Source organism: Undibacterium sp. Ji50W (assembly GCF_049340445.1).
GTDB lineage: Bacteria > Pseudomonadota > Gammaproteobacteria > Burkholderiales > Burkholderiaceae_D > Undibacterium.
The window spans coordinates 1-115343 of sequence record NZ_JBMPOX010000014.1 but is presented as its reverse complement, the minus strand read 5'-3'; the positions used below and the strand labels follow the sequence as shown (position 1 = coordinate 115343).

The following is a 115343-nucleotide window of genomic DNA, read 5'->3' as shown; positions in this document are numbered from 1 at the left end:
CCAGATTATCACCAGAATCGGCAAACTGTGGCTGGCCATTATCCAGCGACACCCTGGTTTGTGAACGCTGCCCGGCTTCCAGATCCCAACCGGCGGCCAGCGTATGTCCTTCACCAAAGGGCTTGGTATATTTACCGCCCGTGTTGAGACTACTATCACGGGTATTGTTGACATCACTGATGATATCTATCTGATTTCCCGCTTTGTCAAACTGATAGCGCAGCGACGAATTATCCATTTTGCCTAGGCCGCCGCCAAACTTGATATTCAATTTGGCATTATCGTCAAACTTGTGCTGCCAGTTACCAAAGCCGCGCAGGAAGGTGGTTTCTGCATGCGCACCAAAAGTGGCAAAAGCATAGGGCGTAGGCGCCACCAACGTAGGTGAGCGGTAGAGCTGATCCACCTCACTCTGATTGCTGGAATCGCTACGTGAGAGCATCAAAAACGGTTGCATCGTCAGCGTATCGCCATTCTCAAAGCGATAGTTGAAACGCGGTGTAAAATGGATGCCTGTGGTCTTGCGATTGGTCTGATCCGCCTGGTTTTGTATCAAGGCATCTTTTCCATCAACACCTTTTTCATTGGTGGAGGTCGTGCTTTCATCATGCTGGCGGTTCTGGAATACTGAACCACTCAGGGCATACGACAAACTACCAATTTCACCCGGCACGGTCACAGACACGTTCGGGGCAATACGCCCCTGTTCAAACCCCAGTGAAGTTTTAAGGTCAATATCCTTTTGCTTGTATTCTTCACGCAGCACAATATTGATGGTGCCGGCAATCGCCTGGGTACTGAATTCCGCCACCGGGCCACGCATGATTTCTATGCGTTCCACCTGATCAGGTGTCAGGCTGTCCATCGAGAAACCACGCGGCGCACGTTCACCGTTGATCAATATCTGCGTATATCCGTTACCCATGCCACGCATGCGGATATCACCACCGCGACCCGGCCGGCCACCGATGGTTACGCCAGGCAATCTTTTCAGGACTTCGCCCAGGCTGCTGTCGCCATTGCGATCCAGTTCTTCGCGGCCAAAAATCATCTTGGCAGCGGTAGATTGACGACGCTCCTCCAGATCAGTGCGGCCACCGTTGATGGTTACTTTCTGAACATTATCCTTGCTGGCAGCATCTGTTTTTTTTACTGCAGCCTTTTCCTTGGCGTTCGCGTTTGGATTTGTTTCTTCTGTATTTTTTTGTGGTTCTGGCGGTGTTGATTGCGCATAAGCAAAAGGTGCAATAGAAAACACACCTGCAATCGCCAGCGTCAAACTATTACATTTAAATTTGGGATACATAAGTTTCAAACATATAAAAATAAGCTACTGCCATGGCACAAGGAATTTTGCACTCTGGGCAGATTGTATTTTTAAGCAAGGCTGAATGCTAGCAATGACCGTGCATTTATTGTATTGAAATGAAACAGGAAAGCATTTCCGTTACTTTGCGATACCCGATACGAGCAAGGAGAAATGGAGGGAATCCGGCCCTGCGCCACAGTAACCAAAGACCATGACGCAAGGGGGTATTCGAGACGCTAATTAGAGACGAAAATCCAATCAAATATTTGATTGAATTGATTCAGGCTTTGCGAAAACGCCACAAAGCCAGCGCACCAAACAACAGTGTAAAAATCAATTGCACACCGATGGCCGGCAAAGCAGCATCCAGACCCAATCCACGCCAGGTCATGGCATCCAGGCCATCAACGGCCCAGCGGGTTGGCACGATCAGGGTCAGGCTTTGCAACCATTGTGGAAACATGAAAGACGGCATCCAGGCACCGCTTAACATCACCATGATCAGCGTCGCAAAAACCGAAATACCACGCGCAGCTTCTGGCGTTTTACCAAAGGCGGCGATCAATAAACCGAAGCTGGCTGTCATCAGGGCAAATGAAATCGCGACACCTATAAATCCCGGCAAGCTGCCGGCAATATTCACCTTGAACACCACGACTGCCACAGCAAAAATAAAGCTGATCAGAAAAAAGGCAATCAATGCACACGACAAGGCACGCGCAATCAACAGCGTATTCAGCCCCACAGGTGCAGCCAGCAGGCGATTCCATAAACCCAGGCGCCTGGCCAGCAAAACACCGATGCCAGCGTCAATCGCCATGAACAAAATAAACTGCACACTCATGCCTGCAAAGGAATGTGCATAGCCATTGTATTTACTGGTAGCGGCATCACCCGCGATCATGGCTTCATCCTTGGTGGTGAAAGGCATGCTTAGACCACCTGCTGGCATGCCAGACTTTTCAGTTTTGCCGTCTTTTCCTGCTGCAAGCTCAGCTTGCTGACGTGACTGAAACTTTTTGACACTACCGAGAAAATCGCGCAACTCTACCATGTCGGGATTTTGCTGACTGCTTTTTTCCAGTTCCTGCAAACCCTGGTCCACTAAAGCTGTCCCGCTTTTACCAGCAAACATTTCGGCACTGACACTTTGCATGACCTGCTGCGTCAACATGCCTTTGACCATGGCCAATACGGCACTCTGCGATGGATCATAAAATACCGGCAATTCCGGTTTGGCTCTGGCACCAAACAAGGCAGCGCCAGCAAGTTCGCCAAACTTTTCAGGTAGTACGATGGCGACATTGATCTTGCCTTTGAGCACCATCGCCTTTGCTTCTTCCAGCGGCATTTCCTTGACCGACAGCGATGCTTCTTCCTTGAGTCCTTTGACGATCTTCTGGCTGATGGGATGGTTGTCCTGCACGACCAATGCCACCTCTATCTTGGCTGCATCTTTTGAGCCACCGCCACCAGTGATAAAACCAAAGAAAGCACCTAACAAAATGGGCATCAGCAAATTCAGCAGCAAGGCACGGCGATCTGCCATAAACAGTATCAGATCTTTCCTGATCAGTGCGAGCAAGGCGGTCATGTTTATTCCTTAAAGGTTGTTGCGAAATTAACCTGGCGTTGTTGCGTCGCCTTGCCGTACTAAAGTACTGTCTGCAGCGACGGCGCCTGGCCATCTTAATTTCGCAACAGCCTTTTAGAAATTCGCTTAAAAATTGAAACCGGTACAGCTGACACAGCAACAAGATCGTCCATCAGTCACGCAGGCTACGGCCCGTCAGGGTTAAAAATACGTCTTCCAGATTGGTTTTGGCTGTCGCAAAATGGGTGGTTTTATAACCCTGCCTGGCCAGCCAGTCCAGCAGGCGCAGTGCTACATCATGCTCCACCAGGGTCACTTCAAGACGCTTGCCCTGATCTGCCACCAGTACGCTATTCACACCATCCAGGACGCTGAGCGCCGCCACATCTAACTCGCTCACTTCCCTGGCGAGATCGACTGACAGGGCCGCCTTGGCAGGCAGACGCCGGTACAGGTCTGCCGGGGTTTCATTGGCAATGACTTTGCCGTGGTCAATAATGACGATATGGTCAGCCAGTCTTTCCACTTCTTCCATGTAGTGGCTGGTGTAGATCAGGGTTCGCCCCTGGCTTTTCAGCACTTCCAGGCTGTCGAAAATGGCATTCCGGCTCTGCGGGTCGACGCCAACAGTGGGCTCATCAAGAATCAGCAATTCGGGATCATGCAATAAGGCGGCGGCGATATTCAAACGCCGTTTCATGCCGCCAGAAAAAGTGGATGGTTTGTCGGCAGCACGATCAGACAGGTTGACCAGTTCCAGCACTGCATCACAGCGTTGCTGCAACTTGCTGCCCGACATGCCATACAGCGCGCCAAACAGTTTCAGGTTTTCCCTGGCAGGCAAGTCTTCATACAGGGCCAAGTCTTGCGGCACCAGGCCAATCTTGAATTTCACGGCATTATTGCCCGGCCCCATGGTTTGCCCATCAAGTTGCACACTACCCTGCTCCGGCTGCAACAAGCCGCAGATCATGCCGACGGTCGTCGATTTACCAGCGCCGTTGGGGCCCAGCAAGCCCAGGGTCTGACCGCGGGCAATCGAAAAAGAAATATCATCGACAACCTTGCGCGTACCAAAGGTCTTACTCAGCTTGCGCACATCCAGCAGGGGTGTGGTCATGGCAGACATCCTTGAAGTAGAGATTACGGATGTCGGCAATGGTAATTCATTCAATGCTTTTTCGGCAAGCATGAAACAAAACTGTGGCTTACTGGCACAATCCTGCTTGTCATCAGATATTAATCAGGCGTAAAAAAACCTGCCCGCTGTTCAGACGGACAGGTTTTTTTAACTCAATCGTTGTTAATCAGCAGTTGCCAGGTTCAAGTTCAACTGTGAACGCAACAGATCTTCTGGTTCTGCACGCGGGTTATTGCGTGCGGTTTCCAGCTTGTCCAGATAACCGGCTGTCACATCACCTGTGATGTAGAAACCATCAAAACAGGATGCTTCTATATTTTTCAATACAGGATTCACATCAGAGATGGAACGCTTCATGGCAGCGACATCCTGATACACCAGGGCATCGGCTGTGATTTCACGGCAGACTTCTTCTTCGCTGCGACCATAGGCAATCAATTCACTGCGGGTAGGCATGTCGATACCGTAGACGTTAGGAAATTGTACTGGCGGTGCGGCTGAAGCGAAAATCACGCGCTTGGCACCCGATTCACGCGCCATTTGCACAATCTCACGGCTGGTTGTGCCACGGACGATGGAATCATCGACCAGCAACACGCTTTTGCCTTTGAATTCAGAAACGATGGCGTTCAGCTTCTGGCGCACCGATTTGCGACGTACGGCCTGACCGGGCATCATGAAGGTGCGGCCAATATAACGGTTCTTGATAAAGCCTTCGCGATAATCAAGATTCAATTTCAATGCCAGCTCCATCGCTGAAGGCCGGGAAGAATCAGGGATAGGCATGACCACATCAATTTCGCCATCGCGGAACTGGTTGCGTACTTTCTCTGCCAGATATTCACCCATTTTCAGGCGTGTCAGATAAACCGATGCGCCATCGATGATGGAATCTGGACGGGCCAGGTAGACGTATTCAAAGGCGCAAGGGTTCAGGCTAGGATTATCAGCACATTGCTGGGTATGCAATTTGCCATCCATGTCGACGAACAAGGCTTCACCTGGCTCGACATCACGCAAGAACTTGAAGCCCAGACCTTCGAGAGCGACCGATTCGCTGGCGATCATGTATTCAGCACCACTGTCGGTTTGCGAAACACCAATACACAAAGGACGGATACCAAAAGGATCACGGAAAGCCAGCAAGCCATAGCCAGAGATTTGAGCGACTACGGCATACGACCCACGCACGCGCCTGTGCAGTATGGAAACTGCACGGAACAAGCCTTCCGGGTCCAGCGAATAACCACTGGTGACTTCCTGAATTTGATGCGCCAGGATATTCAGCAAGACTTCAGAGTCAGAATCAGTATTCAAATGACGGCGGTCATTTTTAAATAATTCGATTTTCAGCTCTACCGCATTGGTCAGGTTGCCGTTGTGGGCCAGCACAATACCAAATGGGGCATTGACGTAGAAAGGTTGCGCCTCTTCTTCACTGGTGGAGCCAGCAGTTGGATAACGTACCTGGCCAATACCGACATTGCCCGGCAGGGAACGCATATTGCGGGTACGGAAAACGTCACGCACCAGACCGTTCGCTTTATGCATGGCGAATTTATTGCCATGATTGGTCGCGATACCGGCAGCATCCTGACCGCGATGCTGCAATAACAGCAGTGCGTCGTAAATCAATTGATTGACAGGATTATTTGAGAATACGCCTACGATGCCACACATGGTGGACTCCTAAAAAAAACAATTAAAACTTTACGTGCCCGGATATGGATTCGGGCAATAGCGGAAGAATGGCAAGTGCAGCGGCTTCTGCTATCGGGCTGAGCACTGCCCCGGTCCAGAATGCCTGCTTGGGAATGGATGTCATTCCGCACACCAATACCGCCGCCAACACCAGCACACAACCACGTGCCAGGCCAAACAATCCACCCAGGCCGCGGTCTGCCAGCGTCAAACCGCTAGCCTTGATCACGGCATCAAATGCCATGATGATCAGCGCCATCATCAGGCGCACGCCGATGAAGAGGGCAATGAAGGCCACGATCAGGCGCAATATCTGTCCGGGCACTGCAGCTGGCAGCCAGCCGGCCAGTGTTTCACTGAAGGCATTTGCCACCACAAAAGCAACTATCCAGCTCACCAGCGACAAAATTTCCTTGATCAATCCGCGCAAGGTACTGATGACGATAGAACAAACCAGCACCAGTATGACAAGATAATCAAACAGGGTCATTGCAGATCTGGCCTAGTTCGTCGGTATGCTGGCATTGATACCCAGCTTGCTCAATTTGGCGCGCATTTTATCTGCTTCTTCTTTCGAGGCAAAAGGCCCCAGCCGTATCCTGGTCACTTCGCCATTGGTCGTCACTATCTTTTGCGTATAGGACTTGATATCAGCAGCTTTCAGCTTGGCTTGCAGTTCATCCACCTTGGCCTGTGTAGAGAAAGCACCTGCCTGTACCGTAAATGATGACTTGGCAACAGCCTCGGCCGGCTTGCTGACTGGCGGCCTGGGCGGTGTTTTTCCTTCCAGTATGGCGAGCGCACGGGCGGCTTCGTCATCCGCACTACCGGGCTTGGCAACGACCGGCCTGGCTTCTGTTTTCACTTCCGCTTTTACAGTTGCCTGATCTTTTTCCGCGGGTTTTGCCGTAGCGGTGACAGGTTTGACCTCAATTTTTGACTCAGGTTTGGTTTCTGATTTGGCGACAAGCTTAGTCTCAACCTTTGCTTCAGTTTTAACTTCCGGTTTTAATTCTGGCTTGGCCGGTTTCGCAGCAACTAGCGGAGGGGCCGCAGGCACATTCGCCGCATTGTTTGCTGCTTTGTTTTTCGGCAAGGGTGCCACTTCAATAATTTCTTCCACCGGTTCATTGGCGGCCAGATTCTTGGCTCTTGGCGTCACTGTCTGGGCAGAAGCGGAAGCCGCTGCATTGCCATCATAAGCTTTGTCTTTTGACGGGATGCGGATGTTGACATCATCAGCCAGCGGTTTGGGGTCAGAATCAAGGATCATGGGCAAGCCAATGATGGCTGCCAGGGCCAGCGCAACCGCACCGATCAGGCGCCGTCTGGCACGCTTTTTCTCAGGCAGGATAGGGTCATCTGTCTTGGTCTTACGCTTGGATTCAGCCTTTTTAGTGCGCGAACGCGTCTGAATACTCTCTTCTTCGGCGCGAGAGCGGAATTCGCCACTATCCTGAGGTTCGGATGTTTCCTGCTTCTGTGTAAAACGCGAGAGCAAACCCATGTGCAAATTTCTGGTTGGTTAGCAAACCGGTCCATGACGACCAAACCGGCCTGCAAAAAACATCAATGGAGTGCCGAACGACGGGCGCGCATCACACCTGCGACCGTCAAGAAGGATCCAAAGACCACTATTCTATCATTTTCGCCCGCTTTGCTGATGGCGTCCGCATAGGCCTGCTCTGGCGTATCGAAACTGGTGACTGTTTTTTCAGCATCAGCCAGCACTCCCGCAGCAATCAGCTTGTCTTTCAATACATCAACTGGGGCCGCTCGCGGCAAAGGCAAGGCTGTGACACACCAGTGATCGACTTTATCTTTCAATTTTGCAATCACACCATCGATATCCTTGTCCAGCATGGAGCCAAACACCGCATAGGTATAGGCATGAAAACCCATATTGTCCAGATTTTGCGCCAGGGTGGCCGCCGCATGCGGATTATGCGCCACATCCAGCACCACCGTCGGGCGGCCTGGCATGACCTGGAAGCGGCCCGGCAAGTCCACCATCACCAGGCCGGTACGCACTTCCTGCGCACCTACCGGCAATTCAAGCTTCAAGGCTTCCAGTGCTGCCAGTACAGCAGATGCATTCAACAACTGGTTGGCACCACGCAGGCTGGGGTAGCCGAGGGAATTGCGGCGCTGGCTGCGCCCGGCAAAATTCCATTGCTGCTTGTCGCCGTTATAGTTGAAATCACGCCCAAACAGCCATAGATCAGCGCCTATGGCTTGTGCATGATCAATCAGCGATTGTGGCGGCAAAGGGTCGCCACAAATTGCCGGCTTGCCGGCGCGGAAGATCCCGGCTTTTTCAAAACCGATCTTTTCGCGGGTATCACCCAGGTAATCAATATGGTCGATATCAATGCTGGTAACGATGGACACGTCGGCATCAATGACATTCACCGCATCCAGACGTCCACCCAGGCCGACTTCGAGTATCACGACATCGAGTTTGGCATCGGCCAGCAATTTGCAAATTGCCAGCGTAGTAAATTCAAAATACGTCAGCGATATGTCGCCACGCGCTTCTTCAACGGCATTGAAGGTGGATATGAAAACATCATCCTTGACCATTTCGCCATCGATGCGGGCGCGTTCATTAAAATCCAGGAAATGGGGCTTGCTGTACAAGCCGACACGGTAACCGGCCTGCATCAACACGGCTTCCAGCATGGCGCAGGTAGAGCCTTTGCCATTCGTACCTGCGACCATGATGACAGGGCAATCGTAGTGAATTCCCAGCTTGTTTTTGACCGCAGCAACGCGGTCCAGGCCCATATCGATTTCTTTGGAATGGCGGGTTTCAAGTACGGCCAACCAGGCAGCCAAGGTGGCAGGTAAGTTTGTCATAAGATAAAAAAAGCCCGAACAAAAAATGCTTCGGGCTTATTGGCTATTCACTATAAATCAGGAGGATACTGCTTCAGCGGGCTGGTTTTGCAACAAAGCCAGCAAACGCGCAATCTCTTCACGCATCTTGCGACGATCGACAATCATGTCTATCGCGCCTTTTTGCAGCAAGAATTCAGAACGCTGGAAGCCTTCCGGCAATTTTTCGCGCACAGTGTTTTCGATCACGCGCGGACCGGCAAAACCGATCAGGGCCTTGGGTTCTGCAATCACCACGTCACCCAGGAAGGCGAAAGAAGCGGATACGCCGCCCATGGTAGGGTCAGTCAGGACGGAGATGAAGGGTAATTTCTTTTCTGACAATTTGGTCAGCATGGCAGTGGTCTTGGCCATCTGCATCAGGGACAGCAAGCCCTCTTGCATACGTGCGCCACCCGTCGCGGTGAAGCACAGGAAAGGCACTTTTTGTTCCAGCGCTGCCTGCACACCACGAACAAAACGTTCACCCACTACGGAACCCATGGAACCACCCATGAATTCAAATTCAAAACAAGCTGCGACGACCGGCACCGCCATGATGGAACCGCCCATGACAACCATGGCATCCGTTTCACCTGTGGTTTCCAGCGCGTCTTTCAGGCGATCAGGATATTTCTTGCTGTCTTTGAACTTCAGTGTATCGATAGGCAAGACTTCCTGGCCGATTTCATAACGACCACCTGCATCGAGCAAGGCATCCAGACGTTCACGTGCACCGATGCGTAAATGGTGGCTGCACTTGGGACAAACATGGATATTGGCTTCCAGATCAGAACGGTAAAGCACCGCTTCGCAAGACGGGCACTTGACCCACAAACCTTCGGGAATCGATTTACGATTTGCAGATTCCGAGCGTTGTATACGCGGTGGTAACAGTTTTTCTAACCAACTCATGTTTTCTCCTTATGTCCGCCAGGCTGTCTTTTTAACAACCTGGCATCAGGTTCATTCTGGTAAAAGAACCAGTCAGGCGCGTATTTTACTCGTCCAACGCCTGTCTGACACCAGAAATAAAGCTTTTCACTGCAGCAACAGCGTTTTCACGCGGGGTATTTTCCAGTTCCTGGATGATGCGCGAGCCTATCACCACCGCATCCGATACTGTGGAAATGGCTCTGGCCGTGGCCCCGTCGCGTATGCCAAATCCCACTCCCACCGGTACGGTGACATGTTTTTTGATACGTGGGATCATGGCCGCAACGGCATCCAGATCCAATGCGCCAGACCCGGTGACCCCCTTCAGCGACACATAATACACATAACCACTGGCAATTTTGCCAACTTGTGCAATACGCTCATCGGTCGATGTCGGTGCCAGCAAGAAAATGGTATCCATGCCCTGTTGTTGCATTTTTCTTGCAAATTCTTCACATTCTTCCGGCGGGTAATCCACCACCAGCACACCATCCACCCCAACTTCGGCTGCCTTGGCGATGAAGGCATCTTGCCCCATGCGCTCTATGGGATTGGCATAGCCCATCAGTACCACCGGTGTCTTTTGATCACTTTGCCGGAATTCGCGGACGAATTGTAATACATCCCGCAAACCAACTCCAAATTGCAGCGCCCTTTCAGAGGCACGCTGAATGACAGGGCCATCCGCCATCGGGTCAGAAAACGGCACGCCCAGCTCGATAATATCGGCCCCGCCCTCGACCAGGGCATGCATCAAAGGCACTGTTAAATCAGGTGCAGGGTCACCTGCGGTGATGAAAGGGATTAAACCTTTTTTATTGCTGGCCGCCAAAGCAGCCATGGTATTTTGAATTCTTGACATCTTGTCGGTCCTCATTTGATGCGCTGTCTGCAATCAGATGGCATCAATCTCAATTCTTGCTAGGGAAGACATACAGACAGCTTTGCCTGTATGCCTGTATGTCTGCATTGCCGGCGATTGCGAATCAGAACTTCAGCCCGGCACGCTCAGCCACGGTATGCATGTCCTTGTCACCCCGGCCAGACAGATTTGCCAAAACGATCTTGTCCTTGGGCAAAGTCGCTGCCAGCTTGGCTGCGTAAGCCAGGGCATGACTGGATTCCAGCGCCGGAATGATGCCTTCAATGCGACAGCAATCGTGGAAAGCCTTAAGCGCCTCGTCATCGGTAATGGTCACGTATTGTGCCCGGCCACTTTCTTTCAGCCATGCATGTTCTGGCCCCACGCCAGGATAATCCAGGCCCGCCGAAACAGAATGGGTTTCTATGACCTGACCATTTTCATCCTGCAGCAAATAGGTCCGGTTACCATGCAAGACACCGGGCGAACCTGCCGTCAGCGACGCCGAATGCTTACCACTTTCCAGCCCCTCGCCTGCGGCTTCCACACCGATGAGTTGCACTTGTTTGTGATCAATATACGGGTAGAAAATACCCATGGCATTCGAGCCACCACCAACGCAAGCCACCACATAATCTGGCTGGCGCCCGGTTTGCTCTGGCATCTGCCACAAGCATTCTTCACCAATGACCGATTGAAAATCCCGAACCATCATGGGGTAAGGATGCGGGCCAGCCACGGTGCCTATGATGTAAAACGTATTATCCACATTCGCCACCCAGTCACGCATGGCTTCATTCAAGGCATCCTTCAGGGTTTTGGAACCGGATTCCACCGGCACCACGGTTGCCCCCAGCAACTTCATGCGATACACGTTTTGCGCCTGACGCTTGACGTCCTCAGAACCCATGTAGACCACGCATTCCAGACCAAAACGGGCGCAGATAGTGGCAGTAGCCACACCATGCTGACCCGCGCCAGTCTCGGCGATGACACGCGGCTTGCCCATACGCTTGGCCAGCAAAGCCTGGCCGATGACATTATTGATCTTGTGGGCACCGGTATGATTCAGGTCTTCACGCTTGAAATAGATTTGTGCCCCACCCATCAGGTCAGACCAGCGCCTGGCGTGATACACAGGCGACGGACGCCCGACAAAGTATTTCAATTCATTGCGGAACTCGGCCAGAAACGCGGGATCATGCTGGAACTTGGCATAAGCCTCTTTGAGTTCTGTTAGCGCATGGGTCAAGGTTTCGGACACAAAAGTGCCCCCGAACTGACCAAAATGACCACGCGCATCGGGTAAATGGTAGTCGGCTGACTGATAAATTGCCTGGCTGGCGGTAGGCTGGCGCTCGAACTGAGCATCCAAAGACTGGAGTTCTTTCATTTTCATTCCTTCAAACTGGCTTGGAAGCAATGCCCCGGGGGAATGCTTCCCCAGGTGACACCCTATTCCTGATTGTCTGCCAGACGCACTGCAGCTATAAATGCACGCACGCTGGATTCATCCTTGATACCTTTTGCCGCTTCCACACCACTGCTGATGTCGACCGCAAACGGGCGAACCTGACTAACTGCGCCAGTCGCGTTCTGTACGCTCAAGCCACCACTTAAAACGACCCGAGGCGCGAGCTCTTTTGGGATGAGAGACCAATCAAAAACCTTTCCACTACCGCCATACCCATCGACATGGGTATCAAGCAATAAACCACTGAATAAAGGACTAGCCTTACGATAAGACTGTTCACATTCTAGCAAATCCGCTGCACTTGTGTCAGGTTTGACGCGACAAGCACGCATAAAAGGACGATTCACACTGGCAGCCAAGCGGGCGCATTGCTCAGGTGTTTCATCACCATGAAATTGCAGTAATTGCACGGGAGCCTTGCTGATGACATCCTGCAAGCCTGCTTCATCGATATTCACGAACAGCCCAACCGACATCACAAAAGGAGGGATTTCACGCAACAAGGCACCGGCAGCCTCAGGCGTAACATAGCGTGGGCTGGGTGGGTAAAACACAAAACCCAGGGCATCAGCCCCTGCCGCGACAACGACACGCACATCTTCCACACGGGTTAAACCACAAATTTTAATTCTGGTTCTAGAATGCATTGAACTACCTTTGAACTTTAAAGAATGTTGCTACGCTTTAGTAACTTTACCTTGATCCCGTGAGTGTAGACATATCTTTTTGGCAAAGTCCGAAAATAAAAATCGATGACCTCAAGAAGCGAACACTTCTTGAGGCCACCGATTTATCCGTCTGACAGACGATGGACATACATCCAACATCTGCTCAAATATCGTCGACTAATTTCTGATCTCTAAAGCGCGATTCAAACTAAGCGCCGCTATCGAGCATGCTGCACCGGATAGCAGGTACAGGCTGACATATTCCAGCCCGAAATGTGAAGACAGTCCAAGCGCCACTAAGGGAGCAAAGCCTGCCCCGACGAGCCATGCCAGATCAGACGTCAGGGCAGCACCGGTATAACGGTATTTGGGAGAAAAATTAGAAGTCACAGCACCCGATGCCTGCCCATAAGACAAGCCCAATATACTGAATCCCAACAGAATAAAGATATCCTGTCCAAGCTCACTGCCACCTAACAAGGCCGGCACGAATCCACTCAGCACAGCAATCATCAGCGCCAAAACAAATAACATTTTGCGACGGCCAATACGATCAGCAACCAGACCTGAAATAATAATACCCAGGATCATCAATACGCCACCAATCATCTGAACCTCCAAAAATCCGCTCAGTGAACGTTTGGAGTAAATCGTGATCCACGACAACGGGAACACAGTGACAAGATGAAACAGCGCGTAGCTTGCCAAAGCCGCCAATGCACCAATGAGCAAGTTACGACCTTGTGAACGGGCCATCTCGACAATATTGGTTGGTTCCAGTTCACGTTCATCCAGCAAATGCTTATATTCGTTGGTAGAAACCAATCTCAAGCGGGCAAACAAAGCGACCACGTTGATCGCAAACGCAACATAAAACGGATAACGCCAGCCCCATTCCAGAAAGTCTTCACTCGATAAATTGGCGACCATATAGGCAAATAATCCCGCAGCGATCATAAAGCCTACCGGCGCACCCAATTGACCCAACATCGCATACCACCCACGCTTGTTTTCTGGCGCATTTAAAGCCAACAAGGAGGGCAAGCCATCCCAGGAGCCACCCAGTGCAACACCCTGCCCGATACGCAGCACGGAAAGTAACACGATAGACGTTGCGCCAAGATGTGAATAGGTCGGAAGAAACGCAATGCCGGCAGTCGATACGCCAAGCAAAACAAGAGCAATGGTAAGCTTGGCTTCGCGCCCCAGTCGTCGCTGGATTTCCATAAACGTCACCGTGCCAAACGGCCGCGCCAGAAACGCAAACGAAAAGATCACGAAGGCATACAGAGTGCCTTCCAGTCTTTGTTCAAATGGAAAGAAAACCTGGGGAAAAACCAGCACTGAGGCCAGTGCATAGACAAAGAAGTCAAAATATTCCGAGGCTCGCCCGATGACGACGCCGATGGCGATTTCGCCGGGCGCAATTGAGGAATGATCAGATTTGGTATTTCTGGTATTACCACTTTCAGTAGCTGCCATATAGCTGGAGGGTAGTTCATTTTCATTGGTGCTGATGCTGGCCATGATGGTCCCTCACATTGTCTCAAAAATCATAGTCTGGCTCCTGTGCAATCTTCATTTTTGATGCTTATTTGAAAACTAGGACAAAACGTCCAATCGCCAAGGCCTTTTTGTAAAGGTACATTAGCACAAATTTCTATAATCATTGACCTATCTCAATATGATTCCCTTATTTGCACGGCGCGGATTTGCTGTTTTTTCTGCAATTTTGTTGGCAGGCTGCAACACAGTGGTAATGAATCCGTCAGGCGATATCGCCTCTCAACAGAGCCATTTGATATGGGTATCTACCCTCCTGATGTTGCTGATCATCGTGCCAGTGATCTTTCTGACCATCCTTTTCGCCTGGCGTTACAGAAAAAATAATACTTCGGCAAAGTACGAACCAGACTGGGATCATTCCACCCAGCTTGAACTCGTGATCTGGGGTGCACCGCTGCTGATTATCATTGCCCTCGGTCTGATCACCTGGATCAGCACACATACCCTGGACCCTTATCGCAAACTGTCGCGCCTGGATGAAAACCGCCCTATTCCTGCCGATGCGAAGGTTCTGAACGTCGAGGTTGTGGCGCTGGACTGGAAATGGCTGTTCATCTACCCCGACCTCGGCATCGCCACAGTCAATGAGCTGGCGGCACCAGTGGACATGCCTGTGCGCTTCAAGATTACCGCATCCACTGTCATGAATTCCTTCTTTATTCCTGCACTGGCTGGTCAGATTTATGCCATGCCCGGCATGCAGACTACGCTCAATGCGGTGATCAACAAGCCAGGTGAATTCGATGGCTTTTCAGCCAACTATAGTGGTGCAGGTTTCTCAGACATGCACTTTAAGTTCCATGGAATGAGCGCGCAAAATTTTGATTTGTGGGTGCAGGCGGCCAAAGCAAAAGCGCAGACGCTGGACCGTACGACTTATCAGGAATTAGAAAAACCGAGCCAGCGTAATCCGGTACGTCACTACGCCAATGTCGATGCAGATTTATATCATGCCATCTTGAATCGCTGCGTGCGTACTGGTGAAGTGTGCATGGACAAAATGATGATGAGCGATGCCATGGCAAATGCCAAAGCCTATGCCGCATCTGATGCGAAACTGGATTTCAGCAATTTTCTCGCTCAACGTCTGAAACAAGATAAACAAGATAACGCAGCACGATTGTCCGCCTATATCGATGGCGACATTTGTAAAGCAACTCCTCTTATCATCGGAACCAAATGATGCAAGACCATATCGATTTGACGAAGCTCATCTTCGGCCGTCTCTCCTGGGATGCAATTCCCTTTCATGAACCTATCCTGCTGGCGACCTTTGCCGCTGTCGCTATCGGTGGCATCGCAGTTCTTGCGGCGCTGACGTATTTCCGCGTATGGGGTATGTTGTGGCGTGACTGGTTCACCAGTATCGATCACAAAAAAATCGGCATCATGTACGTCATTTTTGCGCTGGTAATGCTGTTGCGCGGCTTTGCTGATGCCATCATGATGCGGCTGCAGCAAGCATTGGCGTTCGGTGATTCTGCTGGTTTCTTGCCACCACACCACTATGACCAGATCTTTACGGCGCATGGCGTGATCATGATCTTCTTTGTGGCGATGCCGCTGGTGACTGGTTTGATGAACTACGTGGTGCCGTTACAAATCGGTGCGCGCGACGTCGCGTTCCCTTTCCTGAATAATTTCAGCTTCTGGATGACTGCGTTTGGCGGCGGTCTGGTAATGGTGTCGCTATTCGTCGGCGAATTCGCCCGCACTGGCTGGCTGGCATATCCACCGCTGTCTGGCATCATGTCCAGCCCGGACGTGGGCGTAGACTACTATATCTGGTCACTACAGATCGCCGGGGTCGGGACTTTGCTCTCGGGGATCAACCTGATTGCCACCATCATCAAAATGCGCGCACCTGGCATGACGATGATGAAGATGCCTGTATTTACCTGGACTGCACTGTGCACCAACGTATTGATCGTTGCTGCTTTCCCTGTCCTGACTGCGGTATTGGGCATGTTGTCACTTGATCGTATGTTCGGCACCCATTTCTTCACCAATGATCTGGGCGGAAACGCCATGATGTATGTGAACCTGATCTGGATCTGGGGCCACCCTGAAGTCTATATTCTGGTATTGCCTGCGTTTGGTATTTTTTCTGAAATCGTATCGACATTTTGTAGCAAGCGTTTGTTCGGCTATACCTCGATGGTCTATGCGACGGTGGTTATCACGATCCTGTCTTACCTGGTATGGCTGCATCACTTTTTCACCATGGGATCCGGTGCGAGTGTCAACTCGTTCTTCGGCATCACGACCATGATTATTTCCATTCCGACCGGAGCAAAGATATTCAACTGGTTGTTCACCATGTACCGTGGCCGTATCCGTTTTGAATTGCCAATGTTGTGGACCATAGGCTTCATGATCACTTTCGTCATCGGTGGCATGACGGGTGTATTGCTGGCGGTACCACCTGCCGATTTCGTTCTGCACAATAGCCTGTTCCTGATTGCTCACTTCCATAACGTCATTATCGGTGGCGTGCTGTTTGGCATGTTTGCTGGTATTAACTACTGGTTCCCCAAAGCTTTTGGCTACAAGCTGGATGACTTCTGGGGTAAATGCTGCTTCTGGTTCTGGACCATAGGCTTCTATTTCGCCTTCATGCCCTTATATGTACTTGGTCTGATGGGTATCACAAGACGTTTGAGCCACTTTGAAGATCCCTCCTTGCAAATCTGGTTCCAGATCGCTGCCTTCGGTGCATTTTTGATTGCCTTGGGTATCGCCTCCTTCATCATCCAGTTATTTGTCAGCTATAAGCGTCGTGAATCCCTGCGTGACCTTACGGGTGACCCTTGGGGGGGGCGTACACTGGAATGGTCAACATCTTCGCCACCTGCCCCGTATAACTTTGCCTTCACACCGAAGGTCTATGACAACGATGCATGGGCTGATATGAAGAGTAATCAATACGCCAGACCAACAGACGGTTTTGTGGCGATACATATGCCCAAGAATACAGGTGCCGGCTTTATCATTGCCTTGTTGAGCGCAGTATGTGGTTTTGCCCTGATCTGGCAAATGTGGCTGCTGGCGGGCCTGGGCTTTGTTGCCATGATGACAGCGATCATCATCCATACCTTTAATTACAAGCGCGACTACTATATTCCTGCTGCCGAAGTCATCCGTACTGAGGACGAACGTAGCCGCCTGTCAGGTGCCAACTATGTCTAACACTGCAACTTTTTCAAACGAGAGCACAAACTTGAATACCAGTACAACATCACACACAGGCAGGCACGCCAGCAGCGATTTTTATGTCAAAGAGCATCATCCGGAAAACGGCACTTTGCTCGGTTTCTGGCTTTACCTGATGAGCGATTGTCTGATCTTCGCCTGCCTGTTTGCAACCTATGCAGTACTTGGCCGTAACTATGCAGGTGGCCCTACGGGCGCGGAATTGTTTGACCTGCCGCTGGTTGCCATCAATACGTCCTTGCTGTTGTTATCGTCGATCACGTATGGCTTTGCCATGCTGGAAATGCAGCGCAAGCGCGTTAAAGCCACTTTGGTCTGGCTTGCTGTTACTGGCTTACTCGGTGCATGTTTTATCAGCTTTGAACTGTATGAATTTGTACATCTGATACACGAAGGTGCAGGCCCGCAACGTAGCGGTTTTTTGACATCGTTCTTTGCCTTGGTCGGTACACATGGCTTGCACGTGAGCTTCGGTATTATTTGGCTCGTAACACTGATGTTCCAAATCGTTCGCCATGGTCTTACTCCAGAGAATGGCAGAAGACTGATGTGTCTGTCGATGTTTTGGCACTTTCTTGATGTGGTCTGGATCGGCGTATTTACCTTTGTTTATTTGATGGGAGTTTTGCCATGAGCGCACACCAAAAACACATAGCGCATGGTCATCATGATGATCACCACGGGCATACACACGCCGATCACGGCAGCCTGAAAAGCTATGCCACCGGATTTTTCCTGGCAGTGATCTTGACAGCAATCCCCTTTTGGCTGGTCATGGGGAAAGTGTTGAACAAATCGAGCACCACAGGCTTGGTTCTGCTGGCGTTTGCGGCAGTGCAGATCGTGGTGCATATGGTGTATTTCCTGCACATGAATACCAAGTCCGAAGGCGGTTGGTCGATGTTGGCGCTATTGTTTACAGGCATGCTGGTTTTTATTATGATGAGCGGATCACTCTGGGTGATGTACCACTTAAATCACAATATGATGCCCGGCATGATGCATGAAATGGAAACAAAACCACAATCGATCAATGCCATGCCCATGTCCAAGCCCGCACCACAATTGACGCCGGCGACAACTCCAGAATCCAGTTCAGCACCGGACAATATGAAGCCTCTGTCGTCTATGCAATGAATGAGCTTGAACAAGGGATGGCAGGTCAAAACGCTGATCTGACGCAAAAAACAGATCTGCCAAAGCGCCTTACCCGCCATTCCAACTTATTCAAACTAGGCTTCACAGCCTGCATGCTTGCTATTTTTGCTGGCTTCATTTCACTTGGCACCTGGCAAATACTACGCCTGCAATGGAAGCTTGAGTTGATAGAACGAGTTGAGCAACGTGTTCATGCAATTTCGGTACCCGCTCCCAGTTTTTCGCTATGGCCACACATCAATGCAAGCACTGACGAGTACCGCCATGTGCAAGTTACCGGCATTTTTTTGTATGAGAAAACGACCCTGGTACAGGCCTCCACGGAATTGGGTGGCGGCTTTTGGGTAATGACACCGTTAGTGACGGCAGATCAAGCTATGATCCTGGTTAATCGTGGTTTTATCCCGGAAAAAATGGCTGAGTCTTATCGAACATCATCCAAAACAGATCGCCCTACCTCACCTGCCGCCAACGCTATTCATGTCAGTGGACTATTGCGCATGACTGAGCCTGGTGGAGGCTTTTTGAGAAAAAATGACCCTGCCGGCAATCACTGGTATTCGCGGGATGTACAGGCAATTGCAACAGCAGTTGGCTTAACAAAGCTAGCCCCCTTTTTTATCGATGCAGATGCAAGCACCACATCGGCAAACGACAAACTCAGTACGCAACAAAATGAAGACTCCGGCGATTACCCCGTCGCAGGCTTAACGGTAATTCATTTTCATAACAACCATTTAGTATATGCTGTAGTCTGGTTCTTGCTCTCAGCCATGACAGCAACGGCCTGGTTTTATGTCATCCGGGATAGAAAATATCAACGAAGTCAGCACAGCGAAAACACAATACCGTAAGCTTGAGCTTCGAATTGAACATGCCGACCGTGATCTGGTAGCATTCACGAACAGTAAGAATAATCAGAATAAACGGACATAGCGAGCATGATTAAAAAAATAGTACCGCATAACGTTGGGTAAGAAATAGCGACCATGACGATAACTAAAGCACCGGCAAAACAGTCCGCCATTGCTATCGAGTATGAAAACTCAGCAGGCCACAAGAATATGCTCCAGCTTATTCAGTTACGCTGGATCGCTGTTTTTGGTCAGTTATCAACCATCTTGATCGTGAAGCTTGGCTTTGGTATTCAATTACCCTTAGTCAAAATGCTGTCTGTGCTGATCTGCCTGATCGCCTTTAATATTGCCAGCCATTTACGCTGGCACGAGCGCGTATATGTAACCAATGGTGAACTGGTTTTTGCATTGCTGATCGACGTATTTAGTCTGACGGCACAGCTCTATTTTGGTGGTGGCACGTCGAATCCCTTTGCTTTTCTCTATCTCTTACAAGTGATTTTAAGTGCTATCTTGCTAGAAGCCTGGTCTACCTGGATCATCGTCATCTTCACCAGTGCCTGTCTGGCCGGATTATCGCTGTTTTCTGAACCATTGCCTCTACCACACGGTGAAAACGGCGGACTATCGCGTTTATATATCGCCGGCTTGATTATTTGCTTCATGCTCAATGCTGCCCTGCTGGTTTTTTTTATCACCCGGATTGGTCACAACCTGCGCGCGCGAGATGCCCAGCTAGCAGATCTGCGCCAACGGGCAGTTGAAGAAGATCATATCGTGCGCATGGGTCTGCTTGCTTCTGGCGCAGCACATGAATTGGGGACGCCACTGGCGACGCTATCGGTCATCCTGGGTGACTGGCGACGGATGCCAGCGTTTCGCAATAACGTAGAACTATTGGAAGAAATAAGCGAGATGGAAACCCAGCTACAACGCTGTAAAAGTATCGTTAGCGGGATCCTGCTATCGGCCGGAGAAGCGCGTGGCGAGTCTGCGGTCAAAACCACGATCAATACCTTTTTAAATGATCTCACCAAAGAATTTATTTCGACGCGGCCAATTGTCTCATTTGGTTTCGATAATCAGATTAAAGAAGACATTCCTGTCGTATTTGATACTGCTCTCAAGCAGATGGTCTGTAACGTCCTCGATAACGCATTAGAAGCCTCCCCTGAATGGCTGCGCATGGAAGTCAGGCGTGAAGATAATGCGTTGATATTCACAGTAGTCGATAGTGGACATGGTTTCGACCCCGTTATCTTGTCACGCATCGGCGAACCTTATCAATCAACCAAAGGCCAGCCCGGCAGCGGGCTGGGATTATTTTTTGTCGTCAACGTGGCACGCAAACTAGGTGGCCATGTCACAGCATCTAACCGCGACGAAGGCGGCGCCATCGTACAATTGAGCCTGCCACTTTCGGCGATCAAGCTGTAAGTGGGATTTTCCATTAAGATTCGTGCTGGCTAAGGATGCAACCAAGGCGCTCATGGCCAGCCATGAGCAACGGAAAACGTCAAAATGACAGAAAATACGCCGTAGCTCGTTAAACAGCACCTCTGGTTGCGCCTCATCGAAATATCCGTTTAACTTCAGGATTTGTTCACTATGTCAGAGAGTCGTCTGCTACTCATTATCGAGGACGATACTGCTTTTGCCCGCACACTGGGTCGCTCGTTTGAGCGGCGCGGTTATACCGTCTTGCACGCAACAAACAAAGAAGATGCTGAAAAACTGTTATCAGATCATTCCCCCGATTACGCTGTCGTCGATCTGAAGTTGAATGGTCATTCGTCCGGCCTGGCATGCGTGCAGCTTTTACATCACCACAACCCCCACATGCTGATTGTCGTACTCACCGGCTTTGCCAGTATTGCGACTGCGGTGGAAGCGGTCAAACTGGGGGCTTGCCAATATCTTTCCAAACCCTCTAACACCGATGATATTGAAGCCGCCTTTGGACATGTCGCCGGCACAGCCGATATAGAAATTACGAATCGCTCCACTTCCCTCAAAAATCTGGAGTGGGAAAGAATCCACGAAGTGCTGGTCGAAACCGACTTTAATATTTCCGAAACAGCGCGCAGGCTAGGCATGCATAGACGCACACTGGCGCGCAAGCTGGAGAAGCAAAGGATTAAATAGCGAGCGTCGGACCCAGAGCCGGACTCCAGTACCATCCCGGACCAAGAGTTTAATACGGTTGCCATTTTTGTTGCGAAACGCGTAGGTACGGACATCGCAGGAAGGCTTGCGCATACGAGAATTCACTTTCCGGTTTCAGCCCTGCTAAATCTGAGTTGATAATCTTGATGTGAGTATAAGTGGCTACTGCGCCTGGAAGCGTGGTGGCAAGACTGTCAGCAAACGTTTAACGGATGATCAGATGCTCGCCCTGATCCGTGCCATTCATGCTGAACTCAAAGAAGCCTAAGTTTTCGTGTAATTACGGGATTAATTCGACAGACAATCCTGTTTTTCTTAGCATTGTAAGTAGGTCGTCACAGGGGTGCTTTCCATCTGATCGCGGAAGAAGATGTGCAAGACCTAGTGCATAAAATGCAACTCGCTTATCGTTATCGGTGATCATTTTTTTCAACCACTTTGGATTTCGTGTACAAACATAAGCCGAATGTTCGTCTATATCGTTTAAGAGCGAGCCGGAAATTTTTCCTTTCTTCATGGATTTCTCAAAATCAATGTCAGCTTGAATTCTGGCTTTTAGTCGTTCTTGTAAATGAATATCGTCCATTTGATATTCCCATGCATTAAATTCTTTTTGAAATAAGCGTGATCTCCCTGAACCTGCTGAACAATAAGCATCAACAATATCCTGTGTGGCATCTATCGATTCCGCCTTCATGCCTGGCTTATAATGCATGAAATATTGATCAATACTCTTTCTCACTGCAACATTCCCCACATGTCCTGTAATGTTTTTAGAATAGAAAATGGCCATATCTTCCATTTTTTTTTGAATGTCTTTGCTACGCGGGTCGCTATCGGATAGTTGCTGAAATAGCTGTCTCATTGCCCATATCAAGCCAAATTCAGAATAGCTATCTGCCAAAACCTTCGCGGTGTCGGCGCGAAATTTATCTTGTATCTGATCGAGTTCTTTTTGCTCGTCGTCAGTCGCTCCAGGAATTTTCGCGATCGGCACTTTATCCATTATTTCCTTCTGGGCAACCCTAACTTTTTCGCGCGCGGCATGAATCATTTCACGATTTTCTGGAGTAGCGGTCAGAGGGGTTGGACATTCAGGTACAAGTGTTGGCGACCAAAATGACGCTTCTCGCGAAAAGACGTCCGCTGTATTAAAGATTGGTATAACTTTTTTATAAAAATAGTTGTCGTACTCGGGATCGAGTCCATTATGACTTACCCCAAGTATGTAGAATTTCAGGGGATTTCCATTTTTCGCCGTGCCGGTAACTTCCCACATTCGGGGCAATTCCACTTCCGAGGCAAGGCAGGTGAAAGCCATCGATATTGCCAACGCCGCAAATACCTTTGCAATTATTTTATTCACGTTATTATTTACTTTATTCAAGTGACAAAACAGGTGACTCTACCGTCGCACGATGTGGTGCTTCAGTACAAATTACCGTTGTATAGTACATTTTTTCTCTGGGTAGTCTATTTTTTTAATGTAATTAATAACGTGGTTCATTTGCTGGGTAAATGGGCCCAGTATGTGATGTTCTTTATTCGTTGCACCAGACGATGAAATTTGTAGAGTCTCAAATAATTTCGATATTCTCAATTAATGCCGATTTTTACATAAAACATTCGGATAACTTGATACAAGGGATAGTCACACTTTTATATTCTTTCAAAACCTGATGCAAGATCTAAATAAGCTATTTTAGGACTTACGCAAAATTGTCCCAGCAAGGTCTCAGCGACGAAGACAGTACTTTAGTACATGGTCTTGGTAAATGCGGGAGCCGCAACGCTTTGCGGCGATTTTGCGTAAGTCCTATTTTTCAAGCTTTGGTCAATAGCAAGGCCCTACACATTAACCCAGCACAAAATCCCGTGTCACTGCAGAATAAGCAGGAAAAGCACTGGCTCTGACGATGCAATCTTCCTTCGATTTCCATACGGTGATGGTATTAGGAAACTCTGAGTACAACAGGTAGCCATTGTCAGTAAAACCAAGAATGGTGTATTTGCCACCTCGAGAGCCATGGGTCAGGTAATGGGATGGACGGCCCTGCGTATCGATTTTACTCATCAGGGCGTAATCGTATTGATTCCAACCAGAAGTTACGTAGATATTGCCTTGAGCATCGCAAGCCATGCCATTTGATGGGCGATCCATTTTGTAAAAAACATCTCCTTCACCGCTCAGCTTGAATTTGCTGATGATGCCATCGCTTGACAAGACAATAATTTTGTCGCCCTGCAGACTCAGGCTTTCGGGTTTGGCAACGCTGACAAAATCGCGCACCCGCGCCTGCGGGTCGATCACCTTGATCGTATCCGAACCCCTGTCTGCGACGTAGATATTACCTGCACCGTCTATTGCCAACCCATTCGGATAGCGCAAACCGCTGGCAAAAGTCTTGACGCCATTGTCATCAATAATGCGTATGCTATGTGAACCAGAATCAGCAAAATACAGATTGCCTGCTGCATCAAAGGCGATGCCGCGTGGTGATTTTGCATCGGCCACGATAACCCGCAAACTGTCGCCACTGCCCAGATTGGTCTTGACGATGGCATTGAGCTCGGTGGCGCTGGTGTAGATAGCATTATTGGCATGATGATTTTCCATATGATCCTTGGGTGACGGTATTGTTGGTGAGAATATCGGTGAGGATATCGGTAAGAACAGCGGTGCAAACACATGCAGATAATATCGCAAATACTTGCTATCATGCTACGCTGCCATGCCTTTAAAATGATACCCTGCCGATTTACCAGCCATGCCTGTATTCAGGCTTCACCCAATCAAGCTATTGAAGCATGCGATAATCAATTACCGTTTCAGTCATATACGCCATGAATCCATCTGCGACAAAACCGCTCATCACCCGTCTATTTGGATTAGATATCTGCAATATGCGCTTTGCAGAAGCCAATCAGCATTTGCTGGATGTGGCCGTCAATCGTGACCACCCCAGTCGGGTAGTGGTGACGCCCAATGTGGATCATATGACCAAGCTGGAATATGAACCTGCATTCAAGACCTTGTACGCCACTTCCGATTATATTTTTGCCGATGGCATGCCCATCGTCTGGGCCAGCAAGATGTGCGCCCTGCCCCTGCCAGAACGTGTGACAGGTGCTGATCTGTTCGTGTCGCTGTGCCGTGGCTGCATAGAGAAAAATTTATCTATTTTTGTGCTGGGTGGCATGCCGGGGCAAGAAAGCCTGTTGCTGGAATCCTTCGCCAAAACTTACCCCGGACTAAAGCTTGATATTTTCTGCCCCTCCATGCAGTTTACTGCTGACGGTACGGAAAGTGATCTGGCAATTCAGCGTATCCAAGCAGCGCAAGCAAATATCCTTTTCATTTGCCTGGGCATGCCCAAGCAGGAAAAACTGGCGTTTCGCTATCGCGAGCAATTTACTAGCGGCAATGTCCCGCTGATATTGTGCGTAGGTGCTGCCATGGAATTTGCGCTGGGGCAGAAAAAACGTGCTCCGCTATGGATGCAAAAGATAGGCATGGAATGGTTCTGGCGCCTGGCCAGCGAACCACGCCGTCTGTGGCAACGTTACACGACGCAAGCCTGGCGCTTTGTCGGACTCTTGCTGCGCGAGAGAAAAATACAAAAGCAGATGCGCTGAGTTTTAAACGAAATTCATCGCCGATCCTTACAGCATCGGACAAAAAATAAAAAAACCGCACAGATAAAAATCTGTGCGGTTTTTTATTGGGAGCTTACTTAATACTGATTTTACTGTTGATCTTACTACCAATTTTACTACTGATGCTTATGCCACTTTTTTTGCATCGAAGAATTGTTCATCTTCTGTAGAACCATGCAAAGCTGTCGTGGAAGACTTGCCTTGCTGGATGGTTTGTGTGACGGCATCAAAGTAACCAGTGCCAACTTCACGCTGGTGTTTAACGGCGGTAAAGCCTTTTTCTGCCGCTGCGAATTCAGCTTCCTGCAATTCAACGAAGGCCGACATCTGGCGACGGGCATAGCCGTGGGCCAGGTTGAACATGCCGTAGTTCAATGCATGGAAACCTGCCAGTGTGATGAACTGGAATTTGTAGCCCATTGCGCCCAGTTCCTTCTGGAATTTGGCGATGGTTGCATCGTCCAGGTTTTTCTTCCAGTTGAACGATGGGGAACAGTTATAAGACAGCAATTTTCCTGGGAACTTGGCATGGATAGCATCAGCAAATGCCTTGGCGAATTCCAGGTCAGGTTTGCCGGTTTCACACCAGATCAAATCTGCATATTCTGCATAAGCCAGGCCACGGGAAATCGCTTGTTGCAGACCTGGTTTGGTTTTGTAGAAGCCTTCAACAGTACGCTCACCTGTGCAGAAAGGCTGGTCGTTGGGGTCTACATCAGAAGTCAGCAAATCAGCTGCTTCAGCATCGGTCCGGGCCAGGATCACGGTGGACGTACCCATGATATCGGCAGCCAGACGTGCTGCGTTCAATTTTTCAATTGCTTCACGTGTAGGCACCAAGACCTTGCCGCCCATGTGGCCGCATTTTTTGACGGAAGCCAGTTGATCTTCAAAGTGAACGCCAGATGCGCCTGCTTCGATCATGGCTTTCATCAATTCAAAGGCATTCAATACCCCACCGAAACCGGCTTCCGCATCCGCCACGATAGGGGCGAAGAAGTCGATGTCGTCTTTACCTTCAGACCATTGAATCTGGTCAGCGCGTGTCAGTGTGTTGTTGATGCGTTTGACAACCAGTGGTACAGAATTGGCTGGATACAGGGATTGATCAGGATACATTTCGCCAGCAACATTGGCGTCACCTGCGACTTGCCAGCCGGACAGGTAGATGGCTTTCAAGCCAGCTTTTACCTGTTGCATAGCCTGGTTACCAGTCAGTGCACCCAGAGCATTGATGAAAGGCTCGTTATTGACCAGATCCCACAGTTTGATCGCGCCGTTTTTGGCGATGGTGTGCTCAACCTTCATGGAACCACGCAGACGAACTACTTCTTCCGCCGTGTAGTTACGCTTGATACCTTTCCAGCGTGGATTGGTATCCCAGTCTTTTTGCAATTCTGCTACTTGTTGTGCGCGAGTTGTCATGTTTCTCTCCTGTGGGCAAATCAAATAAAAAAGTGAATCCGTTGAGAGAAATAATAGGGTATTTTTTGCGTAGCAACAAGGTCTTATATAAGACATATAACAAATATTTAATCGTTTAAAATCAAATACTTAAAATATGTTTTTTGCGATGTGAAATAACATCCCTTAGAATGAGAAAAATATTTTGTGCAGATACACAGTTTCATTTCACAATACGAAAAATGCTGCTCACATTATAAAATTCGGGAATTCAACTCGCTGCATAAAGAAAATTAAGTTTCAAAACGCTATTCAAAGCTGGAAATTTTCGATTCAAATTGGCTTTACTCCAGCACAATTTCGTACCAGGGCGACGGATAATCAAAATCCAGCTCGAATCCCCCCGTCTTTTGCCGGATGGCAGTAGGCGGCAGTGGTTTCATGCGGGTACCACTACCGTCGAGCGGAAACACTGTGATTTTTTTGCTGCTGGTGGCATGAAACAGTTTGACGGGAATACGCTCCAGCCAGACTGGGGCACTGCCATCCAATGCACCTGAAGGCTTGTTTGAGGTGGTGGTATCCGGCTCCAGCGTCCACCAGGCTTTTTGGCCGTCGTAATTGACTAATTGTTTGGGGCGTTGCGGTATCACACCTGGCTGGGTCGTGGCAGTAGCGCCAGACAACACCAGCAGCAGGCGTCGGGAATTTTTCAAAGGCAGCGCATCGCGGCTGGTCAGTAGCATGACCCCATACTGTCGGCCTTTTTCAGAAAACATCGGCAAAGTTTTGTCGATATCCAGGTTGACTGACAAACCAGACCGGGTACCAGCAAACATGCGTGCATAAGTGGTATCAGCAAATAGCCAGGGGCCAGACTGGTTATAGCGCAGTTGCCCGCCCGGGGCAGTCCACTGCGTATCTTCATCCATCCAGGCTTTTGCGTAATGCGCGCCAGGTGCAGGCACCGCCCCAGGTTTTGCCTGCATGTCATGCCGCATACCCAGGCGCGAGAAAAATGCATGCTTGTATTCCAACCCGTATTGCGACTGCAAATACCCGGGGAAGCCGGTACCGCTGACACCATCACGCATAGCCCCCAACAATTGCCGTGTCTCCAAAGGCAGATTAATGGTGATCTGCTCGGGCAGCGGGCGTATCTGATATTGGCGGAATAATGCCGAGGCTATCCCTGTCGTCACCAATTGCCCGGCATGTCCGCTCAGACCGAAGCTATCAGGCACTGACAACCAGCGATCACCATCGATATAGTGAAAGAGAAATAGCCCGTCCCAATCCTGGGCTGCGGCAAATGCACTCATCACCGGCAAAATTTCTGCCGACTGGCGATTCGGGTAAGCCTGGTTAAATTCACTGATCACAAAAGGCTTGCGCAAGTCACGTACGTAAGCGCGCTGCAATAGGCCTTGCCAGCCATCACGCAACACCGATTCATCACGGATGCGCCAGTCGTTCCGGTCCCAAGCTTTGTGAGGGAAATCATAGTGATCGACATAGAAATGCTCATCCACATAATCCATATGTTGCTGTGCATCTGCCATGGCGATGCCGCCAAAATACATTTGCGTTCCCGTCAATGGCACCAGGTCACCCAGTTCTTGCCGTATGGTTTTACGCATCACGGTCAGGTATTGCATATCCATGTCGGACAGATAACGGACATAATCCAGCACCCGGCGGCCATTTCCTTCTTTGTGCGGCCGGTATTGCTGTTGCAGGGCAGATGGTGTGGCATAACCCAGCCTGGTCATTACCCTGCTGGCGAAACGCTGCAGGCGGGCAAACCAGCCTTCACCATATTCCAGCACATTGGCTTCGGATGATTTGACGTTGATGATACCTTTTCTGGGCAAGGAACAACTATCCCAGATTGCGCAAGCCTGTTCAGCACTGCCGTATTGGCGCAGTACCCATTTTTGCCAGTTTTGCTGCAACTGGCGTTCATATTCACCGGTCAGGGTATCGAGTTGCTTGCGCTGCCATGCGCCCAGCAGTGATGACTCATTGTTGATTTCTATCATTGCCAGGGCTGGGTCGTCCTTTAACTCCAGCCGTCGCAATAACTGCTGCACGTATTCCGCCTGCAGGCTGATCATGCGCGGTTCGAACAAATGTATGGGGTGGCTGGCAAAGGGCATCTGTTCACCCGGCGTCAAGGGCGTCACCTGATCCACCGCGGGCCGGAACTGGTAACCCACATGCAAATTCAGGTTGACGTACAAGCCTTCGGCCTTCAGGGCATTGATGAAGACGCGCAGGCGCAGCAAGGCGGCTTCATTGAAACTGGGGAAAGCGGCTGTCGTCAAAATACCCCGTGGCTGTTCCTGGCTGTCACTGAGTACGGTATCCAGATGATGCAGGCGCACTGCATTGAATCCCAACTTGCGCAGACGCTGGGCTATTCTGACGGCATCCTTTTCTTCAGGGAAATTGGCAGCATTGGCAAGACTGATACCGAACAGGCGCACACGACTGTCATCCCGGGTACCTTGCTTACCATCATGTCCAAGGCGAAAAAAATGATTGCCCTTGACGTACAGCCGGTCCCCTGCTTCCAGTGCATGGTTCATGCCACCAAAATCGACGACGCCAGATAAACTGTCTTCATTCACTTCAAAGGGATACCAGGACAATTCCCCCGCTCTGGCAGAAGCAGCAATGACCCACCCTGCCAGCAGAAAAGCCAACAAACGCAGCATAGAATGAGCAAGAGAACGGGCAGGAAATGGAAAATACTTCATAGTTTGGGTCGCAACTGACATGGTAACCATTAGAATTAGGGCTTACGCAAAATTATCCCGGCAAGGTGTGGCGACGAAGACAGTACTTTAGTACAAGCAAGGTCTTTGTAAATCAGGGAGCAGCAACGTAGCAGGGACGACTTTGCGTAAGTCCTAAGAATATCGCACAAACACATGACATCATGTATTGAGAAATGCAAAATTTGCCTATACTGCCGTCCAGCCTGAACCAGTTGGAAACACATATCGTCAAGCTGATGATCATTCTGTTCGTCATTTTCTCTCTGCTGCCTTATGGCCTTTCCTGGGATTACACTGGTGCCTCTGCCGTCACGATGGAAGGCTCGCTCACCACCAAATTGCAATGGGGTAGCCTGTTCATTCTGGCAACCGGCATTCTTTACCGCCATTTGCCAGAGGCCCTGAAAGACATACGCGCCATGAATCCCTTCCTGGCACTGGTTCTGATATGGTGCCTGGCTTCCAGTCTGTGGTCACCTCTGTCGGCGACCACCTTCAAGCGTGCCATACAACTGTATGGCCTGGTGATGATAGGTTTCAGCGTGCAACTGGCCGCCCGCCCACTGCAACTGATGGTCAATTATGTGCTCTACACCTTGTCGGGCTTGCTGATACTATCGTTTTTCATGGCGATTGCTGTTCCCAGCATCGGTGTGGATTACGAACTGGGGGGGGCCTGGCGTGGTGCCCTGTCACAAAAAAATGAGTTGGGCCAGGTTGCAGCACTCAGCATTTTGCTGTGGCAAATCAAGTCGTGCATAGAAAAAGTCGGCATACGCAATCTGGCTTTGGGCCTGTTATTTTCTTTTTTTATGCTGGTCATGAGCAAAAGCTCCACCAGCATGATTATTACCATGCTGACCACGGGTATATTCCACCTGTTGCGCAGACGCCATATTTCATCTTCCTATTCACTGACGCGCGCCACCCTGGTTATTGTTTGCCTGTTGACTATTGCCGTCTATATTTTTTTCATGCAAGAGTCACGCATGCCTACCTGGCAAGAAGCCGCATCCCCCATTGCCGGCCTGTTTGGCAAAGGCACGGACCTGACTGGCCGCACCGATATCTGGCAACTGGTGTGGCTGGAAATCAACAAGCATTACCTCATGGGTCTGGGTTATGGCGCTTTCTGGCTGGGGCCGGACAGCCTGTCGCAATTTGTGATTGACGCACTGCACTGGATACCCTTGCAGTCACACAATGGTTATCTGGACATCCTCAATGAACAGGGTCTGATCGGTTTGATACTGGTTATACTGACACTGCTGACACAGGCAGGCTTTCTGGTGACCCTGGCCCGCCTTGACCGCCAGCAGGCAGCATTCTGGTCTGCCATGCTGACCGTGGTGGTGGTGACCAATTTCACCGAAAGCAGCCTGTTCCGTGGCTTTGTGTTCCAGAACGTGTTTTTCATCTTTAGCCTGATCGCTGTCAGTTCTGCCACACGAAGATTGAAGCAGGCCCAAGCTGAATCAGCTTAGCAGCTTGCGCCCCATCGCCTGGAAGTTCTGCTCGATATAGCGATAAGACAGATGCGACAACAACCAGGAAAATACCGTCACCACCACCAACCGTACCAGGATAGAGGCTTCAGGCATATACCAGGCCACCACGCCAATCACCAGCCAGTGGTACAAATACAGGGAATAGCTGATCCTGCCCACATACACGACCGGGGGCCATTGCAGGAAACGGTTGAAGTAATTACCTGAAAACACCAGCGTCGCAAACATCAGGAACAGGGCAATGCCTTGCAGTGAATAGCGCAGCGATTCGCGAAATTCTTCACCACGAATGGCAAGGCTGATCAACATGATGACCGCCCCCGCTGCAAAGCTGAGCCAGGTATTCAAGCGTGCAAATAGCTGGGGATAACGGGCCAACACCAATGACAGGCAGACGCCATACAGAATCGAATCGGCACGGGTATCTGTCGCTGTATAAATCCGGTAATGCAGCAGATGGTCCAGACCTATGCCATACACCAGATAGCTACGCCAGACCAGCATCGCCAGTAAAATCGCGGCGATGACACCCAGAAAACGCCTGGGCGTACCAGCAAAGATCATGAAAAGAAAGGGAAACACAAAATAGAAATGCTCTTCCACCGCCAGTGACCAGGTGATGGCCAGCGGTTGCTTGATCAGTTCACCACTGAAGGTGGAATAAATTCCGTAGTAATTCGCAAAATACAGAAACACCGCTGCCGGTTCGGTCCATGCCCAGACATCACCAACCAGCGACATCAAGCTCACCGACACAGCGACAAATAACAACAGGGCCGGTGTCAGTCGAAACAGCCTGCGCACATAGAAGCGGCGAATGCTGATACTGCCATTTGCATCCCACTCCGATAACATGAGCTTAGTGATAATGAAGCCGCTGATAAAAAAGAAAATCGTGACGCCCAGGCCACCCGGCACGACATGACCAAAGCCGGCATGTGAGAAAAAAACCATGGCAATGGAAACCGCGCGCAAACCATCGAGCGCCTGCAAGCGATGCTGGGAATGTGCACTCATGATTTGCCTGCCCCCGGCTGGCTACCATAGGCATGCGAAGACTTGCCCCAAAAATAACTTAGCTTACCCAGTTGGGACGCAGCAATTCTCAACCAGGTAAATGTTTTGAGTGGTTTGACAGGCAAATACAGTAACGCGAACAGCAATGCCAAAACAAACTGCACGCAGGCACGGCCACTCAACAGGATGGCTGCACGCAGTCTTTTCATGCCAGACAGCATCGCCAGTTCGGTACGGATAAACAATTGCCCGGTGCGATAAGAACGCTGCAGCAACCATTTTGCTGTTGCCCGTTCTGCCGGAATAGTTTCACTGGCCGGTGCTTCATCACACCACACCATGACCGCTCCCATCGCATCCAGCCGCCGGAACAGCATAGTATCTTCACCGCCAGTGGTACCAAAGGCAGGGTCGAACGGGCCCACACCTCCCTGCTGGCTGGCCGTCAATCGTTGCAGCAAGGCATGCCGTATCAGCACGTTGCCGCTGCGGGCGTCGCGGTGGTCAATACGGGTGCCGGTAGGCAAGCGCCGACGGTCAAAATAAGCACCCTGGCGTATCCAGTCTGGCGTGGTTTCTGCATAATCGGGCAATACCGGCGCAAACACCACATCGGCATTGTGCGCAAGCTGTACCGCCAGCAATTGCTGCAACCAGGTGGGCACTGGCACTTCATCATCGTCTATCATGACGATCCAGTCGCCCTTTGCTGCGGCAAGGGCTGCATTGCGGGCCAGGGAAATATTGGGATTGGCGAGATTCACGATGGTCAGGCTGTTGCCAAACAGCAGACCCATTTCTGCCAGTACGGCCGATGCAGATTGTGCAGGATCATTATCGACAACGATAACTTCAACACGGTGTCCTGCCGCCTGTTCCCAGATCGCCTGCAGCAAACGGCGCAGCAAAACTGGTCGCTTGTAGGTGCAAATACAAATACTCAGATCAGTCATGAGATTTACTGTTTGCGTCGGAACATACGGGATACAAGGCGATACATCCAGGAAAAAGGTGCCAGGCGAGATGCACCATCATCCTCATGCTGATTGTAGATCGTACCCAATACTTCGACGCCAGCCGCCAGCATATCTGCCTTGGTCTGGCGCAGTTCATCGATATAGGTATGGTCTGCGCGCGCCAGCAGCAAGACACTGCCGGTCTGGTGGGCGACCATCTGGGCATCAGAAGCTTTTGACGCTGCATGGGTATCAATCACAAAGGCGTCAAACTGATCGCTGCAAGATTCCAGCAATTCACGGATGCGCGGTGCCCGCAAAATCTCCAGCGGATTGGGCGGTTGCGGCCCGGCTGGCAGCAAATGCAGGCTGGGCATGAGTTGAATCAATGCATCGGCGAGACTGATGCGGCCCGCCAGCACGGATGAAAGACCATCTGGCTTGCCCAGCGAAAAACATTCGTGCAGGCTGCCACCGCGCAAATCGGCATCGATCAGCAAAGTACGTTTGCCTACTTGTGACAGGGCAATCGCCAGGCTGGCAGCCATATAGCTTTTACCATCCCCTTTGGCGGCGCTGACCATGGCCAGTTTGATTTTTTCCTGGCCGCTGAATTTCAACAGCAATTCACTGCGTAGGCGCCGGATTTCTTCGGCTTCTTTGCTGAAGGGAAAATAAAAGAATTTCAGCGAAGGGTCGGCACTGCCGTTCATCAGGCTTTTGGTCGAATAGCCAAATTGCTCGCCCAGTGCCTGGTCCAGTTGCGCCTGGGTCAGATAACCCAGCGCCAGGGCAGCATCGCCAAAGCGCAGCTTTTTTTCTTTTTGCAGTTGCGCGACCTGGTCGATCTGCTCAGGTGTGAGCAAGCCTTTTTGCAAAAAAAGTTCGCCCAGTCGTCCTATCTTGGATGCATTCTGCACCTGGGTTTCAGCTTCACGCATGCATACCTCGCCCAAGCTGTTGTCCTTGGCTGTCACTACCGCTCAATTTTTCGTCAAACCCTATTTTCGCCATCACCGGCTCGTCAAATTCACGTTCCAAATCTTCCAGGCAGCGCACGCGCCGGTTCATCAGTTCCAGCAAGAATGCCAGGCCGAAACCAAAGACCACACCAGCCAGCAAGCCGAATACCAGGTTATTACGCAGCAAAGGTTTGGCGTGTTTTTCAGGCACTTCCGCCCATTGCATGACAGAGGCATTGGAAATCGCGACGTTACTGGTCATCAGCAATTCATCAAATTTTTGTATCGCGGCATTGTAAATTTTTTGTACGCTGTCGAGCTGTCGCTGATATGAACTGATGACATCCCTGTGTTTTTTATTTTCAAAGGTCTTTTTCTGATAGCTGGCAATGTCAGCCTCGATGACTTTTTCCTGCTGTGCCAGACGACCTTCGGTGGCCCCCAACATCTCGAAAGCCGTAGAAGATTCTTTTTTCAGTTTATCCATCAGGGCCTGGCGCTCATCCTGGATGGCGATATATTTCGGATGACGCACACCGAGCGTGATCTTGGCATTTGCCATTTGCGCATCAAGGGAAATCAACGCTGCCTTGAGGCCGGAAATATGCCCTATGCCAGCGATTTCGGGGATATCTGATTCAGGATTGCCCTGCTTCACCAGTTTTTCCAGTGATTGCCGCTTGGCCTGCGCCTCTTCCCGCTGCAACTGTACATCGACCAGACGCACGCTGAGGGCATTCATCTGCTTCGATTCCAGGTCAGCTCTTTCATCGACATCCACGATCTGATATTGCTGCTGATAAGCCGTGAGTTTTTTTTGCAACTCATCAATCTGGCGGCTCATGGATTCCAGTTGCGCATTGTACTGATCGCGCCTGGCCCTGGCGGGCGCATTCATCATTTCCAGCGATAAATCGATGTAAGCCTTGACCACGGCATTGGCAACCTCCTTGGCATGTTTGGGGTCACTGGACGAATACTGGATTTCGATCACGCGGCTGTTTTTATGCGGGGCGACATCGGTATTCCTGACGATGGATTCAGCCAGCGCCCGCAGCCCGCGCTGCTCACCATAACGGAGGACAAGTTTCCTGCCATCGGGTGTTGCCTGCAAGCCCAGGACCTGTATCACTCTTTCGGCAACCTGCACGCTCTTGATGACATCGAACTGGGTCTGCAAATAACTTTCATCCTGCATGGGATGAAACTGGCGGCCGCTGATCGGATCATTCATGCGGTAATCAATGAAGATGTCAGCACTCGCCACATAAGTCTTGGGCAGCAACAAACTGGCAACGAACGCAGCAGCCACCGCCACCACCATGACAAACGCGATCAATAGCTGACGCGCACGCAGCATGGCCCCGATCTGGGCAAAGGACAGTACCAACTCACTGGGGGATGTTCTCATGATGCGCTTTAGAATATCCGTTCGTTGATAAACACGACATCACCCGGCAACACGCCATCCATAATACTGGCCGCCACCTCGCGCACTTCGCCACCCGGCATTTTGCGATAAATGATAATGCGCCGTACCGAGCCTCTGTCAGTCACGCCACCACCTATGGACAGGACACGCATGACGTTCAAATCTTCTTCCATCGGGTACATGCCGGGCTTGCGCACCTCGCCATACACATAAAAGTTCTTGATCTGGGGTACGAAGAGCAGGTCGTTGGGCTGGATTTTCTGTGCCAGCTCGGGGGCGAGCCTGACCGCATCCAGTTCCAGTTTGATCGATGAATATTCACGCAATTCTGACGCTGGCTTGCCGGGTTCACGGCGCAGGATGCGCAAGCTTTTCTCGGCTTTTTGCGACACGCCGCCAGCCAGGCTCAACGCTTCCAGTATGCTGATTTGTCCCTGCAAAGGGTAGCGCCCTGGGCGCAGAACTTCGCCCAACACAGAAAAAGTTCTGCTAAGCTGCTGTATCACCTTGATGGAAACCTTGGGATTTTTTATGTACTGTCCCTGCTCCAGTTTTTTGGAAAACACGGCAGCGATTTCCGTTGCGGTCCGCCCTTTTACCTCAACTGTCCCCACCAGGGGCAAGGTAATCACGCCACTTTCGCCGACTGTGACATCGGCAGTCAGATCAGGCTGGCCAAATACGGTAATCAATAACTGGTCACCTTCACCGATAACGTCACTGGCGGCTTCAGGCTGCACATCTGTGGCAGAAATCACTACCGGCGGATTTTTATCTGCCTGCGGCAACTGCAACAAACGATTTTCCAACTTCAGGCCTGTGGCAGATTCAGACACACTTTCCTGCGCCATCGCCGCTGTGGCCAAGGCAACTGTCAACACTGCGGCGACTACTCGACAGACCGTTATTTGACGAAAATCAGAAAAAATGGACCAAATTGGCATCATGCATTCAAGCTTTTACATAAAGAACTTCATTTTATATTGCAATAGTAAGAATAGATGCAAATTTTTGTCAGGACAACAAAACTCAAGCCAGGACTGGTATATCGCCTATATTGATATTGTCTTTTAATAACAAAAATTAACCTTTGTTGAATTGTGAGCAACTCAAAGCTACGTTAACATTCACTTAAAAGCCGGAAAGATAACCATGCACACACCAAGTCCCACCTCATCAAGCAATGCCGACAGGGTAGTCCCCCTGGTCATTATTGCGCCCGTACGTGATGAGGCAGACTTGATCAGACTGACCCTGGATTCCATGGTGGCGCAGACTGTCAAACCGGTGGAATGGATCATTGTCGATGATGGCTCGCAGGACGGCACCGCAGACATCGTGCGTGAGTATGCAGAAAAACACAGCTTTATCCGGCTGGTGCAGCGCCCTGACCGTGGTTTCCGCAAGGTTGGCGGTGGCGTTGTCGCTGCCTTTAAATTTGGTATCACGCAGATCCAGCATCAGGAATATGAATATATCGCCAAACTGGATGGCGACATGTCGTTTGGTCCGCGCTACCTGGAGCTGATGTTTGAACAATTTGCGCAAAACCCGAAACTGGCAGCCGTATCCGGCAAGGTCTTCCGTGAAGAAGACGGGCAAAAAATCGAAGAACACATCATAGATGAGCATGTGGCCGGGCAATTCAAACTATACCGCCGGGTCGCATTTGAAGAAATCGGCGGTTTTGTCGAAGAAGTGCTGTGGGATGGCATAGATGTCCACACTGCCCGCATGAAGGGCTGGACTACCCTCAGCTTTTTAGACAGCAATGCCATACTCATGCATCACCGCTTGATGGGCTCTTCAGACAAGAATGTGTATCGTGGCCGCCTGCGCTGGGGGCGTGGTATCTGGTTCATGGGTTACCACCCGCTGTATGCATTGGCATCCGGTGTGTTTCGCATGCGTGAAAAACCCTTTGTGATCGGCGGCCTGCTGATTGTCGCCGGCTATATCGGTGCTGCCATCAAGGGTGCGCCGCGCTACGACAATCTGGAATTCCGACAGCATCTGCATCGCTGGCAACTGGGGCAAATCAAGAACCTGTTTTTCAAGCGCAAGAGTTGATCAGGGAGTTGGCCTGATAGTCCCGATAGTCATCAGCAGTTTTACCCCCTACCGACCTTGCGACCTCGACTGAATTGATTCAATATTACCGATAACACTGACATCCATGGTTAATGCGTCATCAGCTTCAAATCCCTCCCAACCAGCGCAGCTTTTGACGGCGCTGACTGGTATTACCTTTGCTGCGACCATTTACCTGACGCTGTTTGCCATCATCATTTATTCGGAACATGCCGATCCGGACATCTTTGGCGTACGCATGCTGATCGCCACGCTGGCCAGTGTCATCGTGTTTTCCAGCCATCGGATGCTCAATACCCTGCAAGAAAAACGTCTGCTGACGATTTTCCCCAGCATTGCCGGCCGCTGGTTCGTGGTTTTCATGATCGTCGTACTGAGTGCCTATGTCGATAAAACCTCGGAACAACTATCACGCACCGTCATGCTGACCTGGTTGCTGGCCACGCCTTTCAGTCTCACCTGCACCGCCGTGTTCATGCGCAGCATCGCAGTGATTTATTATTCGAATCCAACCCGACGACGCAAGGCGGTACTGATCTGGTCCAATTCTGCCTGCGCAGACCTGGTCGATTCCTTACGCAGGACCCCTTTGGCAGCGATTGATGTGGTCGGTTTTTTTGATAACAGAAATGAATCCCGCCCCCCCAGCAACCTGAGACGGCTGGGTGACTTGAGCGAAGCCACAGACTGGATCGTAGACCCTGAAACCGGTCATGTAAATGTCGATGTCGTTTTCATAGGCATGAACACCAAGGAACCGCCAGAGCTGGCCGAAATTATCGCGGTACTGGAAGATAGCACCGTGTCCACCTATTTTGTGCCCGAATCGCTGATCTTTGGCATGCCCGGCATACAACTGCGTGAGCTGGCTGGTCGCCCGGTACTGGCATCGACCGAAACCCCTTTCATCGGGCTGGCGGCGTTGCCGAAACGCCTGCTGGATTTGTTTGGCTCGCTGGTAGGACTGATCTTGCTGTCGCCTATACTGCTGATGATAGCCATAGGCGTGAAACTGGGGTCACCTGGCCCAGCACTGTTCAAACAAAAGCGCTACGGCATAGCCGGACGCCCCATCAATGTCTATAAATTCCGCAGCATGCGCCAGACCTCGCCAGATGCGCCAGTGATACAGGCAAAAGCAGGTGATCCGCGCGTCACACCGTTTGGACGTTTCTTGCGCCGCACGTCCCTGGATGAACTGCCGCAGTTATTCAATGTCCTGCGTGGTGAAATGAGCCTGGTGGGGCCACGCCCGCACGCCATCGAGCACAATGAACTGTACCGCAAACTGGTCAGTGGTTATATGTTCCGCCATAAAATCAAACCTGGCATCACCGGCTGGGCACAGGTCAACGGCTTGCGTGGCGAAACAGAGACGCTGGAAAAAATGGAAGAACGTATCGACTATGACCTGTACTACATACAACACTGGTCAATCTGGCTGGATATCGTGATTATCTGGCGCACCTTGAAAGTGGTACTAGGCGATAAGAACGCTTATTGAGCAAGACATCACCCTGCAGCCTGGCGCAATTTGCGTAATTGCTGCCCCAGGCTGGATTGCTTCAGAAACTGCTTGCTGCGGTACACACCCGCCTGCGCCATCGCTATCATGGCCGGTGAACTGATTGCTCCTTCGCACAAGGCATTTGCCCCTGTGGCAAAGCGCAATTTATACGCCTGATCACCCCTGCCCAGGTCGATGGACGTCAAGCCCAGTTGCGCGGCATGTTTTGCACACTGCGCCAGGATGACAAGGCCAGGTGAAAATTCTGCATACGTCGTGTCGTACCAGGGGAACCAGTAATGCAATACCTTCTCTGAGCGCATGCCAAAATGTGCCGCGACCAGCCTATCCCCTGCATGCAGGGTGGACAGCATGCCGGTAAACCCGGGCTCTTTGGCGAGCCGGATTTCTTCCAGCACCTGACGCACCCAGTCCAGCCGAAAGATGTCATGCGCCGCCCCGACAGTGCGCTCAAATTGCTGGCTTTTGCCTTTCAGCAAAGCCTGGTAATCACCCAGATCACTGCTCTGCATGTCGAAACGCAATTCGCCATATTTCTTTGCCAGTTTACGCTCGTTGGTCGCCACTTTCTTCATCAGCGATGCATCTCTTTTTTCGGACAGTCGCTGTACATATGCATCATAGCCACCAGTCAAATCCAGGATATGAGACTGACTCTCTATCCAGGCATGGGATTTGAAATCAGGAAATTCAACCGGCACGTGGTTAAAACCAAAGTGGCGGCACTGCATGGCCGCCAGAACCCGGCTCATTTCCCATTCGGATGAAGGCTGGCGTATCGGGCCCTGATAATCGGATAAAAATCCGCCTATGGATACTGCACGAAACGCATTCAGCGCATGAAAAGGCCAGACACCAGTCAGTCTATTATTTTCTTCACACAGCAAGACCCTGGCATCAGCGCGTGCATGGCCGACAATGACGGTGAATGCAGGATGATAATACGGGCTGTCGTATGTCCCATTAGTTACACTAGTCACATTACTGTGACGTAGCGCCAGCCATTGCCGCAACACTTCCGGATCCAGTTCACTAGCCTGTATCAGGCTGAACTTCATTGCGCCGGCTCCACAGTCGCAAAATAGTCTTGCAGATTGGTACGCAGGCCGTTCTCTATGCTTTGATCCACCAGACTGGACAAGCTGCTGCGCGCCGCATCAAACACAAACAGGCGGTATACGTCAGACAGATGCAAGCCGACCGGATTGAGCAGCAATATCCATAACTCAGCACCGGCTTCGTTCTTGCGCAACCAGAAACGGCTTCTTGATGTCGTGGTATTGGCATTCACCCGCGCCACCCAGCCAGCTTCTGACATACGTTCCAGCAAGCCTTCAATTTCATCGATACCCAGGCGGGTCTGAGTACGTATCGCATTGACATCAACGGCTGCTCCGGCATTCGCCATGCGCGCTTCGACCAGCACCTGCAAAATGCAGACTGCATCTTCAAACGCACTACCCGGAGTAGGCACATGCCACCAACGCTCAAACTTCACGATGGGCAACGCCGCTGCAATCACCGCCCCGATCAAAATAATCAACCAGGAGACATAAATCCAGACCAGAAAGATAGGTACGGCAGCCAGTGCCCCATACACCACGGTATAGGTGGGAAACTGAATGACAAAACTGGCGAATATGCGTTTGGCAATCTCGAAGGCAATACCGGCAAACAAACCACCCCAGGCCGCATCACGCCATTCCAAAGACCGATTCGGCACGATCAGATACAACAGCGTGAAAGCACCTGTAGTAAATAAAATCGAGGCCGTGGTGTACAACACACCGCCAATGAAAGGTACGGACCCCACCACCCCGGTCGTGGCAGTGAACAGGTAAGAAGTAGAAGTCAGCGACACGCCGACCAGCAAAGGCCCCAGCGTTACAATGGCCCAATACACCAGCAATCTTTGCAAAATCGGACGGGAACGCTTGACCTGCCAGATCTGGTTAAAGGACTTGTCTATGGTTGCCATGGTGGTAATGGCAGTCACCATCAGGGCGACACCACTGATGGCAGAAACACGGGTTGCCTTGGTAGCAAATTGTGTCAGATAGCCAAGAATGGTGTTGGAAATCCCCTTAGGCATCAGACTTTGAATAAAATACGCTTCCAGCGACGTACGGAAGGTGTTAAACAAGGGAAAAGCAGTAAAAATGGCCAATGCGACAGTCAGAATCGGTACCAGTGCCAGCACGGTGGTAAAGGTAAGACTACCGGCAACTTGCGGCAAGCGCCCTTCTTGCAGGCGTTGCAGGGCGAATTTGAACAGGTTGAGTATTTGTTTCCACGACAGACCACGCATAGTTTTTTGCAGCTTGAAATAAAAGTACCCTCTATTTTACTGAGGGTCAAAGAATAAAGACTCATATAATACAAGCATGACTACACAAGAACTCACGATTTTGGTTTTATTTTATTCCCGCCATGGCAATACCAGGAAAATGGCAGAGCTGATTGCCCAGGGCATAGAAAGCGTACCGGGCTGCAATGCACGCCTGCGCACCGTGCCTGCCGTGTCCACCGTGGCCGAAGCCACAGCACCAGATGTACCGGCAGCAGGCGCACCGTATGTAGAATTGTCTGACCTCAGGGAATGTGCAGGACTGGCATTAGGCTCCCCTACCCGCTTCGGCAACATGGCCGCTGCCATGAAATACTTTCTTGACGGCACTGCCGCCGACTGGTTGTCCGGCACCCTCAGCGGCAAACCGGCCTGCGTATTCACCTCTACCGGCAGCCTGCATGGCGGGCAAGAATCCACCCTGCTCAGCATGATGCTACCCCTGATGCACCATGGCATGCTGCTGCTTGGCCTGCCGTACAGCCATCCCGAATTGATGACCACCTCCACCGGTGGCAGCCCCTATGGGGCAACCCACTGGTCCGGCAAGGATGGCACACTGCCACTGTCAGAAGACAGCCGCAAGCTGGCCATTGCACTGGGCAAACGACTGGCCGAAACCAGCCGCAAATTGCAGGCCGCAACATGAATACGACACCCACTACACCCCGCACCGCCCCCTACTACTGGGTAGCATCCGCCAGCCTGATTGCCCTGTTCATACTCTGTCTGCTATGGGAATGGATGATTGCGCCTTTGCGTCCCGGTGGTTCGTGGATGGTGATCAAGGCGTTTTTTCTGTTGATACCATTGCGCGGCGTACTGAAAAAAGACAACTACACCATGCAATGGTCGTCCATGCTGATCTGGCTGTATTTTACCGAGGGTATCGTCAGGGCCAACAGTGACAAGCTGGCGCTGTCTGCCATGCTGGCCTGGGGCGAAGTGGTACTGTCACTGATTTTTTTCTTCAGCACGATTTTTTATTTGCGTCCGCTAAAAAAAGCCGCGAAGGCATTGGCCAAAACCAAGGCAGCCGAGCAATGATGCCGCCATGCCTGCATCAACAATCCGAAACCTGTGTTTACTGACACCATGAACCCTGAATTTCTTGCCTCCTGCGCACAGATCATCGGTCAGGATCACGTGCTGACCTATGAACCTGATCAGCAAGCCTACCTGACCGACTGGCGCCAGCGTTATACCGGCAAGGCAATGGCGGTATTGCTGCCCACATCCACGGAAGAAGTGGCGGCATTGCTCACCTTGTGCGCCCGCTATCACATCCCCTGCGTGCCGCAAGGCGGTAATACGGGCCTGGTGCTGGGCAGTGTGCCGGACCAGACCGGTCAGGCAGTCATCCTTTCGCTCAAGCGCATGAACCGCGTGCTGGCAGTGGATGTCAGCAACAATACGATGACAGTGCAAGCGGGCTGCCTGCTAGAAAATGTGCAGACGGCGGCAGAAACGCATCAACGATTATTTCCTTTATCACTGGCATCCGAAGGCAGTTGCACCATAGGCGGCAACCTGGCAACCAATGCCGGTGGCACGGCAGTACTACGCTATGGCAATGCCAGGGAATTGTGCCTGGGGCTGGAAGTGGTGACGGCAACAGGCGAAATCTGGAATGGCTTGCGCGGCCTGCGCAAAGACAATACCGGCTATGACTTGCGGGATTTGTATATCGGTGCCGAAGGTACCCTGGGCATCATCACCACTGCAGTACTTAAACTGTTTCCGCAACCGCGCGCCAGCCTGACTGCGCTGGCTGCGGTGCCTTCAGCAGAGGCTGCATTGCAATTGCTGAATCTGGCACGCAGTGAACTCGGGCCGACACTGACAGGTTTCGAATTGATTTCCGACTTCAGCCTGCAACTGGTGCTGAAACATTTTCCCCTGCTGAAGAAACCACTGGACAGCAATTGTCCGTATTACACCCTGCTAGAAATTTCTGACCATGAATCGGAAGAACATGCAAATGGCCTGATGGAAAGCATGCTGGCAACAGCGCTGGAGCAAGGCCATGCGACAGATGCCGTCTGTGCCACGTCCATCAGTCAGTCGAAAACCCTATGGCAATTGCGCGAACACATCTCTGCTGCGCAGGCAATGGAAGGCAAGAATATCAAGCATGACATTTCCCTGCCAATTTCAGACATACCCGCCTTTATCGATATGACCGATGCGGCGCTGCATGCCGCCTTCCCGGGATGTCAGGTAGTGTGCTTTGGCCACCTGGGCGACGGCAATCTGCATTACAACGTATCGGCACCGGTGACCATGCGCGATACGGATTTCATTCAACAACAGCAAGCCGTCAATCGCATAGTACATGACAGGGTGCATGGCCTGAACGGTTCCATTTCCGCCGAACATGGCCTGGGCATGTTGAAACGGGAAGAAATCACCCGGTATAAATCGGCACTGGAATTATCTTTGATGCGCAGCATCAAGGCAGCACTGGACCCGGATAATCTGATGAACCCGGGTAAACTACTTTAGCGCCGCTGTCACGCTTGCCTATCGATGCTCCAGACGTCGCATATTTTGCTGACGTCCGCCATTATTTCTCTGGGGTGCTGCACTTTCTATTTTCATTTCCCTTGGCAACTGAAAAACGCTGACCGCCTTCGTCAGTTCTCCGGCCTGTTCCTCCATGCTTTCTGCTGCCGCCGCTGCCTGCTCTACCAGAGCGGCATTCTGTTGTGTCATTTCATCCATCTGGGTAATCGCCAGGTTCACCTGTTCTATGCCTGAACTTTGTTCCTGGCTGGCTGCCGTGATCTCGCTCATGATGTCGGCCACATGCTGGACGCTGGTGACGATTTCATCCATGGTCTTGCCGGCTTCATCCACCAGCCTGCTACCCTGATCCACTTTGTCGACCGAATCACTGATGAGGGATTTGATTTCCTTGGCGGCGCTGGCACTGCGTTGTGCCAGATTGCGTACTTCAGCCGCCACCACGGCAAAACCACGACCCTGTTCACCTGCCCTGGCGGCTTCCACCGCTGCATTCAGGGCCAGGATGTTGGTCTGGAAGGCAATCCCGTCGATGACACCAATAATGTCGACAATCTTGCGTGAACTTTCCTTGATGGAACCCATGGTGCTGACCACCTGCCCCACCACGGCACCGCCTTTGACTGCAACACCAGATGCCGATACCACCAGTTGATTGGCCTGCCGTGCATTGTCGGCATTTTGCCTGACGGTGCTGGTCAGCTCTTCCATGGAACTGGCGGTTTCTTCCAGCGAGCTGGCTTGCGATTCGGTGCGACTCGACAGATCAGCATTGCCAGAGGCAATTTCTCGCGACGCCACGGTAATGGTTTCAGTACCGACCTTGATTTTAGAGATGGTCGCGAGCAGGTTTTCCTGCATCGTGCTCAGGGAGCGCAGCAAATCACTGATCTCATCCGTGCCTGTTACGATAACTGTATTGGTCAAATCACCGTGCGCAATCTGGTCAGCAATGACAGCAGACGATTTGATAGGACCGGAAATGGTTCTGGCAATCAGCCATGCAGCGATCGAACCAACCACGATAATCAAAATACCAATAATCAACATGCCAGTTCTGGCACTTTTATAATTATCAAGCGAACCATCATAGGCGGATTTCATGGCCTTATGCTGTTGCTGCGCCAAGTCCCCCAGGGACGCCATCCATTTTTCGTTCGGGACATTGAATTCGGTCTGCAAGGCTGACGCCGCATCAAAATAATTACCTTCGCCGACCAGACCTTTGATCTTGTTGGCAATCACCATCACCTGTTGTTTTTGCTCAATCGAATTTTGCAGCGTGCTTTTTCCTTCATTGTCGTCTATCAGTTTTTTGGCAGCGTTTTCTGAAGCAGTATAATTTTCCAGTATTTTCGCCAGTCGCTTGGTTTCTCGTTCTGCTTCTGCCAAATCACTGGGGGAAGTCATCTTGCGCAATACCAGTGCCAGCGCCCTGCCCTGTTCGCGCATATCAGTTGCGGCATCCAGGCTGGCGACCTTGGTGTTAAAAATGTAGTCGGTTGAACCTTGCAATTGGCTCATACGAAACAGCCCCAGCACCAACAAGCCGGAAGCAAACAAAATCACAAGACCAAAACCCAGCGCCAGACGGCCACTGATTTTTAAACGTAATAATTGGTTCATACATTTCCCTGAATATCTGACACTAGAACGGCAGAAGGTATTAGTACGTCAAGCACAAGCCATCGCAACAAGCCCGGCACTGACAGCGGCCACGTGCTCCTCATTTCTGCCTTACCTTGATAACGACAAGAACAAAATATGACAGAAAAAATCTCTTCAAAAAGCCATGAGCAAAAGCAGTTTGACCGAACTGGCAAGATGAGGAAGAACTGACTCGAAAGCGATCGATGTTTAAATGGTTTAAATGATTTGAATGCTTGTTGTGCGGGCGCTGCCGTTCAATACCAGTGGCAAACAGGCTTGCCCAGCGTACCCACAAAATCAAACATAGTCGAATAGACCCGGATAGGCCCGAATAAACCATTCATGCCGACATGAATCAATGTCCCCTGTAATTATTATGTAATTCTCTGCGCAACAAATGAAAGTGCTTTAGTAAAGTATAGCTGAAACACCAAGGGCGCAAATGAAGAGAACATGACGAATTGCAACATCAGAGACATAAACAACAACTCAAACATGAAAAACAGATCGGACATCCGATGACTGCTTATGCCTGATGCATTGATTACGAATGCACATGCGTCAATGGCGCCGCCCTTTCAATGGACCAAGTATTTGGTTTGCAGGCAATACAATAGCATTGAAACGCGAAACGCCACGCTATACAATATGATCATGATTAAATCATTCCTCCACAAAGGACTAAAGGCCTTTTTTGACAATGGCAGCAAGGCTGGTATTCAGCCACATCATGCAAGCCGGCTCCACCGTCAGTTGCTTAGGCTGGATATAGCCAAAGCTGCCAATGATATGAATTTGCCGGGCTGGAATTTGCATACACTGTCAGGAGAACTTGCAGGACATTATTCAATCACTGTCAATGGCAATTGGCGTCTGACTTTCACTTTTGAAGGCCAAGACGCGATTCTGGTCAATTTTCAGGATTATCACTAAGGAGAATTAAAAATGAGCAAAATCTTTAACCCGCCGCATCCCGGCGAAACCCTGCGAGAAGATATATTGCCCGCTTTGGGTTTGAATGTGACCGAAGCTGCCGAACAATTAGGCATTACCCGCGCCGCATTGTCACGCGTGCTGAATGGCCGCGCCGCGATTTCCCCTGTCATGGCGCTCAGGTTGGAAGCTTGGCTAGGGGTAGACAATGGTGGACGTGCTGACGTATGGATAGCAGAACAAGCCGCTTATGACCTGTGGCAAGCAAGGAAAGCAGGCGCGCCCAAAGTAAAACCTTTCAAACCTTTGGCAACAGCCTGAGAAAAGAAACGCCAGACTATCCTGATGGATAGCGCAGGAAACCCTGCATGTGCTTGTCAGGCATCCCGACATTTGAGGATTAGCGCTGGAAGGAGCATTAATGATTGTCCCCACCTACTTAACACTTCATGACGCAGTGCAATTTTTGAGCAACCAAACCGCTCAACCTGTAACAACAAACTGGCTACTACAACACGCCAGCGAAGAAAAATTGCAAATTTTCTTTCATCCTCAACGACTGGTCGTTACGGGTAAGCGTCTGTCAGTTTATGTGCATCCTGATTTAGTTGCACTCATCAAGCAGGAAAAGAAGCCTTACGAATGCGGCGGCAGAACCTTGGAGCACCTATTGCTGGGTACGGCATTAAAACGCCCCAAGCATCGTTAGCCAGAAATAACCGAGCGATACGCGCGCGCGTGATGGTGGAAATATGTCTGTCCAAAAGGATAAAAAAACTGAGGTTTTCTGAGGTCAGGGCATTAAGTTTTGTTAAGCTCTTAACGTCACAAATCCAACAAGCAATTTCAATGTCCTGCTACCCAACGAAGAAGCGGGCTCCTGGCAACGATGATATTGCCAAATCTACTGGGCTCGGGCAATAAAGATGATTGTCAGGAGAACTAGCAGGATTGTTACCCACACCGGAGCGGTGATTATTAGGGCAATAATTAACGAGATTACGACGATGACAATTACTGCATTCCAGAAAGCCCAATTAGGTTCTCGATGGGTATACCCACCAAGCACTGCCGCTGCGCTCTCACGTAGGCGTTTCAGAAAGTACCAAATGGCTGGGATAATAATACCGAATGCCAATAGAATCAAAGCTCCGGTGTATGACTTGTCAATGTCTTTTCTTTTGCTATCTGCAAAGTACACTTCGTTCGCTTGGAATAGTTCTTCTTGCGCGGCTGATTTTTTCATAGTATTAACGTTGCTATGTAGACGCCATAAGTCACACCATGAATCTGTCCCAAAAAATGGGCGAAACGTTGAAATCAAAGTATTGCGAGTCGCTCCGAGAGGGCCTTCAAGAGTGTAGTTAATACCGTTCACATCAAATATTTCATAGATTGACTTCAATTCCCCTTGTTTGCGAAGCAATCTAAATGCAATAGCCTTTTCCTCGGCACTGATTGCCGTACTTATAGGAAAAAAATTCCAATTCTCATTCGAGGATCGAGTATTTGCTGTGGAACCTTCGCTAAGAAGAAGGCTATCGCGAATTGCCGACCAAATTTCATCGGGGTGCATGCCTATTGGAAAAACAAATTTCCCTACATCCTTCACAACGATTGTTTGAGTAATTTTTCCTGATTTACCAACAAGCTCAAGTGAGGCAATATTTTGCGCACTCTCCTGATGACAAGCAGCAACAGCGGAAGACAGTCTATTTTCTAGGTTGCTAGACTCTATAAATCCCCTTGCCGCAGCTATAGCGGCCAGTCCAGCAAACAACAAAAAGAATCTTTTGGAAAATGACATTGGTGTCTTGATTTTATTCTCTGACTCAAGTCCTGTCGTTGGTAAATTGAATTGCTTCTCTGGTGCCAATTCTATTTTTTCCGGGTTGTACTTTTGAATCAAGCCATAGCAAAAGAAGATTCCAAGACCATTTGTGCAAATCAATGGCCCCCATACCCAAATTATTTGACTTTTGCCTAACTGTTTGACGATTCTTGATAATTTAGCAAAAACCATCAAGTAAGCGATTATGGCTATTAGCAGAACCAAATGAAAAATTGTCAAACGTGTCCCTGATATCTTCCAACCAACAGTGGACTGGAATTGCAAAGATAGAATAAGTAAAATAAAAAAAATCCCTACAGACCAGCACATAACCTTAAACCATCTCCTCATTTTTCTAAAATGGTCTTTCAATGGTTGTCTTATATGCATGGTTGCTTGCTCGTCTACCACTCCTTGAGCATCATTCCTTCTTTTAAGTTCCGGCTCTCTGATATTTCTCAATTTACCTTTCTCAGTAAATGAGCCATCCAATAAATTTCCGACCACATACAGAACGACTAAAGAAAAGATGAAGGAAGCTAGTCCTATAATCAGCCCTGCGGTATCTTGCAAGTCATCCCCGATGATGAGATTGGCTATTTTTAAAAGAAGCCACATACTGCAAAACCATGAAAGTAGGTGCGAAGCTATCAAGATGAGAAACTTTATGGCACTCATATTTTTACCTCTCAATCATTTACAGACAAATACTCAAGGTAGAAATTGAGTTTCAAAAGACAAAGTGGACAAATCAACCTCAATTTAATTATACGACTAAAGAAAGTTGGCTTTACTGAACTAGCAGCAATTACCATTCGGAACGCGGAACCTAGAAATATGATTTCTCAAATCGGGTTACATGGTGGTTACATGGCGTCAAAAACGAAAAAGCCCAGAATTTTAATCTGGGCTAAGTCTTTGAATCTATTGGCCTGCCCAGCAGGAATCGAACCTGCGACCCCGAGCTTAGAAGGCTCGTGCTCTATCCAACTGAGCTATGGACAGTCTGTGAATTGACCAATGCGTGGTACTGCACAATGACTGCGCAATTACTGCAAATAAGCGGCATGATTAGCTGCCGCTTATGCCGCATATACTGATTTTACATCAGCCTACAGCTAAAACCAGATGGTCAAAAACTGAAGGCTGAATAGTACATGGTATCGCAGTCAGATTCAAGAATGAATACCTGTCATCGCCTGAATTTCTCTATGATTTTGTACCGAATGCCCTAGATGGCGACAGAAATGCAATCGGCCAGGCGACGGGCGGTGCTTGCTGCCATATCACCGTCGGCTGCTTCCACCATGACGCGCACCAGGGGCTCGGTGCCGGATGCGCGTATCAGCACGCGGCCGGTGTTGCCCAATTCGGCTTCGACTTTCTGTTTTTCAGCCACTAGTTTGTCATTCTTTTGCCAATCAAAGCCGGCCGGCACCTTGATGTTCAGCAATGTCTGGGGGAACAGGGTCAGCTCATCAAAGCATTGATCCAGGCTTTTGCCATTACGTCTTAACGCTGACAGAACTTGCAATGCCGAAACAATACCGTCACCGGTCGTATGTTTGTCCAGACACAAGAGATGGCCAGAACCTTCACCGCCCAGCAGCCAGCCACGTTCCTGCATTTGTTCCAGCACGTAACGGTCGCCGACTTTGGCGCGCACAAAACCCACGCCCATTTTCTGGAAGGCGACTTCTACTGCCATATTGGTCATCAACGTGCCTACCACACCCTGCACACTGCCTATCGCCATGCGATCCTGCACCATCAGGTATAGCAGTTGATCGCCATTGTAGATCTTGCCATGCTGATCTACCATCAACAAGCGGTCAGCATCACCATCCAGTGCAATGCCCAGGTCAGCATGGTTGGCCCGCACTGCCAGCGCCAGTGCATCGGGGGCCGTGGCACCAACACCATCATTGATATTCAGGCCATTGGGCTGATTGCCGATGGCTATCACTTCGGCACCCAGTTCATGGAATACATGTGGTGCAATGTCATAGGCGGCGCCATGGGCACAATCGACCACGATTTTCAGGCCGCGCAAATCCAGCTCGTTCGGGAAGGTGCTTTTGCAAAATTCTATATACCGGCCATTTGCATCGCTCAGCCGGCGCGCCTTGCCCAGGCGGTCTGAACTCACGCATTGCATGGGGCGTTCCAGCTCTTGTTCTATCGCCAGTTCCACTTCATCCGGCAGCTTGTTGCCCGTAGCGGAAAAAAACTTGATGCCATTGTCGTCAAAAGGATTGTGCGAAGCGGATATGACTACACCAGCCGATAAGCGCAATGCACGTGTCAGGTAAGCAACCGCCGGTGTCGGTGCCGGGCCGGACAGCATGACATCTACCCCGGCAGCGGCAAAACCTGCTTCCAGCGAGGCTTCCAGCAAGTAGCCGGAAATGCGCGTGTCCTTGCCTATCAACACGGTGGGGCGGGTATCACCGCTGGCGTCTGCCTGTGCCAGCACTTTGCCAGCAGCAAAACCCAGCCGCATGACGAAATCTGGCGTGATCGGTGCCTGCCCTACTTTGCCGCGTATGCCATCTGTACCAAAATATTTTCTGCTCATTGTATTTTTTCTTTTTTAATTGGACAAAGCGTCCCAGACTTTGAACGCATCTACGGTTTCTGCCACATCATGTACCCGCACTATGCAGGCACCACGCTGTTTTGCCGCCAGCGCTGCCGCCAGGCTGCCAGCCAATCGGCCTGGCGCTTCACGCCCGGTCAAGGCGCCCAGCATGGATTTGCGTGACACACCCACCAGCAAAGGCAAATCCATGTCCGCCTGCAAGGCCTGGAGTTGCTTGAACATGGATACATTATGATCCAAAGTTTTACCAAAACCAAAACCTGGATCAAGACAGATACGCTGCCGTTCAACCTGGGCCTGTTCCAGCGCTTCCACCCTGGCTTTCAGGAACTGCAAGACTTCCTGATTGACATCCTCGTAGTCTGGCTTCAACTGCATGTCAGCCGGTTGATTCTGCATATGCATGACGCACAGACCGGCATCGCTTTCAGCCACGGCGGCAAGCGCTTCTGCGCTACGAAATCCCTGTATATCGTTGATCATATCGGCCCCTGCCAGCAGGGCTTCGCGCATGACTTGCGGTTTATAGGTATCGATGGACAAGGGCTTGCCGCAATCACGCAGGGCATAGATGACGGGCATGACACGGCTCAGTTCTTCGTCCAGAGACAGTGGCACAGAGCCGGGACGGCTGGATTCTCCACCGATATCGAGGATATCCACACCATCTTCTATCATCTGTTCAGCACGAATAATCGCGCTTTCCAGATCCATGTATTTACCGCCGTCAGAAAATGAATCTGGCGTGATATTGAGGATGCCCATCACCAGGGTCCGGGATTGCGCTCCCGCTAAAGGGAAGCGATAACGCCCACATTGGAAATATTTCATTTTTTAAAAAACTAAGGGTGAGGATTTACCCCACCCTTACTTAATTTATTACTTATTCTATTGATTCAAAACCTGATCAGGCTGGTGCTGCTGCATTTGCTGAAATGCCACCAGACGAGTTATCGGACGATGAACGTGCATTCGTCTGCCCCTGTTTTGGAGGGCGCGGATCAACACCGTTCATAATGTCATTCACCTGGTCTGCATCAATGGTTTCCCATTCCAGCAAGGCCTTGGTCATGGCTTCCACTTTATCGCGGTTTTCTTCCAGCATCTTACGCGCCAGTGCATATTGTGTATCCAGGATATTACGGATTTCAGCATCCACTTTTTGCTGTGTCGCTTCGGAAATGGTTTTCGATGGACCGCCAAAATACCCTTCGCTCTGACTATCCTCATACACCATAACACCCATGCTGTCAGACATGCCGAAGCGTGTCACCATGGAACGTGCCAGTTTGGTCGCACGGGAAAAGTCATTCGATGCACCCGTAGACATTTGGCCTACAAAGATTTCTTCCGCAATGCGGCCACCGAACAGAATGGAAATTTCTTCCAACATTTTGTCTTTGTAACCACTGAGATGATCATGTTCCGGCAACTGCCAGGTCAACCCCAAGGCAAAACCGCGTGGCATGATGGTGACTTTATGCACAGGGTCAGCCTTGGGCAGCAACTTGGCTACCACTGCATGACCAGATTCGTGATAGGCAGTGTTCCTGCGTTCATCTTCACGCATGACCATGGATTTGCGTTCCGGACCCATGAAGATTTTGTCTTTGGCATCTTCAAAATCTATCATTTCGACCAGACGCTTGTTACGTCTCGCGGCAAACAAAGCTGACTCATTGACCAGATTGGCCAGATCGGCACCAGAAAAACCAGGCGTACCACGTGCCAGGATATCTGCCTTGACGTCAGCAGAAATAGGCACTTTACGCATATGCACATTCAAGATCTGTTCGCGGCCACGGATATCCGGCAAGCCGACAGATACCTGACGGTCAAAACGGCCCGGACGCAACAGCGCTTTATCCAGTACGTCGGCACGGTTGGTTGCGGCGATGACGATGACACCAGAATTCGCTTCAAAACCATCCATCTCAACCAGCATCTGGTTCAAAGTCTGTTCACGCTCATCATTACCACCGCCCATACCGGCACCGCGATGACGACCAACAGCATCAATCTCATCAATAAAGATAATGCAAGGCGCGTGTTTTTTGGCGTTTTCAAACATGTCGCGAACGCGGGAAGCACCCACGCCGACAAACATTTCAACGAAATCAGAACCTGAGATCGTGAAAAACGGCACTTTCGCTTCACCGGCAATCGCACGTGCCAGCAAGGTTTTACCAGTACCTGGAGGACCAACCATCAGCACACCGCGAGGAATACGGCCACCCAGTTTCTGGAACTTGGTAGGATCGCGCAGGAAATCAACGATTTCCGACACTTCTTCTTTGGCTTCATCGCAACCGGCAACATCACCAAACGTGACATTGTTGTTGGTATCGTCCAGCATTCTTGCCTTGGACTTGCCAAAGGAGAAAGCGCCGCCTTTACCGCCGCCCTGCATCTGGCGCATGAAGAATATCCAGATACCGATCAACAACAGCATCGGGAACCAGGAAATGAAAATCTGCTGCAGGAAGGATTGTTCTTCCGGCGGTTTATTGTCAAATTTAATACCATTATTAACCAGATCACCCACCAGGCCACGATCAAAAATGGTCAGCTGTGATTTGATTTTTTTACCGTCATTGGTGGTTGCCACCACGGTACGGTTGGCATCATCAATCGTCGCTTCTTTAATGTGCTTGGATTTAACTTCGTCCAAGAACTCAGAATACGGTATCAAGGTCACACCGGCACCGATACTTTTTCCATCAAACTGCTTGAAAAGCGTGAAAAGCACCAGGGCAACCACAACCCATATAGCAGCTTTTGAAAACATATTATTCACGAGAACTCCTTGAACGCAGGTGCGCCATTTGATACTGTAAACAGTCATTCTACCCGTAATGGATAGAGCTTGCTAGCCAACATATGTTGGCGGTATTGATGATTATCAAGAGGTAAATGCATTAATCCGGGTTCTTCAGGCCCCGTCCGAGCAAAAATATCTCGGAAGACTTGTCTTTACTGGCTTTCGGCTTCTTGTTAACAACGGTCTTAAACTCATCTTTAAATAGCGTGACGATGTTGTTATAGCTGGGACCATGGAAGCATTTCACCAACAAAGCCCCGCCCGGTTTCAGGTGTGCTTTGGCAAAAGTGACTGCCAATTCGATAATATATTCGACCCGCGCTGCATCCACAGTCGAATTACCAGACAGATTTGGGGCCATATCCGACAATACCAAGTCCACTTTGCGGCCGACCAGCTTCGATTCCAGCAAATTTAACACTTCATCTTCACGGAAATCGCCTTGCATGAACTGCACATCGGCGATAGGTTCCATGGGCAGCAGGTCCAGGGCGAAAATTTCACCGACGATGCCACCGCCCTCTTTGCCAGCCAGTTTGTTGCGTGCATACTGTGACCAACTGCCTGGCGTCGCGCCCAGATCGACGATAATCTGGCCCGGACGTATCAATTTTTCTGATTCATCTATTTCTTTTAGCTTATAAACTGCGCGCGCGCGGTAGCCTTCCTTTTGTGCAAGTTTCACATAAGGGTCGTTAATATGGTCGTGAACCCAATTTTGATTGAATTTATTCTTTGCCATTCGCGTAAAATACTGCTTTTAAAGGAATTACTATGTTAAAACTTACGCCCGCCGAAAGAAGCGAACTCCGGTCTGAAGCACACGCACTGAAACCTATCGTTATCGTAGGCGAAGCTGGATTGACTCCTGCCGTCATCAAGGAAATCGATTCCGGCCTGAATTCTCATGGCTTGATCAAGGTACGCGTGTTTGGCGATGATCGTGAAGCACGTGTAGGCATGTACGATACCATCTGCACCGAGCTGAAAGCTGCTCAAGTACAGCATATCGGAAAACTTTTGGTGATTTACCGTCCAAAACTGGAAGGTACGAAAGAAACCAAATTAGTCAAAAAAGGCAAAGGCATGCGCGAAGTCACGATCGTCAAGCCTAGCCCCAGCGGTACGAAAAAACCTACCGTTTCAAAAGTGATGGTCAAGGGTAACGAACGCGTCACCCAGGGCGGCAATGTCAAACGTGCGAAACCACGTCAGTCCAGTGCCAAAAAAGCATCTCTTGGAAACAACTAAATTTCCGCTGGCTGTCTTGCCGGTCATGCGCACCACAGCCATGTAGAGGTTTTCAACCCGGCCCTGTCTTTGTCAGGCCGGGTGACAGACACACCGCAGTGATAAACAAATAGCAGTGATAAACAAATCGCAGCAACAGCCTGTCATTATTTAAACAGCCGCACCAGTCTTGCCAGTGCAACCATTCTGTACCTGTATTACACGTACATCACATCCAGTACTTCATATTCACGCACACCAGCCGGTGCCTGCACACCGACGACATCGCCAGCATATTTACCGATCAGCGCACGCGCTATTGGTGATGTGATGGATACTTTACTCAATTTCAAATCGGCTTCATCTTCACCAACGATCTGGTAACTGACCTTTTGCGAAGTTTCCAGGTCTTCCAGGTGCACGGTAGAGCCAAATACCACACGGCCTTCTGCATCCAGTGTAGTTGGGTCGATAATCTGTGCAGAACCCAATTTCCCTTCCAGTTCAGCAATGCGGCCTTCGATGAAAGACTGGCGCTCTTTGGCGGCGTCGTATTCAGCATTTTCAGACAAATCGCCCTGGGCACGTGCTTCGGCAATCGCATTGATCACTTCCGGACGTTCTTTGGTTTTCAGCTTATGCAATTCTTGCTTCAGCAATTCTGCGCCGAACTTGGTGATAGGTACTGTACTCATGGCATTCACGCTTATAAAAGTAAAATACAGAGGCCACATCAGACACCAGCATTGCCGATGCCATTTGTGACCTCTGTATCGAAGTTCAAGTAGCTCTGCCCCTGGGCCAGAGCTACTGTTATTTCTATCAGTTTAAGGTTTTATGCAGACCTTGTAAATCATAAACATGCATTTCATTGAGGTGACGCATCCCCTCCACCGCAGCTTCTGCGCCAGCGATAGTCGTGAATGTTGTTGCACGAGCAATCAATGCCGAGGTACGAATAGCGCGCGAATCAGTAATGGCATTGCGCTTTTCTTCCACCGTATTGATCACCAGGGCGATTTCATTGTTTTTGATCATATCCACGACATGGGGACGACCTTCAACAACCTTGTTCACGATGGATACCGGAATGCCTTCAGCCGCTATCGCCGTTGCCGTACCGCGTGTCGCAACGATGGAGAAGCCCATTTCCACCAGGTCACGGGCCACTTTCACGCCACGTGGTTTGTCGCTGTTCTTGATGCTCAAGAAAACCTTACCGGAAGTCGGCAATTTTACGCCGGCACCCAGTTGTGATTTCACGAAGGCTTCACCAAAGGTCTTGCCCACGCCCATGACTTCACCAGTCGATTTCATTTCAGGACCAAGAATGGTATCAACGCCCGGGAACTTCACAAACGGGAATACTGCTTCCTTGACACTGAAGTAAGGCGGCACCACTTCTGCGCCTATACCTTGTGAATCAAGCGACTGGCCGACCATGCAACGGGCGGCAATTTTCGCCAGTTGCAAACCGGTGGCCTTGGATACATACGGCACGGTACGCGACGCACGCGGGTTCACTTCCAGCACAAACACGACATCCTTGCCATCTTGCTGCTGAATCGCAAACTGCACATTCATCAGGCCAACGACATTCAAACCTTTTGCCATCAGCGCAGTCTGGCGCTTGAGTTCAGCAATGGTTTCTTGCGACAGGGAATAAGGCGGCAAGGAACATGCAGAGTCACCCGAGTGCACACCAGCCTGTTCGATATGCTCCATGACGCCACCGATGAAGGTACGCTTGCCATCAGACAGGCAATCGACGTCAACTTCAATCGCATCATTCAGGAAGCGATCCAGCAAGACTGGTGAATCATGCGACACCTTGACGGCTTCACGCATGTAACGCTCCAGGTCACGCTGTTCATGCACGATTTCCATCGCACGGCCACCCAGAACATACGATGGACGTACCACCAGCGGATAACCAATCTCTTGTGCCAGTGCCAGCGCATCAGTTTCAGTACGTGCAGTACGGTTAGGCGGCTGACGCAAACCCAGTTCTTGCAGCATCTTCTGGAAACGTTCGCGATCTTCCGCAGCATCGATCATGTCTGGCGACGTACCAATGATAGGCACGCCATTCGCTTCCAGGTCCAGTGCCAGTTTCAAAGGTGTCTGCCCACCATATTGCACGATGACGCCGACTGGTTTTTCTTTATCGACGATTTCCAGCACATCTTCCAGCGTCAGCGGTTCAAAATACAGACGGTCGGACGTATCGTAATCGGTAGAAACGGTTTCAGGATTGCAGTTGACCATGATGGTTTCATAGCCATCTTCGCGCATCGCAAATGCCGCGTGTACGCAGCAATAATCAAATTCAATACCCTGGCCGATACGGTTAGGGCCACCGCCCAATACCATGATTTTTTTCTTGTCGGTGGGGTTCGATTCGCACTCTTCTTCATAGGTCGAATACATATAGGCGGTATTCGTGGCGAATTCACCGGCACAGGTATCTACACGTTTGTAGACAGGGCGCACATTCAAAGCCTTACGCTTTTCGCGGATGGCCGTGTCAGTGGTTTTCAATAATTTTGCCAGGCGACGGTCCGAGAAACCTTTTTGCTTCAGTTGCAGCATCAGCGCTTTATCGACGCTGTCGAGTGACTGCTCGTCCAGCCACAATTCGATATCCACGATGTCCTTGATCTGCACCAGGAACCATGGATCGATATGTGTCAGTTGATGCACTTCTTCCAGCGTAAAGCCCTGGGCAAAAGCATCACCAACATACCAGATACGATCCGGGCCAGGCTCACCCAGTTCTTTTTCCAGGATCTCTCTATCCTGGGTTTTTTCATTCATGCCGTCGACGCCAACTTCCAGGCCACGCAGGGCTTTCTGGAAAGATTCCTGGAAGGTGCGGCCAATCGCCATCACTTCACCAACAGATTTCATCTGTGTCGTCAGGCGATTATCTGCCTGCGGGAATTTTTCGAATGCGAAACGCGGTATCTTGGTGACGACGTAATCAATCGAAGGCTCGAAAGAAGCAGGCGTAGCGCCGCCAGTAATTTCATTGCGCAATTCATCCAGCGTAAAGCCAACCGCCAGCTTGGCAGCGATCTTGGCGATAGGGAAACCGGTCGCTTTCGATGCCAGTGCGGATGAACGCGATACCCGCGGATTCATCTCGATGACGATCATGCGGCCATCCGCAGGGTTGATGGAAAACTGGACGTTGGAACCACCCGTATCCACACCAATTTCACGCAGCACTGCCAACGAGGCATTACGCATGATCTGGTATTCTTTATCGGTCAGTGTCTGTGCCGGTGCCACCGTGATGGAGTCACCGGTGTGCACACCCATAGGGTCCAGATTTTCGATGGAGCAGACGATGATGCAGTTGTCGGCCTTGTCGCGCACGACTTCCATCTCATATTCTTTCCAGCCTATCAGCGATTCTTCAATCAGCAGTTCATTGGTAGGTGATGCTTCCAGACCGCGTTTGCAAATCGTCTCAAACTCTTCCGGGTTGTAGGCAATACCGCCGCCTGTACCACCCATCGTGAAAGAGGGGCGAATGATGACCGGGAAGCCGACATCCTTTTGCACAACCCAGGCTTCGTCCATAGTATGGGCAACACCAGAGCGCGCCGAACCCAGACCGATCTTGGTCATGGCATTCTTGAATTTCAAACGGTCTTCGGCCTTGTCGATGGCTTCGGGTGAAGCGCCGATCAATTCGCAATTGTATTTGGTCAGCACGCCATTGCGATGCAGATCGAGAGCGCAGTTCAAGGCAGTCTGGCCACCCATGGTTGGCAAGATTGCATCCGGTTTTTCTTTATCGATAATGCGTTCGACGACTTGCCAGGTGATAGGTTCGATGTAAGTCACATCGGCCATTTCTGGATCAGTCATGATGGTGGCCGGATTGCTATTGACCAGAATCACGCGGTAACCTTCTTCACGCAAGGCCTTGCACGCCTGTGCGCCGGAATAATCGAATTCGCAAGCCTGGCCAATGATGATGGGACCAGCGCCGATAATCAAAATACTTTTTATGTCGTTACGTTTTGGCATTCTATTATTCTCCTGTCTTTGCCTTGGCCATCATCGCGGTGAAGCGATCAAACAGGTAAGCAATATCATGCGGCCCTGGTGAGGCTTCAGGGTGACCCTGGAAGCAGAAAGCTGGTTTATCAGTACGGGCAAAGCCTTGCAGCGAGCCATCAAACAAAGACACATGGGTGACGCGGCAGTTGGCTGGCAAGGTCGCCGCATCGACTGCAAAACCGTGGTTTTGGGAGGTGATCAATACCTGCCTGGTATCCAGATCCTGTACCGGATGATTGGCACCGTGGTGACCGAATTTCATCTTGAGGGTTTTGGCACCGGATGCCAGCGCCATGATCTGATGACCTAGGCAGATACCAAAGGTAGGAACACCCTTCTCTATCAATTCCCTGGCAGCCGCAATCGCGTAATCGCAAGGCTCAGGGTCACCAGGACCATTCGACAAAAACACGCCATCAGGGTTCAGCGCCAGCACATCGGCAGCACTGGATTGCGCTGGCAATACGGTGACCTTGCAGCCGCGCTCTGCCAGCATGCGCAGGATATTGCGTTTGACACCAAAGTCAAAAGCAACGACGTGGAATTGGGGATTTTGTAACTGACCGTAACCTTGGCCCAGCACCCATTCAGCTTCAGTCCAGTTGTAAGCCTGCTTGACAGACACCACCTTGGCCAGGTCCATGCCAGACAGGCCAGGGAAAGACTTGGCCAGCGCAATGGCTTTTTCAGCATCAGCACCAACCAGGATGGCACCGCCCTGCGCGCCTTTTTCACGCAAAATACGTGTCAGCTTGCGGGTATCAATACCGGCAATAGCAACAATGTTTTGGGATTTTAGGTAATCAGAGAGGGTTTGTTCAGAACGGAAATTCGATACCAGCAAAGGCAGGTCTTTAATGATCAAACCGGCTGCATGGATTTTATCGGACTCTACATCTTCGGCATTGACACCCGTATTACCAATATGCGGATACGTCAGGGTAACGATTTGGGAACTATAACTTGGATCAGTCAAAATTTCCTGATAGCCGGTCATGGAAGTATTGAAGACAACTTCACCAATAGTTTGACCGGCAGCGCCAATCGAATATCCAGTGAAAATGCTTCCATCGGCAAGAGCAAGTATAGCGATGTCCTGGCCGGAACGAAGAAGGGACTGCGGAATGGGCAGCAAGGGCAACTCCTGTATTGTTACCGCCGCTGCGACGCACCAAGCTGTCGTTTCCCTGGCCGCGCAAGAATTGCCGCGCAGCCTGGAAAGATGATGGAGCGATGTGAATTTGGGTAGGCGCTACGGCGAGATTTCGGATTAGTTAAACCCTCGAATTATAGCGCGAAACGGCGCATCAGGCAAATGAGAAATGCCTGATGCGCCGTTAATTGTCTGCCATATGCAGGCCAGAGACTGGCCAGATTTACTTCTTCACCATCTGAATCCAGCAAAAAAATGCCAAAAACAGAATGCCCGCAATATGAATTACAGGCCCAGCGCAGCGATACCAGCCTTGGCAATCTGCGCATCTTCTGCCGATTTCACGCCAGAAACACCGACGGCACCTACGCAGTGTCCATCAGCAAAAATAGGTACGCCGCCTTCCAGCATGCCATCCAGATTCGGTGCGCGCATGAAAGAAAAACGTCCGTTATTGATAATATCTTCATAGATTTTTGATTCACGTTTGCCCAGGGCTGCGGTAGTCGCCTTGGCGGGGGCAATGTGTGAAGAAATAGGTGCGACGCCATCCAGACGCTGCAACCACATCAGGTGGCCGCCATCATCCACAATCGCAATGACCACTGGCCAGTTATTCGCCTTGGCTTCCGCTTCTGCTGCTGCCGCGATCTTTTTGACATCATCCAGTGTCAACACAGGTTTTGTTTGCATAATTGCCTCTCAAATAAAGTCAGCGGATTGTACGCCAAGCAATTGCGCTTAGGTATACAAACAGTTTTAACCATTTTCTGACTAAGCAAGCAAAACAAACCCATAAGCAATCAAGAAGCAAATCAGCCGCATTTACATTTGGTAATAATTGCAAGCCGGAAATCTTCGTGAACGGTTTACATTTTTTAAGAGTTCGCTTAAAGTTGAACGGTTTTTCCAACCAGGTGTAAAGATGCTAACAAACGTTTCCAGACATGCAAGGAAAGCCAAATTAGTGCTTATCTCGACATTGCTGCTCACAGCAGCGGTCAACCCTGCCTGGAGCGCCGACAATCCTTTCCCCGAATCTTCTACTGCCTATTTAAAACTGCAAGAAATCAAACAGCGCGCTTCTGACCTGACTGTCAAAGCGATGGACTTGATGGGCATACGTTATAAACGCGGTGGCAACACCCCGGAAAACGGCCTTGATTGCAGCGGCTTTGTACGCTATGTTTTCAAGGATGTACTGGGTGCCAATCTACCCCGCACTTCAGCAGAAATCAGCCGTGTTGGTGAACAGATAGAACAAAAAGATTTACAGCCGGGTGACCTGGTTTTTTATAACACACTCAAGCGCGGCTTTTCACATGTAGGTATTTACCTGGGTGACAATAAGTTCATTCACTCCCCTTCAGCCGGTGGCCAGATTCGTGTAGAAAGCATGGACATCGCTTACTGGAAAAAACGTTTCAATGGTGCACGCCGCATCAATGAAAACGAAACGAAATAATCCTCCACAATTCTGAATTCTGAACTGCATCTGCTGCGCATCATCCGGCTTGCACCAATCGCGTTCACAAACCGCCCGCACAAATAACAAGGGCAGAGCAATTGCTCCGCCCTATCAAAAAAACCAACAAAATCCAACGAAGTCGCACAACCCCGTCTGTAATCAACGTTCCTGCATCGCCTTAATTTTCTGCTTTATCTCTGGCATGATCGCCATCGCTGCCTTCTCACCTGCCAGTATCGCCAGGTTTCTGCCGGCAAAATCACTTCCCTTCATGCCTGGCAATTCTGGCCGGATGACGATTTCTGCCTGCTTCAATTCAAACTGATTGATGCTCTGCCCCATGATGGCGACGGTTTGCAACAACACATCCAGCGTATTGTTGGACACCAGCGCTTCCGGTTGTGCTGAAATATTCACGGCGATCACAAAATCGGCGCCCATTTCGCGGGCAAAACGCACCGGCACCGGCGACACCAGGCCACCATCCACATACAGGCGATCATTGATTTTTACTGGCTGGAATACACCCGGCACAGCCGACGACGCACGCACCGCAGCGCCGGTGTTACCGCGCTGGAAAAGAACCGCATGCCCGGTCGCCAGATCGGTTGCCACCGCACCAAAAGGCTTGCGCAGCTTTTCTATCGGTGCCTGCACGACCAGGCGATTAACATAGGTCTGCAAGGCATCGCCCTTCAACACGCCGCTGGATTTGGAAAACAGCGGTAAGGACCAGTCAGAAATCGTCGCCTCATCCATATCCAGCGCCATTTTTTGCATGGCAAAGCCGTTATTGCCAGCCGCATACATGGCACCGACCACGCTACCGGCGCTGGTACCAACGATCACATCAGCATAGATGCCTTGTGATTCCAGCGCCTTGATCACGCCGATATGGGCAAAACCGCGTGCAGCACCACCACCCAGCGCCAGGCCTATGCGTATAGGCTTGAGTGTCCTGGCAACGGGAATCGCCGGTGCCACCACAGGAGCAGGCTGCTGGGGTGCAGTATTACAGGCACTGATGCCAGCCACCAGCAACGACAAAAACAGACGCTTCCATACAGGCTTGTTTGCAGGCTTTGCAGAAGTGCTTGCCGATACCAAAGTACAGGGAAAAGAAAAAGATGAAAGCGACATGAGTTTGCTTTGTAAATGAAATCCGAAAACACGGCACGGAATTGAAAATGCATGACAGGTGCGAGATTATATTTGCAAAAGGCCGCTGCCCACTGTCCACTCAGTAAAAATTAGTAAGAACGTAAACAGGTTCTACGGAAATAATTCATCAATCACCTGCCCTTCACAATACAGTTAGCTTGTTACAGCCGGACTTACAGTTACATATATAGACAAAAGAAAAACTAGTGAATTTTCAATAAATATCATTATTTCATGATACCCAGTATTACGTTAACAGTATGTCATGCTATCGACATAATTTGTCATGATAATCGCGCACTTGTCGTACATGGATTGTCGGCCTTGCCTGTATCAAATTAAGCCCTTCAGCTCTGGCGACTTTCCTATTGATGATTCAATGCGATGCTTATTAAATGCAATGCTTATTCAATGCAATGCCTACTCAGAAAGAATGTATGAAAAAATTTGCCTGGCTGCCACCCCTTGCAGCGATAGCACTGGCCGGTTGCAGCAGCAATAATCCTGTGGCTGACCCGAATGCCGTCCCAGAAGGAACCATACTCAAGGTCGCCCTGCTGGAAACGACTGATATCCACCAGAACATACTCAGCTATGACTACTACGGCCTGAAGGCAGATACCAGCCTCGGCCTGGAAAGAACCGCAGCACTGATCAATGGCGCACGTGCCGAAAACCCGAATAACGTCTTGCTGGATGATGGCGACGTTATCCAGGGCACCTTGCTGGGCGATTACCAGGCATTGGCTGCGCCGGTAACCTGTAGCGGCACGATGGCCGTGTACAAGGTCATGAATGCGCTGAAATATGATGGTGCCAGCATGGGCAATCATGAATTCAACTATGGTTTGAATTTCCTCAGCCAGATTACCAATACCGATTTCGGCCTGCCCGACGTCAGCAAAGCCGGCACTTGCGGCTCACCCAGCTTCCCGCTGGTCTTATCCAACGTGGTGGGTGCCGTCAATCAGAAACCCATCTTCAATCCCTACTCTATCGTCGGCAAGCAATTTACCGCCACCAAACCGGATGGCAGCAGCATGAGCGTCAAGCTCAATGTCGGCATCATCGGCTTTGTCCCGCCACAAATCATGGACTGGGACCAGAAATACCTGGCAGGCAAGGTCATGGTGAATGGCTTGCAAGAATCTGCCAACAAATATGTGCCTGAAATGCGCAGCAAAGGGGCTGATCTGGTGGTCGCCTTGTCACATGGTGGCCTGGATGCTTCACCGTATAGCCCTAAAATGGAAAACGGCAGCCTGTACCTGACATCCACCGGCATCGATGCGCTGATGCTGGGTCACGCGCATTTGATTTTCCCCAAAGGCAAAGAGGTCGGTGCACCTGCCGTTGACGCTTCACTGGCTGCATTGCCAACTGCGCAGGTTGATACTGTAAAAGGTTTGGTCAACGGCGTGCCGGCAGTCATGGCGCAAAGCTGGGGCCGCCGCCTGGGTATCATACAGATGGTACTTAAATACCAGGGTGGTAAGTGGGTCGTGCAAAAAGACCTGACCAATGTGGAAGCACGCGGCTTTAAATACAAGGATGGCACCACCATCGTTGACGCCGACGCTTCCATTGCCCCGCTGGTGGATACCGAACACAAAGCCACCATCAACTATGCTACCCAGCCATTGGGCACGACCACCGATTTCCAGATGTCGGCCTATTTTTCGCTGGTGGGTGATGTGACTGCGATCCAGATCGTTAACCAGGCACAAATCGATTACGTGAAAAACTTCATCAGCAATTCGACCGATGCCACGATAGCCAGTTATAAATCAATCCCGGTCATCTCATGCAGCGCGCCGTTCAAGGCGGGCCGCAACGGCCCTACCGACTTTACGGATGTCGCCCCAAATGCCACGCCCGCTGCGCCATTTGGCCTGCAAGTACGTAATCCGGGTGACCTTTACCTGTACGGCAACAACAATTTGCAGGCAGTCAAAATCAAGGGCCTGGATTTGAAAAACTGGCTGGAAACCGCTGCCAAACAATTTGCCCAGATCGACCCCGCAATGACAACCGAGCAAGACCTGGTGCCATCGTATTCAACCATCTTTAACTACGATGTCTTCTATGCCGACAACAATGCACTGAAGTACCAGATCGACGTCACCCAGCCCGGCGGCAAGCGTATCGTCAACCTGACTTATGCCGGCAAGGCTGTCGCAGATACCGATGACTTCATCGTCGCAACAAATGATTATCGTGCGGGTGGTGGTGGTAATTTCCCTGGTATTGATGGCAGCAAAACCATCATCAAATCGCCGGATGCCAATCAGGCCGTGGTCAGTGATTTCCTGAAAAAACAGGGCAAAGTCACCAGCACCGGCAATGGCCTGGGCCAAAGCTGGAGCTTTGTTAAAGTCGATACCAAAGGCCCGGTGATCTTGCGTTCTGCCCCTGGCAAACTGACAGTTGCACAAAACCTGGGGCTGAGCCGCGTCAAGGCAGAAGGTGGGCTGGATGCCAGCGGCTTTGCCAAATACACGATAGATTTGAGCAAATAAAATAAATCGTTCAGTTGTTTTTATTTTACTTTGTTTCGCCCTATGCACCTCCCTCACGGGAGGTGCTGTTTTCAGCATGCACTACACCTTATGTATACCACTATGCACAAGCCAAATAAAACCGGATATGTAGAATATGCACTGGCAGTCGCCGCCCTGATTCTTTTGAATGCCTGCACCCCGGCGGCAACCATGCCAGGCAATGCAGAAATCGAATCTGCCGGCATACAGGCCCTGCATGCGCAATCACCATCCGCACTGCAAGCCCTGACTCAATGGGCACAAGCGGGCAACCCGGTCGCCCAGCGTGAACTGGGGCTGGCCTATTCCATCGCGCCCACACATTACAATGACGCCCTGCTGTGGCTGGAAAAAGCGGCACAAGGCGGCGATGACCAGGCCCAGTTTCAACTGGCAGAAGCACATTACAAAGCACACCTGGGTTTGAAACAGGATTATGTGCAGGCGTGGAAATGGTATGAAGCCGCAGCAAAAAACAAAAATGGCAAAGCCAGTCTCATGCTGGCACGCATGGCTAAATACGGACAAGGTGTAAGGCAGGATGTGGCAGGCTCGGTCCAGTGGTTAACAATCGCCAGCCAGCAAGGCAATGCCCAGGCCATGTTCTTGCTGTCGAATGCGTATGCAGCCGGTGAAGGCGTGACACAAGACCCGCTGCAAGCCAGAAAATGGCTGGAAGAATCTGCCGAACTGGAATACCCGGTCGCCATCCAGGCGCTGGCCATGGAACTGGAAACCGGCAGCCAGCATGTTGAAAAAGACAGCCTGAAAGCCAGGCACCTGATCAAGGAAGCGTCCGACGAACGCCTGATGCGCTGGAACAGGTACCAATAGATTTCTGATATAGGCACCTTGCTGAATATTTCCGTCCCCAGCCAGGTGTTACAACATGGTGGCAAACATGGCGACGACGGCAATGGCCATCATCAGGCTGGCCAGCCAGCCCAATATCTTCAACCTGCTGGTAATCACAAACTGCCCCATGATGTCGGATCTTGCCGCCATCAGCATCATCACTACCATGATGGGGACGGAGATAACACCATTGATCACCGCACTCCAGTACAGTGCCTTGATGGGGTCGATGGCCGTAAAGCCCAGTACGATGCCTATCACTGTCGATAGCGCAATAATGGCGTAAAACTGCTTCGCGTTCATGGGTGAACGTTCCAGGCTGTTTTTCCATTTGAATGCGCCTGCCATCGCATACGCCGATGAGCCTGCCAGCACGGGTATGGCCAGCAAGCCGGTACCTATGATGCCGGCACTAAACAGCATGAATGCAAATTCACCTGCAATGGGGCGCAAGGCCATCGCGGCCTGGGCGGATGTCTGTATCTCGCTGATGCCATGCAAATTCAGTGTCACCGCCGTCGTTAAAATAATAAAGAAGGCCACCAGGTTGGAAAACGCCATGCCGATATAGGTATCGATTTTGATGCGTTTCATATTGGCGGCTGCCTGCTCCGGGGCCTGCAATAAGGGTCGCGCAACGGGATCGCCTTCCATCTCTTCCACTTCCTGAGAAGCTTGCCAGAAAAAGAGATACGGGCTGATGGTCGTACCAAATACTGCTACCACGGTGGTCACATATTCCGGCTTCCAGGACAGTTGCGGCATCAGGGCTTTTTGTATAACCTGGGACCAGGGAATCTGCACCACAAAGACGGTGGCCACATAGGCCAGCAGAGCCAGCGTCAGCCATTTCAACAGCCGCACATAGCGCCGGTAAGGCACAAACACCTGCAGCAGCAAAGAGATAATGCCAAAGCCCACCGCATACCAGTGTGCCCTGCCACCGATCAACAGTTTCAGCGCTTCGCCCATGGCAGAAACATCTGCCGCGATATTAATGGTATTGGCAACCAGCAGCAGGCTGACAATGGCATACAGTAGCCAGGCAGGATAATGGCGACGGATATTGGTCGCCAGGCCATGGCCGCTGACCCGCCCTATACGCGCACTGACGACCTGTATGCCTACCATTAGTGGATAAGTGAACAGCACCGTCCACAACATATTGAAACCAAACTGCGCCCCGGCCTGGGAATACGTGGCAATGCCGCTGGGGTCATCGTCCGCCGCGCCGGTAATCAGGCCCGGTCCCAGTTTTTTCAGCCAGGATGATTCAGTTGTCTGCGTTGCTTTGATAGGGCTTGAAACAGTCATGAACAGAAGTAAAATTACGACAGAAAAATGACAGCAGCAAAGCTGCTGGCGCTATAGTTTCATAGTATGCTTGGGCATATTAACTGGTAGTGGAATATGCCAAACCGTGTAACTTGATTTATATCAACGCTGCTTCAGCGTAATATCCACACCGATTCCGCGGTAGCCAGTAAAACGGCTGGCCGAATCGAATATCGGTTCACCACTGACCTGCAGGTATTGCATGCTGGCATCTGCCCTTTTGCGGCTATAAATAAAATCCAGAAAAGGACGGCGGTTTTTGATGTTGGCATCCAGTTGCGCATGTTCTTCCACATTCCAGCCAGGCAAGCCAGCGGGCGATATGCCCTGCATCTGGTCGTCTACAATGCCCAGCATTTCAAACACCGGGCCAGACACACTGGTAAAATTGCCCTGGGCATCTTGTTCCCAATAACAGTCGGTAGACAATTGGGTAAAACTTTTGAACCGGGCTTCGCTTGCACGTAATTCTGCAGTGCGCTCCAGAACCAGTTCTTCCAGACGCAGATTATTGGCTTCCAGCTTTTGATATAGCAGTCTGACTTCCAGCATATTGCGTATGCGTGTCTGCACCACAATCAAGTCAAAAGGCACGCTGACAAAATCCCTGACGCCAGCGAGCAAGGCCCGCATTTGCTGGCTGGGTTCAGCAGTCACGACCAGGACCGGCAAATAGGGTTCCTGTTCCAGCTCCCTTAGCAAATCGATGACTTCAAAACCATCCATGGATGGCATTTGCAGATTCAGCAAAATCAGATCATAGCGGTGTGCCCCATGTAAAACAGCGACGCCTTGCGGGTCCAGAGTCGAGCTGACGGCGGTATAGCCAGCCATGAGCAACATCTGCTCCAGCAATACCACATTGGCTTCCTGGTCATCCACAATCAAGATTTTGGCACTCAGTATTTCAACCGCATCCAGCATACATTCTTTCAAAAAATTATCATTTAGAACTCAACTCTATAGCCATGAGATGCGCCCCATGAATTTTCTGAAAGAAAAAGTAAGATCGCTATGTTGATTCCGGTAAAAATCCAGCCACCATCTCATAAACCTATACGGTTCACCAATACACCCAACTTGCGCACCTGTGGCAAAGACACTACCGTACCCACCACAGACTGATCGCCCTGACGTTGCCTGACATCGCATAAAAGGCGCGCAAATTCCTTCTTGACGACGTCATAGCATTCACAAACATTTTCTTCCAGACCACCCCGATCCACCACCGTGATATGGCCACGACGGTAGCGGATATAGCCATAGGTCTGCAGCTTGCCGGCAGCCTCGGTCACACCTTCGCGTCGCACTCCCAGCATATTGGCGATCAATTCCTGCGTGATCGTCAGTTCATTGGTGGGCATGCGATCCAGGGTCAGCAACAGCCAGCGACACAATTGCTGCTCTACCGAATGATGGCGATTACACACCGCAGTCTGCGACATCTGGGTAATCAGTGCCTGCGTATAACGCAGCAACAGCCGTAATACGGGGCCGGCACGATTAAATTCATCCATCAAGACCTGTGATTTCAGGCGATACCCATATCCGCCAGTCTGTACCACCGCCCGGCTGGGTGTGGAATCCCCTCCCATAAAAAGTGAAATACCCACCACCCCTTCATTGCCGACGCCGGCAATTTCAGATGAACCACCGTTTTCGAGCAAATAATGCAGGGAAACTATGGACGTCGTCGGGAAATACACATACTGCAACTTGCCACCCGATTCATACAAGACATCTCCCAAGGGCATGGGGACCAGTTCAAGATAAGGTGACAAGCGGTTGAATTCAGCATCCAGCAAGGCTGCTAACAGGTAATTCTGGTTCGGATCATTGGCAATGACCATATCAAGCTCCTGCTTTTCATGATGAATAAGAGGAGGAACACGCACACTTTCACTCTGCGCACAATATTCCGCTTGATCAACTGTAAAACACTTATAAATGCCGTGTCTGTTCGATATCACACATATAGAAAAATAAACACCACAACTTTGCCCTGTGCCATCAGCACAAGGCAAATAACAAAACAGGACTGACCGCATTACTAAAATGCCGTCATGAATCCGCTGCAAGACAAACTATCGCAGCTTTAAAGGAATTTCTATGTGTGCCAGCGCACAGACCGACCCGATTTACTATCAAAACTAATTAAAACTGGCTTTATTCAGTTGTCAGTATGATTATTATCCGCATGGCCATTGGCTGATGAGTGGCCCGCAGGACGCGTATCGGATGATCCGAGCACGCGCAAAGGGTCACCAGGTGGAATATCGGACAGCAAACGGTCAAATTCATGCTTGACGACGGCATAACATTCACAAACCACTTTCTCCAGGCCAGGGCGATCAATGACGTCTATCCTGCCGCGACTGTAATTGATCAGCCCCATTCTTTGTATGTTACCGGCAGCAGCCGTAACACCTTCACGTCTCACACCCAGCATATTGGCGATCAGTTCCTGGGTCATGGATACTGAATCTGTCGGCAAACGATCCAGGCTCAACAATAACCAGCGACACAGTTGTTGCTCTATAGAGTGATGGCGGTTGCAGACGGCAGTCTGGGTCATCTGAGCGATCAGGGCCTGGGTATAGCGCAACAGCAAACGCAGGAAGGGTCCGGCACGATTAAATTCCTCTTTGAGGAATTGCGACTTCAAACGGTAACCATACCCACCAGACTGAACCACTGCGCGGCTGGGTGTCGTCTCACCACCCATGAACAGCGAAATGCCGAGTATGCCCTCGTTGCCGACAATGGCAATTTCAGCCGATGCGCCGTTTTCGAGCACATATAACAGGGAAACGATGGAAGTCGTCGGGAAATAGACATAACTCAGCGTAGCACCGGCCTCATACAAGGCCTCTCCCAATGGCATGGCTACCAATTCAAGATGGACGGCGATACGGTCGAATTCTGCCAGCGGCAATGCCGCCAGCAAGTGATTTTGCAAAGGATTGTGCGGGATGGTCATGGAATGGGCTTGTAACTGCCATCCGGGTGAGGAACGACATGGATTAGACTGATGGAATAAGTTCTTACAGAGTAGCAGGATTAACACCTGTGTATGTGCGCCATCGCTCACAACTTGCATCTTATATGTCAGTCTTACCATGTATTGAGATTGCCAGGCCGGGGTAAAACACCGCCGCCAGCAAAAATTTTACTGGAAAGGAATATCTGAAAGCAGACGATCAAACTCTTTTCTGATCACCAGATAACATTCGCAGGCTACCTCTTCCAGCCCAGGCCGGTTCAGCACCACGATAGCGCCACGACTGTAACTGATCAAACCTGCACGCTGCAGGCGCCCGGCAGCTTCCGCCACCCTTTCACGCCTGACACCCAGGGAATTGGCAATGCGTTGTTGGGTAATATGAACGCTGTCAGATGACAAATGGTCGAGACTTAACAAAAGCCAGCGACACAATTGTTGTTCCACCGTATGGTGCAGATTGCAAATGGCGGTCTGCGTCATCTGCGTAATCAGGGCCTGGGTATAACGCAGCAACACCCGCAAGAGCGGGCCAGCACGGTCAAATTCGATTTTTAGAATCGGCCCACGCAAGCGATAGGCGTGGCCTTCACTTTGCACCACGGCACGATTAGGGGTGGTATCACCGCCCATAAACAAGGAAATACCGACCACGCCTTCTTTACCGACAGCGGCGATGTCGGCTGCCACCCCATCTTCCAGCACATACAGCAAAGATACAATGGCCGTAGTCGGGAAATAAACGAATTGCTGCTTCACGCCTGATTCATACAGCACATCGCCAGCGGCCATCAATACCAATTCCAGCCCGGCCGCCAGAGCACTAAACTCAGCAGCAGGCAAAGCAGCAAGCAGATGATTTTGCAAAGGGCTGTGAGGTTGAAGCATTCGTGTTTTTAAGCCCTTGGTTCTGATAATATTTCTGCGTTGCATGAGTGCATGCAGATTTCTGCGTAGAGGCTATCATGTGAAGTAAATTTTCTATGCGCGCTTGCGCACACAAGTCATTCCATAAACGTAATTAAATTGAAATAAATCACGCTGATATTCAATTCGCTTCGCAAAGAGTGCAGAACAGGCATGATTCGCTGTTTTCACTGCAGGGTCGGACAGAAAGGTAAAAGTCCCGGAGCAGAGTACAAAGGTTACAATAGCGGATTGTGAATCGCTGTTTCGTTTTATCGTGAATAAACTTGCAATACCTTCGCGCCGCGTCTCTGTTGCCCCCATGCTGGACTGGACTGACAGACATTGCCGCCAATTCCATCGCCATATCACCCGCCATACCTGGCTCTATACCGAGATGGTCACCACCGGAGCCCTGCTGCGCGGTGATGCACAACGTCATCTGGAATTTAATCCGGACGAACACCCTGTTGCCCTGCAACTGGGCGGCAGTGAAACCGCTGACCTGGCACAATGCGCCAAAATGGCTGGTGAATGGGGTTACGACGAAGTCAATCTGAATTGCGGCTGCCCTTCTGAACGCGTGCAAAAAGGGGCCTTTGGTGCCTGCCTGATGTCTGAACCAGAGTTGGTGGCAGACTGCGTCAAGGCCATGAAAGATGCCGCATCCATCGATGTGACGGTGAAGCACAGAATAGGTGTCAATGATGTCGATTCCTACGAATTCATGCGTGACTTCGTCGGCACGGTGGCAGAAGCAGGTTGCCAGACTTTTGTCGTGCACGCCAGAAATGCCATCCTCAAGGGTCTGACCCCGAAAGAAAACCGCGAAATCCCACCGCTGAAATACGATTACGCCTACCGCCTGAAACAAGATTTTCCGCACCTGGAAATCATCCTCAACGGCGGCATCAAAACGACCGAAGACATGGACCTGCATCTGCAACATGTGGATGGTGTCATGATAGGTCGCGAGGCTTATCAAAACCCGTATTTCATGGCCAGTTTTGACTCCCGCTTTTATGGCGACCACAGCCCGGTCAAAACACGCGAAGAAATCATCACCTGCATGGTGCCTTACATACACCGCCAGTTGGAACTGTATGGCAATGACGGCAAAGGCCTGCGCCTGAACACCATCGTGCGCCATATGCTGGGCCTGATGACAGGCCTGACAGGCGCACGCAGCTTCAGGCAAATTCTGTCTGACAGCAAAAAACTCGCACTCGGCAATCCAGAATTATTGCTGGAAGCAGTCGCACGCATGCAGCAAGTTGCCTTGCAAGAAAAAAGCCGCGAAGAGCAGTTTTCAGAATAAACCCCAGTCACCGTCCGGCATCACTCCTGATCCAAAAGATTCAGGAGAGATGCCCGTTTTGTCTGTATCAAACTGTAGAGAAACGTATAAATTGTAAAGATTCATGTAACGCTAAGCCCCTGTTTTATGTCCTTATCAGTACATACGTAAGAATTTGTAATAGCTTGTCAGCAGGGGCAAACGCAGGAATATATTGACCCTGTTTTCTCGCACGATCCTTCAACTCACTACGACAGTGAGGTTGCCTACGCAATCACTTGCGTAGGCTTTTTTATTTCAACACCTCTATGTCGATATACAGGAATCCAGATATGCTGCACAAAACCTCCATTAAATTCGTTTTTGCTTTGGGTATGGTTTTTTCACCCTTACTTGCTCAACAGGCGCATGCCACGCCCATCATGGATTTGCGTTTCGATGGCCTGCTGGCAAAAGCAAATGAACTGAAGAAAGAACTGAACCTGAATGCCAACCAGCAAGTGCTGTGGCAACAGACAGAAAACAAACTGCAAGCCATGCGCCGCCAGCGCGATATCCGCCGTGAACGCATGCAGGTAGAGCTGGAACAACGCCTGGAACAAAACAATGTCGAATTGCGTGAGCTGACACCGCAAATCGAACAAGAAGAACAAACCACCGCGCAAGAAAATAAACAGATGCGTGAACTGGTGCTGAACATCAACGACGCACTGGACGACAAACAGCGACAAATGCTGCAAATGTTCATGTTATCGTCGTTGAGAGCAACGCAGGACCCAGACAAAATGAAACGCCCTGAATCCGGCGGCGACGGCAAGCAAAAAGGCGGCATGGGACGCCAGCGTGGCGGTGGCATGGGTGGCGGAATGGGCGGTGGTGGCATGGGCGGCGGAGGCTAAAGCAAGTCCAGGGCAGCCTGTCAATAAAGAAAGCATTGCCAAAAAGCCCGTTTCCTCGTATAATGCGGAGCTCTCTTGCGCTACAAATGCAAGGTTGTAACACAGTGGTGGCCGTAGCTCAGTTGGTAGAGTCCAGGATTGTGATTCCTGTTGTCGTGGGTTCGAACCCCATCGGTCACCCCAAGAATTTGCTAATTAAATCAATTGGTTAGCGTAAAAAGCCCAGTTTAAAGACTGGGCTTTTTTGTTTTTTGCTTAAGTCCTGCTAGGTCAACAATACAGTAGCTGTTTACAACATGACAATAATGGCAGCAAGTACCGCCAGATTAAGAATGACCGTAGCAAAAAAGGCATGTCTGAAAGAGGTCTTCTGTGTTTTATGCCGGAAAATGCTTTGTGCCACGATGGCACCCGGCCAGCCACCTGCCAGCCCGCATAGCAGCAAGCTGCGTTCGGAAATTCTGGGGCCACGCTTGGCGGCAGCAGATTTGTCGATGGCGTACATGCATAGCGTGACCAGGCTCATGACGGCATACACCATGAGCAGCAGGCCGGGCAACAGGAAACGGGGATCAACAGCAGGCATAAGCGACATACATGAGCAGCCATTCGCCCCATCAGGGCGCAGCGTGGAAAGCGCAGATTATTACACGCCAAACATGACAGCCATCACAACATCCTGGCCAGCAATGCTTTTTCATATTTGGCATCCAGCGGAATGCGTACCTTATGCCCTGCCCCGCCGATGATGTTGAGGGATTGATTATCGCTATTACGCATCTCTGCCAGCCGGATAATTTCATTGCCATTTGGCGAGATGATTTCTATCTCATCACCGACGGCAAAACGGTTTTTGACTTCGACTTCTGCCCAGCCATCTGCCACGTGCAAAACCTGGCCTACATACTGGCTGCGATGCGCCTTCGATACACCCTCCATATAGTTTTGATGTTCTTGCGTATGGTGGCGCTGATAAAAACCGTCGGTATAACCGCGATTGGCGAGGCCATTCAATTGGCCCAACAGGTCGGTATTAAACGGACGACCGGCCACTGCATCATCAATCGCACGCCTATAGGTTTGGGCGGTACGGGCGACATAGTACAAGGACTTGGTGCGGCCTTCGACCTTCAATGAATCGATACCGATTTTAGCCAGGCGTTCTACATGTTCTACGGCGCGCAAGTCTTTTGAATTCATGATGTAGGTACCATGCTCGTCTTCGAGTATGGGCATGAACTGGCCAGGTTTGCCGCCTTCTTCTATCAGGTAAGGGCGATCTGCCAGGGGATGGCGCGGCAGGTCGCCCATGGCGGAAAAAGATTGATTGGCTTCTTCCAGCGCTTGCTGGTAATTGAATTTGATACTCTCGACCGGGATACGTGCCAGGTCACCGGTTTCATTTTCGGTGGCGTTTTCTACCTTGTAATCCCAGCGGCAGGAATTGGTGCAGGTGCCCTGATTGGGGTCGCGGTGATTGAAATAGCCGGACAGCAGACAGCGGCCAGAATAGGCGATGCACAAGGCACCGTGGACGAACACTTCCAGTTCCATATCCGGACATTGCTGGCGGATTTCTTCTATTTCATCGAGCGATAATTCACGCGACAGGATGACACGGGTCAGGCCCATCTTTTTCCAGAATCTGACATCGGCCCAGTTGACGGCATTCGCCTGCACTGAAAGATGCACTGGCACTTCTGGCCATTTTTCGCGCACCATCATGATCAGGCCGGGATCAGCCATGATGAGGGCATCTGGCTTCATGTTGATGACGGGTTCCATATCGCGCAGATAGGTTTTCAGTTTGCTATTGTGCGGGAAGATATTGCTGGCGACAAAAAACAGCTTGCCACGTGCATGGGCACCATCTATACCTTGCTGCAATACATCAAGGGTAGAAAATTCATTATTGCGTGCACGCAGGCTATAGCGTGGCTGCCCTGCATAGACCGCATCGGCACCAAAGTCGAAAGCGGCATGCATTTTTTCCAGCGAACCGGCGGGCAAGAGAAGTTCAGGGGCTTTGACGGGAGTAGCAATCATGGCGGGTCATCCGAAAAGAAAAATGTCCGCGATTGTATAACCGCGCCCTGCCCCTGCAAAATTTACCTTCCCGCTATTTGATGCAGATCAATCATCGCGCATGGCCGTCAGCTCATTGAAAACCAGGGCAACCAGCACTACAGCACCGCCATAGATGCTGGCAGTGGCAGGCACTTCACCGGCCCCCAGCCAGGCCCAGATGGGGGCCAGCAAGACTTCCAGCAAAGACAGCAAGGCGATTTCTGGCGCAGTCAGGCTGCCCGATGCTTTGACCATCAGCATGCAAGGAAAACCCAGCTGAAAAAAACCCAGGATGGCCAGGATAATAATGTCATGCAGCGAGGCATGAAACGGCCAGGCGAATGGCAGCATCAGCAGTGCAGAAATGCTGCCGCCCATGAACACGGCAGGCACCAGGTCAACTGCATGCCCACCTTTTTTCAGAATGATGACATTGGCCGATGCTGCCAGCGGTATGCCAAAGGCGATCAGCATGCCCAGCAGGCCACGGCTATCAACTTCTGAAATACTGCCGATAAACATCCAGCCCATGCCGACGCAGGCCGCAGCAATCGCCCACCAGGTACGGGCGGGGATTTTCTGGCGCAATACCAGCCAGGCCAGCAAGGCAGTAAATAAGGGCGAGAGACTTTCCATGACCGAGGTATTTGCCACTGTGGTCATGGTCAGCGCAATCATGAAGCAGCTATACATGGTGGCCCACATAAAGCCCGACAAGATGCCCAACTTGCCCAGCAGGCGCAGACGCGGGATAAAGGCCCACTTGTATTGCCTGAGCATGACGCCGGCAATGAACAGGGCAGCAAAAAAACTGCGCCAGAAAGTCACTTCAAAACCACGTGCCACTTCCAGGTGACGGGTAAATACACCGGCGATACTCCACAAGGTCGCGGCGCAGATCATCAGTATCACCGCTTTGCGATGCGTCATTTTATGTTGCATTTTGATCCAAATAAAAAAACCCGTTTGGCTCTGGCATACAGCAAGAGCGAAACGGGTTGATATTGACGCGGCACTGCCGCGTCAATAAGCAGGGATTACGCTACCTCGCGTGATGCCTTTTTACGTTCGTGCTCTTTCAGGAAGCGCTTGCGCAGACGAATGCTCTTAGGTGTGACTTCAACCAGTTCATCATCGTCAATAAATTCAACCGCATATTCCAGGTTCATCTGGATAGGTGGAACCAGACGCACCGCTTCATCTGTACCGGAAGAACGAACGTTGGTCAATTGCTTGCCTTTGATCGGGTTCACTACCAGGTCATTGTCACGGGAATGGATACCGATGATCATGCCTTCGTATACTGGGTCATTGTGGCTGACGAACATACGGCCGCGATCTTGCAATTTCCAGATAGCGTAGGCAACTGCTGCGCCATCATCTTGCGAGATCAGTACGCCATTGCGACGGCCACCGAGTTCACCTTTGGAATTGTCGACGGGTGCGTATTCATCAAACACGTGGCTCATCAAGCCTGTACCGCGTGTCAGTGTCATGAATTCGCCCTGGAAGCCGATCAGGCCACGCGCAGGAATACGGTATTCCAGACGAACACGACCTTTGCCATCCGGTTCCATGTTTTGCAGGTCACCACGACGACGACCCAACTCTTCCATGACGCCACCCTGGTTGGCTTCTTCTACGTCTACAGTCAGGTTTTCATAGGGTTCGTGACGTTCGCCATCGACCATTTTGAAGACCACGCGTGGACGGGATACAGCCAGCTCGAAACCTTCACGACGCATGTTTTCGATCAGGATGGTCAGATGCAACTCACCACGACCGGACACTTCGTAGGTGGAATCATCACCTTCAGCCTGCACCACGCGCAAGGCCATGTTGGATTTCAATTCGCGGTCCAGACGATCACGGATCTGACGTGTGGTCACGAATTTGCCTTCACGACCAGCCAGTGGGGAACTATTCACCATGAAGTTCATGGTCAGTGTAGGTTCATCGATTTTCAGCATAGGCAGGCCATCTGGTACATCAGGGGCGCAAATGGTGGAGCCGATACCGATTTCTTCAATACCGTTGATCAGCACGATGTCGCCAGCCAAGGCTTCGTCAACCAGTACGCGATCCAGACCCTGGAAAGTCAGTACCTGATTGATACGTGCCTTGGTTGGCTTGTCGTCAGGACCGTTCATCCAGACGACGTCTTGCAATGCCTTGACGCGACCGCGCAGGATACGGCCAACGCCGATTTTACCAACGTAGGAAGAGTATTCCAGAGAAGTGATCTGCAATTGCAGCGGGCCATTCGGGTCATCTTCACGCGCAGGAACGTGTTTCAGGATAGCGTCGAACAAGGGTTCCATGTTGCCTTCGCGCACGGAATCTTCCAGACCTGCATAGCCTTTGAAACCGGATGCATACACGATAGGGAAATCGAGTTGCTCATCGGTTGCGCCGAGTTTGTCGAACAGTTCAAAAGTCGCGTTGACGGCTTTTTGTGGGTCGGCGTTTTCACGATCGACTTTGTTGACGACAACGATAGGTTTCAAACCCAGTGCCAGCGCTTTGCGCGTCACAAAACGCGTTTGCGGCATTGGGCCTTCTTGTGCATCCACCAGCAGCAAAACGCTGTCCACCATGGACAAAACACGCTCTACTTCACCACCAAAGTCAGCATGGCCGGGGGTATCGACGATGTTGATGTGTGTGCCCTTGTATTCAACAGCACAGTTCTTGGACAAAATGGTGATACCGCGCTCTTTTTCGATATCATTCGAATCCATCACACGGGCATCAACCTGCTGGTTGTCACGGAAAGTACCGGACTGACGCAATAACTGGTCAACCAGAGTGGTTTTGCCGTGATCGACGTGGGCGATAATGGCGATGTTACGAATAGCGCGTTTTGTAGTAGACATGATAGCGTTCTTATTGGGTAAATCTATGAGGTAAATCGGATAACCTGCGATTATAACATGTTGCATCGCAAAAGCAGAAAAACTCCTATTATTTCAAGGAGTTGCTACCGTGCGATGACAAATTCAATGTTCAGTGACAATCAGGCGCTCTGGCGCAAGGATGCCGTATTCCTGCAACTGGGCAGAACCCAGTAGTTGTCTGTCCGTTTCACGATAGACGCGAACGCGGCCAGTTTCAATGGGTAATGTGACTTCTTCTTTGTTTAATGCCAGGCGTTGGCCATGCAAAAACCGGCGCGACAGTTCGTCGTTCAGGTAGACAGGGGCAAAACTGGACAATAAGGCATCGACCGGGTCCAGCAAGGCCAGGCGCTCTGCTTCGGGCAGGCTTTCAAGATGCGCCAGGGTAATGGATTTCTCCAAAACAAGATGGCCGACGCCTATGCGTCGCAATTCTTTCAGATGGGCACCACAGCCCAGCGTGGCGCCTATGTCTTCACCCAGCACCCGCACATAGGTGCCTTTGCTGCATTTGACTTTCAGGCTCAGGAAAGGTGCCTCATAGGCCAGCAATTCCAGCTCATGAATGACGACGCTGCGCGCTTCACGTTCCAGCGTGATACCGGCACGCGCATATTCATACAGGGGCTTGCCGTCGCGCTTGAGCGCTGAATACATGGGTGGCACTTGCTGTATGGGGCCGGTAAATTGCTGCAATGCCTGCTGGATTTGTTCCAGGCTGACATTCACCGGTTTTTCTTCCAGCACCTCACCTTCGGTATCGCCGGTTGTGGTGGTGACGCCAAGGTGTACCAAGGTGGTATAGGTTTTATCTGCTTCCAGCAAATCCTGGGAAAACTTGGTGGCTTCACCAAAGCACAAAGGCAGCAAGCCGGTGGCGAATGGGTCCAGCGTGCCGGTATGCCCGGCTTTGGCGGCATTCAAAAAACGCTTGGCCTTGATCAGGGCATCATTGCTGGAAAAACCAACCGGTTTATCCAATAGCAATACACCGTGCACGGGCACGCGCTTTCTTTTTATCTGCGGAGTCGTCATGTTGTCAGCAGCCCGTTGCCGGGCCGCGTGCTGATATCAAGTCTTTGGTCAATCTTCGCCGTCGTCTTTGGCGCGGGTGGCGTTGGCTTCATCGATCAGTTTTGACATGGCCATGCCACGGATGGTGGATGTGTCATGCACAAAATGCAGTTGCGGCAAGGTATGGATGTGCAGACGCAGACCGAGTTGATTGCGCAGGAAACCGGATGCCTTGAGCAGGGCTTCAATGGTGTTCTTGATCGCAACAGGGTCGTCTACCAGCGTGGTGAAATACACTTTTGCATGCGCGTAATCGGGGGTCAGTTGCACTTCTGTCAGCGTGATCATGCCTACACGCGGGTCTTTCAGTTCAGACCAGATGATTTCTGCCAGGTCACGTTGAATCTGGTCTGCTACACGCAGGCCACGACCGGGGATATTTTTGCTATGTTTTGCCATAATTTTCTTACATCTCCATAAACCACAACCCCGGAACTGGTCCGGGGTTATCTTGAGTTACAGAGTACGTGCTATCTCTTGTACTTCAAATATTTCAAGCTGATCGCCAACCTGAATCTCGTTGTAGCCTTTCAGTGAAAGACCGCATTCCAGACCGGCTTTGACTTCTTTGGCATCGTCTTTGTAACGCTTGAGCGAATCCAGCTCGCCTGTCCAGGTAACCACGTTGTTGCGCAGCAAACGGACAGAAGAGGTGCGTCTGACCATGCCGTCGGTAACCAGACAGCCGGCAATCGCGCCAACCTTGCTGACCACGAACACCTGACGAATCTCGACCATACCAATGATCTGTTCGCGTTTTTCTGGTGCCAGCATGCCGGACAAGGCTGCTTTGACTTCATCTACTGCATCGTAAATGATGTTGTAGTAGCGGATGTCAACGCCGTTCGATTCTGCCAATTTACGGGCAGATGCATCGGCACGGGTATTAAAGCCGATGATGACTGCCTTGGAAGCGACTGCCAGGTTGACGTCGGATTCGGAAATGCCGCCAACTGCTGCATGCACCACCTGTACACGTACTTCGCTGGTCGACAACTTGACCAGGGATTGCACCAGTGCTTCTTGCGAACCCTGTACGTCGGTCTTGACGATGATAGGCAGGTTCTTGACTTCGCCTTCGCCCATGTTTTCGAACATGTTTTCAAGCTTGGCTGCCTGCTGTTTCGCCAGTTTGACGTCACGGAATTTACCTTGACGGAACAAGGCGATTTCACGCGCTTTGCGTTCGTCAGCCATGACCATCACTTCTTCACCGGCGGACGGTACTTCTGTCAGACCTTGAATCTCTACCGGGATGGATGGACCAGCCTCGGCAATATTCGCGCCATTTTCATCCAGCATCGCACGGACACGGCCATAAGCAGAACCGGCCAATACCACGTCACCACGTTTCAAGGTACCGGACTGCACCAGGATAGTGGCAACAGTACCGCGACCTTTATCCAGGCGCGCTTCCACGACCAGACCTTTGGCAGGTGCATCTTTCGGTGCTTTCAGTTCCAGCACTTCAGCTTGCAGCAAGACGTGTTCCAGCAGGGAATCAATACCCAGGCCAGTTTTTGCCGATACCTGTACGAATGGTGAATCACCACCGTATTCTTCAGGCACGACGCTTTCAGCGATCAACTCTTGTGTCACGCGATCTGCATTGGCACCTGGCTTGTCTATTTTATTGATAGCCACCACCAGAGGCACGCCAGCTGCTTTCGCATGGGCAATCGCTTCTTTGGTTTGCGGCATGACGCCATCGTCAGCAGCCACTACCAGAATAACAATATCGGTCGCCTTGGCACCACGAGCACGCATCGCGGTAAACGCTTCATGGCCTGGTGTATCAAGGAAGGTGATCATGCCACGCGGTGTTTCAACGTGGTAAGCACCAATATGCTGGGTAATGCCGCCAGCTTCACCAGACGCGACTTTGGCGCGACGGATGTAATCCAGCAAGGAAGTTTTACCATGGTCAACGTGACCCATGACAGTCACTACCGGTGCGCGCGGGAAGGATTCATATTCACCGTGCTCAGTGGTATCCGTCAGCATGGCTTCAGGATCATCCAGTTTTGCAGCAAAGGCTTTATGACCCATCTCTTCCACCAGGATCATTGCTGTTTCCTGATCAAGTACCTGGTTGATGGTGCACATCTGGCCCAGTTTCATCAAATGCTTGATGACTTCGGATGCCTTGACCGCCATTTTGTGTGCCAGTTCAGCCACTGTCAGGGTTTCTGGTACAAACACATCTTTGACGATGGCTTCTACCGGCACCTGGAAGTTGGATTCACGGTCATCATGGTGATTGTTGCGACGGCCTTTAGGACCACCTTTCCAGCCATCACGGCCACCGGAAGTATCACCACGGGTTTTCAGGCCACCACCGCGTTTTTTCGCAGCATCGTCCTGCCAGGTGGAAGACACGTTGGCAGATTTGATCGCCTTCTTGTCAGCAACGGCTGGTTTCTTCTCGTCTTTTTTCTCTGCAGGTGCGCCCGGCTTTTTCTCTGCGACTTTTTTGTCAGCAGGTTTGTGCAAGGTGCCTTCAGCAACTTTAGGTGCGGCAGCAACAACCGGTTCCGGTGCTTTCGCCGGACGGCGTGCTGCATTCATCATTTCTTTAATTTGCGCAACTTCATCCGCCACTGCTTTGCGGGCTTTTTCAGTTGCCGCAGCGCGCTCAACCGCTTCTTTGACGCCGGTCGCTGCTTTTTTCTTTGCGTCTTCTGCATCCAGACGTTTTTTATCTTCGTCCACCGCAGCTTGCACTGGCTTCACATCCGCAGACTTGGCATCTGGCGATTTGACGTCAACGGTCTTGGCAGCCACAGCAGCCTGTTCCGCTTTCACTCGTTCAGCTTCTGCCTTGGCGGCTTCTGCCAATTCAGCTTCACGCATGGCTTGCGCCTGGGCTTCTTTTTCAGCTTCCAGCTTGGCCAGACGCTCTTGCTTTTCAAGCAGTTCTGCTTCCTGACGTGCAATCAGCTCTGCTTCGCGACGCGCTTCTTCTTCATTGCGTGCCTGTTCTGCAGCATCAACTACCGGTGCTACGCCCGGTGTTTCATCAGCAGGGGCATCATCACGTTTGACGAAGGTACGTTTTTTACGCACTTCAACCTGAATGGTACGAGATTTCCCAGTAGCATCCGCCTGCTTGATCTCGGTCGTTTCCTTACGAGTCAAGGTGATTTTTTTCTTTTCTGTGTCCGCAGATACGCCGTGGGAACGACGCAGATGCTCAAGGAGCTTATCTTTGTCTTCCTTTGTCAGCGAATCTGAGGTCGAGCTCTTACTGACGCCCGCCGCACGCAATTGCGTGAGCAGCAAATCTGCTGACATCTTCAGCTCGGTGGCAAATTGGGCTACATTGTTACTCGCCATTCAGTCCTCTTTTTCTATGTGCGCGTTATGAGATTCAAACCCGTGAATTACTTAGCTTCTACGAGTTTCCAGGCTTTGGCTAACAACGCCTTGGCCTGATCATCATATTTAGCGTCGATGAGTTTCATCTCATCATCAGTCACATCTTCAAATGCTTCTTTAATCAATTGACGGGCGCGGTCGGCAGACAATGCCAGGATCGCGCCAAATTCGTCATATGCCAAACCGGCAAAAGCTGCCAGTGTCTTGATACCAACCAGACCCAGCTTACCTGCGGTGACACGGGTCATGCCTTCGAGGTTGACCAGTTCATCATCCATGCCTTCCAGACCTTCTTCGGAAGCAATCGCTTCTGTCAGCAGGGCATCGCGGGCACGATTACGCAACTCATTGACGGTATCTTCGTCAAAGGCTTCGATTTCCAGCATTTCGCTGATCGGTACGTAAGCAATTTCTTCCAGGCTGGAGAAACCTTCATCTACCAGGATGTCAGCGACTTCCTGATCGACGTCGAGTTTTTCCATGAACAGGCTGCGGATACCGGCGGTTTCCTGCTCGGCTTTATTGGCAGACTCTTCAGCTGTCATGATGTTGATTTGCCAGCCCGTCAATTCAGCAGCCAGACGAACGTTTTGTCCGCTGCGGCCAATCGCGATTGCCAGGTTTTCTTCATCGACAACTACGTCCATGCCGTGTTTTTCTTCATCGACCATGATGGACGAGACATTCGCCGGGGCCAGTGCACCGATGACGAATTGCGCCGGGTCTTCAGACCACAAGACGATATCCACACGTTCGCCACCCAGTTCGCCAGTCACGGCCTGCACGCGTGAACCACGCATGCCGACACAAGTGCCGATAGGGTCTATGCGTTTGTCGCTGGTGTACACGGCAATTTTTGCACGCACACCAGGGTCACGCGCGGCGGACTTGATGATCAAGGAACCCTGTTCGATTTCTGGCACTTCCAGCTCGAACAGTTTCATGATGAATTCTGGCGCAGTACGGGACAAGATAACTTGCGGGCCACGTGCATTGCGGTCTATGCGCAGGATGTAGGCACGAACACGGTCACCAACGCGCAGATTTTCTTTAGGGATCATCTGGTCACGCGGCAGACGGGCTTCGATCTTGCCGGATTCAACCACGGCTTCGCCACGTTCCATACGCTTGATGGTACCGGTTACCAGTGAATCACCACGTTCCAGGAAATCCGCCAGGATCTGTTCACGTTCCGCATCGCGGATACGCTGCAAGACAACCTGTTTGGTATCCTGGGCAAAACGGCGACCAAAGTCTACCGATTCAATTTCTTCTTCGATGTAGTCATCGACCTGGATTTCAGGATCATCTTCGACTGCTTCAAAATGCAGGATTTCCTGATCCGGTAATTGCAGGCCTGCTTCATCAGGCACTACATGCCAACGACGGAAAGAGCGAAATTCACCAGTATCTCGGTCGATTTCTACGCGAATATCAACCTCACCGGGAAAACGTTTTTTTGTCGCTTGCGCCAAAGCATGCTCCAGCGATCCGAAAACAACCTCTTCATCGACGTTCTTTTCACGCGCCAGCACATCCACCAATAACAACAAATCACGACTCATGCTTTGCGACTCCTAAAATCCACTTGCGGCACGAGGCGTGCCTTATCCACATCGGCGAGCGTAAACTCCAGCATGGCCGACCCATCTTTTACTTCAAATTCGAGCTTCAGATTTTCACCTTCGGGCTCGTGCAAGACGCCTTCGAAAGTTTTGCGATTTGGCGTGCCCGGCATGGGCATACGCAATTTCACATTGGCTTTCTCACCAGCAAAGCGCACATAGTCAGCGGCTTTTTTGAGCGGCCTATCGAGACCGGGAGAAGAAGTCTCCAGGCGACTGTAATTGACGTTTTCAACCGTCAGCACATGCGATAACTGGTGACTGACTTTTTCGCAGTCTTCCACCGTGATATTGCCGCGCTCAAGGTCTTCCGGTAAAAAATCAATATAAACCCGGAACAGACCGCGCTCGGCCTGCTCAAAATCCACCAGATCGTATCCGGTACCATTGACGGTTTTCTCTATCAAATCCAACAAAGCCAAACTTATTCTCCGAAAAACACTGCTTCACATTTCACAAACCAGGTCAGCATGCACCACCAAAAAACCGGCAAAACTCACGCAACGGGCGTCGCTCCGCGACTGCCACATCAAACCGATAATCGGGAAAACCAAAAAAAAATGGGCTACTGCCCATCTTTTTTGTAGCGCCAAGATTTGAAATCAATAAAGGCAAATTCTGCTAACTACAAGATTATAAACGATAAATTACCTCGTCGCAATGGAAAACGAGGTAATTTCAACACGACCATCTGCCACAAAACAGGGCAAAAGCAGGTGCTCAGGCACCGCGAGAACGCCTGCGCGCCGCGATCCCCTGCCCTATGGCCTGGCCACTTCCGCGCGAGGTCGGGCCACGACGTTGCTGCCCGGCATCAGGGAAACCCAATGCAGTCTGCATCGGGTCTGGCTGACGGCTGCGTTTTTTGCCATTGGCATTGTTACCGGCATTATTACCGGCGTTATTACCAGCATTGCCGCCCGCCTTGTTGCCATTGGCACCGCTACCGCCACGACCTGCACCGTATTCGCCACGGCCACCTTCGCCACGTCCACTTTCACCACGCCCACTGGACATAGGGAAGCCGACTTGCTTTTGGCTAAATGGGCCAGAACCAAAGCCCGGCGTTTTATTGCCAAACGGCTTGCCGGTTTTTGGTGCCGGCTTGTCGCCACCCACTTTTTCCAGGCCACTGATTTTCAGCAGACTGCGTACTGCATCTTCTTCCAGCTCTTCCCAGCGGCCACGTTTCAGATTCGCGGGCAAAGTCATGGCACCATAACGTGTACGTATCAGGCGCGACACCGTCAGACCAACTGCTTCGAACATGCGGCGGACTTCACGGTTACGGCCTTCGCCAATAATGACGCGGTACCATTTGTTGACGCCTTCGCCACCACCATCGGTAATTTTGGAGAATTGCGCCAGACCATCTTCCAGCTCGACACCTGCCAGCAAACGCTGACGCATGCCTTCTTCCAGTTCGCCCAGGGTACGTACGGCGTATTCACGCTCGATACCATAACGTGGGTGCATCAGACGGTTAGCCAGATCACCAGATGTGGTGAACAGCAGCAAACCTTCGGTGTTGTAATCCAGGCGCCCTACTGCCAGCCACTTGCCTACCTTCATGGTCGGCAGGCTTTCAAATACCGAAGCACGGCCTTCAGGGTCACTGTTACTGACAATCTCGCCAGCCGGTTTGTGATAAATCAGCACGCGTGGCGGTTTTTTACTGACTTTGCGCATGATGGGCTTGCCATTGATACGCACCTGGTCAGTCGGCAGAATTCTTTGGCCGATATGGGCCGGCTCACCATTCACGGATACACGACCAGCGACGATCAGTTCTTCCATGTCACGGCGCGAACCCAGGCCAGCTTCGGCCAATACTTTATGCAATTTAGGTGCGTCATCATCCGCAGTCAGGTCACGGCGCACTGGCTTGGCACGGCCTTTAGCTTTGGCATCATCCAGCGACGAGACATCAAACGCTTCAGACGTCACAAAAGAAAACACATCATCGGCATTATTACCTGTAGGTCGGCCACCGCGTGCCTGCTGTTGCGGGCGCTTGGATTTGCTGGCGGCGTGGGCCGCATTTGGGCGTGGGCCACGTTCGGTCGGGCCGCGTTCGGCGCGGTCACCACGCTCTGCCCTGTCGCCACGGGCCGGACGTTCGCCGCGCTCTGCGCGATCGCCACGTGGCGGACGTTCTGTGCGTTCTGCACGTTCACTACGCTCTGTCTGCTGGCCTGCTTCCACAGGCACTGCCTGCTCAGCCACGGGCTGTTTGTCTTCGCCTGCTTCTGCGCTGACGGCACGCGGGGCGCGCGGCGCTCTTGGGGCGCGGGGGGCACGTGCCTTCTTTACCGGTGCCTCGCCTGAAGCTGCTTCTGCGGATGCAGGCACTTCATCACCGGCGGCTTCTACTGCTGCCTCTGCGCCTTCGGTCTTCGGTCGGGAACGACGCATATTGCGCGGACCACGTACACCGCGCTTGGCAGGCTTCGCTTCATCGGCACCAGCCGGGCCATTATCATTTGCGCCCGCACCACTATCTGCTTGGTCAGCATTCACATCTTCAGGATTCATTGGATTCATTCTTTGGTTCTCATGGAGGCAACTGGCTGTCTGCCGCGCCTGGTAAACTATCCGGCGCTGCTACATCAGCCACCTGATCACGCAATTCTGTGACGTTTTGAGCTTCACCCCCAACATCACTCAATTCTTCGCCGGGCTCCATGACGGATGCCTCGACCACTACTTCTGCCACCTCTTGTGCAGGGGCAGCTTGCTCTACTGCTTGTTCTTGTACAACTGGACCTGATTCTGCCGCTGGTGCGGATATCGCTTCTGCCGCACTATCGACAGCATCGGTGACCACTTCCTGCGCGGCCAATGTTTGCTGGCTTTGCGCAGCATCGGCATCGGTATCCGCAGCGTCATCAACAACCGCAGCTGATACCCTCTCTGATGCTGTCTCCACCTGTTCAGGCACGGCTTCATCGGGTGCAAGCTCGCTTGATACCACGTCAGCGCCAGCCACCATATCGGCAACGGTGGTTTCAACGATGGCCGCTCCTGCACTATCAGCCGCGTTTTCAGCAACCGCCTCATTCACTGCGGCAAACATGCCTTCATCCAGCGCTGTCAGTTCAGGTACCACTTCCTCCGCCGCATCTTTGGTCACTTGCTGCAAAGGCGGCAGTTGATCCAGCGACGACAGACCCAGATCATCCAGAAACTGCTTGGTGGTGGCAAACAGGGATGGACGTCCCGGCACATCACGATGGCCTATGGTTTCTATCCAGCCGCGGTCTTCCAGCGTCTTGATCATTTGCGAAGCCACGGTCACACCACGGATTTCTTCAATATCACCACGGGTAACCGGTTGCCTGTAGGCAATAATAGCCAGGGTTTCCAGCGTAGCCCTTGAATACTTCGGTGGTTTTTCCGGGTTCAGCCTGTCGATATAGGCACGCATTTCCGGCTTGCTTTGAAAGCGCCAGCCGGTAGACAGTGCCACCAGTTCTATGCCCTTATCCGACCAGTCGTTACGCAAACCTTCCAGCATCAGTTTGATGGTATCTGCGCCGACCACATCACCTTGATCGTCCGCATCCTGGAACAGCTTTTTCATGGTGTTGACCGTTAGCGGCTCAGGCGCGCATAACAAGGCTGTTTCGAGGACTCGTTTTGCCTCAGCAGTATTCATGCAAATAATTACACGGGTTTAGTTGATGTTATGCAGCAAAGCAACTGAAAACAGCTGCTTCGACCCACACCAGTTTTGTATTAAATAAATTATGTTGCCACCAACCTGGCAGCAACGCCCTTCATGCGGGCGAGTAGGGACTGATCGGTCGCGCACTGAATCAAACGGCGCGCAATCCCTAAAATTAGTAGACACTGGATTGTAGTCCAGAAATTCACAGACAATCAAAAATATCGTCATCAAATAATAAAAAAGCCACGATGTGACGTGGCTTTTTAATGAATTCCAGATCAGCAGCGGTAAATTAGCTGCTCCCGGCAATGGCGCGATAAACCTGACACCTGTCTGCCTGAACACTCCCCACCACCAAAGAGCCAACCACAAGCCCTCTTGCAACCCCACGCCAAAACGTGAGGCGCGAGATTAACACGCATTGGGAAAATTTGCACGACAGGATTTAGATAGCACCCTCACTATCGGTTGAGCCACATCAAATAAAAGTGTATTTATTACAACACATCAGGCGACCACCAATTCATATCCACTTCAACCCGGCTGGCGCGCATAACTGACCGTCAGCATTTCCCACTGATGTCCATCAGGCTCATTCCAGTAAATCATGCTGCCACCATATTCTGTATTGATTTGTCTATCCATAGGGCCACGCACCGAACTGCGGTAGGCAATACCCGCCGCCTGTATGCGCCCCAGTATTTCGTCAAAGTCTTGCGGGCTGACACGAAAGCAAAAGTGATATATAGGGAAGTCTTCCTCGGTATCCATAAAATCCAGGGTCAGGCCATCGCTGACAAACACCGGAGCAAACGGCCCCAGAGAGCTCGGTGCCCAGGGTACGCCAAGCAATTCCGCCAGCAGTTTGGCAGAAGCCAGCTTATTCCGCGTTGGGACTATCGCATGGTCAAGCTCTATGGACATGGTATTCCTCCTTGGCAAGCCGAAGATGAAAACCCAGGGCAATCATTTCATTTTACTAATTTTTTGCCTATCGAGGGCAACTATAAAATTGCGCCCTGTAATTAAGCGGGTTAAATAAGCGGGTTAAACGCTTGTCCACGCAAAAAAAAAGTGATTGATTATTCGCTTTCATAAGGCGATTTACGAGGATCACGCTGAAAGCGATCATCTTTCACCGACAATGCGCAACGTCCTTTATCCACACCCGATAAAGTCACCACGTCTTGCTCAAAACGCAGCGTGCGCGCGCAGCCGGCATCTTCAAAACGCAGTTCACCGTTGGGATTCACTTTGCCAGCGGTTTGCAAGAGCACATTGCCCGCCAGCTTAGGGCAAACATACAACAAGATCCCTACTCCATCTTCGGGATAGCTGGGAATCACATCAAGATACATGCCGTTGGCCGGACAAGCCCCGGCAACATAACGGCCCATATATTTCAGGTGCGGATGACGGAAAAACGTCAAACGGCGCTCATAATTCCTCTTCAGGCAAGCCAAGTCAGACTTGCATTCGGCATCACGGGTCTTCAACCATTCACGCTGCTCTGCCCGCAAAAAATCCTTCCAGTTTCCCGCAGGCCACAAAGCCTGCGCCGCCTTGAATGCCTGCCCCACTTCGGTATCAAGACTGGATAGGGATGGCTCAGCACAAATAGCTTTTTCAGTGGGCGTCCTGGCCTTGGCGCAATCAAAGCTGGCCGCAAGAGCGGATGAACTGATCGCAAGACTTGCCTGCACCAGCAAGCTCGTGCAAAAAACAAGGCTGACGCGGTATCGACAAAAAATCATGAGGCACCTCACAAAAACACGGCCAGGGAAACTGCCAGCATATTCAAAAATACGATAATTACAAGTGTCAAACTTGATGCGGTCCATGCATACCAGCAAGCTGGCGCAGGGAATATAAAGCGCAATTTTTGATCAAATCCTCTTAAAATGCTGGACGGCATTATCAATTTTTATAAGATCAATCATCAGCAGCAAAAAAAGGAACGCGTAATATGTGGAGCAAAAAAACTTCTGGTTTGATAGGCATGATCGTAGGCGCAATCTTATTCCTGCTAAATGTTCAGCATTTCAGTAAAGAGGGCTTTGTCGCTATCGGCATGCCCATTATCCTTTTTGTTCTTGGCGTCATTTATTATCGCAAAGGTAGCAAAGAGAAAAAGTAAGCCACAAGGTGCGAATATACTAATCGCACCGCGGGCTGACCACCCACTCCACATAAATCTCTCCAGACAAGTATGAAAAGTGGGCTCGGTAGTAAGCATGGTTTATTGGGTCGGTCTTGAGTTGATCACCAATCAAGGATTCGATGATTTCATGTCGGTCACGCTCTGCCGGAAGTGCCGGGTGAGTTTCCAGTGATACTTCACCGCGCTGGTATGCAGCATTCCATCGAAGCCAAATTTGCCAATCTTCAAGAACCAGAGCGAGCAGATCAGGGCGGATAGGTGAAAGGAAAAAGTGCTCCCCGTGTGCTTCAGTGCGGTGGTCGTGTTCCGCTTGGTAGATGTGAGGGACACCATTTAACTCGGCGACACCTAAACGGGGTCCATCGTAGTAATCATTGACGGTGAGTATGCGATCAAGAATCATGACGTCCAATTATAGTCATCATAGATACATGCTAGCGTCATACCTTGCCCCGACCACCTTTGCACGCCTTTTTATACAAGATGGGATGCCATATCCACCTCAATATCCTGCTCAGCGCTGACACATGGAAGCAATTGCCGGTGACCAGTTTGCAGCAGGATTACCGTAGCCCATGATCTTGTCCGATCCAGCTTTAGAACCACCACCCAGGTTAATCGCAACCACCTCACCTGCTTCATTGACCACGGGCGCACCACTGGTCGCACGAATGACAAAACCTGGCTCTGAATAAAGATATGTCCAGTAACCAGAGTTCATTCCCTCCACCACGGCAGCATGACTCAGGCGCTTTACCCCGGGACTGGCGACGGAACTAAGGACAAAGACTTTATCGCCCTTTTTCATCAGCCTTGTAGAAATAGGCAAGGCCAGATCCCGCATGGCTTCCGGCGCGGCAAAGGCGACGACGTCTCCGACAGCAGTATCTGCCTTGTTGGAGCAACAAGCAGCATTGGCCGGTGTCAAGCTTCGTGCCTTGAACTGACTTATTTTTGTCTTGCCGCTGATATCAATCAACGAGATGTGCTTAACCAAATCCGCAATTTGATTACCGGTACTCTGTTTGCTCATTCCGCCCGCAGGGCCAAACAAATGCAGTGCTGACACCAGCAATGCTTCTTTACAGGTCGGTAAAGTCGCAACAAACACTTTACCGGCTTCCAAGTCACCTTCGGTCGTCACAAAAGTCGGCTCAAATACAGAAGCAGGTAACTGATTCATATCAGCAGCACTTGTATTGTGATGACATGTGATGCTTAAAACAAACAAAGTGATGACAGGGATTATTTTAGTCAGGCGGCCAGGTGCTTTTTTGTTCAGATTATTATGATTGCGCATTGCCAGCCTTATTCCATTAGTGAGAGAAATCGATAAGTGAGGTGTTGAGTTCCCGTGGGTACAACGGCAACTACTTTCGTTCTATTAATAGTTACCGATTTTACTTTACTCTGAATGAAGCAAAGCAAAAAGCCCTTGATCATTTCTGATCAAGGGCTTGAATACTTGGTTGCGGGGGCAGGATTTGAACCTACGACCTTCGGGTTATGAGCCCGACGAGCTGCCAGACTGCTCCACCCCGCGTCTGAAGAATGAAACTATACATTGTTTTGCTGCTCTGCGCAATCCTTTTATGGGATTCGGACTATTGCGGTAGTTGGGTGGACAGGTGTTACACTCTGAGGATTCGCCAATTTCCACTCTTTTTCTCATGAAATTCTGTTCTGAATGTGCGTCCCCAGTCGTCTTGCAAATTCCTGCTGATGACACCCGTGAACGTTTTGTCTGTCCGGCTTGCGGCACTATCCACTATCAAAACCCGAAGATGGTGGTTGGCTCTATTCCGGTATGGGAAGAAGACGGTGTGACCAAGGTCTTGCTGTGCAGGCGTGCAATTGAGCCGCGCCTGGGTTTCTGGACCTTGCCTGCCGGTTTTATGGAAAACAATGAAACCACGTCACAGGCTGCGCAGCGCGAAACCGAGGAAGAAGCTGGTGCCCATATCAAGTTGCATGAACTGTTTTCGATTCTGAACGTGCCACATGTACATCAGGTGCATCTGTTTTATCGCGCCACCCTGCTTGACCTGGATTATGCGGCAGGCGTGGAAAGCCTGGAAGTGGCGCTATTTTCTGAAGAGCAGATCCCCTGGGAAGACATCGCCTTTCCTACCACGACGCATACGTTAAAATTTTTCTTTGCCAACCTGGCGCAGGTGAAACAGGGTGGGCAATATGAGGTGCATGCGCATGATATTTTTAAGCCGATACGGCATGGCTGATCATGGCTAATCGGGGCTAATGGTGACTGATATGCGCAACTGAACCGGGCGCAGGCATAAAAATGGGCGAATTGATCGCCCATTTTTTTCGTCGTCACCAACTGGTTTCGCGTTCGGCAGTGGAAGAGATTTTGTGTATCGATAAATCTGCGCCTTCAAACTCTTCTTCCGGGTCCAGGCGTATGCCTATCAGCTGCTTCAGGCTGGCATAGATGACATAGCCACCGACAAAAGCAATCGCCACACCCATCAACGTGCCCAGCAGTTGCGACATGAGGCTGACGCCACCCAGGCCGCCCAAAGACTTCATGCCAAAGATGCCGGCAGCGATACCGCCCCAGGCACCGCACAAGCCATGCAGGGGCCAGACACCCAATACATCATCGACCTTCCATTTATTCTGGGTCCAGGTAAACATCCAGACAAAGATGGCACCGGCAATGCCGCCGGTGACCAGCGCGCCCAGCGGATGCATAAGATCAGAACCCGCGCAGACCGCCACCAGGCCGGCCAGCGGGCCGTTATAGACGAAACCAGGGTCATTCTTGCCCATCAAGAATGCCACCAGGGTGCCGCCGACCATGGCCATCAGGGAATTGATGGCCACCAGGCCATTCATTTTGTCCAGAGTTTGTGCGCTCATGACGTTGAAGCCGAACCAGCCTACTGTCAGTATCCATGCGCCCAGCGCCAGGAAAGGGATGCTCGATGGCGGGTGGGCGGCAATGGCACCGTTTTTCATGTAGCGGCCCCGACGTGCGCCCAGCAACAAGACGGCGGGCAAGGCAACCCAGCCGCCAAAAGCGTGCACGACGACAGAACCGGCAAAGTCATGGAATTCTTCAGAAAATGCCATTTTCAGCCAGGCCTGTATGCCAAAACGCTGGTTCCAGGCGATACCTTCAAAGAAAGGGTACAAGACACCTACCAGCAAGGCTGTGGCAATCAGTTGTGGGTGAAATTTTGCCCGTTCTGCAATACCACCTGAGATAATGGCGGGTATGGCGGCGGCAAAGGTCAGCAAGAAAAAGAACTTGACCAGTTCAAAACCGTTTTTGGCAACCAGCACTTCGGCCCCGGAATAAAACTGTACGCCATAGGCGACGGTATAGCCCACGAAGAAATAGGCAATGGTGGATACGGCAAAATCAACAAGAATCTTGACCAGGGCATTGACCTGGTTTTTCTTGCGTACTGTACCTAATTCTAAAAACGCAAAACCGGCGTGCATTGCTAGAATCATGATGGCGCCCAACAAGATAAACAATGCATCGGCGCTACTATTTTGTGCAGTCATGCAAAAATTCTCCCAATAAAAGTGCAGATTTATATAAATGGCGCACCAATAAAGCAAAATACGTTCCAATTTAGTGCAAATTGATAAGTGATTGATTTAATGAAGAATTTAAGTTTGGATGAGTTAGCGGGGCATCACCCCGCACTAAAAAATGGCGTTTTTTTGGTGCATCACGATGGAATGGCAACGTGATACCCTGGCTGGAAGCAGATAGTCCCTTCCCTCACCCCAGCACGGCGCTGACAGAAAAAGACGGGGCGGCAGGCTTGCTGGCAGCCGGAGCCGATTTATCGGCCAGCCGCCTGTTGTATGCCTACAGGAATGGCATTTTCCCCTGGTTTTCTGAGGGGCAGCCGATACTCTGGTGGTCTACCGATCCACGCATGGTGTTACAAGTGCAAGACTTCAAGGTATCCGCCAGCCTGAAAAAGCGCCTGCGCCAGATCAGTAAAGATGACCGCTGGCAGCTACGCTTTGACACTGCCTTTGAACAGGTAATGCGCGCCTGTGCCGCGCCACGCAAGGACCGGGAAGGCACCTGGATTTCTGAAGACATCGTGGCCGGTTATTGTGATTTGCACAAAGCGGGTTATGCCCATTCGGCAGAGGTGTGGCTGGACGGGGAACTGGTGGGTGGGGCTTACGGCGTTTGCATAGGGCGCATGTTCTATGGTGAATCCATGTTTGCCAGGGTCACGGATGCCTCTAAAATTGCCCTGAGCCACCTGGTATTTTTCTTGCGTGAACATGACGTGAAAATGATAGACTGCCAGCAAGAGACAGGACATTTGGCATCTCTGGGCGCAAAACCGATTGCACGCAGCGAGTTTTTGCGCCGACTGGAACATGCCACTGCCCTGCCAGCCATTACCGATTGGACCATCACCAACAAGATCAGTCTGTGACCCAACTTAACGAACTACCTTTCGCCAGCATACAATTTTATGCGACAGCGCCCTACCCTTGCAGTTATCTGGAAGGCTTGCAGGCGCGTTCGCAGGTGGCAACGCCTGCGCATCTGATCAATGCAGATGCGTATTCAGAACTGGTGAAGAGTGGTTTCCGGCGTAGCGGCATCTTTATCTACCGACCGCATTGCGATAACTGCCAGGCCTGCACGCCCGTGCGTATACGGGTGCAGGAATTTGAAACCAATCGCAGCCAGCGGCGCGCCTGGAAAAAACACGGCAAGCTGACGGCACGCGTCACCAGCCTTAGCTATGCACAAGAACACTATGAGCTCTATCAGCGCTATCAGGGCGAGCGCCATGCCGGTGGTGGCATGGACCATGACAGCCGCGACCAGTATGCCCAATTTTTACTGCAAAGCCGGGTCAATACCCGCCTGGTGGAGTTCAGGGATGAACAGCAGGTCTTGCGCATGGTCAGCATTATCGATGTGCTGACTGATGGCCTGTCATCGGTATATACCTTTTATGATCCGGACGATGTATCTGCATCTTACGGCACCTACAATGTGCTGTGGCAGATAGAGCAAACCCGCTTGTTAAAGCTGCCGTATGTGTATCTGGGTTACTGGATTGCGGCCAGCCCCAAGATGGCTTACAAAACCAATTTCCGTCCACTAGATGCCTTGATGCAGGGGCGCTGGCAGACATTGCGCGAAGCATGATGCTGTATTGATCGTCTCGTGCAGGCCACTGCATCCTCCACGTTCGTCACCACTATTTTTTCACTTCTTCTTCCCTTCATAATTTCATGTCCGCGAAACTTCTTTATTCCCTGGTCCGCCCTGCCCTGTTTGCAATGGATCCGGAAAATGCGCATCACCTGACTTTACCCGCGCTGCAAGGTGCCAGCAAACTGGGCCTGGCTGGCATGTTTGGTCGCAAACCCGCTGATGACGCACGCACGGTCATGGGTGTACGCTTTCCCAATCCTGTAGGCCTGGCTGCCGGTCTGGACAAGGATGGTGCCTGCATTGATGGTCTGGCAGCACTGGGTTTTGGATCGATTGAAATCGGTACGGTAACGCCGCGCGCACAAGCGGGTAACCCCAGGCCGCGCATGTTTCGCCTGCCCCAGGCAGAAGCCATCATCAACCGCATGGGTTTCAATAACGGCGGGGTGGATGCCTTTGTCAGTAACGTGCAGGCATCACGCTTTTATCAAGATAAACAAGGTGTACTGGGTTTAAACATAGGCAAGAATGCCGACACGCCGATAGAACGCGCAGCCGATGATTACCTGCATTGCCTGGCCAGGGTCTACCCCTATGCCAGTTATGTGACGGTGAACATCTCTTCGCCCAACACCAAGAACCTACGTCAATTGCAGGGTGCCAACGAGCTGGACGCTTTGCTGTCACAATTAAAGGAAGCCCAGTTGCAACTGGCAGACGAGCACAAGCGCTATGTGCCGGTTACGCTTAAAATTGCACCTGACATCGATGCAGAACAGATCAAGACCATAGCCGAAGCCCTGTTGCGCCACAAGCTTGATGGGGTCATCGCCACCAACACCACGATTACCCGTGACGCGGTGCAAGGTTTGCCACATGCAGAAGAAGCGGGTGGCCTGTCGGGCAAACCGGTGTTTGAAGCATCGAATCGCGTGATACGCGCCTTGAAGGCAGAATTGGGAAATGAATTACCCATTATCGGTGTGGGCGGGATTTTTTCTGGCGCTGATGCGGTGACAAAAATGCAGGCAGGTGCGGCACTGGTTCAATTGTATTCTGGCCTGATTTACCAGGGGCCGGCGCTGGTTAAAGAATGTGCCGACGCTATACGATTAAGCAAATAAGCTAAGCAAATAAACCAAGAAAATAAGTTCAGATAAAAGCAAACATGAAAAAAGTATTGTTAGGCGACAGCCAATTAAATGTCAGCACGATTTGCCTGGGTAGCATGACCTTTGGCGAACAGAATACCGAAGCACAGGCACATGAGCAGTTGGATTATGCGCTGGAACGTGGCATCAATTTTATCGATACGGCAGAAATGTATCCCGTCATGCCACGCGCCGCGACTCAGGGCAGGACAGAACAATACATCGGCACCTGGCTGAAAAAATCCGGCAAGCGCAGTGATGTCATACTGGCGACCAAAGCCGCCGGCCCTTCCCGTGGCATGAACTGGATGCGCAATGGCGAGACCGATCTCGACGAAAAAAACTTGCGTGCAGCGGTAGAAACCAGCCTGCAACGCCTGCAGACTGACTATATCGATCTGTATCAATTGCACTGGCCCAGCCGCAATGTTCCCATCTTTGGTCAAAAGCAGTTTAACCCTGAACTGGAACGTCCCTGCACTGCGATTGCCGATACCGTGGCCGCCTTGCATGCGCTGGTGAAGGAAGGCAAGATTCGCGCTTTTGGTGTGTCGAATGAGAGTGCCTGGGGTGTCAACGAATTTGTCAAACAGGCAGACCTGCAGGGCGCACCGCGTATCGCCAGCATACAAAATGCCTACAACCTGGTGAATCGCTCTTTTGAACAGGGCCTGGATGAAACCTGTTATCGTGAAAAAGTCGGTTTGCTGGCGTATAGCCCGCTGGCCTTTGGTCAACTCAGCGCCAAATACATAGACAATGTCCAGGCGCCTGGCCGCCTGACCCTGTTTCCACCTACCTGGAGCCCACGCTACCTGCGTGCCAGCGTATTCGCTGCCAGCAAGCGCTATGCAGAACTGGCACGTGCCAACGGCCTGACACCCAGCCAGTTGGCGCTGGCCTGGTGCTATTCGCGCTGGTTCGTCGCCAGCACCATTATCGGTGCGACGAATCTGGTGCAGTTGAAAGAAAACATTGACGCCCTCGAAGCCAGTCTCAATGATGAACTGATAGCGGAAATCAACCAGATCCATGAAGAGTTTCACAATCCTGGGCAATAAATAATGCAGAGGTAAACGGTAATCTGCCGGACAGTGCGACAGGCGGTTGTCGATTGTCCGGCAAATTCGATGAATATGGCGTAGAATCAAGTTGCAATTGCAACAAACGCCTATTGATCCTTTTACCGGAGAACCGAGATGTCCCAATTGCGTATCACCATCATCAAGCTTGCCGTCTGCATCTTGGCCATTATGGGCTTGTTGATGGCATTTTCATACAGCGCCTTTCCTGGCGCTTCGCTGTTCAAGATGGCGTCTTTCTCTGCCACTGTCATTGTTGCTGTTCTTGCCCTGGGGTTTGTCAGTGTGTATATCACTGGCGAGTTCAAGCAATGGAGTATCAACAACGGTGCAACCGATACCGGCTGGCTTTGGTTTAACGCCGAACCACCGGGACTGGAAGCACTGAGAAACGGTGTTGATGTCACGACCCTGTCTGCCAAAGCAAAACCGGCAGCTGCGCCAGACCAAACTGCCTGATCAAGCTCATGGTGGCAAAGTAAAAATGCAGGCCAGAAATTTTTCTGTGCCTGCATTCTTGTTTGTTTTTTTAGCTTGCCAGGCTCACCGAAGACAGCTTATTTTTGTGCGCGTACCGGCACGGGTACATTGCACAGATCGATATAGCCTGCTGGTACCTTATACCAGTCACCGCCACGATTTCTTTGTGCTTCGACGATGGATTTGAACGTTGCGGTATCGGTGCGTATGATTTCCAGCTTGCTGCGTTCTGCTTCGGGTACGTCAGCCGCGATCTTGATGGATTTGATCGGCGTGCGCTCTTCGGCTTTTTCATAAAAGCCCAGATTACCTTTGCCACGTGGCAGTGTCGTCAATAATTCCATGCCCTGCATGACACGGCCGACCACGGTAATATTTCTGTCCAGCTGTCTTGGTGCATGGCCGGTGACGACATATAACGAAGTACCATCGCCACTATTCGATTCAGCACCCCGTGCAACGCCGACGCTGGCATAGCAATGTGCGAGCCAGGCGGTGCCCGCCTTGGGATCACGCCCAGCGGGAAAGCCATTCGCATGGCCCACTTGCGGGGCAAACCCATCGACATCAGGCAAACGGGTGAAAGGCAGGCTGGATGCATATTTGACGGTAAATTCACCTGCCAGTTGACGCTTGGCAGTTTTCACTTCCCGCTTTTCATCCGGGTCTGCCCATTGTACGACATAGTTTTCTTGTGAACGCACGATGGCCAGGCCATCGAAATAGCCTTCACGCACCAGAGCCTTGATGTTTTGGGCGTGATTGGGTGCAAAATCTGGTGCCAGTTCAATCACGACACGACCTTTTTCCAGTTCCATATACAGGGTATTATCTGGATTCAAAGGGCGCCAGTCAGTGGCGCTGGAAGCCTTGATCAAATCCGCCATCGTCTGTTTTGATTTAAGCGGTGCTGCCTTGGCAACTACAGGAGCAGCCTGGGCCAGGCCAGATACCATGAACCCGGCAAGCAGATGGGCAATCATTAATTTTCGGGCATGCGGAACAGTAAAACGTAAAGGCATTGTTTGACTCCAGGTAAGATGCGGAAAATAAGAAATAAGCGCAACGTTCAGGATTTGAGACCATACGCGAAGGAAATAGTTTTGTCCATATACCAAAAATATAGCGGGAATGCGAAATCACTGACTTGAAACCGCGGCTCCTGCAAGCAGGCTGCGCCTTTATCGACCACTTAACAACACTGCAAATGATGAATAATGACACTCCAGATAATGGGGACTTTGCTGCCTACCTGAAAAATTTAGATAATCCCGGCAAAACAAAAGTTCCGCCAGATCCGGTAACAAGCAGCACTCTGCCCGTCTTTCAAAATTCCTCTATTGTGGCTATTGAGACTATTGAAGATTCAACAGATCAGGAACTGGCTGAACTTCCGCCCATATCAGATGACGACTTGTTGCAGCAAGCGCTGGCATGCGAAGGAATGAGTAATGAGTATGATCTGGATGACCGTGTGGAAGACCTGTCACATGACGACGGCGTGACTGCAAAGGCCGGTCCGCCGGATGAAGCAGAAACAGCGCAGGCCGCTCTGGGATTTCTTGGTGAGCATGCACTAGTGGACTGTAACAGTTGAAAACAGAGTGCCTTCCGCTTGCGCGACGACCATGGCTGCGTTGCAAATGCTCGCGATAGTTCACTATCGCTCTGCTTTGCGTCTTGCCCTGATCGCCGGGCAAGCGTCTTTCACTTCTGTTTCAACTGTTACAGTCCACTAAAATTAGCAGATCAGCCCACGCCGGAAGAACTCAATGAAATGCCACCGATTACCGATGAAGAATTGATACAACAGGCGCTGGCACATCCAGAAAACAGTGAGGATAAGTCCTCAGAATAAGCTTTGTCATCAAACAAAAAGAGTCTGCATCTGAATAAACAAAAATGAGAAAAATGCAGGCTCTTTTATAGGACTTACGCAAACAGGTTCTAAGTCCTGTTTTATATCCCGAAACTATTCAACCATAGGCCAGCGACAAATGCCGGGCACGTGCCGATGCGGTGGATTTGACTTCCACACGCATGGAATTCTGCAGGGATGCGATAGAACCACCAGCACGATACTGGAAGCTGACTTGCAGAATATCGCCCTCTTTGACCGCTACCGGCTGTGCCACCGGCAAGGCCATATAATTATTCAGCCAGTCTATGGTGGATGAAGTTTCCATCAACACCGCCAGGATATTCTTGGTGACAAAACGCAAGGCGCTGACTGTGCCCGCACGCTCTATGGTGAAATGACCTTCCCAGCGAATTTGCAGCTCATTGTCCTGGTTGAAATCGATGATGCTATACAAAGCAGGCTGTGCCAGTTCCACAGTGTCAGTTGAAAATACACCCGCTTGCTGGAATTGAATAATGGGTGCCTGGTAACCAGAAAAATCATAGGCCTGCTGCAAGGGCTGCACCGCCATGACCACGGCTTCAGGAATGAACACGGGCAAGGGGCCGCCAAACCTGGCGGCATACCGCTTTTTAAAATTCTCTATGACTTCCACCTGCTTTTCACGCAGCATGGCCACATGTATCATCTCGCAAATAACAACATCGACTGGCTCTGGCGGCAGGTATTCAAATGCGTCGGCATGAATGACTTCAACTTTTTCGCCATAGCGGTTCATGGCCAGCAAACGACGTGCTTCATCCACCATGTCGGGGTTGAATTCGACGCAATACACCTTGGACGCAGCCTGCGCGGCAAACCAGGACAGCACGCCTGTGCCGCCACCCAGTTCCAGCACCTTGGCACCTTCAAACACCTGGCGTCGTATCGCCGCTTTGAAGTTGTCCATACGGTTTAAATCCATCAACATATTGTGATGGTATTGCAGGGGAATAAACTGACCGAGGTAGCAGCTCTCTGCCTCACGTTCGTTCAACATGGTAACTCCTTCGTTTCCTGGTTTCATGATGTGGCTGCCATCTGGGAAGTGCTGCAGGACAGTCAATTTTCGCTGGCTACAAGCAATTTTGAAGATCATTTTGCGTGCGGCTTGAGAGACTGATTATCCTTGGCTTATGAAGAAGCGAATCGTGGAGTTGAACGCAGAATCAGCATCAATTCTTGCTTATGGTAAAGATATAAGCATGCCATTTGCCGATGAATTAACTTTATGCAAAGAAGCCGCGATGTGCAAGAAGAATTGCAGAAACACGCCATCAGTTTTTCTTTGGCTTTTCGCAGCGGGCATCACGATACGCGGTAGTCATTTGTTCCCAGCCCTCGCCAGGCCAGGTTTGGGAACAGACTACATGGGTATTCAGTTTGCTGCGCCATTTGTACCAGGCTGCCGGTTCGGCATGCATGTCGACAGGCGTCAACGTGACGGTCAACAAAATTGCCAGCAAGCACACTTTCCTTGGCATAGGCATGACCGTCACTCCTGAGATGAACTTAATGGTGGTTACACCCCCGATTTTACACCCCGGCTTGCTCCCGGTAGCGTGCCAATTCATCGATCGTCAACACCACCATATCATGGGTGACTGCATATTCGATGATTTGCTCGCCCTTGGCCATACTGCCATCGGCATTCATCAATTCACACAAGACAGCCGCGGGAGACAAACCCGCCATCTGTGCCAGATCGACCGAACCTTCTGTATGGCCACGCCGGCTGAGAACACCGCCGGGTGCGGCCCGTAAAGGGAAGACATGGCCGGGTCGGGCCAGATGTTCAGGTTTGGCATCAGGTGCAATGGCAGTCAGTATAGTGGTGACACGGTCAGCAGCAGAAACACCCGTGGTCACGCCCTGTCTGGCTTCTATTGACACGGTAAAAGCCGTGCCATAGCGACTTTCATTATTGCTGACCATGGGAGGCAGATCGAGTTGCTGCAATTTGTCGTCAGTCAGACATAAACAGACGATGCCACTGCAATCACGTATCAGCCTGCCCATGGATTCAAGCGTGATTTTTTCGGCTGCAACGATAAGATCGGCCTCGTTTTCGCGGTCAAAGTCATCCATGAGCAAGACCGGACGACCGTTGCGCAGGTCTTCCAGCGCTCTGGGCAGGCGTTGTTCAAATGGACTAAGGGAAAGCATTTCCGGTTCAGCAGAACTGGAAGAAGGACGGGTAATGATGGTATTCAACATAATGAAACGCTCCGGCAAAAGTAAATGTGCAAAAGACGTTTCAGGGAGCAAAAAACGAATAGCCAAACGCGAACGCCCATGGTCGTGACCATAGGTGCTTTATGTAAGGCGCATCTTCTCTCATCCGGACTATGACCGTCGGCCCTGGAATCACACCAGATCTGCTGACCTTGCATACAGTTTCAGCGAATTCCTGATTCTGCCTTTAACTGCAAGCGCTCGCGGGCTTGTCTGCAGGATAAGCAAGGCATGACCAAATCATCACCAAGAAATACCTGCAAATTTACCGCCGGTGGGGAATTACACCCCGCCCTGAAGACGTACAACCTACCGAGTTATTCGGCTTGTTGATTATACGTAAAAATCGAAACCCTTACTGATAGCCGGACAGACAACTCATTCTGCTGTCGTCATGTACAACGCTTATCCATTCAAGAGCGTCGATCAATACAATTGTTAAAAATGTTGTCTGATTTAGCTGGCATTTCCACATAGCAACATCTATGCTCATTCTTAAAGGCCATCTGCCTTCTTGTCCTGCAAGCGGTATATCAGGTCCATTTGCAGGCTTCAGTGTCATTCAGTCAAAAAAAACACGTCAAAAGCACAAGCTTTCTTGCTTATCCTGGCTTTTAAATCATTTATTTTCAGCTCATGAATTAAACTAAAGACAATATCAGGTCAGTGATTTTGTATATATCAAATACGTATATAAGCAAATGAATACTAAGTAGTTTGGAATAAAGCCTGAATTCATTACGATGCACCTACTTTGCGCGAGGCGATATGACTTTAACCTATATATTTTCGGGATTTGCTGTTGGCACCCTGGTCGGCTTGACCGGCGTGGGTGGCGGCTCGCTCATGACTCCCCTGCTTACCCTGCTGTTCGGCGTCTCGCCGACAGTCGCGGTAGGAACCGACCTCGCCTTTGCTTCGATCACCAAGGCCACTGGCACCTTTACCCATCGCCTGCGCGGCACGGTTGAATGGAATGTGGTCCGCCTGCTATGCTATGGTGCGCTGCCGGCGGCTGTGGTTGCCACCTTGTTCCTCAAGCATTTTGGCGCGCTGGACAAGGAAATTGGTCAACTCATACGCTATTCCATCGCTGTTTCCGTGCTGCTGACTGTGGTTGCCCTGCTGTTCAAGGGCAAGATGCTGAACTGGTTGAACAATCATCCTGAAAAGCAATTGCAGGGCAAAAACCTGGCCATAGCGACGATCGCCGCTGGTGCCTTGCTGGGGACGCTGGTGACCATTTCTTCCATCGGTGCCGGTGCCATTGGTGCGACCTTGCTGGTGATGCTGTATCCACGCATGTCTGCTGCGCACATCGCCGGCACTGATATTGCCTATGCCGTACCATTGACTGCCATTGCCGCCTTTGGACACTGGTGGCTGGGTTCGATAGACTGGGTCTTGCTGGGCAGCTTGCTGATCGGCTCTCTGCCGGGTATCACCCTGGGTTCGATGGCGGCCCGCGCCGTCCCTGAAAAATTTTTACGTGGCTTGCTGGCAACCACTTTGACTCTGGTTGCCGCCAAACTTGTCTTTTAACTGTGTTTGCAATTGCGTACTTACACACGTATTTTATGGGTAATTAAAGATGTATCGTTACGACCAGCACGATCACCAAATCATCAAAGAACGTATTGTACAATACCGCGATCAAGTAGCGCGTCGCCTTTCTAATGAATTGACAGAAGAAGAATTTCTGCCCTTGCGTTTGCAAAACGGTTTGTACAATCAGCGGCATGCCTACATGCTGCGCGTTGCCGTACCCTACGGCATGCTGTCGTCGAATCAGATGCGCAAATTTGCCCATATTGCCCGTGAATATGACCGGGGCTATGGTCACTTCACTACCCGTCAAAATATCCAATACAACTGGATCAATCTGGAAGATTCGCCCAAGATTCTGGAAGAATTGGCTAGTGTAGAAATGCACGCTATCCAGACCTCTGGTAATTGCATGCGTAATATCACCTCGGACGAATTTGCTGGTGTTGCGGCTGACGAGGTGATAGACCCACGTCCTTATGCCGAAATTTTGCGCCAATGGACTACCTTCCATCCTGAATTCGCGTACTTACCGCGCAAGTTCAAAATCGCCATCAATGGCGCACTGGAAGATCGCGCCGCGATCGCGGTACATGACATTGGCCTGACCGTCGTACACAACGAAGCGGGCGAAGTCGGTTTCAAGGTCATGGTTGGCGGCGGCATGGGTCGCACACCCATATTGGGAAGTGTGATTCGCGAATTTCTGCCCTGGCAGCATGTGATGACTTATCTCGAAGCCATCCTGCGTATTTATAATCAACACGGAAGACGTGACAATAAATACAAGGCACGCATCAAGATTCTCGTAAAGGCCGTCGGTGCAGATGTGTTTGCCAGGCAGGTTGAAGAAGAATGGGCCGACATCAAAGATGGCCCTGGTACGCTGACGCATGAAGAATTGCAAAGGGTAGCCTCATACTTCAGTACGCCTGCGTACTTGAGCTTGCCGGCAAGCGACGCCACCTATGAACAGCACAAGACTGATAACAAAGCATTTTCCAACTGGATTAAACGCAATGTCAAATCACATAAAGTAGCCGGTTATGCGAGTGTGGTTTTGTCATTAAAAAAACCAGGCGTCCCGCCAGGTGATGCCACAGCAGGACAAATGGATTTTATTGCTGACCTGTCTGATCGCTATAGTTTTTCTGAGTTGCGCGTCACGCATGAGCAAAATATTGTGCTGTCGGACGTGCAGCAATCGGCCCTGTTCTCACTGTGGCAAGAAGCCAAAGCGCATGGCCTGGCGACACCTAATGTAGGTTTGCTGACCGACATGATTTGCTGCCCTGGTGGTGACTTCTGCGCGCTGGCGAATGCCAAATCCATCCCTATCGCCCTGGATATCACGGACCGGTTTAGTGATCTTGATTACCTGCATGATATTGGTGACCTGGAATTGAATATGTCTGGCTGTATCAATGCCTGTGGTCATCACCATATCGGCAATATCGGCATTCTGGGTGTGGACAAAGACGGCAGCGAGTTTTACCAGGTGTCCATCGGTGGTGCACAAGGCAATAATGCTGCCATAGGCAAGATCATCGGCCCGTCTTTCGCAGCCGGCCAAATGCCGGAGGTGATAGACCGCATCATTCAAGTGTATGTGCGTGACCGCCTTGAAAATGAGCGCTTCATTGATACCGCACAACGCCTGGGCATAGCGCCATTCAAGGAATTTGTGTATGCAACACCGATACGTACCAACGAGCATCATGGTGAAGACGCCGGTACTGCTGTCAGCTACTGAAATTAAGAAAGTGCATCATGCGAGAAATTATTAAAGACCAAACCATCGTAGCCGACGACTGGACCGTATTGCGCCTGGATGAAAATGAAACACCGGATGCCGTCAGCGTACCGGCTGGCAAAGTCATCATCCCGCTGAAAGTCTGGTTGCTGCAACGTGAAAGCCTGTTGAGTCGCACTGACCTGGCTGTCTGGTTCAGCAGTGATGAGCAAGCAAAGGATTTAAAAGAAGATATCAGTCGCTTTAGCCTGCTGGCAGTGGATTTTCCTAAATTTTCAGATGGCCGCGGTTATTCCATCGCCTACAATTTGCGTTCACGCCTGAGTTTTAACGGCGAATTGCGCGCCATCGGCGATGTCTTGCGCGACCAGTTGTTTTACATGCAGCGCGTAGGTTTCAATGCCTTTGCCACACGTGAAGACAAGAATATCCACGACGCCATTAAGGGCCTGACTGATTTTTCTGAAAAATACCAGACTTCATGGGATGAAAAGAATCCCTTGTTCCGTCGTGCAGAGCGCAGTGGAGCAGCGGTATGAGTGATTTCCAGGAACGTCTTGCCGCTACCCAAGCTACGCTGGACAAGATTGCTGCCGACTACGCACCTGCCGTGTTCGCCTCCAGCCTGGCTGCCGAAGATATGGTACTGACTGACCTGATTTTGCGCAATAAGCTGAACATCGGCATTTTCTCGCTGGAAACCGGACGCCTGCATGCAGAAACCCTGGGCATGCTGGATAAAGTCAAGGAAACCTATGGTACCGAAATCAGGCTGTTCAAACCTGAAGCTGCTGCCGTCGAAGCCTATGTCAGCCAGCATGGTCTGAATGCGTTTTACGACAGCGTGGAGATGCGCAAGGAATGCTGCCGCATACGCAAGGTGGAACCACTGAAACGTGCCCTGGCAGGCAACAAGGCCTGGATTACCGGCCAGCGTCGCGCCCAGTCGGCCACCCGTACTGAACTTGCTATACAAGAAGATGATGCAACACATGGTCTGCAAAAGTTCAATCCTTTGGCGGATTGGTCAGAAGAAGACGTTTGGCACTATCTCAGAAGCAACAATGTGCCTTACAATCCTCTGCATGACAAAGGCTATCCATCCATAGGCTGTGAACCCTGTACCCGAGCCATACAGCCGGGTGAAGATGTCAGGGCTGGTCGCTGGTGGTGGGAAAACCCGGATTCAAAAGAATGCGGCCTGCATGTAGTCGATGGCAAACTGGTCCGAATTAAACAAGCTGTCTGAAGAAGAAAAATCATGAATACTGTCGTGGAAAACCATTTTATTGATGCTGCGAGTAATCGCCACCTGGATTGGCTGGAATCGGAAGCCATCCATATCATGCGTGAAGTCGCGGCCGAATGCAGCAACCCTGCCCTGCTGTTTTCCGGCGGTAAAGACTCTATCGTCTTGCTGCGCCTGGCAGAAAAGGCTTTCCGCCCGGGTAAATTCCCTTTCCCGCTGGTACATATCGATACTGGCCATAACTTCCCTGAGGTGATTGCCTTTCGCGACAAGCGCGTGGCCGAACTGGAAGAACGCCTGATCGTTGGGTCGGTCGAAGAATCGATACGCCGTGGCACGGTACGCCTGCGCAACCCGGCAACTGATTCACGCAATGCGGCACAAGCCGTAACCTTGCTGGAAACTATCGCCGCGCACAAATTTGACGCCTGCATAGGTGGTGCCCGTCGCGATGAAGAAAAAGCCCGCGCCAAGGAAAGGATTTTCTCTTTCCGTGATGAATTTGGCCAATGGAACCCGAAAGCACAACGCCCTGAACTGTGGGACCTGTATAACACCCGCGTTCATGCGGGTGAAAACATGCGCGTTTTCCCTATCTCAAACTGGACCGAGCTCGACGTCTGGCAATACATCGCCCGTGAAAAACTGGAACTGCCGCAGATTTATTTTGCCCATGAACGCCAGGTCATCCCGCGCAACGGCTTGCTGGTACCACTGACTGACCTGACACCGCCACGCGCCGGCGAAACGGTAGAAACCCAGATCGTGCGCTTCCGTACGGTTGGCGATATCTCTTGCACCTGCCCGGTATCGTCTGATGCGGCAACGGTGGAAGCCATCATCGCCGAAACCGCGATTACCCAGATTACCGAACGTGGTGCCACCCGCATGGATGACCAGACATCAGAAGCTTCGATGGAAAAACGTAAAAAAGAAGGATATTTCTAATGAACGCCGTAGAACAATTGACTGCCGCCGTTGGTAGAGAACGTGGCCTCTTGCGCTTCATCACGGCTGGTTCAGTGGATGATGGCAAAAGCACTTTGATTGGTCGCCTGCTGTTCGACAGCAAGGGTATTTTTGCCGACCAGCTCGATGCCATCTCGCGCGCCAAACACAAGCGCACCGTTGGCGACACCATAGACCTGTCGTTGCTGACAGATGGCCTGGAAGCTGAACGCGAACAAGGCATCACCATCGACGTCGCCTATCGCTATTTCGCCACGCCGAAGCGCAAGTTCATCATTGCCGATACACCTGGCCATGAGCAATACACACGCAACATGGTGACTGGTGCATCAACGGCAGATGCGGTGATCATCCTGATCGACGTCTCCAAGGTCAAACTGAATGATGACGGCAGTGTGGATTTGCTGACGCAAACCAAACGCCATTCCACCATTGCCCATCTGCTGCAAATAGAACACGTGATCGTTGCCGTCAACAAGATGGATCTGATCGACTATGACCAGACCGTGTATGACCGCATCGTCGCTGCCTATCAGGCGTTTGCCACACAACTGGGCCTGAAAGACATCCGCCCTATCCCATTGTCTGCACTGGCAGGTGACAATGTGGTGACAGCCAGTGACAAGCTGGCATGGTACAAAGGACCAACCCTGATCGAACTGCTGGAGTCATTGAGTGTGTATGACGCCTGCCATGACGAGCCTTTCCGCTTCCCGGTACAACTGGTCGCGCGTCACAATGGCCATGAAGCAAATGACTTCCGTGGTTATATGGGCCGCATCGAAGCAGGTAAAGTCAGCAAGGGCGACAAATTGCTGGTGCAACCTGGTGGCCAGACGGCCACCGTCAAAGACATCCTGACACTGGATATGTCGCTTGATACCGCAGTCGTCGGTCAGTCTGTCACCATCTTGCTGGATGAATACGTGGATATTTCGCGTGGTGACATGCTGGTAGGGGTAGATCGCCCGGCAACCCTGCTGAAAACCGTGAATGCTGATTTGTGCTGGTTGTCAGAAGATGCACTGGATATCCGTCGCAAATACTGGTTGAAACATACCACCCGACAAATCGCTGCCAGAGTGACTGCCATCGACACCCTGCTGGACATCAATACCCAGGAACGCCGTCCCGCAGACAGCCTCAAACTGAATGATATTGCGACCGTGACACTGAACGTTGCCCAGGCGCTGGCTGCGGATGATTACCGGAACCTGCGCTCCACCGGTGCTTTCATCCTCATCGATGAAGTGACACATCAGACCGTTGCTGCTGGCATGATACGTCTTGGATAAACTGGTGAATTCGGCAGTGAGCGCAGCAGTGAATACAGCAACAGGCAAGGTGTACCTGATCGGTGCCGGCCCCGGCGCTGCAGATTTGATTACCGTACGAGGTGCCCGCCTGCTGGCCGCTGCAGACGTGGTGCTGTACGACGCCTTGGTCACGGCTGAAATGCTGGACCTGTGTCCGCAGGCAGTCAAAATCCCGGTAGGCAAACGCAGCGGGCAACGCTCTGCTGCGCAAGAGCATATCAATCAACAGATGCTGGAATCTGCCGCCAGCTATCAGTTGGTGGTGCGCCTCAAGGGCGGCGACCCGATGCTGTTCGGACGGGCCGACGAAGAACTGACGGCACTGGAATCAGCCGGTATCGCCTACGAAATCGTTCCCGGCATTACCACGGCACTGGCTGCTGCCGCCAGTGTGCGGCAGCCACTGACCAAACGCGGCATCGCCCGCAGCGTGGCCCTGTTCACATCCAGCACGGCCCCCGGTGAAAGCGCCGACACCCGCATACCTGAATGTGACACCCTGGTACAGTATATGGGTGGCAAGGAAGCCATGTTGACAGCGCAACGCATGCTGGCAGCCAATTTTCCTGGCAATCTGCCGGTCATCATCATTGAAAATTGCAGCCGCCCGGACGAATGCAGTCAGGCCATGAGCCTGAATGACCTGGCCAATGGCTTGCCCGGCAGTACCGGACCTGTGCTGGTGATGATGGGTGAAGCTATGCGTGCGCGTAAGTCTTCCTGAGTAAAACTTGGCCGCTTATTTCAAGGTGGCAATCTGACACCCAGCTTGCGCGCCATTGCTTGCAAAGCGCCGCCTGACCTTAACTGTTCATACAATTCATCATAGTGATTGCGCAGTTGCTCGCAGGCTGCGTTTTTGCAATACGCTAAATACCCGTCCTGCGTGTCCATATACGGTTCCAGCATCAGTAGTTCATTGTTGATGCCCATGGCCTTCATGGTGGCTTCCGCATTGCGTATATTAGCTGCCAGAAAATCCACTCTTTTTGCCACCAGCATGTTCAAGCCATTGGTGAGCGTATTGGCAAGCACCGGCTTAATGCTGGCACGCTGACTTTCAAATTGCGAACCATATACCCAGCCATTGATAACCACCAACCTGTGACCAGGAATAGCGGTGTAATTGCCATCCCAGTGCACTTCAAAAGTTTTACGCACGTAGAGGACCATCAGGTCGCGATAAAAGGCTCTTTTTGCAAAAATGAATTTGCCTTCTCTTTCGCTTGTTTTGTATGGACCTACGAGTATTTGCGCCTGTTCATTTTCAAGCATCCATTGCGCCCTGGCCCAGGGATAGATTTCAAACCGGATATCGTCACCGTTCTGCTTCGCCAGCGCACGCAGGATGTCCACTCCCAGGCCAGTATATTCACCACTAGCACTGCGCTCAAATACGTTTGCAAATTCGGTACCTACTGCCAGTACCTGAGCGGCATGGCTGACTGGCATCGCCAGGTTCAACGCGCCAAATAAGAGCAAGCGCAGTACCAGTTTCAGCGATGTCATGTGCATAGTGTCCCTGGGTTGAGCGTAGGTGTGGCAGAAAATCGCAATCACTCATGCCAGCCAGCAGCACGAAAAACAAGGCACTATCAAGCTTTCAGACAATAATCCCGGATAGCTGACAAAACGCTTTCATCTTCACCAGCAGCATTCACGAGCTTGACCTCAAGTGCCGGGTGGCTGGCCCGCAGTTCGTCCACCAGCATCGGCAAATCGCGCAAAACGTGGCCACCCTGGCCCAAAAATATAGGCACCAATGTGACTTGGCGACATCCTTCTGTCACCAGGCTGGCCACCAACTCGGGCAGCGAGGGCTGCATAAATTCCAGAAAAGCCAGTGCCACGGTGATGTCCGGCAAACTTTCCTGCGTCATTTTTTGCAAACGCTGGAAAGGCTGCGCCCATCTGGGGTCACGTGCGCCATGGGCGAACAGGATCATTGCAGATTTCTCAGCCATCAATTTCTTTCCACGTAACGCAAACCCATGGCGGCAATCACCAAAAACAGTACGCTGGGTACCAGCGCCGTCACTGATGCCGGCCAGGTATTGAGCAAGCCCACATGTGAAAACAAGGCATTGATGAGGTAGAACACCATACCTATCATGATACCGCTGAATATCTTCAGGCTGACGCCACCGCTCCTGACATGCAGGTAAGCGAAAGGCAGGGCCAGTGCCATCATCACCAGGACTGCAAACGGATAGGTGATCTTTTTCCAAAAGGCGATTTCATAGCGTTCACCATCCTGTTTATTGTCCGCCAGGTGCTTGGTAAATGCGGCCAGGTCGGTGGCAGACATGCGGTCAGGGTCGGCAAACAATACGGATAAAATATCCGGCGTAACTTCTGACACGATGTCACGGCTATCGAGCTTCTGGCTTTTCACTGCAGCGATGTCTTCACTCGTCAGTGTCTTGGGGAACGATGTCTCTGTCACGTCAAACAGGCGCCAGGTGTTCTTGCCCAGGTATTCGGCATCAGTCGCGGTCACTTCGCGGGACAGGTGAAAATTCTTGTCGAATTCAAATATTCTGACGCCTTTCAAATGACGATTTGGCAGTATCTCTTTGACGTTCAGGAACAATGAACCGATCACGTCACCGGTCAAGCCGTTTTCCCGCACCAGGTCCTTGGTCCACAAACCGGTACGAAACTCCTGCGCCAGTGCTTCGCCGATGGCATTAAGCTTGACCTTTTCTGCAAATTTGCTGGATACCGGGGAAATCACCTCCCCAAACAAGAAGGTCAGCATGACAAACAGCATACCTATCTTCAGCAAGATGCTGCCAGCCATCATGCTCGACATGCTGGATGCACGCATGATGGTGAATTCTGAATTGGAAGCAAACTGTGCCAGCACGTAAATGGTGCCGATCAAAACCGCAATCGGCATGAACTCATAGATATAGCCCGGCCATCCCAGCAAGACATACAAGACCGCATGCTTGAGCTGGTACCCGCCCTTGTTGACAGAAGATTGCAACTCATTAACAAGATCAAAAAACGAGAACAGGGCCAGCAGTGCCAGCATGACGAATAACACGGCACGCAGGATTTCCGTACCAAAATATCTTTGTAAAATTTTCATGCTGGACACTTTTCTTTGCCGCGGAAACTCGATTTGCAGCGGGACCACAACACCAGCGGATGCCAGCGGCTATTTACTTTCAAACGCCATAAGAACAAAGCAACGACGAGCAAGGACACCACCAGATGGTGCGGCCACCACGCCATGCCAAAACTGCTGCGTTCCTGCACCACCAGCGCCTGCAATATATTCGTGATGGCCAGGTACATCACCACCAGTAGCAAGGCCACGATCAGGTTGGCTGAACGCCCGACACGGGGATTGACGTAACCCAGTGGAATCGCCAGCAACAACAATACGGAACACATCACCGGCAGCGAAATACGCCACAGCAATTCACCCATCTTGGTGCTATCGAGATTTTCCAACAAGGCCGTCAGCGGCATGGACTTGGCTGACTTGTCACTGGCCACGCTGGCATTCTGGCTAGATACCAGCACACCGTACTTTTCAAACTGCATCATCTGAAAATCAGGCGCAGTTGGCGCGCCATCATAACGACGCCCCTGGCTCATGACCAGGAACTTGTCGCCCAGCTTGTCGATTTCTATCATGCCTTCCTTGGCAACGACGATGCTGGAACGGCCATCCTTATAGGTATTGATGAAGATATTCTGGACCTTGCTGAGGTCACCGGCCACTTCTTCAACAAAGAAAATCCGGTCAGACGAGGCGGATTCCTGGAACTTGCCGGGCGCTACCTTGGCGATATCAGAGCGTTTTTCAAAGCGTTCGCGAAATTCCACACTTTGCTGGTTGGCCCAGGGGGTGACGATAAAACTCAGTAAGCCGGTCAGGATGATGAGGGGAGCCCCGAAGCGTACCACCGGCGCAATCCATTGCGTCAGGCTCAGGCCAGAGGCGAACCAGACCACCATTTCGGAATCCTGATAGCTGCGGGTCACCACCAGCAGCACGGAAATAAAGCCCGTCAGCAACAGCAGGATATGCATATTCATGAGGGCAGTAAAGGCGATCAGGGCCACTACATCGGATGACGCAACTTTGCCTCCTGCCGCCTGTCCAAGGATTTTAATGAGCATCACGGAGATCGTGATGGTGAACAATGTAGTGAAGACCGCGCCTGCGGCACTGTTTAATTCACGTCGAAGCGCGCGCTGAAAAATCATGAGTAGGATTATAATATCTGTTTTACGAGACTTACCAAGAGGAGTAATACGTGGACTTTAGCATAAAAACAATCGACGCAAAAAGTGCCTCGACTGCCCATAAGGCAATTAAAACCGGCTGTATCGTAGTCGGTGTATTCGAAAACAAGAAACTTTCCGCTGCAGCAGCAGGTCTGGACAAGGCTGGCGACATCGCCGCAGCCCTTAAATCTGGTGATATTACAGGAAAAGCGGGTACTTCCCTGTTGTTGCGTAACATCGCTGATGTTGCTGCAGAGCGCGTATTGCTGGTAGGTCTGGGTGAAGAAGCCGCCGCAGTCAGCGATAAAGCCTTCAATCAGGCAGTACAGGCTGCGGCCCGTACACTGGCGGGTCTGGGTGCCAATGACGCCGTTCTGGCCCTGCCAGCGGTCAAGGACCGTGACCTCGGCTGGTCTATTCGCAGCGCCGTGCTGGCCTTCCGCGAAAGCATTTTCCGTGCTGATGCGCTGAAAAGCAAGAAAGATACATCCACTGCTGGCGTCAAGAAAGTCGCATTTGCAGTCACTGCGGCAGAAGCAACTGCTGCCAAAAACGCCTTATCGCAAAGCGAAGCCCTGGCCAATGGCATGGACTTGACCAAGGAACTGGGTAACCTGCCACCGAATATCTGCACCCCTACTCACCTGGCCAATACTGCCAAGAAAATAGCCAGCGATTACAAAATGCTTGCTGAAGTGCTGGACCGCAAACAGATACAAGCCCTCAAAATGGGCAGTTTCCTGTCTGTCACCAATGGCACGGTAGAACCACCGAAGTTCATCGTACTCAGGCACAACGGCGGCAAAGCCAAGGATGCGCCTGTAGTTCTGGTGGGCAAAGGCATCACTTTTGACTCTGGCGGTATCTCGCTGAAAGCCGGTGCCGGCATGGATGAAATGAAATACGACATGGGTGGTGCGGCCTCGGTACTGGGTACCATGCGTGCCATCGGTGAAATGAAGCTGAAGCTGAATGTCATCGCCGTTATCCCGACTTGCGAAAACATGCCGTCCGGCAGCGCAACCCGCCCTGGCGACATCGTCACATCCATGTCTGGCCAAACCATCGAGATCCTGAATACGGATGCCGAAGGCCGCTTGATCCTGTGTGACGCCCTGACCTATGCCGAACGCTTCAAGCCAGCAGCTGTCGTTGACGTGGCAACCCTGACCGGTGCTTGCGTGACTTCCCTGGGTCACCATAATTCCGGCCTGTTCACCCGCCACGACGACGCGCACGACAAACTGGCAGCAGAATTGCTGGCAGCAGGCAAGCAAACTGGTGATACTGCATGGCGCATGCCTATCGAAGAAGCCTATAACGAGCAACTGAAATCCAATTTTGCCGATATGGCGAATATTGGCGGCCCAGCCGGTGGCAGTATCACCGCAGCCTGTTTCCTCGAACGCTACACCAGGAAATACACCTGGGCGCATCTGGATATCGCTGGCACAGCCTGGAAATCTGGCGCAGCCAAAGGTTCCACTGGTCGCCCAGTGCCTTTGCTGACCACGTTCCTGATCAACCGCGCAGGCTGATCTATACTGCATTACATGCAGACTTGGCTTTAAGAGCGGCAATATAGTTCAGAAATAAGCTTAGAAACAAACAGAAAGGCCCCTGACAGGAATTTTTCCAGTCAGGGGCCTTTCTGTTTTGTCAATAAAATACAATAACCAAGGTAATATGCTAACCAGTCCAGCATCTACGGGGTGGCCGTTCTCATTTATTCTCATTTAAATAGAAACCCACTAGTGTCCGGTTAAATTGGTAAGTAAAGCCAGCAAAGCTAATGCAGGCGCTGGTTTTGGCGGTTTTAGGGGTGTCCACGATTTGAATTTAAAATATGTCATTTGCGATAATCTCCGGTTTATT

At 51.0% G+C, this 115343-nt stretch carries 104 protein-coding genes, 3 tRNA genes, 1 pseudogene and 1 riboswitch (1 of these 109 running past the window's edge); of the genes and pseudogenes, 42 read left to right on the top strand and 66 right to left on the bottom strand.

Going from position 1 to position 115343, the window contains the following annotated elements; translation table 11 throughout:
* The 3 genes from ACO0K9_RS18820 to ACO0K9_RS18810 all read right to left on the bottom strand — a co-directional run.
* Positions 1-1306, bottom strand: partial view of a TonB-dependent receptor plug domain-containing protein gene (locus ACO0K9_RS18820; RefSeq protein ID WP_422987617.1) — the 5' portion only. The gene continues 968 nt to the left of window position 1, outside the view; the window shows 1306 of its 2274 coding nt (coding positions 1-1306); the start codon lies at positions 1304-1306; its stop codon lies off the left edge, out of view.
* 283 nt (positions 1307-1589) lie between these two features.
* Positions 1590-2903 (bottom strand): ABC transporter permease, encoded by a 1314-nt coding sequence (locus tag ACO0K9_RS18815; RefSeq protein ID WP_422987616.1) that lies wholly within the window; start codon positions 2901-2903, stop codon positions 1590-1592.
* 172 nt (positions 2904-3075) lie between these two features.
* Positions 3076-4023: an ABC transporter ATP-binding protein gene (locus ACO0K9_RS18810; protein WP_422987615.1), complete on the bottom strand. Its 948-nt coding sequence runs from the start codon at positions 4021-4023 to the stop codon at positions 3076-3078.
* Here ACO0K9_RS18810 and ACO0K9_RS18805 point away from each other — a divergent pair.
* Complete coding sequence (locus ACO0K9_RS18805; protein ID WP_422987614.1) at positions 4022-4156, top strand: hypothetical protein; 135 nt, start codon at positions 4022-4024, stop codon at positions 4154-4156. The genes ACO0K9_RS18810 and ACO0K9_RS18805 overlap by 2 nt on opposite strands.
* Positions 4157-4206: 50 nt before the next feature.
* On the opposite strand, the gene purF is transcribed toward ACO0K9_RS18805, so the two are convergent.
* The 9 genes from purF to ACO0K9_RS18760 all read right to left on the bottom strand — a co-directional run bounded on the left by purF (position 4207) and on the right by ACO0K9_RS18760 (position 14089).
* Positions 4207-5724, bottom strand: a complete 1518-nt coding sequence (purF, locus tag ACO0K9_RS18800) for an amidophosphoribosyltransferase (RefSeq protein ID WP_422987613.1) — start codon at positions 5722-5724, stop codon at positions 4207-4209.
* Between the two features lie 22 nt (positions 5725-5746).
* The gene (locus ACO0K9_RS18795; protein ID WP_422987612.1) at positions 5747-6235 is read right to left on the bottom strand and encodes a CvpA family protein; all 489 of its coding nucleotides are present in this window, start codon (positions 6233-6235) and stop codon (positions 5747-5749) included.
* Between the two features lie 12 nt (positions 6236-6247).
* Positions 6248-7252, bottom strand: a complete 1005-nt coding sequence (locus ACO0K9_RS18790; protein ID WP_422987611.1) for an SPOR domain-containing protein — start codon at positions 7250-7252, stop codon at positions 6248-6250.
* A 62-nt stretch (positions 7253-7314) separates the two neighbouring features.
* Positions 7315-8604 carry a bifunctional tetrahydrofolate synthase/dihydrofolate synthase gene (gene folC, locus ACO0K9_RS18785; protein WP_422987610.1) on the bottom strand — a complete coding sequence of 430 codons (1290 nt, stop codon included), beginning with the start codon at positions 8602-8604 and terminating at the stop codon, positions 7315-7317.
* 57 nt (positions 8605-8661) lie between these two features.
* On the bottom strand, positions 8662-9537 hold the full coding sequence (gene accD, locus ACO0K9_RS18780; RefSeq protein WP_422987609.1) for an acetyl-CoA carboxylase, carboxyltransferase subunit beta: 876 nt from the start codon (positions 9535-9537) through the stop codon (positions 8662-8664).
* 85 nt (positions 9538-9622) lie between these two features.
* Positions 9623-10420: a tryptophan synthase subunit alpha gene (gene trpA, locus ACO0K9_RS18775; RefSeq protein ID WP_422987608.1), complete on the bottom strand. Its 798-nt coding sequence runs from the start codon at positions 10418-10420 to the stop codon at positions 9623-9625.
* Positions 10421-10544: 124 nt separating this feature from the next.
* On the bottom strand, positions 10545-11813 hold the full coding sequence (trpB, locus tag ACO0K9_RS18770; protein ID WP_422987607.1) for a tryptophan synthase subunit beta: 1269 nt from the start codon (positions 11811-11813) through the stop codon (positions 10545-10547).
* Between the two features lie 62 nt (positions 11814-11875).
* Entirely contained in the window at positions 11876-12541 is a 666-nt protein-coding gene (locus ACO0K9_RS18765; RefSeq protein ID WP_422987606.1) for a phosphoribosylanthranilate isomerase, read from the bottom strand.
* Positions 12542-12739: 198 nt separating this feature from the next.
* Positions 12740-14089, bottom strand: a complete 1350-nt coding sequence (locus ACO0K9_RS18760; RefSeq protein ID WP_422987605.1) for an MFS transporter — start codon at positions 14087-14089, stop codon at positions 12740-12742.
* Positions 14090-14246: 157 nt separating this feature from the next.
* Between ACO0K9_RS18760 and cyoA the strand changes: the two genes are divergently transcribed.
* From cyoA to ACO0K9_RS18725, 7 genes are all read left to right on the top strand, one after another.
* Positions 14247-15311, top strand: a complete 1065-nt coding sequence (gene cyoA, locus ACO0K9_RS18755; protein WP_422987604.1) for a ubiquinol oxidase subunit II — start codon at positions 14247-14249, stop codon at positions 15309-15311.
* Positions 15311-17317, top strand: a complete 2007-nt coding sequence (gene cyoB / locus ACO0K9_RS18750; protein WP_422987603.1) for a cytochrome o ubiquinol oxidase subunit I — start codon at positions 15311-15313, stop codon at positions 17315-17317. The genes cyoA and cyoB overlap by 1 nt, the downstream gene beginning before the upstream one ends.
* Positions 17310-17975, top strand: coding sequence for a cytochrome o ubiquinol oxidase subunit III (cyoC, locus tag ACO0K9_RS18745; protein WP_422987602.1), 666 nt, complete (start codon positions 17310-17312; stop codon positions 17973-17975). Before cyoB ends, cyoC begins: the two co-directional genes overlap by 8 nt.
* The gene (gene cyoD, locus ACO0K9_RS18740; RefSeq protein WP_422987601.1) at positions 17972-18478 is read left to right on the top strand and encodes a cytochrome o ubiquinol oxidase subunit IV; all 507 of its coding nucleotides are present in this window, start codon (positions 17972-17974) and stop codon (positions 18476-18478) included. The genes cyoC and cyoD overlap by 4 nt, the downstream gene beginning before the upstream one ends.
* Complete coding sequence (locus ACO0K9_RS18735; RefSeq protein ID WP_422987600.1) at positions 18475-19353, top strand: SURF1 family protein; 879 nt, start codon at positions 18475-18477, stop codon at positions 19351-19353. Before cyoD ends, ACO0K9_RS18735 begins: the two co-directional genes overlap by 4 nt.
* Positions 19354-19488: 135 nt before the next feature.
* Positions 19489-20793 carry an ATP-binding protein gene (locus ACO0K9_RS18730; RefSeq protein ID WP_422987599.1) on the top strand — a complete coding sequence of 435 codons (1305 nt, stop codon included), beginning with the start codon at positions 19489-19491 and terminating at the stop codon, positions 20791-20793.
* Between the two features lie 171 nt (positions 20794-20964).
* The gene (locus tag ACO0K9_RS18725) at positions 20965-21501 is read left to right on the top strand and encodes a response regulator transcription factor (RefSeq protein ID WP_422987598.1); all 537 of its coding nucleotides are present in this window, start codon (positions 20965-20967) and stop codon (positions 21499-21501) included.
* Here ACO0K9_RS18725 and tnpB read toward each other — a convergent pair.
* On the bottom strand, positions 21445-21627 hold the full coding sequence (gene tnpB / locus ACO0K9_RS18720) for an IS66 family insertion sequence element accessory protein TnpB (protein WP_422987597.1): 183 nt from the start codon (positions 21625-21627) through the stop codon (positions 21445-21447). The two genes, ACO0K9_RS18725 and tnpB, sit on opposite strands and share 57 nt — an antisense overlap.
* 37 nt (positions 21628-21664) lie before the next feature.
* On the opposite strand from tnpB, the pseudogene ACO0K9_RS18715 reads away from it, so the two are divergent.
* A pseudogene (locus ACO0K9_RS18715) lies at positions 21665-21787 on the top strand (IS3 family transposase); the annotation flags it as partial.
* Positions 21788-21802: 15 nt separating this feature from the next.
* Here ACO0K9_RS18715 and ACO0K9_RS18710 read toward each other — a convergent pair.
* Together ACO0K9_RS18710 and ACO0K9_RS18705 are read right to left on the bottom strand one after the other, a co-directional pair.
* Complete coding sequence (locus ACO0K9_RS18710) at positions 21803-22888, bottom strand: hypothetical protein (RefSeq protein WP_422987596.1); 1086 nt, start codon at positions 22886-22888, stop codon at positions 21803-21805.
* Between the two features lie 489 nt (positions 22889-23377).
* Positions 23378-24139 (bottom strand): hypothetical protein, encoded by a 762-nt coding sequence (locus tag ACO0K9_RS18705; protein WP_422987595.1) that lies wholly within the window; start codon positions 24137-24139, stop codon positions 23378-23380.
* Between the two features lie 227 nt (positions 24140-24366).
* Here ACO0K9_RS18705 and ACO0K9_RS18700 point away from each other — a divergent pair, with 227 nt between their 5' ends.
* Positions 24367-25158: a WecB/TagA/CpsF family glycosyltransferase gene (locus tag ACO0K9_RS18700; RefSeq protein WP_422987594.1), complete on the top strand. Its 792-nt coding sequence runs from the start codon at positions 24367-24369 to the stop codon at positions 25156-25158.
* A 147-nt stretch (positions 25159-25305) separates the two neighbouring features.
* Here ACO0K9_RS18700 and aceA read toward each other — a convergent pair whose 3' ends face one another.
* Together aceA and ACO0K9_RS18690 are read right to left on the bottom strand one after the other, a co-directional pair.
* The gene (gene aceA / locus ACO0K9_RS18695) at positions 25306-26604 is read right to left on the bottom strand and encodes an isocitrate lyase (protein ID WP_422987593.1); all 1299 of its coding nucleotides are present in this window, start codon (positions 26602-26604) and stop codon (positions 25306-25308) included.
* 323 nt (positions 26605-26927) lie between these two features.
* Entirely contained in the window at positions 26928-29303 is a 2376-nt protein-coding gene (locus ACO0K9_RS18690) for a hypothetical protein (protein WP_422987592.1), read from the bottom strand.
* A gap of 236 nt (positions 29304-29539) precedes the next feature.
* Here ACO0K9_RS18690 and ACO0K9_RS18685 point away from each other — a divergent pair, with 236 nt between their 5' ends.
* A complete protein-coding gene (locus ACO0K9_RS18685) occupies positions 29540-30850 on the top strand; it encodes an O-antigen ligase family protein (RefSeq protein ID WP_422987591.1) in 1311 nt (436 codons plus the stop codon).
* Here the strand turns inward: ACO0K9_RS18685 and ACO0K9_RS18680 are convergent.
* Genes ACO0K9_RS18680 through ACO0K9_RS18660 form a run of 5 tightly spaced genes read right to left on the bottom strand, consistent with a single transcriptional unit; the run spans position 30842 to position 36122 of the window.
* Positions 30842-31891, bottom strand: a complete 1050-nt coding sequence (locus ACO0K9_RS18680; protein ID WP_422987590.1) for an acyltransferase family protein — start codon at positions 31889-31891, stop codon at positions 30842-30844. The two genes, ACO0K9_RS18685 and ACO0K9_RS18680, sit on opposite strands and share 9 nt — an antisense overlap.
* Positions 31888-32844 (bottom strand): glycosyltransferase family 2 protein, encoded by a 957-nt coding sequence (locus ACO0K9_RS18675; protein WP_422987589.1) that lies wholly within the window; start codon positions 32842-32844, stop codon positions 31888-31890. Before ACO0K9_RS18675 ends, ACO0K9_RS18680 begins: the two co-directional genes overlap by 4 nt.
* A 5-nt stretch (positions 32845-32849) precedes the next feature.
* Positions 32850-33788: a polysaccharide biosynthesis tyrosine autokinase gene (locus ACO0K9_RS18670; protein WP_422987588.1), complete on the bottom strand. Its 939-nt coding sequence runs from the start codon at positions 33786-33788 to the stop codon at positions 32850-32852.
* Positions 33781-35220, bottom strand: a complete 1440-nt coding sequence (locus ACO0K9_RS18665; protein ID WP_422987587.1) for a Wzz/FepE/Etk N-terminal domain-containing protein — start codon at positions 35218-35220, stop codon at positions 33781-33783. Before ACO0K9_RS18665 ends, ACO0K9_RS18670 begins: the two co-directional genes overlap by 8 nt.
* Before the next feature lie 8 nt (positions 35221-35228).
* Complete coding sequence (locus tag ACO0K9_RS18660; protein ID WP_422987586.1) at positions 35229-36122, bottom strand: polysaccharide biosynthesis/export family protein; 894 nt, start codon at positions 36120-36122, stop codon at positions 35229-35231.
* 271 nt (positions 36123-36393) lie between these two features.
* Between ACO0K9_RS18660 and ACO0K9_RS18655 the strand changes: the two genes are divergently transcribed.
* Together ACO0K9_RS18655 and ACO0K9_RS18650 are read left to right on the top strand one after the other, a co-directional pair.
* Positions 36394-37311, top strand: coding sequence for a glycosyltransferase (locus ACO0K9_RS18655; protein ID WP_422987585.1), 918 nt, complete (start codon positions 36394-36396; stop codon positions 37309-37311).
* A 154-nt stretch (positions 37312-37465) separates the two neighbouring features.
* The gene (locus ACO0K9_RS18650) at positions 37466-38836 is read left to right on the top strand and encodes an undecaprenyl-phosphate glucose phosphotransferase (RefSeq protein ID WP_422987584.1); all 1371 of its coding nucleotides are present in this window, start codon (positions 37466-37468) and stop codon (positions 38834-38836) included.
* Between the two features lie 8 nt (positions 38837-38844).
* Here ACO0K9_RS18650 and ACO0K9_RS18645 read toward each other — a convergent pair whose 3' ends face one another.
* Together ACO0K9_RS18645 and ACO0K9_RS18640 are read right to left on the bottom strand one after the other, a co-directional pair.
* Positions 38845-39918 carry a GNAT family N-acetyltransferase gene (locus ACO0K9_RS18645; RefSeq protein ID WP_422987583.1) on the bottom strand — a complete coding sequence of 358 codons (1074 nt, stop codon included), beginning with the start codon at positions 39916-39918 and terminating at the stop codon, positions 38845-38847.
* Complete coding sequence (locus ACO0K9_RS18640; RefSeq protein ID WP_422987582.1) at positions 39915-41168, bottom strand: YihY family inner membrane protein; 1254 nt, start codon at positions 41166-41168, stop codon at positions 39915-39917. The genes ACO0K9_RS18645 and ACO0K9_RS18640 overlap by 4 nt, the downstream gene beginning before the upstream one ends.
* 76 nt (positions 41169-41244) lie before the next feature.
* Here ACO0K9_RS18640 and wrbA point away from each other — a divergent pair, with 76 nt between their 5' ends.
* Genes wrbA through ACO0K9_RS18625 form a run of 3 tightly spaced genes read left to right on the top strand, consistent with a single transcriptional unit; the run spans position 41245 to position 43712 of the window.
* Positions 41245-41856 (top strand): NAD(P)H:quinone oxidoreductase, encoded by a 612-nt coding sequence (gene wrbA / locus ACO0K9_RS18635; protein ID WP_422987581.1) that lies wholly within the window; start codon positions 41245-41247, stop codon positions 41854-41856.
* The gene (locus tag ACO0K9_RS18630) at positions 41853-42254 is read left to right on the top strand and encodes a DUF2069 domain-containing protein (RefSeq protein ID WP_422987580.1); all 402 of its coding nucleotides are present in this window, start codon (positions 41853-41855) and stop codon (positions 42252-42254) included. The genes wrbA and ACO0K9_RS18630 overlap by 4 nt, the downstream gene beginning before the upstream one ends.
* Positions 42255-42302: 48 nt before the next feature.
* Positions 42303-43712, top strand: a complete 1410-nt coding sequence (locus tag ACO0K9_RS18625) for an FAD-binding oxidoreductase (RefSeq protein ID WP_422987579.1) — start codon at positions 42303-42305, stop codon at positions 43710-43712.
* Positions 43713-43730: 18 nt separating this feature from the next.
* On the opposite strand, the gene ACO0K9_RS18620 is transcribed toward ACO0K9_RS18625, so the two are convergent.
* Complete coding sequence (locus tag ACO0K9_RS18620; RefSeq protein ID WP_422987578.1) at positions 43731-45359, bottom strand: methyl-accepting chemotaxis protein; 1629 nt, start codon at positions 45357-45359, stop codon at positions 43731-43733.
* Positions 45360-46037: 678 nt separating this feature from the next.
* On the opposite strand from ACO0K9_RS18620, the gene ACO0K9_RS18615 reads away from it, so the two are divergent.
* From ACO0K9_RS18615 to ACO0K9_RS18605, 3 genes are all read left to right on the top strand, one after another.
* Positions 46038-46316, top strand: a complete 279-nt coding sequence (locus ACO0K9_RS18615; protein WP_422987647.1) for a type II toxin-antitoxin system RelE/ParE family toxin — start codon at positions 46038-46040, stop codon at positions 46314-46316.
* Between the two features lie 12 nt (positions 46317-46328).
* Entirely contained in the window at positions 46329-46637 is a 309-nt protein-coding gene (locus tag ACO0K9_RS18610; RefSeq protein ID WP_422987577.1) for a HigA family addiction module antitoxin, read from the top strand.
* Between the two features lie 100 nt (positions 46638-46737).
* Complete coding sequence (locus tag ACO0K9_RS18605; protein WP_422987576.1) at positions 46738-47025, top strand: hypothetical protein; 288 nt, start codon at positions 46738-46740, stop codon at positions 47023-47025.
* A gap of 195 nt (positions 47026-47220) precedes the next feature.
* Here the strand turns inward: ACO0K9_RS18605 and ACO0K9_RS18600 are convergent, their stop codons facing one another.
* The 6 genes from ACO0K9_RS18600 to ACO0K9_RS18575 all read right to left on the bottom strand — a co-directional run bounded on the left by ACO0K9_RS18600 (position 47221) and on the right by ACO0K9_RS18575 (position 54312).
* Complete coding sequence (locus ACO0K9_RS18600) at positions 47221-48825, bottom strand: hypothetical protein (protein ID WP_422987575.1); 1605 nt, start codon at positions 48823-48825, stop codon at positions 47221-47223.
* 250 nt (positions 48826-49075) lie between these two features.
* A tRNA-Arg gene (locus ACO0K9_RS18595) sits at positions 49076-49152 on the bottom strand.
* 226 nt (positions 49153-49378) lie between these two features.
* A complete protein-coding gene (gene glmM / locus ACO0K9_RS18590) occupies positions 49379-50725 on the bottom strand; it encodes a phosphoglucosamine mutase (RefSeq protein WP_422987574.1) in 1347 nt (448 codons plus the stop codon).
* A gap of 15 nt (positions 50726-50740) precedes the next feature.
* Entirely contained in the window at positions 50741-51580 is an 840-nt protein-coding gene (folP, locus tag ACO0K9_RS18585) for a dihydropteroate synthase (RefSeq protein ID WP_422987573.1), read from the bottom strand.
* Between the two features lie 76 nt (positions 51581-51656).
* A complete protein-coding gene (ftsH, locus tag ACO0K9_RS18580; RefSeq protein WP_422987572.1) occupies positions 51657-53546 on the bottom strand; it encodes an ATP-dependent zinc metalloprotease FtsH in 1890 nt (629 codons plus the stop codon).
* A 121-nt stretch (positions 53547-53667) separates the two neighbouring features.
* Positions 53668-54312, bottom strand: a complete 645-nt coding sequence (locus ACO0K9_RS18575; RefSeq protein ID WP_422987571.1) for an RlmE family RNA methyltransferase — start codon at positions 54310-54312, stop codon at positions 53668-53670.
* 32 nt (positions 54313-54344) lie between these two features.
* On the opposite strand from ACO0K9_RS18575, the gene ACO0K9_RS18570 reads away from it, so the two are divergent.
* Positions 54345-54821 carry a YhbY family RNA-binding protein gene (locus ACO0K9_RS18570; protein ID WP_422987570.1) on the top strand — a complete coding sequence of 159 codons (477 nt, stop codon included), beginning with the start codon at positions 54345-54347 and terminating at the stop codon, positions 54819-54821.
* A gap of 197 nt (positions 54822-55018) precedes the next feature.
* On the opposite strand, the gene greA is transcribed toward ACO0K9_RS18570, so the two are convergent.
* The 4 genes from greA to ACO0K9_RS18550 form a co-directional block, all read right to left on the bottom strand.
* Complete coding sequence (greA, locus tag ACO0K9_RS18565; protein ID WP_422987569.1) at positions 55019-55495, bottom strand: transcription elongation factor GreA; 477 nt, start codon at positions 55493-55495, stop codon at positions 55019-55021.
* Between the two features lie 127 nt (positions 55496-55622).
* Positions 55623-58841 carry a carbamoyl-phosphate synthase large subunit gene (gene carB, locus ACO0K9_RS18560; RefSeq protein WP_422987568.1) on the bottom strand — a complete coding sequence of 1073 codons (3219 nt, stop codon included), beginning with the start codon at positions 58839-58841 and terminating at the stop codon, positions 55623-55625.
* 4 nt (positions 58842-58845) lie between these two features.
* Positions 58846-60000: a glutamine-hydrolyzing carbamoyl-phosphate synthase small subunit gene (gene carA / locus ACO0K9_RS18555; protein WP_422987646.1), complete on the bottom strand. Its 1155-nt coding sequence runs from the start codon at positions 59998-60000 to the stop codon at positions 58846-58848.
* Between the two features lie 312 nt (positions 60001-60312).
* Positions 60313-60720 carry a GlcG/HbpS family heme-binding protein gene (locus tag ACO0K9_RS18550; protein WP_422987567.1) on the bottom strand — a complete coding sequence of 136 codons (408 nt, stop codon included), beginning with the start codon at positions 60718-60720 and terminating at the stop codon, positions 60313-60315.
* 232 nt (positions 60721-60952) lie between these two features.
* Between ACO0K9_RS18550 and ACO0K9_RS18545 the strand changes: the two genes are divergently transcribed.
* Entirely contained in the window at positions 60953-61492 is a 540-nt protein-coding gene (locus ACO0K9_RS18545; RefSeq protein WP_422987566.1) for a C40 family peptidase, read from the top strand.
* Between the two features lie 162 nt (positions 61493-61654).
* Here the strand turns inward: ACO0K9_RS18545 and ACO0K9_RS18540 are convergent, their stop codons facing one another.
* Positions 61655-62635 (bottom strand): patatin-like phospholipase family protein, encoded by a 981-nt coding sequence (locus tag ACO0K9_RS18540; RefSeq protein ID WP_422987565.1) that lies wholly within the window; start codon positions 62633-62635, stop codon positions 61655-61657.
* A 458-nt stretch (positions 62636-63093) separates the two neighbouring features.
* On the opposite strand from ACO0K9_RS18540, the gene ACO0K9_RS18535 reads away from it, so the two are divergent.
* Complete coding sequence (locus ACO0K9_RS18535) at positions 63094-65175, top strand: bifunctional 2',3'-cyclic-nucleotide 2'-phosphodiesterase/3'-nucleotidase (RefSeq protein WP_422987564.1); 2082 nt, start codon at positions 63094-63096, stop codon at positions 65173-65175.
* 102 nt (positions 65176-65277) lie between these two features.
* A complete protein-coding gene (locus ACO0K9_RS18530; RefSeq protein ID WP_422987563.1) occupies positions 65278-66030 on the top strand; it encodes a tetratricopeptide repeat protein in 753 nt (250 codons plus the stop codon).
* Positions 66031-66078: 48 nt separating this feature from the next.
* Here ACO0K9_RS18530 and ACO0K9_RS18525 read toward each other — a convergent pair whose 3' ends face one another.
* The 5 genes from ACO0K9_RS18525 to ACO0K9_RS18505 all read right to left on the bottom strand — a co-directional run bounded on the left by ACO0K9_RS18525 (position 66079) and on the right by ACO0K9_RS18505 (position 71275).
* Positions 66079-67365 (bottom strand): NRAMP family divalent metal transporter, encoded by a 1287-nt coding sequence (locus tag ACO0K9_RS18525; RefSeq protein WP_422987562.1) that lies wholly within the window; start codon positions 67363-67365, stop codon positions 66079-66081.
* Between the two features lie 123 nt (positions 67366-67488).
* On the bottom strand, positions 67489-68322 hold the full coding sequence (locus tag ACO0K9_RS18520) for a response regulator (protein ID WP_422987561.1): 834 nt from the start codon (positions 68320-68322) through the stop codon (positions 67489-67491).
* 110 nt (positions 68323-68432) lie between these two features.
* Positions 68433-69236 carry a Crp/Fnr family transcriptional regulator gene (locus ACO0K9_RS18515; protein ID WP_422987560.1) on the bottom strand — a complete coding sequence of 268 codons (804 nt, stop codon included), beginning with the start codon at positions 69234-69236 and terminating at the stop codon, positions 68433-68435.
* Positions 69237-69556: 320 nt separating this feature from the next.
* Positions 69557-70366 carry a Crp/Fnr family transcriptional regulator gene (locus tag ACO0K9_RS18510; RefSeq protein WP_422987559.1) on the bottom strand — a complete coding sequence of 270 codons (810 nt, stop codon included), beginning with the start codon at positions 70364-70366 and terminating at the stop codon, positions 69557-69559.
* Between the two features lie 189 nt (positions 70367-70555).
* Complete coding sequence (locus tag ACO0K9_RS18505; protein WP_422987558.1) at positions 70556-71275, bottom strand: Crp/Fnr family transcriptional regulator; 720 nt, start codon at positions 71273-71275, stop codon at positions 70556-70558.
* A gap of 295 nt (positions 71276-71570) precedes the next feature.
* Between ACO0K9_RS18505 and dusA the strand changes: the two genes are divergently transcribed.
* The 3 genes from dusA (at position 71571) to ACO0K9_RS18490 (ending at position 73672) form a co-directional block, all read left to right on the top strand.
* Positions 71571-72611 carry a tRNA dihydrouridine(20/20a) synthase DusA gene (gene dusA / locus ACO0K9_RS18500; protein WP_422987557.1) on the top strand — a complete coding sequence of 347 codons (1041 nt, stop codon included), beginning with the start codon at positions 71571-71573 and terminating at the stop codon, positions 72609-72611.
* Between the two features lie 311 nt (positions 72612-72922).
* Positions 72923-73489, top strand: a complete 567-nt coding sequence (locus ACO0K9_RS18495) for a hypothetical protein (RefSeq protein WP_422987556.1) — start codon at positions 72923-72925, stop codon at positions 73487-73489.
* A gap of 107 nt (positions 73490-73596) precedes the next feature.
* Positions 73597-73672: transfer RNA gene (locus ACO0K9_RS18490), tRNA-His, on the top strand.
* Positions 73673-73778: 106 nt separating this feature from the next.
* Here the strand turns inward: ACO0K9_RS18490 and ACO0K9_RS18485 are convergent.
* From ACO0K9_RS18485 to ACO0K9_RS18425, 13 genes are all read right to left on the bottom strand, one after another.
* Complete coding sequence (locus ACO0K9_RS18485; RefSeq protein WP_422987555.1) at positions 73779-74084, bottom strand: DUF1294 domain-containing protein; 306 nt, start codon at positions 74082-74084, stop codon at positions 73779-73781.
* Positions 74085-74158: 74 nt separating this feature from the next.
* Entirely contained in the window at positions 74159-75535 is a 1377-nt protein-coding gene (gene yegQ, locus ACO0K9_RS18480) for a tRNA 5-hydroxyuridine modification protein YegQ (RefSeq protein ID WP_422987554.1), read from the bottom strand.
* An 87-nt stretch (positions 75536-75622) separates the two neighbouring features.
* On the bottom strand, positions 75623-76486 hold the full coding sequence (locus ACO0K9_RS18475) for a DMT family transporter (RefSeq protein ID WP_422987553.1): 864 nt from the start codon (positions 76484-76486) through the stop codon (positions 75623-75625).
* A gap of 107 nt (positions 76487-76593) precedes the next feature.
* Complete coding sequence (typA, locus tag ACO0K9_RS18470) at positions 76594-78432, bottom strand: translational GTPase TypA (RefSeq protein WP_422987552.1); 1839 nt, start codon at positions 78430-78432, stop codon at positions 76594-76596.
* Positions 78433-78555: 123 nt separating this feature from the next.
* Positions 78556-79488 carry a tRNA pseudouridine(55) synthase TruB gene (gene truB / locus ACO0K9_RS18465; RefSeq protein ID WP_422987551.1) on the bottom strand — a complete coding sequence of 311 codons (933 nt, stop codon included), beginning with the start codon at positions 79486-79488 and terminating at the stop codon, positions 78556-78558.
* 48 nt (positions 79489-79536) lie between these two features.
* Entirely contained in the window at positions 79537-79926 is a 390-nt protein-coding gene (gene rbfA / locus ACO0K9_RS18460) for a 30S ribosome-binding factor RbfA (RefSeq protein WP_422987550.1), read from the bottom strand.
* A gap of 57 nt (positions 79927-79983) precedes the next feature.
* The gene (infB, locus tag ACO0K9_RS18455; protein ID WP_422987549.1) at positions 79984-82863 is read right to left on the bottom strand and encodes a translation initiation factor IF-2; all 2880 of its coding nucleotides are present in this window, start codon (positions 82861-82863) and stop codon (positions 79984-79986) included.
* Positions 82864-82910: 47 nt separating this feature from the next.
* Positions 82911-84470, bottom strand: coding sequence for a transcription termination factor NusA (gene nusA / locus ACO0K9_RS18450; protein WP_422987548.1), 1560 nt, complete (start codon positions 84468-84470; stop codon positions 82911-82913).
* Positions 84467-84952 carry a ribosome maturation factor RimP gene (gene rimP / locus ACO0K9_RS18445; protein WP_422987547.1) on the bottom strand — a complete coding sequence of 162 codons (486 nt, stop codon included), beginning with the start codon at positions 84950-84952 and terminating at the stop codon, positions 84467-84469. The genes nusA and rimP overlap by 4 nt, the downstream gene beginning before the upstream one ends.
* 298 nt (positions 84953-85250) lie before the next feature.
* Positions 85251-87065 carry a pseudouridine synthase gene (locus tag ACO0K9_RS18440; RefSeq protein ID WP_422987546.1) on the bottom strand — a complete coding sequence of 605 codons (1815 nt, stop codon included), beginning with the start codon at positions 87063-87065 and terminating at the stop codon, positions 85251-85253.
* A 19-nt stretch (positions 87066-87084) separates the two neighbouring features.
* The gene (gene scpB, locus ACO0K9_RS18435) at positions 87085-88188 is read right to left on the bottom strand and encodes an SMC-Scp complex subunit ScpB (protein ID WP_422987545.1); all 1104 of its coding nucleotides are present in this window, start codon (positions 88186-88188) and stop codon (positions 87085-87087) included.
* A 546-nt stretch (positions 88189-88734) separates the two neighbouring features.
* Positions 88735-89124 carry a VOC family protein gene (locus tag ACO0K9_RS18430; protein ID WP_422987544.1) on the bottom strand — a complete coding sequence of 130 codons (390 nt, stop codon included), beginning with the start codon at positions 89122-89124 and terminating at the stop codon, positions 88735-88737.
* 158 nt (positions 89125-89282) lie between these two features.
* Entirely contained in the window at positions 89283-89954 is a 672-nt protein-coding gene (locus ACO0K9_RS18425) for a lysozyme inhibitor LprI family protein (protein ID WP_422987543.1), read from the bottom strand.
* Positions 89955-90166: 212 nt separating this feature from the next.
* Between ACO0K9_RS18425 and ACO0K9_RS18420 the strand changes: the two genes are divergently transcribed.
* Complete coding sequence (locus ACO0K9_RS18420; protein ID WP_422987542.1) at positions 90167-90337, top strand: hypothetical protein; 171 nt, start codon at positions 90167-90169, stop codon at positions 90335-90337.
* A gap of 19 nt (positions 90338-90356) precedes the next feature.
* On the opposite strand, the gene ACO0K9_RS18415 is transcribed toward ACO0K9_RS18420, so the two are convergent.
* The 3 genes from ACO0K9_RS18415 to ACO0K9_RS18405 all read right to left on the bottom strand — a co-directional run bounded on the left by ACO0K9_RS18415 (position 90357) and on the right by ACO0K9_RS18405 (position 91904).
* Positions 90357-90764, bottom strand: coding sequence for a hypothetical protein (locus tag ACO0K9_RS18415; RefSeq protein ID WP_422987541.1), 408 nt, complete (start codon positions 90762-90764; stop codon positions 90357-90359).
* Positions 90765-90875: 111 nt separating this feature from the next.
* Positions 90876-91592 carry a hypothetical protein gene (locus ACO0K9_RS18410; RefSeq protein ID WP_422987540.1) on the bottom strand — a complete coding sequence of 239 codons (717 nt, stop codon included), beginning with the start codon at positions 91590-91592 and terminating at the stop codon, positions 90876-90878.
* Positions 91593-91827: 235 nt separating this feature from the next.
* Positions 91828-91904: transfer RNA gene (locus ACO0K9_RS18405), tRNA-Met, on the bottom strand.
* 127 nt (positions 91905-92031) lie between these two features.
* On the opposite strand from ACO0K9_RS18405, the gene ACO0K9_RS18400 reads away from it, so the two are divergent.
* Positions 92032-92601 carry an NUDIX hydrolase gene (locus tag ACO0K9_RS18400; protein ID WP_422987539.1) on the top strand — a complete coding sequence of 190 codons (570 nt, stop codon included), beginning with the start codon at positions 92032-92034 and terminating at the stop codon, positions 92599-92601.
* Positions 92602-92695: 94 nt separating this feature from the next.
* Here the strand turns inward: ACO0K9_RS18400 and ACO0K9_RS18395 are convergent, their stop codons facing one another.
* Positions 92696-93898 (bottom strand): ammonium transporter, encoded by a 1203-nt coding sequence (locus ACO0K9_RS18395; RefSeq protein ID WP_422987538.1) that lies wholly within the window; start codon positions 93896-93898, stop codon positions 92696-92698.
* 188 nt (positions 93899-94086) lie between these two features.
* Between ACO0K9_RS18395 and aat the strand changes: the two genes are divergently transcribed.
* The 5 genes from aat (at position 94087) to ACO0K9_RS18370 (ending at position 98232) form a co-directional block, all read left to right on the top strand.
* Complete coding sequence (gene aat, locus ACO0K9_RS18390; RefSeq protein ID WP_422987537.1) at positions 94087-94803, top strand: leucyl/phenylalanyl-tRNA--protein transferase; 717 nt, start codon at positions 94087-94089, stop codon at positions 94801-94803.
* Complete coding sequence (locus tag ACO0K9_RS18385) at positions 94800-95531, top strand: arginyltransferase (RefSeq protein WP_422987536.1); 732 nt, start codon at positions 94800-94802, stop codon at positions 95529-95531. The genes aat and ACO0K9_RS18385 overlap by 4 nt, the downstream gene beginning before the upstream one ends.
* A gap of 86 nt (positions 95532-95617) precedes the next feature.
* A complete protein-coding gene (locus ACO0K9_RS18380; RefSeq protein WP_422987535.1) occupies positions 95618-96664 on the top strand; it encodes a quinone-dependent dihydroorotate dehydrogenase in 1047 nt (348 codons plus the stop codon).
* Between the two features lie 44 nt (positions 96665-96708).
* Entirely contained in the window at positions 96709-97752 is a 1044-nt protein-coding gene (locus tag ACO0K9_RS18375) for an aldo/keto reductase (protein ID WP_422987534.1), read from the top strand.
* Between the two features lie 138 nt (positions 97753-97890).
* Positions 97891-98232: a hypothetical protein gene (locus tag ACO0K9_RS18370; RefSeq protein WP_422987533.1), complete on the top strand. Its 342-nt coding sequence runs from the start codon at positions 97891-97893 to the stop codon at positions 98230-98232.
* A 98-nt stretch (positions 98233-98330) separates the two neighbouring features.
* On the opposite strand, the gene ACO0K9_RS18365 is transcribed toward ACO0K9_RS18370, so the two are convergent.
* Entirely contained in the window at positions 98331-99275 is a 945-nt protein-coding gene (locus tag ACO0K9_RS18365) for a peptidylprolyl isomerase (protein WP_422987532.1), read from the bottom strand.
* Between the two features lie 188 nt (positions 99276-99463).
* Between ACO0K9_RS18365 and ACO0K9_RS18360 the strand changes: the two genes are divergently transcribed.
* Complete coding sequence (locus tag ACO0K9_RS18360; RefSeq protein ID WP_422987531.1) at positions 99464-99850, top strand: hypothetical protein; 387 nt, start codon at positions 99464-99466, stop codon at positions 99848-99850.
* A gap of 379 nt (positions 99851-100229) precedes the next feature.
* On the opposite strand, the gene ACO0K9_RS18355 is transcribed toward ACO0K9_RS18360, so the two are convergent.
* From ACO0K9_RS18355 to ribB, 3 genes are all read right to left on the bottom strand, one after another.
* Entirely contained in the window at positions 100230-101153 is a 924-nt protein-coding gene (locus ACO0K9_RS18355) for a methyltransferase domain-containing protein (RefSeq protein WP_422987530.1), read from the bottom strand.
* A gap of 277 nt (positions 101154-101430) precedes the next feature.
* A complete protein-coding gene (locus ACO0K9_RS18350; RefSeq protein ID WP_422987529.1) occupies positions 101431-101643 on the bottom strand; it encodes a hypothetical protein in 213 nt (70 codons plus the stop codon).
* Between the two features lie 46 nt (positions 101644-101689).
* Positions 101690-102319, bottom strand: coding sequence for a 3,4-dihydroxy-2-butanone-4-phosphate synthase (ribB, locus tag ACO0K9_RS18345; RefSeq protein ID WP_422987645.1), 630 nt, complete (start codon positions 102317-102319; stop codon positions 101690-101692).
* Between the two features lie 159 nt (positions 102320-102478).
* Positions 102479-102694, bottom strand: a riboswitch (FMN riboswitch).
* A gap of 462 nt (positions 102695-103156) precedes the next feature.
* Here ribB and ACO0K9_RS18340 point away from each other — a divergent pair.
* Genes ACO0K9_RS18340 through cobA form a run of 7 tightly spaced genes read left to right on the top strand, consistent with a single transcriptional unit; the run spans position 103157 to position 109944 of the window.
* Positions 103157-103930 (top strand): sulfite exporter TauE/SafE family protein, encoded by a 774-nt coding sequence (locus tag ACO0K9_RS18340; RefSeq protein ID WP_422987528.1) that lies wholly within the window; start codon positions 103157-103159, stop codon positions 103928-103930.
* 49 nt (positions 103931-103979) lie between these two features.
* Positions 103980-105686, top strand: a complete 1707-nt coding sequence (locus tag ACO0K9_RS18335; RefSeq protein ID WP_422987527.1) for a nitrite/sulfite reductase — start codon at positions 103980-103982, stop codon at positions 105684-105686.
* A gap of 17 nt (positions 105687-105703) precedes the next feature.
* Complete coding sequence (locus ACO0K9_RS18330; protein ID WP_422987526.1) at positions 105704-106225, top strand: DUF934 domain-containing protein; 522 nt, start codon at positions 105704-105706, stop codon at positions 106223-106225.
* Positions 106222-106935 (top strand): phosphoadenylyl-sulfate reductase, encoded by a 714-nt coding sequence (locus tag ACO0K9_RS18325; RefSeq protein ID WP_422987525.1) that lies wholly within the window; start codon positions 106222-106224, stop codon positions 106933-106935. Before ACO0K9_RS18330 ends, ACO0K9_RS18325 begins: the two co-directional genes overlap by 4 nt.
* Positions 106936-106947: 12 nt before the next feature.
* Positions 106948-107883, top strand: a complete 936-nt coding sequence (gene cysD, locus ACO0K9_RS18320; protein WP_422987524.1) for a sulfate adenylyltransferase subunit CysD — start codon at positions 106948-106950, stop codon at positions 107881-107883.
* On the top strand, positions 107883-109199 hold the full coding sequence (locus ACO0K9_RS18315; protein WP_422987523.1) for a sulfate adenylyltransferase subunit 1: 1317 nt from the start codon (positions 107883-107885) through the stop codon (positions 109197-109199). The genes cysD and ACO0K9_RS18315 overlap by 1 nt, the downstream gene beginning before the upstream one ends.
* Positions 109200-109227: 28 nt before the next feature.
* Positions 109228-109944: a uroporphyrinogen-III C-methyltransferase gene (gene cobA, locus ACO0K9_RS18310; protein WP_422987522.1), complete on the top strand. Its 717-nt coding sequence runs from the start codon at positions 109228-109230 to the stop codon at positions 109942-109944.
* Between the two features lie 20 nt (positions 109945-109964).
* Here cobA and ACO0K9_RS18305 read toward each other — a convergent pair whose 3' ends face one another.
* From ACO0K9_RS18305 to lptF, 4 genes are all read right to left on the bottom strand, one after another.
* Positions 109965-110735 carry a substrate-binding periplasmic protein gene (locus ACO0K9_RS18305; RefSeq protein ID WP_422987521.1) on the bottom strand — a complete coding sequence of 257 codons (771 nt, stop codon included), beginning with the start codon at positions 110733-110735 and terminating at the stop codon, positions 109965-109967.
* Positions 110736-110815: 80 nt separating this feature from the next.
* Positions 110816-111184, bottom strand: a complete 369-nt coding sequence (locus ACO0K9_RS18300) for a sirohydrochlorin chelatase (RefSeq protein ID WP_422987520.1) — start codon at positions 111182-111184, stop codon at positions 110816-110818.
* Entirely contained in the window at positions 111184-112317 is a 1134-nt protein-coding gene (gene lptG, locus ACO0K9_RS18295) for an LPS export ABC transporter permease LptG (protein WP_422987519.1), read from the bottom strand. The genes ACO0K9_RS18300 and lptG overlap by 1 nt, the downstream gene beginning before the upstream one ends.
* On the bottom strand, positions 112314-113447 hold the full coding sequence (gene lptF, locus ACO0K9_RS18290; RefSeq protein ID WP_422987518.1) for an LPS export ABC transporter permease LptF: 1134 nt from the start codon (positions 113445-113447) through the stop codon (positions 112314-112316). The genes lptG and lptF overlap by 4 nt, the downstream gene beginning before the upstream one ends.
* Positions 113448-113497: 50 nt before the next feature.
* On the opposite strand from lptF, the gene ACO0K9_RS18285 reads away from it, so the two are divergent.
* Complete coding sequence (locus ACO0K9_RS18285; RefSeq protein ID WP_422987517.1) at positions 113498-115006, top strand: leucyl aminopeptidase; 1509 nt, start codon at positions 113498-113500, stop codon at positions 115004-115006.
* The last annotated feature ends 337 nt before the right edge of the window (positions 115007-115343 follow it).

Bases quoted from the DNA above. Each gene is read 5' to 3' on its own strand.
- ACO0K9_RS18815 (WP_422987616.1), bottom strand. From the start codon at position 2,903: ATGACCGCCTTGCTCGCACTGATCAGGAAAGATCTGATACTGTTTATG.
- ACO0K9_RS18805 (WP_422987614.1), top strand. From the start codon at position 4,022: ATGGCAGACATCCTTGAAGTAGAGATTACGGATGTCGGCAATGGTAAT.
- ACO0K9_RS18810 (WP_422987615.1), bottom strand. From the start codon at position 4,023: ATGACCACACCCCTGCTGGATGTGCGCAAGCTGAGTAAGACCTTTGGT.
- purF (WP_422987613.1), bottom strand. From the start codon at position 5,724: ATGTGTGGCATCGTAGGCGTATTCTCAAATAATCCTGTCAATCAATTG.
- ACO0K9_RS18795 (WP_422987612.1), bottom strand. From the start codon at position 6,235: ATGACCCTGTTTGATTATCTTGTCATACTGGTGCTGGTTTGTTCTATC.
- ACO0K9_RS18790 (WP_422987611.1), bottom strand. From the start codon at position 7,252: ATGGGTTTGCTCTCGCGTTTTACACAGAAGCAGGAAACATCCGAACCT.
- folC (WP_422987610.1), bottom strand. From the start codon at position 8,604: ATGACAAACTTACCTGCCACCTTGGCTGCCTGGTTGGCCGTACTTGAA.
- accD (WP_422987609.1), bottom strand. From the start codon at position 9,537: ATGAGTTGGTTAGAAAAACTGTTACCACCGCGTATACAACGCTCGGAA.
- trpA (WP_422987608.1), bottom strand. From the start codon at position 10,420: ATGTCAAGAATTCAAAATACCATGGCTGCTTTGGCGGCCAGCAATAAA.
- trpB (WP_422987607.1), bottom strand. From the start codon at position 11,813: ATGAAAGAACTCCAGTCTTTGGATGCTCAGTTCGAGCGCCAGCCTACC.
- ACO0K9_RS18765 (WP_422987606.1), bottom strand. From the start codon at position 12,541: ATGCATTCTAGAACCAGAATTAAAATTTGTGGTTTAACCCGTGTGGAA.
- ACO0K9_RS18760 (WP_422987605.1), bottom strand. From the start codon at position 14,089: ATGGCCAGCATCAGCACCAATGAAAATGAACTACCCTCCAGCTATATG.
- cyoA (WP_422987604.1), top strand. From the start codon at position 14,247: ATGATTCCCTTATTTGCACGGCGCGGATTTGCTGTTTTTTCTGCAATT.
- cyoB (WP_422987603.1), top strand. From the start codon at position 15,311: ATGCAAGACCATATCGATTTGACGAAGCTCATCTTCGGCCGTCTCTCC.
- cyoC (WP_422987602.1), top strand. From the start codon at position 17,310: ATGTCTAACACTGCAACTTTTTCAAACGAGAGCACAAACTTGAATACC.
- cyoD (WP_422987601.1), top strand. From the start codon at position 17,972: ATGAGCGCACACCAAAAACACATAGCGCATGGTCATCATGATGATCAC.
- ACO0K9_RS18735 (WP_422987600.1), top strand. From the start codon at position 18,475: ATGAATGAGCTTGAACAAGGGATGGCAGGTCAAAACGCTGATCTGACG.
- ACO0K9_RS18730 (WP_422987599.1), top strand. From the start codon at position 19,489: ATGACGATAACTAAAGCACCGGCAAAACAGTCCGCCATTGCTATCGAG.
- ACO0K9_RS18725 (WP_422987598.1), top strand. From the start codon at position 20,965: ATGTCAGAGAGTCGTCTGCTACTCATTATCGAGGACGATACTGCTTTT.
- ACO0K9_RS18705 (WP_422987595.1), bottom strand. From the start codon at position 24,139: ATGGAAAATCATCATGCCAATAATGCTATCTACACCAGCGCCACCGAG.
- ACO0K9_RS18700 (WP_422987594.1), top strand. From the start codon at position 24,367: ATGAATCCATCTGCGACAAAACCGCTCATCACCCGTCTATTTGGATTA.
- aceA (WP_422987593.1), bottom strand. From the start codon at position 26,604: ATGACAACTCGCGCACAACAAGTAGCAGAATTGCAAAAAGACTGGGAT.
- ACO0K9_RS18690 (WP_422987592.1), bottom strand. From the start codon at position 29,303: ATGCTGCGTTTGTTGGCTTTTCTGCTGGCAGGGTGGGTCATTGCTGCT.
- ACO0K9_RS18685 (WP_422987591.1), top strand. From the start codon at position 29,540: ATGCAAAATTTGCCTATACTGCCGTCCAGCCTGAACCAGTTGGAAACA.
- ACO0K9_RS18680 (WP_422987590.1), bottom strand. From the start codon at position 31,891: ATGAGTGCACATTCCCAGCATCGCTTGCAGGCGCTCGATGGTTTGCGC.
- ACO0K9_RS18675 (WP_422987589.1), bottom strand. From the start codon at position 32,844: ATGACTGATCTGAGTATTTGTATTTGCACCTACAAGCGACCAGTTTTG.
- ACO0K9_RS18670 (WP_422987588.1), bottom strand. From the start codon at position 33,788: ATGCGTGAAGCTGAAACCCAGGTGCAGAATGCATCCAAGATAGGACGA.
- ACO0K9_RS18665 (WP_422987587.1), bottom strand. From the start codon at position 35,220: ATGAGAACATCCCCCAGTGAGTTGGTACTGTCCTTTGCCCAGATCGGG.
- ACO0K9_RS18655 (WP_422987585.1), top strand. From the start codon at position 36,394: ATGCACACACCAAGTCCCACCTCATCAAGCAATGCCGACAGGGTAGTC.
- ACO0K9_RS18645 (WP_422987583.1), bottom strand. From the start codon at position 39,918: ATGAAGTTCAGCCTGATACAGGCTAGTGAACTGGATCCGGAAGTGTTG.
- ACO0K9_RS18640 (WP_422987582.1), bottom strand. From the start codon at position 41,168: ATGCGTGGTCTGTCGTGGAAACAAATACTCAACCTGTTCAAATTCGCC.
- wrbA (WP_422987581.1), top strand. From the start codon at position 41,245: ATGACTACACAAGAACTCACGATTTTGGTTTTATTTTATTCCCGCCAT.
- ACO0K9_RS18630 (WP_422987580.1), top strand. From the start codon at position 41,853: ATGAATACGACACCCACTACACCCCGCACCGCCCCCTACTACTGGGTA.
- ACO0K9_RS18625 (WP_422987579.1), top strand. From the start codon at position 42,303: ATGAACCCTGAATTTCTTGCCTCCTGCGCACAGATCATCGGTCAGGAT.
- ACO0K9_RS18620 (WP_422987578.1), bottom strand. From the start codon at position 45,359: ATGAACCAATTATTACGTTTAAAAATCAGTGGCCGTCTGGCGCTGGGT.
- ACO0K9_RS18615 (WP_422987647.1), top strand. From the start codon at position 46,038: ATGATTAAATCATTCCTCCACAAAGGACTAAAGGCCTTTTTTGACAAT.
- ACO0K9_RS18610 (WP_422987577.1), top strand. From the start codon at position 46,329: ATGAGCAAAATCTTTAACCCGCCGCATCCCGGCGAAACCCTGCGAGAA.
- ACO0K9_RS18605 (WP_422987576.1), top strand. From the start codon at position 46,738: ATGATTGTCCCCACCTACTTAACACTTCATGACGCAGTGCAATTTTTG.
- ACO0K9_RS18600 (WP_422987575.1), bottom strand. From the start codon at position 48,825: ATGAGTGCCATAAAGTTTCTCATCTTGATAGCTTCGCACCTACTTTCA.
- glmM (WP_422987574.1), bottom strand. From the start codon at position 50,725: ATGAGCAGAAAATATTTTGGTACAGATGGCATACGCGGCAAAGTAGGG.
- folP (WP_422987573.1), bottom strand. From the start codon at position 51,580: ATGAAATATTTCCAATGTGGGCGTTATCGCTTCCCTTTAGCGGGAGCG.
- ACO0K9_RS18575 (WP_422987571.1), bottom strand. From the start codon at position 54,312: ATGGCAAAGAATAAATTCAATCAAAATTGGGTTCACGACCATATTAAC.
- ACO0K9_RS18570 (WP_422987570.1), top strand. From the start codon at position 54,345: ATGTTAAAACTTACGCCCGCCGAAAGAAGCGAACTCCGGTCTGAAGCA.
- greA (WP_422987569.1), bottom strand. From the start codon at position 55,495: ATGAGTACAGTACCTATCACCAAGTTCGGCGCAGAATTGCTGAAGCAA.
- carB (WP_422987568.1), bottom strand. From the start codon at position 58,841: ATGCCAAAACGTAACGACATAAAAAGTATTTTGATTATCGGCGCTGGT.
- ACO0K9_RS18550 (WP_422987567.1), bottom strand. From the start codon at position 60,720: ATGCAAACAAAACCTGTGTTGACACTGGATGATGTCAAAAAGATCGCG.
- ACO0K9_RS18545 (WP_422987566.1), top strand. From the start codon at position 60,953: ATGCTAACAAACGTTTCCAGACATGCAAGGAAAGCCAAATTAGTGCTT.
- ACO0K9_RS18540 (WP_422987565.1), bottom strand. From the start codon at position 62,635: ATGTCGCTTTCATCTTTTTCTTTTCCCTGTACTTTGGTATCGGCAAGC.
- ACO0K9_RS18535 (WP_422987564.1), top strand. From the start codon at position 63,094: ATGAAAAAATTTGCCTGGCTGCCACCCCTTGCAGCGATAGCACTGGCC.
- ACO0K9_RS18530 (WP_422987563.1), top strand. From the start codon at position 65,278: ATGCACAAGCCAAATAAAACCGGATATGTAGAATATGCACTGGCAGTC.
- ACO0K9_RS18525 (WP_422987562.1), bottom strand. From the start codon at position 67,365: ATGACTGTTTCAAGCCCTATCAAAGCAACGCAGACAACTGAATCATCC.
- ACO0K9_RS18515 (WP_422987560.1), bottom strand. From the start codon at position 69,236: ATGGTCATTGCCAATGATCCGAACCAGAATTACCTGTTAGCAGCCTTG.
- ACO0K9_RS18510 (WP_422987559.1), bottom strand. From the start codon at position 70,366: ATGACCATCCCGCACAATCCTTTGCAAAATCACTTGCTGGCGGCATTG.
- ACO0K9_RS18505 (WP_422987558.1), bottom strand. From the start codon at position 71,275: ATGCTTCAACCTCACAGCCCTTTGCAAAATCATCTGCTTGCTGCTTTG.
- ACO0K9_RS18495 (WP_422987556.1), top strand. From the start codon at position 72,923: ATGCTGCACAAAACCTCCATTAAATTCGTTTTTGCTTTGGGTATGGTT.
- ACO0K9_RS18485 (WP_422987555.1), bottom strand. From the start codon at position 74,084: ATGTCGCTTATGCCTGCTGTTGATCCCCGTTTCCTGTTGCCCGGCCTG.
- yegQ (WP_422987554.1), bottom strand. From the start codon at position 75,535: ATGATTGCTACTCCCGTCAAAGCCCCTGAACTTCTCTTGCCCGCCGGT.
- ACO0K9_RS18475 (WP_422987553.1), bottom strand. From the start codon at position 76,486: ATGACGCATCGCAAAGCGGTGATACTGATGATCTGCGCCGCGACCTTG.
- typA (WP_422987552.1), bottom strand. From the start codon at position 78,432: ATGTCTACTACAAAACGCGCTATTCGTAACATCGCCATTATCGCCCAC.
- truB (WP_422987551.1), bottom strand. From the start codon at position 79,488: ATGACGACTCCGCAGATAAAAAGAAAGCGCGTGCCCGTGCACGGTGTA.
- rbfA (WP_422987550.1), bottom strand. From the start codon at position 79,926: ATGGCAAAACATAGCAAAAATATCCCCGGTCGTGGCCTGCGTGTAGCA.
- infB (WP_422987549.1), bottom strand. From the start codon at position 82,863: ATGGCGAGTAACAATGTAGCCCAATTTGCCACCGAGCTGAAGATGTCA.
- nusA (WP_422987548.1), bottom strand. From the start codon at position 84,470: ATGAGTCGTGATTTGTTGTTATTGGTGGATGTGCTGGCGCGTGAAAAG.
- ACO0K9_RS18440 (WP_422987546.1), bottom strand. From the start codon at position 87,065: ATGAATCCTGAAGATGTGAATGCTGACCAAGCAGATAGTGGTGCGGGC.
- scpB (WP_422987545.1), bottom strand. From the start codon at position 88,188: ATGAATACTGCTGAGGCAAAACGAGTCCTCGAAACAGCCTTGTTATGC.
- ACO0K9_RS18430 (WP_422987544.1), bottom strand. From the start codon at position 89,124: ATGTCCATAGAGCTTGACCATGCGATAGTCCCAACGCGGAATAAGCTG.
- ACO0K9_RS18425 (WP_422987543.1), bottom strand. From the start codon at position 89,954: ATGATTTTTTGTCGATACCGCGTCAGCCTTGTTTTTTGCACGAGCTTG.
- ACO0K9_RS18420 (WP_422987542.1), top strand. From the start codon at position 90,167: ATGTGGAGCAAAAAAACTTCTGGTTTGATAGGCATGATCGTAGGCGCA.
- ACO0K9_RS18415 (WP_422987541.1), bottom strand. From the start codon at position 90,764: ATGATTCTTGATCGCATACTCACCGTCAATGATTACTACGATGGACCC.
- ACO0K9_RS18400 (WP_422987539.1), top strand. From the start codon at position 92,032: ATGAAATTCTGTTCTGAATGTGCGTCCCCAGTCGTCTTGCAAATTCCT.
- ACO0K9_RS18395 (WP_422987538.1), bottom strand. From the start codon at position 93,898: ATGACTGCACAAAATAGTAGCGCCGATGCATTGTTTATCTTGTTGGGC.
- ACO0K9_RS18380 (WP_422987535.1), top strand. From the start codon at position 95,618: ATGTCCGCGAAACTTCTTTATTCCCTGGTCCGCCCTGCCCTGTTTGCA.
- ACO0K9_RS18375 (WP_422987534.1), top strand. From the start codon at position 96,709: ATGAAAAAAGTATTGTTAGGCGACAGCCAATTAAATGTCAGCACGATT.
- ACO0K9_RS18370 (WP_422987533.1), top strand. From the start codon at position 97,891: ATGTCCCAATTGCGTATCACCATCATCAAGCTTGCCGTCTGCATCTTG.
- ACO0K9_RS18365 (WP_422987532.1), bottom strand. From the start codon at position 99,275: ATGCCTTTACGTTTTACTGTTCCGCATGCCCGAAAATTAATGATTGCC.
- ACO0K9_RS18360 (WP_422987531.1), top strand. From the start codon at position 99,464: ATGAATAATGACACTCCAGATAATGGGGACTTTGCTGCCTACCTGAAA.
- ACO0K9_RS18355 (WP_422987530.1), bottom strand. From the start codon at position 101,153: ATGTTGAACGAACGTGAGGCAGAGAGCTGCTACCTCGGTCAGTTTATT.
- ACO0K9_RS18350 (WP_422987529.1), bottom strand. From the start codon at position 101,643: ATGCCTATGCCAAGGAAAGTGTGCTTGCTGGCAATTTTGTTGACCGTC.
- ribB (WP_422987645.1), bottom strand. From the start codon at position 102,319: ATGCTTTCCCTTAGTCCATTTGAACAACGCCTGCCCAGAGCGCTGGAA.
- ACO0K9_RS18340 (WP_422987528.1), top strand. From the start codon at position 103,157: ATGACTTTAACCTATATATTTTCGGGATTTGCTGTTGGCACCCTGGTC.
- ACO0K9_RS18335 (WP_422987527.1), top strand. From the start codon at position 103,980: ATGTATCGTTACGACCAGCACGATCACCAAATCATCAAAGAACGTATT.
- ACO0K9_RS18330 (WP_422987526.1), top strand. From the start codon at position 105,704: ATGCGAGAAATTATTAAAGACCAAACCATCGTAGCCGACGACTGGACC.
- ACO0K9_RS18325 (WP_422987525.1), top strand. From the start codon at position 106,222: ATGAGTGATTTCCAGGAACGTCTTGCCGCTACCCAAGCTACGCTGGAC.
- cysD (WP_422987524.1), top strand. From the start codon at position 106,948: ATGAATACTGTCGTGGAAAACCATTTTATTGATGCTGCGAGTAATCGC.
- ACO0K9_RS18315 (WP_422987523.1), top strand. From the start codon at position 107,883: ATGAACGCCGTAGAACAATTGACTGCCGCCGTTGGTAGAGAACGTGGC.
- ACO0K9_RS18305 (WP_422987521.1), bottom strand. From the start codon at position 110,735: ATGCACATGACATCGCTGAAACTGGTACTGCGCTTGCTCTTATTTGGC.
- ACO0K9_RS18300 (WP_422987520.1), bottom strand. From the start codon at position 111,184: ATGGCTGAGAAATCTGCAATGATCCTGTTCGCCCATGGCGCACGTGAC.
- lptG (WP_422987519.1), bottom strand. From the start codon at position 112,317: ATGAAAATTTTACAAAGATATTTTGGTACGGAAATCCTGCGTGCCGTG.
- lptF (WP_422987518.1), bottom strand. From the start codon at position 113,447: ATGATTTTTCAGCGCGCGCTTCGACGTGAATTAAACAGTGCCGCAGGC.